Annotated in this window: 103 protein-coding genes and 1 tRNA gene (2 of these 104 cut by a window edge); 17 read left to right on the top strand and 87 right to left on the bottom strand. The window is 63.2% G+C overall.

Translation table 11 applies throughout. The features are described 5' to 3' along the window. Nucleotides 1-284: the end of a hypothetical protein gene (locus GJ700_RS21235; protein ID WP_154377600.1), read on the top strand. It extends 457 nt beyond the left edge of the window; the window shows 284 of its 741 coding nt (coding positions 458-741); its start codon lies off the left edge, out of view; its stop codon occupies nt 282-284. Nucleotides 285-318: 34 nt separating this feature from the next. Here GJ700_RS21235 and GJ700_RS21230 read toward each other — a convergent pair whose 3' ends face one another. From GJ700_RS21230 to lptF, 3 genes are read right to left on the bottom strand one after another with little or no spacing between them, the layout of a single operon-like run. Next, complete coding sequence (locus tag GJ700_RS21230; RefSeq protein ID WP_154377652.1) at nt 319-699, bottom strand: sirohydrochlorin chelatase; 381 nt, start codon at nt 697-699, stop codon at nt 319-321. 14 nt (nt 700-713) lie between these two features. Beyond that, nucleotides 714-1,883: an LPS export ABC transporter permease LptG gene (gene lptG / locus GJ700_RS21225; protein WP_154377599.1), complete on the bottom strand. Its 1,170-nt coding sequence runs from the start codon at nt 1,881-1,883 to the stop codon at nt 714-716. Continuing rightward, nucleotides 1,880-3,019: an LPS export ABC transporter permease LptF gene (gene lptF / locus GJ700_RS21220; RefSeq protein ID WP_154377597.1), complete on the bottom strand. Its 1,140-nt coding sequence runs from the start codon at nt 3,017-3,019 to the stop codon at nt 1,880-1,882. Before lptF ends, lptG begins: the two co-directional genes overlap by 4 nt. 129 nt (nt 3,020-3,148) lie before the next feature. Here lptF and GJ700_RS21215 point away from each other — a divergent pair, with 129 nt between their 5' ends. Further along, nucleotides 3,149-4,639 carry a leucyl aminopeptidase gene (locus tag GJ700_RS21215; RefSeq protein WP_154377595.1) on the top strand — a complete coding sequence of 497 codons (1,491 nt, stop codon included), beginning with the start codon at nt 3,149-3,151 and terminating at the stop codon, nt 4,637-4,639. Nucleotides 4,640-4,689: 50 nt separating this feature from the next. Here the strand turns inward: GJ700_RS21215 and GJ700_RS21210 are convergent, their stop codons facing one another. From GJ700_RS21210 to GJ700_RS21200, 3 genes are read right to left on the bottom strand one after another with little or no spacing between them, the layout of a single operon-like run. Continuing rightward, a complete protein-coding gene (locus tag GJ700_RS21210) occupies nt 4,690-5,136 on the bottom strand; it encodes a hypothetical protein (protein ID WP_154377593.1) in 447 nt (148 codons plus the stop codon). Between the two features lie 7 nt (nt 5,137-5,143). Beyond that, the gene (locus tag GJ700_RS21205) at nt 5,144-5,620 is read right to left on the bottom strand and encodes a CreA family protein (protein ID WP_229507147.1); all 477 of its coding nucleotides are present in this window, start codon (nt 5,618-5,620) and stop codon (nt 5,144-5,146) included. A gap of 11 nt (nt 5,621-5,631) precedes the next feature. Beyond that, complete coding sequence (locus GJ700_RS21200; RefSeq protein ID WP_229507146.1) at nt 5,632-6,045, bottom strand: phiTE_015 family protein; 414 nt, start codon at nt 6,043-6,045, stop codon at nt 5,632-5,634. 339 nt (nt 6,046-6,384) lie between these two features. On the opposite strand from GJ700_RS21200, the gene xth reads away from it, so the two are divergent. Then, the gene (xth, locus tag GJ700_RS21195) at nt 6,385-7,152 is read left to right on the top strand and encodes an exodeoxyribonuclease III (RefSeq protein WP_154377590.1); all 768 of its coding nucleotides are present in this window, start codon (nt 6,385-6,387) and stop codon (nt 7,150-7,152) included. Here xth and GJ700_RS21190 read toward each other — a convergent pair. The 5 genes from GJ700_RS21190 to prpB all read right to left on the bottom strand — a co-directional run bounded on the left by GJ700_RS21190 (nt 7,149) and on the right by prpB (nt 16,570). After that, nucleotides 7,149-10,421, bottom strand: coding sequence for a bifunctional diguanylate cyclase/phosphodiesterase (locus GJ700_RS21190; RefSeq protein ID WP_154377588.1), 3,273 nt, complete (start codon nt 10,419-10,421; stop codon nt 7,149-7,151). The two genes, xth and GJ700_RS21190, sit on opposite strands and share 4 nt — an antisense overlap. A gap of 207 nt (nt 10,422-10,628) precedes the next feature. Then, on the bottom strand, nt 10,629-11,816 hold the full coding sequence (gene prpF, locus GJ700_RS21185) for a 2-methylaconitate cis-trans isomerase PrpF (RefSeq protein WP_154377586.1): 1,188 nt from the start codon (nt 11,814-11,816) through the stop codon (nt 10,629-10,631). A 75-nt stretch (nt 11,817-11,891) separates the two neighbouring features. Then, nucleotides 11,892-14,489 carry a Fe/S-dependent 2-methylisocitrate dehydratase AcnD gene (acnD, locus tag GJ700_RS21180; RefSeq protein ID WP_154377651.1) on the bottom strand — a complete coding sequence of 866 codons (2,598 nt, stop codon included), beginning with the start codon at nt 14,487-14,489 and terminating at the stop codon, nt 11,892-11,894. Nucleotides 14,490-14,497: 8 nt separating this feature from the next. Continuing rightward, nucleotides 14,498-15,649, bottom strand: coding sequence for a bifunctional 2-methylcitrate synthase/citrate synthase (gene prpC, locus GJ700_RS21175; RefSeq protein WP_154377584.1), 1,152 nt, complete (start codon nt 15,647-15,649; stop codon nt 14,498-14,500). Nucleotides 15,650-15,682: 33 nt separating this feature from the next. Then, nucleotides 15,683-16,570, bottom strand: a complete 888-nt coding sequence (gene prpB, locus GJ700_RS21170; protein ID WP_154377582.1) for a methylisocitrate lyase — start codon at nt 16,568-16,570, stop codon at nt 15,683-15,685. A 189-nt stretch (nt 16,571-16,759) separates the two neighbouring features. Here prpB and prpR point away from each other — a divergent pair, with 189 nt between their 5' ends. The 3 genes from prpR to GJ700_RS21155 all read left to right on the top strand — a co-directional run bounded on the left by prpR (nt 16,760) and on the right by GJ700_RS21155 (nt 20,258). Further along, nucleotides 16,760-18,442, top strand: a complete 1,683-nt coding sequence (prpR, locus tag GJ700_RS21165) for a propionate catabolism operon regulatory protein PrpR (RefSeq protein WP_154377580.1) — start codon at nt 16,760-16,762, stop codon at nt 18,440-18,442. 83 nt (nt 18,443-18,525) lie between these two features. Beyond that, nucleotides 18,526-19,560: a sensor histidine kinase gene (locus GJ700_RS21160; RefSeq protein ID WP_154377578.1), complete on the top strand. Its 1,035-nt coding sequence runs from the start codon at nt 18,526-18,528 to the stop codon at nt 19,558-19,560. After that, on the top strand, nt 19,560-20,258 hold the full coding sequence (locus GJ700_RS21155; protein WP_154377576.1) for a LytR/AlgR family response regulator transcription factor: 699 nt from the start codon (nt 19,560-19,562) through the stop codon (nt 20,256-20,258). Before GJ700_RS21160 ends, GJ700_RS21155 begins: the two co-directional genes overlap by 1 nt. A 56-nt stretch (nt 20,259-20,314) precedes the next feature. On the opposite strand, the gene clpA is transcribed toward GJ700_RS21155, so the two are convergent. After that, nucleotides 20,315-22,615: an ATP-dependent Clp protease ATP-binding subunit ClpA gene (clpA, locus tag GJ700_RS21150; protein WP_154377574.1), complete on the bottom strand. Its 2,301-nt coding sequence runs from the start codon at nt 22,613-22,615 to the stop codon at nt 20,315-20,317. Beyond that, nucleotides 22,612-22,914: an ATP-dependent Clp protease adapter ClpS gene (gene clpS / locus GJ700_RS21145; RefSeq protein WP_154377572.1), complete on the bottom strand. Its 303-nt coding sequence runs from the start codon at nt 22,912-22,914 to the stop codon at nt 22,612-22,614. The genes clpA and clpS overlap by 4 nt, the downstream gene beginning before the upstream one ends. A 335-nt stretch (nt 22,915-23,249) precedes the next feature. Here clpS and cspE point away from each other — a divergent pair, with 335 nt between their 5' ends. Then, complete coding sequence (gene cspE, locus GJ700_RS21140) at nt 23,250-23,453, top strand: transcription antiterminator/RNA stability regulator CspE (RefSeq protein ID WP_056403455.1); 204 nt, start codon at nt 23,250-23,252, stop codon at nt 23,451-23,453. Between the two features lie 122 nt (nt 23,454-23,575). Here the strand turns inward: cspE and GJ700_RS21135 are convergent, their stop codons facing one another. Both GJ700_RS21135 and icd read right to left on the bottom strand, forming a co-directional pair. After that, nucleotides 23,576-23,785, bottom strand: coding sequence for a type II toxin-antitoxin system MqsA family antitoxin (locus GJ700_RS21135; RefSeq protein WP_154377570.1), 210 nt, complete (start codon nt 23,783-23,785; stop codon nt 23,576-23,578). Between the two features lie 144 nt (nt 23,786-23,929). Then, a complete protein-coding gene (gene icd / locus GJ700_RS21130; protein WP_154377568.1) occupies nt 23,930-25,183 on the bottom strand; it encodes an NADP-dependent isocitrate dehydrogenase in 1,254 nt (417 codons plus the stop codon). A gap of 159 nt (nt 25,184-25,342) precedes the next feature. Between icd and GJ700_RS21125 the strand changes: the two genes are divergently transcribed. Further along, nucleotides 25,343-25,909 carry a pseudouridine synthase gene (locus GJ700_RS21125; RefSeq protein ID WP_154377566.1) on the top strand — a complete coding sequence of 189 codons (567 nt, stop codon included), beginning with the start codon at nt 25,343-25,345 and terminating at the stop codon, nt 25,907-25,909. Between the two features lie 85 nt (nt 25,910-25,994). Then, on the top strand, nt 25,995-27,314 hold the full coding sequence (locus GJ700_RS21120) for an HD-GYP domain-containing protein (protein ID WP_154377564.1): 1,320 nt from the start codon (nt 25,995-25,997) through the stop codon (nt 27,312-27,314). On the opposite strand, the gene GJ700_RS35040 is transcribed toward GJ700_RS21120, so the two are convergent. Continuing rightward, nucleotides 27,219-27,740: a hypothetical protein gene (locus tag GJ700_RS35040; RefSeq protein WP_195763970.1), complete on the bottom strand. Its 522-nt coding sequence runs from the start codon at nt 27,738-27,740 to the stop codon at nt 27,219-27,221. The genes GJ700_RS21120 and GJ700_RS35040 overlap by 96 nt on opposite strands. Nucleotides 27,741-27,781: 41 nt before the next feature. Then, nucleotides 27,782-28,051 (bottom strand): 30S ribosomal protein S20, encoded by a 270-nt coding sequence (gene rpsT, locus GJ700_RS21110; RefSeq protein WP_154377562.1) that lies wholly within the window; start codon nt 28,049-28,051, stop codon nt 27,782-27,784. Nucleotides 28,052-28,304: 253 nt separating this feature from the next. Between rpsT and murJ the strand changes: the two genes are divergently transcribed. Next, entirely contained in the window at nt 28,305-29,861 is a 1,557-nt protein-coding gene (gene murJ, locus GJ700_RS21105) for a murein biosynthesis integral membrane protein MurJ (protein ID WP_154377559.1), read from the top strand. A gap of 73 nt (nt 29,862-29,934) precedes the next feature. On the opposite strand, the gene GJ700_RS21100 is transcribed toward murJ, so the two are convergent. The 12 genes from GJ700_RS21100 to gspG all read right to left on the bottom strand — a co-directional run bounded on the left by GJ700_RS21100 (nt 29,935) and on the right by gspG (nt 40,256). Further along, complete coding sequence (locus GJ700_RS21100; RefSeq protein WP_154377557.1) at nt 29,935-30,423, bottom strand: FxDxF family PEP-CTERM protein; 489 nt, start codon at nt 30,421-30,423, stop codon at nt 29,935-29,937. A 259-nt stretch (nt 30,424-30,682) separates the two neighbouring features. Beyond that, nucleotides 30,683-31,564 (bottom strand): type II secretion system protein, encoded by an 882-nt coding sequence (locus GJ700_RS35590; RefSeq protein WP_229507145.1) that lies wholly within the window; start codon nt 31,562-31,564, stop codon nt 30,683-30,685. Further along, nucleotides 31,551-31,931 (bottom strand): type II secretion system protein, encoded by a 381-nt coding sequence (locus GJ700_RS21090; RefSeq protein ID WP_195763969.1) that lies wholly within the window; start codon nt 31,929-31,931, stop codon nt 31,551-31,553. Before GJ700_RS21090 ends, GJ700_RS35590 begins: the two co-directional genes overlap by 14 nt. Continuing rightward, a complete protein-coding gene (locus GJ700_RS21085) occupies nt 31,925-32,407 on the bottom strand; it encodes a type II secretion system protein (protein ID WP_154377553.1) in 483 nt (160 codons plus the stop codon). The genes GJ700_RS21090 and GJ700_RS21085 overlap by 7 nt, the downstream gene beginning before the upstream one ends. Beyond that, complete coding sequence (locus GJ700_RS21080; RefSeq protein WP_154377551.1) at nt 32,404-34,413, bottom strand: secretin GspD/PilQ domain-containing protein; 2,010 nt, start codon at nt 34,411-34,413, stop codon at nt 32,404-32,406. The genes GJ700_RS21085 and GJ700_RS21080 overlap by 4 nt, the downstream gene beginning before the upstream one ends. Then, complete coding sequence (locus GJ700_RS21075) at nt 34,413-34,997, bottom strand: hypothetical protein (protein ID WP_154377549.1); 585 nt, start codon at nt 34,995-34,997, stop codon at nt 34,413-34,415. Before GJ700_RS21075 ends, GJ700_RS21080 begins: the two co-directional genes overlap by 1 nt. Then, a complete protein-coding gene (locus GJ700_RS21070; RefSeq protein ID WP_154377547.1) occupies nt 34,994-35,563 on the bottom strand; it encodes a hypothetical protein in 570 nt (189 codons plus the stop codon). Before GJ700_RS21070 ends, GJ700_RS21075 begins: the two co-directional genes overlap by 4 nt. Beyond that, complete coding sequence (locus GJ700_RS21065; RefSeq protein ID WP_229507144.1) at nt 35,560-36,096, bottom strand: hypothetical protein; 537 nt, start codon at nt 36,094-36,096, stop codon at nt 35,560-35,562. Before GJ700_RS21065 ends, GJ700_RS21070 begins: the two co-directional genes overlap by 4 nt. 5 nt (nt 36,097-36,101) lie before the next feature. Further along, nucleotides 36,102-36,917, bottom strand: coding sequence for a hypothetical protein (locus GJ700_RS21060; RefSeq protein WP_154377544.1), 816 nt, complete (start codon nt 36,915-36,917; stop codon nt 36,102-36,104). Continuing rightward, nucleotides 36,910-38,586, bottom strand: coding sequence for a GspE/PulE family protein (locus GJ700_RS21055; protein WP_154377542.1), 1,677 nt, complete (start codon nt 38,584-38,586; stop codon nt 36,910-36,912). Before GJ700_RS21055 ends, GJ700_RS21060 begins: the two co-directional genes overlap by 8 nt. Beyond that, nucleotides 38,583-39,764: a type II secretion system F family protein gene (locus tag GJ700_RS21050; protein WP_154377540.1), complete on the bottom strand. Its 1,182-nt coding sequence runs from the start codon at nt 39,762-39,764 to the stop codon at nt 38,583-38,585. Before GJ700_RS21050 ends, GJ700_RS21055 begins: the two co-directional genes overlap by 4 nt. A gap of 48 nt (nt 39,765-39,812) precedes the next feature. Further along, nucleotides 39,813-40,256 carry a type II secretion system major pseudopilin GspG gene (gene gspG / locus GJ700_RS21045; protein ID WP_154377538.1) on the bottom strand — a complete coding sequence of 148 codons (444 nt, stop codon included), beginning with the start codon at nt 40,254-40,256 and terminating at the stop codon, nt 39,813-39,815. A gap of 375 nt (nt 40,257-40,631) precedes the next feature. On the opposite strand from gspG, the gene GJ700_RS21040 reads away from it, so the two are divergent. Together GJ700_RS21040 and GJ700_RS21035 are read left to right on the top strand one after the other, a co-directional pair. Beyond that, nucleotides 40,632-41,384: an NF038120 family PEP-CTERM protein gene (locus GJ700_RS21040; protein WP_154377536.1), complete on the top strand. Its 753-nt coding sequence runs from the start codon at nt 40,632-40,634 to the stop codon at nt 41,382-41,384. Nucleotides 41,385-41,420: 36 nt separating this feature from the next. Then, nucleotides 41,421-44,624 carry a S8 family serine peptidase gene (locus GJ700_RS21035; RefSeq protein WP_154377534.1) on the top strand — a complete coding sequence of 1,068 codons (3,204 nt, stop codon included), beginning with the start codon at nt 41,421-41,423 and terminating at the stop codon, nt 44,622-44,624. 93 nt (nt 44,625-44,717) lie between these two features. On the opposite strand, the gene GJ700_RS21030 is transcribed toward GJ700_RS21035, so the two are convergent. From GJ700_RS21030 to GJ700_RS20890, 29 genes are all read right to left on the bottom strand, one after another. Further along, nucleotides 44,718-45,080, bottom strand: a complete 363-nt coding sequence (locus GJ700_RS21030; RefSeq protein WP_154377532.1) for a hypothetical protein — start codon at nt 45,078-45,080, stop codon at nt 44,718-44,720. Between the two features lie 43 nt (nt 45,081-45,123). Beyond that, on the bottom strand, nt 45,124-45,972 hold the full coding sequence (locus tag GJ700_RS21025) for a LuxR C-terminal-related transcriptional regulator (protein ID WP_154377530.1): 849 nt from the start codon (nt 45,970-45,972) through the stop codon (nt 45,124-45,126). After that, the gene (locus GJ700_RS21020; RefSeq protein ID WP_154377528.1) at nt 45,972-46,676 is read right to left on the bottom strand and encodes a winged helix-turn-helix domain-containing protein; all 705 of its coding nucleotides are present in this window, start codon (nt 46,674-46,676) and stop codon (nt 45,972-45,974) included. The genes GJ700_RS21025 and GJ700_RS21020 overlap by 1 nt, the downstream gene beginning before the upstream one ends. A gap of 207 nt (nt 46,677-46,883) precedes the next feature. After that, the gene (locus GJ700_RS21015; protein WP_154377526.1) at nt 46,884-47,486 is read right to left on the bottom strand and encodes an NF038129 family PEP-CTERM protein; all 603 of its coding nucleotides are present in this window, start codon (nt 47,484-47,486) and stop codon (nt 46,884-46,886) included. 22 nt (nt 47,487-47,508) lie between these two features. Continuing rightward, nucleotides 47,509-50,508: an ExeM/NucH family extracellular endonuclease gene (locus GJ700_RS21010; protein ID WP_154377524.1), complete on the bottom strand. Its 3,000-nt coding sequence runs from the start codon at nt 50,506-50,508 to the stop codon at nt 47,509-47,511. Between the two features lie 237 nt (nt 50,509-50,745). Then, the gene (locus GJ700_RS21005) at nt 50,746-51,762 is read right to left on the bottom strand and encodes a TIGR03790 family protein (protein ID WP_154377522.1); all 1,017 of its coding nucleotides are present in this window, start codon (nt 51,760-51,762) and stop codon (nt 50,746-50,748) included. A gap of 37 nt (nt 51,763-51,799) precedes the next feature. Then, nucleotides 51,800-53,221, bottom strand: a complete 1,422-nt coding sequence (locus tag GJ700_RS21000; protein WP_154377520.1) for a mannose-1-phosphate guanylyltransferase/mannose-6-phosphate isomerase — start codon at nt 53,219-53,221, stop codon at nt 51,800-51,802. A 2-nt stretch (nt 53,222-53,223) separates the two neighbouring features. Then, nucleotides 53,224-54,381: a nucleotidyltransferase family protein gene (locus GJ700_RS20995; protein ID WP_154377518.1), complete on the bottom strand. Its 1,158-nt coding sequence runs from the start codon at nt 54,379-54,381 to the stop codon at nt 53,224-53,226. Between the two features lie 78 nt (nt 54,382-54,459). Next, nucleotides 54,460-55,458: a UDP-glucose 4-epimerase GalE gene (galE, locus tag GJ700_RS20990; protein ID WP_154377516.1), complete on the bottom strand. Its 999-nt coding sequence runs from the start codon at nt 55,456-55,458 to the stop codon at nt 54,460-54,462. 9 nt (nt 55,459-55,467) lie between these two features. Beyond that, nucleotides 55,468-56,748: a nucleotide sugar dehydrogenase gene (locus GJ700_RS20985; RefSeq protein WP_154377514.1), complete on the bottom strand. Its 1,281-nt coding sequence runs from the start codon at nt 56,746-56,748 to the stop codon at nt 55,468-55,470. A gap of 134 nt (nt 56,749-56,882) precedes the next feature. Beyond that, the gene (locus tag GJ700_RS20980) at nt 56,883-57,377 is read right to left on the bottom strand and encodes a glycosyltransferase (RefSeq protein ID WP_195763968.1); all 495 of its coding nucleotides are present in this window, start codon (nt 57,375-57,377) and stop codon (nt 56,883-56,885) included. After that, on the bottom strand, nt 57,374-57,823 hold the full coding sequence (locus GJ700_RS20975; RefSeq protein WP_154377510.1) for a UDP-N-acetylglucosamine--LPS N-acetylglucosamine transferase: 450 nt from the start codon (nt 57,821-57,823) through the stop codon (nt 57,374-57,376). The genes GJ700_RS20980 and GJ700_RS20975 overlap by 4 nt, the downstream gene beginning before the upstream one ends. Before the next feature lie 60 nt (nt 57,824-57,883). After that, the gene (locus GJ700_RS20970; RefSeq protein ID WP_229507143.1) at nt 57,884-58,984 is read right to left on the bottom strand and encodes a glycosyltransferase family 4 protein; all 1,101 of its coding nucleotides are present in this window, start codon (nt 58,982-58,984) and stop codon (nt 57,884-57,886) included. After that, complete coding sequence (locus GJ700_RS20965) at nt 58,984-59,445, bottom strand: serine O-acetyltransferase (protein WP_229507142.1); 462 nt, start codon at nt 59,443-59,445, stop codon at nt 58,984-58,986. Before GJ700_RS20965 ends, GJ700_RS20970 begins: the two co-directional genes overlap by 1 nt. Next, a complete protein-coding gene (locus GJ700_RS20960) occupies nt 59,442-60,992 on the bottom strand; it encodes an oligosaccharide flippase family protein (RefSeq protein WP_154377508.1) in 1,551 nt (516 codons plus the stop codon). Before GJ700_RS20960 ends, GJ700_RS20965 begins: the two co-directional genes overlap by 4 nt. Beyond that, on the bottom strand, nt 60,989-62,230 hold the full coding sequence (locus GJ700_RS20955) for a glycosyltransferase (RefSeq protein ID WP_154377506.1): 1,242 nt from the start codon (nt 62,228-62,230) through the stop codon (nt 60,989-60,991). Before GJ700_RS20955 ends, GJ700_RS20960 begins: the two co-directional genes overlap by 4 nt. A gap of 17 nt (nt 62,231-62,247) precedes the next feature. Further along, nucleotides 62,248-62,946, bottom strand: coding sequence for an exosortase-associated protein EpsI, B-type (gene epsI, locus GJ700_RS20950; protein ID WP_154377504.1), 699 nt, complete (start codon nt 62,944-62,946; stop codon nt 62,248-62,250). Next, nucleotides 62,943-63,830: an exosortase B gene (gene xrtB, locus GJ700_RS20945; protein ID WP_154377645.1), complete on the bottom strand. Its 888-nt coding sequence runs from the start codon at nt 63,828-63,830 to the stop codon at nt 62,943-62,945. The genes epsI and xrtB overlap by 4 nt, the downstream gene beginning before the upstream one ends. 5 nt (nt 63,831-63,835) lie before the next feature. Then, the gene (locus GJ700_RS20940) at nt 63,836-65,410 is read right to left on the bottom strand and encodes an O-antigen ligase family protein (protein ID WP_154377502.1); all 1,575 of its coding nucleotides are present in this window, start codon (nt 65,408-65,410) and stop codon (nt 63,836-63,838) included. A 150-nt stretch (nt 65,411-65,560) separates the two neighbouring features. Then, nucleotides 65,561-66,466, bottom strand: coding sequence for a polysaccharide lyase family 20 protein (locus GJ700_RS20935; RefSeq protein ID WP_154377501.1), 906 nt, complete (start codon nt 66,464-66,466; stop codon nt 65,561-65,563). Between the two features lie 14 nt (nt 66,467-66,480). Next, a complete protein-coding gene (locus GJ700_RS20930; RefSeq protein ID WP_195763967.1) occupies nt 66,481-67,293 on the bottom strand; it encodes a polysaccharide lyase family 20 protein in 813 nt (270 codons plus the stop codon). A 251-nt stretch (nt 67,294-67,544) separates the two neighbouring features. Then, entirely contained in the window at nt 67,545-68,411 is an 867-nt protein-coding gene (gene epsG / locus GJ700_RS20925) for a chain length determinant protein tyrosine kinase EpsG (protein ID WP_154377497.1), read from the bottom strand. Between the two features lie 15 nt (nt 68,412-68,426). Next, a complete protein-coding gene (gene epsF / locus GJ700_RS20920; RefSeq protein WP_154377495.1) occupies nt 68,427-69,830 on the bottom strand; it encodes a chain length determinant protein EpsF in 1,404 nt (467 codons plus the stop codon). Nucleotides 69,831-69,839: 9 nt separating this feature from the next. Further along, a complete protein-coding gene (gene epsE / locus GJ700_RS20915) occupies nt 69,840-70,628 on the bottom strand; it encodes a polysaccharide export protein EpsE (RefSeq protein ID WP_154377493.1) in 789 nt (262 codons plus the stop codon). 12 nt (nt 70,629-70,640) lie between these two features. Then, on the bottom strand, nt 70,641-71,555 hold the full coding sequence (locus GJ700_RS20910; protein WP_154377491.1) for an EpsD family peptidyl-prolyl cis-trans isomerase: 915 nt from the start codon (nt 71,553-71,555) through the stop codon (nt 70,641-70,643). A 150-nt stretch (nt 71,556-71,705) separates the two neighbouring features. Then, nucleotides 71,706-73,088, bottom strand: a complete 1,383-nt coding sequence (locus GJ700_RS20905; protein ID WP_154377489.1) for an undecaprenyl-phosphate glucose phosphotransferase — start codon at nt 73,086-73,088, stop codon at nt 71,706-71,708. A 16-nt stretch (nt 73,089-73,104) separates the two neighbouring features. Further along, nucleotides 73,105-74,289 (bottom strand): XrtB/PEP-CTERM-associated polysaccharide biosynthesis outer membrane protein EpsL, encoded by a 1,185-nt coding sequence (gene epsL / locus GJ700_RS20900; RefSeq protein WP_229507141.1) that lies wholly within the window; start codon nt 74,287-74,289, stop codon nt 73,105-73,107. Nucleotides 74,290-74,298: 9 nt separating this feature from the next. Beyond that, nucleotides 74,299-74,997, bottom strand: coding sequence for a CAAX prenyl protease-related protein (locus tag GJ700_RS20895; RefSeq protein ID WP_154377487.1), 699 nt, complete (start codon nt 74,995-74,997; stop codon nt 74,299-74,301). 136 nt (nt 74,998-75,133) lie between these two features. Next, nucleotides 75,134-77,047 (bottom strand): ATP-binding cassette domain-containing protein, encoded by a 1,914-nt coding sequence (locus GJ700_RS20890; protein WP_154377485.1) that lies wholly within the window; start codon nt 77,045-77,047, stop codon nt 75,134-75,136. 120 nt (nt 77,048-77,167) lie between these two features. Here GJ700_RS20890 and GJ700_RS20885 point away from each other — a divergent pair, with 120 nt between their 5' ends. Then, a complete protein-coding gene (locus GJ700_RS20885) occupies nt 77,168-78,199 on the top strand; it encodes a transporter (protein ID WP_154377483.1) in 1,032 nt (343 codons plus the stop codon). A gap of 1 nt (nt 78,200) precedes the next feature. Here GJ700_RS20885 and GJ700_RS20880 read toward each other — a convergent pair. Then, a tRNA-Arg gene (locus GJ700_RS20880) sits at nt 78,201-78,275 on the bottom strand. A gap of 117 nt (nt 78,276-78,392) precedes the next feature. Here GJ700_RS20880 and GJ700_RS20875 point away from each other — a divergent pair. Then, nucleotides 78,393-78,824 carry a hypothetical protein gene (locus GJ700_RS20875; protein ID WP_154377480.1) on the top strand — a complete coding sequence of 144 codons (432 nt, stop codon included), beginning with the start codon at nt 78,393-78,395 and terminating at the stop codon, nt 78,822-78,824. Between the two features lie 100 nt (nt 78,825-78,924). Next, nucleotides 78,925-80,394: an aldehyde dehydrogenase family protein gene (locus GJ700_RS20870; RefSeq protein WP_154377478.1), complete on the top strand. Its 1,470-nt coding sequence runs from the start codon at nt 78,925-78,927 to the stop codon at nt 80,392-80,394. Here GJ700_RS20870 and GJ700_RS20865 read toward each other — a convergent pair. From GJ700_RS20865 to GJ700_RS20755, 23 genes are all read right to left on the bottom strand, one after another. Then, on the bottom strand, nt 80,391-81,077 hold the full coding sequence (locus GJ700_RS20865; RefSeq protein WP_154377476.1) for a PEP_CTERM-anchored TLD domain-containing protein: 687 nt from the start codon (nt 81,075-81,077) through the stop codon (nt 80,391-80,393). The genes GJ700_RS20870 and GJ700_RS20865 overlap by 4 nt on opposite strands. A gap of 2 nt (nt 81,078-81,079) precedes the next feature. Beyond that, nucleotides 81,080-81,712, bottom strand: coding sequence for a serine acetyltransferase (locus tag GJ700_RS20860; RefSeq protein ID WP_154377475.1), 633 nt, complete (start codon nt 81,710-81,712; stop codon nt 81,080-81,082). Nucleotides 81,713-81,762: 50 nt separating this feature from the next. Further along, nucleotides 81,763-82,152, bottom strand: coding sequence for a RidA family protein (locus GJ700_RS20855; RefSeq protein WP_154377473.1), 390 nt, complete (start codon nt 82,150-82,152; stop codon nt 81,763-81,765). A gap of 97 nt (nt 82,153-82,249) precedes the next feature. Further along, nucleotides 82,250-83,410, bottom strand: a complete 1,161-nt coding sequence (locus tag GJ700_RS20850; RefSeq protein ID WP_154377471.1) for an acyl-CoA dehydrogenase family protein — start codon at nt 83,408-83,410, stop codon at nt 82,250-82,252. A gap of 9 nt (nt 83,411-83,419) precedes the next feature. Continuing rightward, on the bottom strand, nt 83,420-84,274 hold the full coding sequence (locus GJ700_RS20845; protein WP_154377469.1) for an enoyl-CoA hydratase family protein: 855 nt from the start codon (nt 84,272-84,274) through the stop codon (nt 83,420-83,422). After that, on the bottom strand, nt 84,271-84,777 hold the full coding sequence (locus tag GJ700_RS20840) for a MarR family winged helix-turn-helix transcriptional regulator (protein WP_154377467.1): 507 nt from the start codon (nt 84,775-84,777) through the stop codon (nt 84,271-84,273). The genes GJ700_RS20845 and GJ700_RS20840 overlap by 4 nt, the downstream gene beginning before the upstream one ends. Nucleotides 84,778-84,785: 8 nt before the next feature. Next, nucleotides 84,786-85,571, bottom strand: a complete 786-nt coding sequence (locus GJ700_RS20835) for an SDR family NAD(P)-dependent oxidoreductase (RefSeq protein ID WP_154377465.1) — start codon at nt 85,569-85,571, stop codon at nt 84,786-84,788. 1 nt (nt 85,572) lies between these two features. Next, complete coding sequence (locus GJ700_RS20830) at nt 85,573-87,969, bottom strand: bifunctional salicylyl-CoA 5-hydroxylase/oxidoreductase (protein WP_154377463.1); 2,397 nt, start codon at nt 87,967-87,969, stop codon at nt 85,573-85,575. Continuing rightward, on the bottom strand, nt 87,966-89,591 hold the full coding sequence (locus GJ700_RS20825; protein ID WP_154377461.1) for an AMP-binding protein: 1,626 nt from the start codon (nt 89,589-89,591) through the stop codon (nt 87,966-87,968). The genes GJ700_RS20830 and GJ700_RS20825 overlap by 4 nt, the downstream gene beginning before the upstream one ends. A gap of 112 nt (nt 89,592-89,703) precedes the next feature. Further along, entirely contained in the window at nt 89,704-90,423 is a 720-nt protein-coding gene (locus GJ700_RS20820; protein ID WP_154377459.1) for a response regulator, read from the bottom strand. A gap of 120 nt (nt 90,424-90,543) precedes the next feature. Next, nucleotides 90,544-95,496, bottom strand: coding sequence for a two-component regulator propeller domain-containing protein (locus GJ700_RS20815; protein ID WP_154377457.1), 4,953 nt, complete (start codon nt 95,494-95,496; stop codon nt 90,544-90,546). Between the two features lie 32 nt (nt 95,497-95,528). Beyond that, nucleotides 95,529-96,698, bottom strand: a complete 1,170-nt coding sequence (locus tag GJ700_RS20810; RefSeq protein ID WP_154377455.1) for a patatin-like phospholipase family protein — start codon at nt 96,696-96,698, stop codon at nt 95,529-95,531. A 92-nt stretch (nt 96,699-96,790) separates the two neighbouring features. Then, nucleotides 96,791-98,584, bottom strand: coding sequence for a gamma-glutamyltransferase (ggt, locus tag GJ700_RS20805; protein ID WP_154377453.1), 1,794 nt, complete (start codon nt 98,582-98,584; stop codon nt 96,791-96,793). Nucleotides 98,585-98,654: 70 nt separating this feature from the next. Then, entirely contained in the window at nt 98,655-99,413 is a 759-nt protein-coding gene (locus GJ700_RS20800; protein ID WP_154377451.1) for a 3-hydroxyacyl-CoA dehydrogenase, read from the bottom strand. Between the two features lie 149 nt (nt 99,414-99,562). Continuing rightward, entirely contained in the window at nt 99,563-100,075 is a 513-nt protein-coding gene (locus tag GJ700_RS20795) for a hypothetical protein (RefSeq protein WP_154377449.1), read from the bottom strand. A gap of 70 nt (nt 100,076-100,145) precedes the next feature. After that, the gene (locus GJ700_RS20790) at nt 100,146-102,362 is read right to left on the bottom strand and encodes a sodium-translocating pyrophosphatase (protein ID WP_154377447.1); all 2,217 of its coding nucleotides are present in this window, start codon (nt 102,360-102,362) and stop codon (nt 100,146-100,148) included. A 247-nt stretch (nt 102,363-102,609) separates the two neighbouring features. Beyond that, on the bottom strand, nt 102,610-103,266 hold the full coding sequence (gene adk, locus GJ700_RS20785; protein ID WP_154377445.1) for an adenylate kinase: 657 nt from the start codon (nt 103,264-103,266) through the stop codon (nt 102,610-102,612). Nucleotides 103,267-103,517: 251 nt separating this feature from the next. Beyond that, nucleotides 103,518-104,270: a 3-deoxy-manno-octulosonate cytidylyltransferase gene (gene kdsB, locus GJ700_RS20780; protein WP_154377443.1), complete on the bottom strand. Its 753-nt coding sequence runs from the start codon at nt 104,268-104,270 to the stop codon at nt 103,518-103,520. After that, nucleotides 104,271-104,447 (bottom strand): Trm112 family protein, encoded by a 177-nt coding sequence (locus GJ700_RS20775; RefSeq protein WP_371868055.1) that lies wholly within the window; start codon nt 104,445-104,447, stop codon nt 104,271-104,273. Continuing rightward, complete coding sequence (lpxK, locus tag GJ700_RS20770) at nt 104,428-105,504, bottom strand: tetraacyldisaccharide 4'-kinase (RefSeq protein WP_154377441.1); 1,077 nt, start codon at nt 105,502-105,504, stop codon at nt 104,428-104,430. The genes GJ700_RS20775 and lpxK overlap by 20 nt, the downstream gene beginning before the upstream one ends. Before the next feature lie 96 nt (nt 105,505-105,600). After that, nucleotides 105,601-106,026 carry an ExbD/TolR family protein gene (locus GJ700_RS20765; protein ID WP_154377439.1) on the bottom strand — a complete coding sequence of 142 codons (426 nt, stop codon included), beginning with the start codon at nt 106,024-106,026 and terminating at the stop codon, nt 105,601-105,603. Between the two features lie 9 nt (nt 106,027-106,035). Then, nucleotides 106,036-106,644: a MotA/TolQ/ExbB proton channel family protein gene (locus GJ700_RS20760; protein WP_154377437.1), complete on the bottom strand. Its 609-nt coding sequence runs from the start codon at nt 106,642-106,644 to the stop codon at nt 106,036-106,038. Between the two features lie 217 nt (nt 106,645-106,861). Then, the gene (locus GJ700_RS20755; RefSeq protein WP_154377435.1) at nt 106,862-107,161 is read right to left on the bottom strand and encodes a hypothetical protein; all 300 of its coding nucleotides are present in this window, start codon (nt 107,159-107,161) and stop codon (nt 106,862-106,864) included. Nucleotides 107,162-107,853: 692 nt separating this feature from the next. Between GJ700_RS20755 and xseA the strand changes: the two genes are divergently transcribed. Together xseA and sodB are read left to right on the top strand one after the other, a co-directional pair. Next, nucleotides 107,854-109,206 (top strand): exodeoxyribonuclease VII large subunit, encoded by a 1,353-nt coding sequence (xseA, locus tag GJ700_RS20750; RefSeq protein WP_154377433.1) that lies wholly within the window; start codon nt 107,854-107,856, stop codon nt 109,204-109,206. A 175-nt stretch (nt 109,207-109,381) separates the two neighbouring features. Further along, the gene (sodB, locus tag GJ700_RS20745; protein WP_154377431.1) at nt 109,382-109,960 is read left to right on the top strand and encodes a superoxide dismutase [Fe]; all 579 of its coding nucleotides are present in this window, start codon (nt 109,382-109,384) and stop codon (nt 109,958-109,960) included. A gap of 63 nt (nt 109,961-110,023) precedes the next feature. Here the strand turns inward: sodB and GJ700_RS20740 are convergent, their stop codons facing one another. The 5 genes from GJ700_RS20740 to GJ700_RS20720 all read right to left on the bottom strand — a co-directional run. After that, the gene (locus GJ700_RS20740; RefSeq protein ID WP_154377429.1) at nt 110,024-110,776 is read right to left on the bottom strand and encodes a hypothetical protein; all 753 of its coding nucleotides are present in this window, start codon (nt 110,774-110,776) and stop codon (nt 110,024-110,026) included. Further along, nucleotides 110,767-111,468 (bottom strand): ABC transporter ATP-binding protein, encoded by a 702-nt coding sequence (locus tag GJ700_RS20735; protein ID WP_154377427.1) that lies wholly within the window; start codon nt 111,466-111,468, stop codon nt 110,767-110,769. Before GJ700_RS20735 ends, GJ700_RS20740 begins: the two co-directional genes overlap by 10 nt. 9 nt (nt 111,469-111,477) lie before the next feature. Beyond that, nucleotides 111,478-113,925, bottom strand: a complete 2,448-nt coding sequence (locus GJ700_RS20730; RefSeq protein ID WP_154377425.1) for an ABC transporter permease — start codon at nt 113,923-113,925, stop codon at nt 111,478-111,480. Between the two features lie 115 nt (nt 113,926-114,040). Continuing rightward, entirely contained in the window at nt 114,041-114,787 is a 747-nt protein-coding gene (locus GJ700_RS20725) for a LytR/AlgR family response regulator transcription factor (RefSeq protein WP_154377423.1), read from the bottom strand. Beyond that, a protein-coding gene (locus GJ700_RS20720) for a sensor histidine kinase (RefSeq protein ID WP_154377421.1) crosses the window boundary here: on the bottom strand, nt 114,787-115,343 show its end. It continues 592 nt past the right edge of the window; 557 of the gene's 1,149 nt are visible here — the last part of the coding sequence; its start codon lies off the right edge, out of view — the gene reads right to left on this strand; it ends in the stop codon at nt 114,787-114,789. The genes GJ700_RS20725 and GJ700_RS20720 overlap by 1 nt, the downstream gene beginning before the upstream one ends.

Here is a 115,343-nt window from a genome sequence, read left to right as displayed (position 1 = left end):
TGGCGGAACGCCTGAACGGCGCGGCCGAAGCCTTGGCCAGCCAGCCGGCGTCGGCGGCGCCGACCTTGCTGGCGTTTGTGCTGAACTATGCGAAGGAAGTACGGCTGGTGCTGGCCGTGCTGCGCGGCATGGACGAGAATGACGAAGCGGACAACATGAAGAAAGCCGCGCTGGAACAGATCCGTTCCGACGGCTTGCGCGCCATTATGCAGCGCGAGCTGGATAACCCGGGATCGACGCTGGCGGCCATGGCCAAACAGCAGGAGCAGGACGGCGACGCATGAACGGCATGGCGGCTTTGCCTTCGGCAAAACCGCCCTACGGGTTTGAGGGCATCGCTCCGACGCAGTAGTCGGCCATCGCATTGAGGACATCGGGCGCCTCGCCTACCGCCGTCGCGACTGTAAACGCTATCTGCGGGTACTTCGCTTTCAACTCATCCACCATCACCGGCAAATCGCGCAACACGTGCCCGCCCTGCCCCAGGAACACGGGCACCAGCGCGACTTCCACCACGCCCTCTGCCGCCAGCTGATCGACCCGCTCCGGCAGGCGCGGCGACATCAATTCAAGGAACGCCAGCGACACGTCGACGTCCGGCAGGCGCGCCTGCGTCAGGGTACGCAAGCGCTCGAACGGCGCGGCCCAGCCCGGGGCGCGGGCGCCGTGGGCAAACAAAATCATTGCACGCGCAATCATCATGCACTCTCCATTTAATGCCGTTCCATCCAATACAGGGCCCCGATCGCCAGCATCAGGTACACGATCGACGGCGCCGCCGCCGTCATGATCGGCGGCCACGTCGACAACAGGCCGATGTGGGAGAACAGCGTGTTGACCAGCATGAAGCTCACGCCAATCATGACGCCGATGAAGATCTTCAGGCTGACGCCGCCGCTGCGTGTATGCAGGTAAGCGAACGGCAGCGCCAGCGCCATCAGCACGAAGATCGCCAGCGGGTCGATCATTTTTTTCCAGAACGCGATCTTGAAGCGGTCGGTTTCCTGCTTGTTTTCCGCCAGGTGGCGCGTGTAGACCGCCAGTTCATTGGCCGACATGCGTTCCGGATCGCGGCGCGACACTTGCAGGATTTTCGGCGTGATCTCGGAAACAAAGTCGCGCGTTTCCACTTTCACGGTTTCAATCATGCTGGTTTCCTGGCCAAAGTGATTGGCCGCCGTCGCCACGCCGCCCGATGCCGCCAGACCCGGGTTGCTGAAACGGGTTTCCGTCACGTCATACAGCCGCCACACGCTGTTGCCCTGGAACGTGGCGGTCTTTGCCTGGATCAGCAAGCGCATGCGGAAGCTGTTGTCGAACTCGTACAGTGTGACGCCCGACAGATTGCCGTCCGGCCGCGCTTCGCGCACATTGAAGAAACGCGAGCCCTGGACGTCACCCGACAAGCCATTGCTCTTGATGATGTCCTTGGTCCACAGGCCGGAGCGGAACTCCGCCGCCACTGCGGCGCCCTTGACCGACATCTTGACCTTTTCCGCCACCGGCGCCGTGCGCGGCACGACCAGTTCACCGAGGATGTAGGCCACCGCCACGATCACCACACCGACGCGGAACAGCATGCCCGCGGCGCGGCGCGTCGACATGCCGGCCGCGCGCATGATGGTGAATTCCGACGACGACGCGAATTGCGCCATCGTATAAATCGTGCCGATCAGCGCGGCCACCGGCAGTACGCGGTAGATCCGCTCCGGCAGCAACAGCGCCACGTACAGGAAGGCGTGCTGGATACCGTAACCGCCCTTGCCGACGTCCGGCAACTCGCCGGTCAGATCGAAGAATGCCGCCAGCCCCAGCAAGGCCAGCAGGCAGAACGCCACCGCCTGCGCGATCGACGACGCGAAATACCGTTGCAGCACCGTCATTGCGCACCGCCTTTCGTGCGGGCCTGGGCGCCGCTGTGCTTGAAGCGGGCCCACATGGCGCGCGGGTGGTAGCGGTGATTGACATTGGCGCGCCACGCGAACAGGCCCAGCACCACCAGCAGGATCAGCACGTGCAGTGGCCACCACGCCATGCCGAATACATATTTACCCTGCTTGACGCTGGCTTCGAAGACCTTGACCAGGTTCTGGTAGCCGAAGAACACCAGCAGCGCGACGATCAGGTTGGCCGAACTGCCCGCGCGGGGATTGACGAAGCCCAGTGGAATGGCCAGCAACAGCAGCAGCGCGCACATGATGGGAATCGACAGGCGCCACAGGATTTCAGCCTGCGCAAACGGTCCCGGCGTACGCAGCAATTCGCTGCTCGGCATGGCTTCGACCTTTTGCTCGGTCGCGTTGACCGCTTCCTGGCTGGCCACGCGCATGCTGTACTTTTCAAATTCCATGGTCTGGAATTCCGGGCTGCCCGGTATGCCCTGGTAGCGGCGGCCGTTCTTCAATTCCAGGAAGCGCGTGCCGTCCGGCGCCGTCGTGATCGAACCTTCCTTGGCCACCACGATGGCGGTGCCCTTTTCATCGACCGTGTTGACGAACACGTTGTGCACCACGGCCGTCTGGCCGGACACGCCTTCGACAAAGAAGATGCGGTTGCTCGAGGCGGATTCGCGGAACTGGCCCGGCGACACTTGCTGCAAGTCTTCGCGCTTCTGGAAACGGTCCGTGTATTCAATGCTCTTTTGCTTGGCCCATGGCGTCGCATAAAACGCCAGCAGCGCCGTCAGCAGCACGATCGGCATGCCGAATGTCAGCACCGGGCGGATCCAGCGCGTCAGGCTCAGGCCGGACGCAAACCACACCACCATTTCGGACTCGCGGTAACTGCGCGTGACGACCATCAGTACAGAAATAAAGCTGGTGAGGATCAGTACTGTTGGCAGATAATTCAGGGCTGCGAACGCAAGCAGCGCGATGACGTCTTCGGACGCCACTTTACCGCCGGCGGCTTTGCCGAGGATGGTGATCAGGGTCCAGGTGACGCTGATGGAGAACAGTACCGTGAAGGTGGCCCCGGCCGCACTCGCCAGCTCGCGTTGAAGGGCACGATGAAAAATCATTCGAAAGTTATAATTCGGTCGGTAAAAATTAGTCGCAGGCAAAAGCCACAAGCCGATGCGCGCGTCTCAAGCCGTCATTAACCAATACAGGCCGGACAGTAAAACACCGCAACATCACGGAGAAATCTAATGGACTTTAGCATAAAAGCATTCGACGCCAAAAACACCATCACGTCCGCCAAGACCGGCTGCGTGGCTGTCGGCGTCTATGAAAACAAGAAGCTGACCGCCGAGGCAAAAGCCCTGGATGGCAAAGGCGAAATCACCGCCGCGCTGAAGTCCGGTGACATCACCGGCAAGGCCGGCACCACCCTGCTGCTGCGCGGCGTACAAGGCGCACAAGCCGAACGCGTACTGCTGGTGGGCCTGGGCTCCGATGAATCCGTCAGCGAAAAAAGCTTCGCCTCCGGCGTGCAAGCCGCGATCAAGGTATTCTCCACCCTGGGCGCAGCGGACGCCATTATCGCATTACCACTGACCGAAGTGAAAGACCGCGATACCGCGTGGGCCATCCGCGCCGTGGTACAGGCAGGCCGCGAAGCCATTTACCGCACCGATACGCAAAAGAGCAAGAAAGACCCGGCTTATGCGGGCGTGAAGAAACTGGCGCTGGCCGTACCGAACAATGCCGCCACCAAGACCGCGCTGGCGCAAGCCATCGCGATTGCCAACGGCATGGAACTGACCAAGGACCTGGGCAACCTGTCGGCTAACGTCTGCACCCCGACTTACCTGGCCAACACCGCCAAGAAGCTGGCCAAGGACTACAAGTTTGAAGTGGAAATCCTGGACCGCAAACAACTGGAAGCACTGAAGATGGGCAGCTTCCTGTCCGTCACGGCAGGTTCCGAGCAGCCGCCGAAGTTCATCGTGCTCAAGCACAAAGGCGGCAAGGCCAAGGATGCGCCGGTGGTCCTGGTCGGCAAAGGCATCACGTTTGACACGGGCGGCATTTCCATCAAGCCCGGCGCTGGCATGGATGAGATGAAATACGACATGTGCGGCGCCGCATCCGTGCTGGGCACCTTCCGCGCCATCGGCGAGATGGGCCTGGAACAAAACGTCATCGGCATCGTGGCGGCCTGCGAAAACATGCCGTCCGGCCGCGCCACCAAGCCGGGCGACATCGTCACGTCGATGAACGGCCTGACCATTGAAATCCTGAACACGGACGCCGAAGGCCGCCTGATCCTGTGCGACGCGCTGACCTACGCCGAGCGCTTCAACCCGGCCGCCGTGATCGATATCGCGACCTTGACGGGCGCCTGCATCGTGGCGCTGGGCCACCACCACAGCGGCGTGTTCGCGCGCGACGACGACGCCGGCAACAAGCTGGCCGACGCCCTGCAAGCGGCCGGCAAGGCCACCGGCGACACCGCATGGCGCCTGCCGATCGGCGAACAGTACAACGAACAACTGAAGTCGAACTTCGCCGACCTGGCCAATATCGGTTCGCCGGGCGGCGCATCGTGCACGGCGGCGGCGTTCCTGGAAAACTTCACCCGCAAGTACGCATGGGCGCACGTGGACATCGCCGGCACCGCATGGAAGTCGGGCGCAGCAAAAGGCGCCACAGGCCGTCCGGTACCATTGCTGGCTACGTACCTGCTGAATCGCTGAAAAGAGGCTCCAGGACGTTAAAAAAGGCGCTGCGGCGCCTTTTTTTATCGTCAGTACACTACGCGCCCTTCGGGCGGCGCATAACGGGGATCCGGCGCATCCTGCCGCAGCACCACGGTCAGGGTCGCGGGATAATCAAAGCCCCGCCCCGTTTCACGGTCCAGCTTGTTCCCCAGCCCTGCCGTGAACACGTAATTGCCCCACAGCGTGCGGTCCTGACGCGCACCGACCAGTTCATCCGATGCGGCGCCATCCTTGCGGCAATCGACGCGCAGCGGCCCCGCCGCCTTCTTCACGGTGACTTTGGCCGGCGTCATGACAAACCAGCGCCCGGCCGCATTCGACAGCACGCAGCCGACGCCATCGACCGGCTTGTAGTCGAGCACCGCCTGTACCAGCAGGGTTTGGTTGGAAGACTGGGTCAGGGTGCCGCACCCGGCAAGCAAAGCCGATGCGGCCAATGGGCCCCAGACGGCCCACGATAACAAGCGTGACATGATGGCCTCAGCGGCGGACGGGCACCGGCAGGCTGGCCGGCACAGGCACGGCGGTCACGCTGTTTTTCGGGCTGCCATCGACCAGGCGGTCCGAATACACGAGGTAGACCAGCGCGTTGCGCTTCACATCCACCATGCGCACCACCCGTACATGCTTGAAAAAGACGGACGCGCGCTCGGTGAATACTTCCTCCTGCAACGGCAGCGGCGCGCTGAACTTGAGTTCGCCCACCTGGCGGCACGCGACGGAAGCATCGGCCTTGTCCTCGGCCAGCCCGATGGCGCCTTTGATGCCACCGGTTTTCGCACGGGAGAGATAGCAGCTGACGCCCGCGACGCGCGGGTCGTCAAAGACGTCGACCACGATCTTGTGATCGGGGCCGATCAATTTGAAAGCCGTATCCACCGAACCAATGGTTTCGGCCGGAACGGCGGCGGCAAGCCCCCACAGCAGCGCCGCGGCGGCTGGTTGCCAAAGGCGCATACGCGAGCGCATCAGCGCTCGGCCGCCTTGCTGTCGGTTTTACGCATGGAGGCGCTAGCTGCCGGCTGCGGCTCGGAACCCGACCGCAGGTTTTGAATCACCTTGCGGATGTCTTCCATGCCGGACTCCCCGTCCAGGCTCATAAACGCGGCCAGGACTTCATTGAGTACCTGGTTACGCACGGCAGCCTGGTCCTGTTCAATCACAGGAGGACGCTGTCCGCCGGCGCGTGCCACTGCGGGCTTTTCAGCTACATCTTTCGCAGCTGTCTTGCGTCCCGCAGGCGCCTTGCCATGCTCCAGCGCCGCTTGCCAGATTACCCAGCGGCGTTGCGTTTCAAAGACCAGATATTCTTCCGGTTTGTCTTCGCGGCGGCGGACGATGTGTCCGTCACGCTGCGCCCATGCTTCGAATGCAGATCGCATTTTAGTCCTTTACCAATGCTTCACGCATGAATTCACTGTTTAACAACTATTTCCCAATAGTACCATTTCTTGACGCACCACAACACAAATGTCTCAAAAATGTTACTCAAGGAAAAATCGAGTTCCTACCCAGACAACTATCAGTATATTTCCCTTTTCGGCATCCGTTTATGGAATCTTAGTACCAATTTGATAACTATGAAGCATTAACGGCAATTTTTTTTATTCTTGTTACATTTTGCAACACGTTTCGTCGCTTGAGACGCACAGACGGGCTGTTTGTCCAGCACGTATAATGCCGTCCCAGAGAAAAACTTGCCAACACGATAGGATTCCCCGATGAAATTAGCCACCTGGAATGTGAATTCCCTTAACGTTCGCCTGCCCCATGTCCTGAAATGGCTGCAAGAAAACCCGGTCGACGTTCTGTGCATCCAGGAAACCAAGCTAACCGATGACAAGTTTCCCCTGGCCGCGATCCAGGAAGCCGGCTACCACGTCGTGTTTTCCGGCCAGAAAACCTATAACGGCGTCGCCATCCTGTCGAAACACGCGATCGAAGACGTGGTGGTCAACAATCCCCATTACGAAGACGTGCAACAGCGCATCCTGGCCGCCACCATTGCCGGCATGCGCATCGTATGCGCCTACGTGCCGAATGGCCAGGCGGTCGGCACCGATAAGTATGAATACAAGCTGGGCTGGCTGAAATCGTTCCGCGACTGGCTGGAAGCGGAAGCGGCGATCCATCCGAACCTGGCAGTGCTGGGCGACTACAACATCGCGCCGGACGACCGCGACGTGCACGACCCGGCCGCCTGGGCCGACCAGGTGCTGTGCTCGGTACCGGAGCGCACCGCGCTGCAAGCGCTGTTCAGCCTGGGCCTGTGCGATTCGTTCCGCCTGTTCGAGCAGGCCGACAAGACGTTCAGCTGGTGGGATTACCGCATGCTGGGCTTCCAGAAGAACAAGGGCTTGCGCATCGACCATATCCTGCTGTCGGCGCCACTGGCCAAGCGCTGCGTGTCGTGCGTGGTGGACCGGGCGCCGCGCAAGTGGGAACAGCCGTCCGACCACGCGCCGGTGGTGGCCACCCTGGGCGATTAAGCGGCGGCCCGCCGTTCCAGCAGGTGTACCGCGTTCTGGCGCGGTACGGGCTGCGAAAACAGGTAGCCCTGCGCATACTGGCACCCCTGCCCCTGCAACAGCGCAAACTGCCCTTCCGTTTCCACCCCTTCGGCCACCACGGATAATTGCAGGCTGTCCGACAGTGCAATGATGGCGGCCACGATGGCGCGGTCTTCCGCGCTCTCTTCCAGGTCCTTGATGAAGGCCCGGTCGATCTTGATTTTCTTGACGGGGAACCGCTTCAGGTAAGCCAGGCTGGAATAGCCGGTGCCGAAATCGTCGATCGACAGCCGGATCCCCATCGCGTTGATCTGCCCCAGGATTTCCATCGTGTGCTCGCCGTGCTGCATCAGCGCGGTTTCCGTGATTTCGAATTCGATCATCGACGGATCGATGCCCGTTTCATCGAGGATGCGGCGGATCGAATCCACCAGCCCGCGGTGCATGAACTGGCGCGGCGACAGGTTCACCGCCAGCGGCACCGGCTCCAGCCCCATGCGCTGCCATTCCATGCTTTGTTCGCACGCGCGCCGCATCACCCATTCGCCGATCGGCACAATCAAGCCGTTTTCCTCGATGAGGGGAATGAAGCTGTCCGGCATCACCAGGCCCTGGGCCGGGCGCCGCCAGCGCAGCAGCACCTCCATCGTGTGCACGCGGCGCGTGGCGATATCGATAATCGGCTGGAAATGCAGTTCGAACTGGCCCAGCGCCAGCGCGCTGCGCAAACTGCTCTCCAGTTCGAAATGCTGGGCCGCCGCCAGGTTCATCTTTTGCGTGAAGAACTGGTAGTTGTTGCGCCCTGACGCTTTCGCGTGGTACATGGCGCCATCCGCGTGGCGCATCAGGGTTTCCACGTCCGTGCCATCGTCCGGATAAATGCAGATGCCGATCGATGGCGTAATGTGGAGCAGGCGCCCTTCCAGCGGGAAGGGCGCGGCCAGCGATTCAATGATTTTTTCGGCCACCCGCGCCGCTTCATCGGTGGAGCGGATGCCCGGCACCAGCACGACGAATTCATCGCCCCCCAGGCGCGCCACGGTGTCGCTGGCGCGCACCGCGCGGCACAGGCGGCTCGCCACTTCCTTCAGCAACTGGTCGCCCGTCAAATGGCCCAGCGAATCGTTGATGGTTTTAAAGCGGTCCAGGTCCAGGAACATGACGGCCAGGCGGCGGTCCGAGCGCTGGGCGGCCAGCATGGCGCGGTCCAGGCGGTCGGCCAGCAGCGCGCGGTTCGGCAAGCCCGTCAGGCTGTCGTGGTACGCCATGTGGTGCACGCGCGCCTCGGCCTGGCGCCGCTCCACGATTTCCCCCTGCAGCAGCGCGTTGGCGCCCGCCAGTTCCGCCGTGCGTTCCAGCACCCGCACTTCCAGTTCGTCGCGCGCCCGGATCAAAGCTTCGTCGGCCTCGCGCCGTTCCGTGATGTCATCGACCAGCCAGACCGAGCGCCCTTTCGGCTGCGACAAATCAAACGGGCGGCCCGACAGGCGCGCCCAGAAGCGGCTGCCATCCTTGCGCACCAGCAGGTGCTCGGACTTGTTGACGCGGCCCGCCTCGAAGTCGCGCGCGGTTTCCTGGCGCGCCGCATCCCACGACGACAGGTCGGCATAGAAAGCCTGCACGCTGAGGTTGGCCATGTCGCCCGGCCCATAGCCGAACAGCTCTTCCATCTTGCGGTTGCAGCGCAGGTTGTAGCCGTTTTCGCAGACGGAAATCCCCAGCACGGCGGAATCGAGAATGGCTTCGTTTTCCAGCAGCGCATTGCGCAGCGATTCTTCCGCCAGCTTGTGTTCCGTGCGGTCTTCCACGATCCAGATCGTGCCCTGGCTGGGGTCGTCCGGATTGACCACATAAGCGATCAGCTGGGCCCAGAACGTGGTGTCGTCCTTGCGCCGCATTTCCACTTCGGTCTGGAACGGTTTGCCGTGCGCCAGCAGTGGCCCGGCGGCGGCGCCCAGCTCTTCATACGCTTCCATCGACGGGTACAACGAATGTCCCGGCATGCCCAGGCCCTCGTCGCCGTCGTAGCGGAACATGTCGGCAAAGCCCCGGTTGTAGCGGGTGATGATGCGGTTCTTGGTAAACAGGATGGAAATCGACGCATTGGTCATGATGGCTTCGACTTCCATCTGCGTCTGGCGCGACTTCGTGATGTCTTCCATGATCCAGATGGTGCCGCCATCCTTCACCTGGCTGACGGCCTGCGCCCGCACGCGGCACCAGATCAGCGAGCCGTCCTTGTGCCGGAATTGCATTTCCTTCTTCTCGAACGGCAAACCTGCCCCAAGCACCGGCCCCGCTTCCGCGCCGAACTTGACATACACCTCCGGCGACACGAACAGTTCCACCGCCGGGCGTCCGTACATCTCTTCACGGGTATAGCCGAACATGTCGGCAAAACGCGGATTGCAGGTCAGCATGCAGCGCTGCTTGGTGAACAGGATGCCGACCGATGCATTGTCGAGGATGGCGCGCTGTTCCAGCACCAGTTGCTGCATCGATTCTTCCGCTTCCTTCTGCTCGGTGATGTCTTCAATGATCCACACCGTCCCTTCCGTCATGTCGGACGGGTCGAGTGCGCGGCCGTAGACGCGGGCCCAGAACAATTCACCGCCGTTGCGGCGCAACTGGGTCTCCGTGCGGAAGGAAACGCCCTGCTCCATCAGCGGGCGCGATGCCTCGATCAGCTCGATGCGCGCTTCTTCGCTGGGGTACAGGATATTGCCGTTCTCCCCTTCCAGCTCATGGCGCGCATAGCCGAACATTTCCGCCGCGCGGATATTGCACTCGAGGATAGCGCCGGCCTTGCCAAAAATAATGCCGACCGCCGCGTTTTCCAGGATCGCCTGCTGTTCCAGCAATGCCTTGCGCAGCGCGCGCTGGTCGCGCTGGAATACGCCGATATCGTGGAACACCAGCATCGCGCCGCCAGGCAGTACGCCCGCCGGCAGCGGCTTCAGGCGGGCTTGCACCGCCACATACTGGCCGTCGCTACGGGCGAGGCAGCTTTCCCACTGGCGCGGCGCTCCCAGCGCCAGCGCCTGCGTCAATTGGGCCTGGCTATCGGCCTGCACGTGGCGCGCCCACAAGTCCGCCAGCATGCGGCCGGCCTGCGGTTGCGCCAGCAGCGCATCCAGTTCTTCGCTGGCCGCCACGATCCTGCCTTCCGCATCGCACGCACAGGCGGGCAACCCCGCCAGTTGCAGGGCGAAGGCCACGGATTCAGGATGGGGGGGAACAGCGTTCATTAACACCTGGGCGCCTTGTAAAAAACGCCACCCATCAGGATCAGGCAGCGTCGTTGCCAGATCATAACCACAAACCCGGGCTTATGCCACCGCAGGGTTCCGACTGCCCCCTCTAAACGGCAGAAAGCCCGGTTCCGCAAGGGCCGGACCGGGCTTTCTTACAACACGTGTGAGAATGTCACGCTACGTCGCCACCACGTTTGTGGTTTAAATGACATCACCCGGAACACGCACCCAGCCTTCCATCAGCACCCGCGCGCTGCGGCTCATGATGGCCTTTTTCACCGTCCACTCGCCACCTTCCTGCTGCGCCTGCGCACCAACCCGCAACGTGCCCGATGGATGGCCGAAACGCACGGCTTCGCGCTGGCCGCCGCCGGCGGCCAGGTTCACCAGGGTGCCGGGAATCGCCGCCGCCGTGCCGATCGCCACGGCGGCCGTGCCCATCATCGCGTGGTGCAGCTTGCCCATCGACAGTGCGCGCACCAGCAAATCCACGTCGCCCGTGCCGACCTGCTTGTCGCTGGACGACGCGTACGCTTGCGGCGGTGCGACAAACGCGACTTTCGGCGTGTGCTGGCGTTGGGCCGCTTCGTCCACGTTCGAAATCAGGCCCATGCGCACGGCGCCATGCGCGCGGATGGTTTCAAACATGGCCAGCGCTTTCGCGTCGCCATTGATGGCCTCCTGCAATTCCGTGCCCGTGTAGCCGATGGCGTCCGCGTTGACGAAAATCGTGGGAATACCGGCATTGATCATCGTGGCTTTCAGCGTGCCGACGCCAGGCACTTCCAGGTCGTCGACCAGGTTCCCGGTCGGGAACATGGAACCACCGCCGCCCTCTTCTTCCGCCGCAGGATCCATGAATTCCAATTGCACTTCGGCTGCAGGGAACGTCACGCCATCGAGCTCAAAACCACCCGTTTCCTGCACGGCGCCATCGGTCATCGGCACGTGCGCAATGATGGTCTTGCCGATATTGGCTTGCCAGATGCGCACCACGGCCACGCCGTTGGCCGGCACGCGCGCCGCATCGACCAGGCCGCCGCTGATGGCAAACGCGCCCACTGCAGCCGACAGGTTGCCGCAATTGCCGCTCCAGTCCACGAACGGCTTGTCGATCGACACCTGGCCGAACAGGTAATCGACGTCATGTCCGTCACGCGTGCTTTTCGACAGGATCACGGCCTTGCTGGTCGACGACGTGGCGCCGCCCATGCCGTCGATCTGCTTGCCGTACGGGTCCGGGCTGCCGATCACGCGCAGCAGCAAGGCGTCGCGCGCCGCGCCCGGCACTTGCGCGGCTGGCGGCAAGTCTTGCAGGCGGAAGAACACACCCTTGCTGGTGCCGCCACGCATGTAGGTGGCGGGGATTTTGATTTGTGGTTGAGCCATTATTCATCCGTTCAATTAAATCCGTAGGGCGGTTTGGCGCCAGCCAAGCCGCCCTACGTGAGCGTACGCTGTCGGTCAGGCAGCTTTAGCGTTGGCCAGGAAGTCCTGTGCAAAGCGCTGCAACACACCGCCCGCCTCATAAATCGACACGTCTTCCGACGAATCCAGGCGGCACGTCACCGGCACTTCCACCCGCTCGCCATTCCTGCGGTTGATCACCAGCGTCAAGGTGGCGCGCGGTGCGCGATCACCGATGACGTCGAACGTTTCCGTGCCATCAATGCCCAGGGTCAACCGGTTGACACCCGGCTTGAATTCCAGCGGCAGCACGCCCATGCCCACCAGGTTGGTGCGGTGGATGCGTTCGAAGCCTTCGGCCACGATCACTTCCACGCCCGCCAGGCGTACGCCCTTGGCAGCCCAGTCGCGCGACGAACCCTGGCCATAATCCGCGCCGGCAATCACGATCAGCGGCTGCTTGCGGTCCATGTAGGTTTCGATGGCTTCCCACATGCGGGTGACTTTGCCTTCCGGTTCAACGCGGGCCAGCGAGCCGGCCTTCACTTTGCCATCCGCATCGCGCACCATCTCGTTTTTCAAGGTCGGGTTGGCGAACGTCGCGCGCTGCGCCGTCAAGTGGTCGCCGCGGTGCGTGGCGTACGAGTTGAAGTCTTCTTCCGGCAAGCCCATCTTGTGCAGGTATTCGCCTGCCGCCGAATCCATCATGATCGCGTTCGACGGCGACAGGTGGTCGGTCGTGATGTTATCGCCCAGTACGGCCAGCGGACGCATGCCTTTCAACGCACGCTCGCCAGCCAGCGCACCTTCCCAATACGGCGGACGGCGGATATAGGTCGATTGCGGGCGCCAGTCATACAGCGGCTCCGCCTGTTCCTGCGCCTGGCCGCTGCGGTCGAACATCGGGATATACACCTTGCGGAAGTGGTCCGGCTTCACGGACGAGGCGACGATCGCATCGATTTCCGCGTCGCTCGGCCACAGGTCTTTCAGCGTAATGGCCTTGCCATCGGCATCCGTCCCCAGCACGTCCTTCTCGATGTCGAAACGGATCGTGCCGGCAATCGCGTACGCCACCACCAGCGGCGGCGAAGCCAGGAAAGCCTGCTTCGCGTACGGATGGATACGGCCGTCGAAATTGCGGTTACCGGACAGCACGGCAGTCGCGTACAGGTCGCGCTCCACCACTTCCTTCTGGATCACCGGGTCCAGCGCGCCGGACATGCCATTGCACGACGTGCACGCATACGCGACCACGCCAAAGCCCAGCTTTTCCAGCTCAGGCATCAAGCCCGCTTCCTCCAGGTACAGCGTGACTGCCTTGGAGCCTGGGGCCAGCGACGACTTCACCCACGGCTTGCGCAGCAAGCCCGCCTTGTTGGCATTGCGCGCCAGCAGGCCGGCGGCAATCATGTTGCGCGGGTTATTCGTGTTGGTGCAGCTGGTAATCGCGGCGATGATGACAGCGCCATCCGGCATCAGGCCCGGCTCGTTTTCCACCTTGCCGGAAATGCCGGCTTTCGCCAGGTCGCTGGTCGCCACGCGCTTGTGCGGGTTCGACGGGCCGGCGATGTTGCGCACCACGGTCGACAGGTCGAACGTCAATACGCGCTCGTATTCGGCGCCGGCCAGCGCATCGGCCCACAGGCCGGTTTCCCTGGCGTAGGTTTCCACCAGCGCCACGGTGGCGTCTTCGCGGCCCGTCAGCTTCAGGTACTTGATGGTCTGCTCGTCGATGTAGAACATCGCGGCGGTGGCGCCGAATTCCGGCGCCATGTTGGAAATCGTCGCGCGGTCGCCCAGGGTCAGGCTGGCGGCGCCTGCGCCGTAGAATTCCAGGTAAGCCGATACCACTTTTTCCTTACGCAAAAATTCCGTCAGCGCCAGCACGATGTCGGTGGCGGTGATGCCTTCCTGCGCCTTGCCCGTCAGTTCGACACCGACGATGTCCGGCAGCCGCATCCACGATGCGCGGCCCAGCATCACGGTTTCCGCCTCCAGGCCACCGACGCCGATGGCGATCACGCCCAGCGCATCGACCATCGGCGTGTGCGAATCCGTGCCCACCAGCGTGTCCGGATACGCGACACCGTCGCTCACCTGGATCACCGGCGACATGCGTTCCAGGTTGATCTGGTGCAGGATGCCATTGCCCGGCGGGATCACGTCGACGTTGCGGAACGCCTTTTTGGTCCAGTTGATGAAGTCGAAGCGGTCTTCGTTACGGCGGTCCTCGATGGCGCGATTCTTGTTGAACGCGTCCGGATCGAAACCGCCGCACTCCACGGCCAGCGAGTGGTCGACCACCAGCTGGGTCGGCACCACGGGGTTGACCTTGGCGGGGTCGCCGCCCTGCTCCGCGATGGCGTCGCGCAAACCGGCCAGGTCGACCAGCGCGGTCTGGCCCAGGATGTCGTGGCACACCACGCGTGCGGGGAACCACGGGAAGTCCAGGTCGCGCTTGCGCTCGATCAGCTGCGACAGCGAAGCATTCAAGGTCGCGGGATCGCAGCGGCGCACCAGGTTTTCAGCCAGCACGCGCGACGTGTAAGGCAGGCCGTCCCAGGCGCCCGGCTTGATCGCATCGACCGCGGCGCGCGCATCGAAGAAATCGAGCTTCGTGCCCGGCAGCGCCTTACGGAACGCAGTATTCATGGTGCTCATTATTTACGGTCCTTCAGTGGCACGAATTGCAGGTCGTCCGGGCCCACGTAGTTGGCGCTTGGGCGGATGATCTTGTTGTCGATGCGCTGCTCGATGATGTGCGCGGCCCAGCCGGACGTGCGCGAGATGACGAACAGCGGCGTGAACATGGCGGTCGGCACGCCCATCATGTGGTACGACACGGCGGAGAACCAGTCCAGGTTCGGGAACATCTTCTTGATTTCCCACATTACCGATTCCAGGCGTTCGGCGATATCGAACATCTTGGTGGAGCCGGCTTCCTCGGACAGGTTGCGCGCCACTTCCTTGATCACCACGTTGCGCGGGTCGGAAATGGTGTACACCGGGTGGCCGAAGCCGATCACGACTTCCTTGTTTTCCACGCGGCGGCGGATGTCCGCTTCCGCTTCGTCCGGATTTTCATAGCGCTTCTGGATCTCGAATGCGAATTCGTTGGCGCCGCCGTGTTTCGGGCCGCGCAGCGCGCCGATCGCGCCCGTCACTGCCGAGTAGATATCGGAACCGGTGCCGGCGATGACGCGGCTGGTGAAGGTCGACGCATTGAATTCATGTTCCGCGTACAGGATCAGCGACACGTGCATGGCCTTGACCCAGCTGTCAGACGGCTTTTCGCCGTGCAGCAGGTGCAGGAAGTGGCCGCCGATCGAATCGTCGTCGGTTTCCACGTCAATGCGCTTGCCATTGTGACTGAAGTGGTACCAGTACAGCAGCATCGAGCCGAACGAGGCCATCAGGCGGTCGGCGATGTCGCGCGCGCCCGGCACGTTGTGGTCGTCCTTTTCCGGCAGGGTGCAGCCCAGCACGGAGCAGCCGGTACGCATCACGTCCATCGGGTGGGCCGACGCCGGCAGGGCTTCAAGCGCGGCCTTCACCGATTGCGGCAAGCCGCGCAGCGACTTCAGTTTGCCCTTGTAGCCTTTCAGTTCCGCCGCGGTCGGCAGTTTGCCGTGCACCAGCAAGTAAGCGATTTCTTCGAATTCGCAGACGTTGGCGACATCGAGGATGTCGTAGCCGCGGTAGTGCAAGTCGTTGCCGGTCTTGCCGACGGAGCACAGCGCGGTATTACCGGCGGTCACGCCCGACAGGGCAACGGATTTTTTTGGCTTGAAGGTTGGGGCTTGTTCGGTCATGGTGGGCTCCTCTGTGTTTTACGTTTATTAGAATCAGGCTTTTTTGGCGGCAAACAGCGCGTCGAGCTTTTGCTCGAAGCTGTGGTAATTGATGCGCTCATACAGTTCGGCGCGGGTCTGCATGGTGTCGACCACGTTTTTCTGCGTGCCGTCGCGGCGCACCGCGTTGTAGACGTTTTCCGCCGCCTTGTTCATCGCGCGGAAGGCCGACAGCGGGTACAGCACGATGCCGACATCGGCGGTTTTCAGTTCGTCGACGGTAAACAGCGGGGTCGCGCCGAATTCCGTGATGTTGGCCAGGATCGGCACTTTCACGGCCTTGGCGAACTCCTTGTACATTTCCAGGCTGGTGATGGCTTCCGGGAAGATCATGTCGGCGCCCGCTTCCACGCACGCCACCGCGCGCTCGATGGCCGCTTCCAGGCCTTCCACTGCCAGCGCATCGGTGCGCGCCATGATGACGAAGTCGGAATCGGTCTTGGCGTCGACGGCGGCTTTCACGCGGTCGATCATTTCACCCTTCGACACGATTTCCTTGCCCGGACGGTGGCCGCAGCGCTTGGCGCCGACCTGGTCTTCAATGTGCACGGCGGCGGCGCCGGCCTTGATCATGGATTTCACGGTGCGCGCCACGTTGAAGGCGGACGAACCGAAACCGGTGTCGATGTCGACCAGCAGCGGCAAGTCGCAGACGTCGGTGATGCGGCGCACGTCGGTCAGCACGTCATCCAGGTTGGAAATGCCGAGGTCCGGCAGACCCAGCGAACCGGCCGCCACGCCGCCGCCCGACAGGTAAATCGCGCGGAAACCTGCGCGCTTGGCCAGCAGCGCATGGTTGGCGTTGATCGCGCCGATCACTTGCAGCGGCGATTCTTCTTCGACGGCTTTGCGGAACGCGGCGCCAGCGGAGTATTGGGTCATAGCTTACCTTTCAGGTGAAGTTGCATTGCCGTTCCTTACAGCAAACCCCGTGCCAGCGTTTTCGTAACCCCGTGAAACACCGCGAAATCAGACACTTATCGTGCCTCCCCGCTATGGCAAGGCCACGATAGCGCTCACTGAAACGTTTCAACTTGAAACACTGAAACGCGATTGAACTATAATTGAAACATGCGCCATTCCACCCCGCTCCCCATCGACAGCAACGACAAGCCGGTCATCTGGACCGTGTCCGTGTCGCGCCTGGCCGAATTGTTCCGCGACATCACGCTGGAATACGACAATTTCGCCACCATCGAGCCGATCAACCTGGGTTTTGATGAAGCGGCGCGCCATATCCGCGAACGGCTGGCCACGGAGCGCTGCGACGCCGTGATTTCCGCCGGCTCGAATGCCGCCTATCTGAAAGGCCGCCTGTCCGTGCCGGTGGTGATCGCCAAGGCCAGCGGCTTCGATGTCATGCAGGCGCTGGCCCGGGCGCGGCGCGTGTCGGACCGCATCGCCGTCGTCAGCTACCAGGCGCCGATGGCGGAACTGGCGGAGTTCTCCGCCACCTTCGGCCACGACATCCTGCAGCGCACCTACGTGACGGAAGAAGATGCGCGCGCCCAGATCAATGAATTGAAGGCGGCCGGCGTGAAAGCCATTGTCGGGGCCGGCCTGATCACGGACCTGGCGGAAGAAGCGGGTTTGACGGGCGTGTTCGTGTATTCCGCCGCATCGATCCGCCAGGCGTTCGACGATGCGCTGGAAATCGCCCGCCTGTCGTCATGGGAAACCAGCCGCGCCCGCGCACGGGGCGGCAGCTCCGGCGACACGCTGCGCGCCAAGCATGGCTTGAACGACTTGAAAGGCGAATCGCAGGCGATGGAAAAGCTGCGCCAGGCGGTCGTGCTGTATGCGAAATCGCCCGCCACGGTGCTGATCCAGGCCGAGACGGGCTGCGGCAAGGAACTGGTGGCGCAGGCCATCCACCGCGAAAGCCCCCGCACGCTGGGCGCCAACCGGCCGTTCGTGGCCGTCAATTGCGGCGCCATCGCGGAATCACTGCTGGAATCGGAATTGTTCGGCCACGAGGAAGGCGCCTTCACGGGCGCGCGGCGCGGCGGCCATGCCGGCCTGTTCGAAGCGGCCAACCGCGGCACCCTGTTCCTCGATGAAATCGGCGAAATGCCGCTGACCCTGCAAACGCGCTTGTTGCGCGTGCTGGAAGAGCGTGAAGTGGTGCGGGTGGGCGGCACCCGTCCCATCCCCGTCAACGTGCGCATCATCAGCGCCACCCACTGCGACCTCGAACAGCGGGTGCGCGAAGGCCGCTTCCGCGCCGACCTGTTTTACCGGCTGGCCGTCTTGCGCCTGTCATTGCCGCCGCTGCGCCAGCGGACGGACGACATCGCACTGCTGGCCGAATGGTCGCTGAAAAACGCGCTGGCGGCGCTGGGCGCCCGCCCGCATCCGAACCTGCACGCGGAAATCCAGACATGCGCCCCGCTGCTGCTGCGCTACGGCTGGCCGGGCAATGTGCGGGAATTGCGCAACCTGTGCGAGCGGCTGGCGCTGTTTTTGGCGGCGGAACCGCTGCAGGCGCTGACGCCGGCGTTCGTGCTGGGGGTGGCGCCGGAGCTGGGGATGGCGGCGGCAGGCCTGCCCGCGCCGGATGCGGCCATGGCCGGTTGGAACAACCCGCAGGGCGCCTCAGGTACGGCGCCGTCCACCAATGCAGCGCCCCCGGCGCGCGAGACCGCCGCCGACGTGCTGGCCCGTTTCGGCGGCAGGCGCGACGCGGCAGCCGACTACCTCGGCATCAGCCGCACCACGCTGTGGCGGCGTTTGCGCGAAGAAGCATCTCGCTGAGGCATACCGCCACTCATCACGGGATTCAACCATTCGCCATGCGGCCTTAGCGGCAAAGCAACGAGTGCGCTATCCTTACTTGCATGAAAAACATCACCACCATCCGGCTGACGCGCACCCATTGGTACTGGCTGTTTCAACTGCTGGGCTGGTCGGCCATCGCGCTGTTCGTCATGTTTGCCAATGGCAGGCATGTCAGGGAACCGGGCTTCCTGACCAGCATCCTGCTGACCATTGCCAGCGGCATCGTGCTGTCGGACCTGGGGCACCGCCTGTTCAACGCCTGGCACTGGTCGCGCCGCCCCGCCACGTGGCGCATGCTGGCCTTTGCCGCGCTGGTACTGGGGCCATTGCAAACGGCCGGCTCGATCGGCATCAATTACCTGGCCATCGGCAGAAACGGCGACCTGGCCTGGCTGCATATGCTGGTCACCTTCTGGTCCGGCGTCATGCTGGCGTGGACCGTGTGCTACCTGGCCGCGCTGGCAATCCGCCGCGCCAACCGCTTCGAAGCGGAAGCCCTGCGGCTGGAAGTCCTGGCCAAAGATGCCGAGCTGCGTGCACTGCAAGCGCAAGTCAACCCGCATTTTTTCTTCAACAGTTTGAACAGCGTGCGGGCATTGATCTATGAAAACCCGGATTCGGCCGCGCAAATGATCGACCAGTTGGCGACCTTGATGCGCTATACCTTGCAATCGAGCTATGCGGACACGGTACCGCTGCGCGAAGAACTGGAAGCTGTCCAGTCGTACCTGGCCATTGAAAAGATCCGTTTTGAAGAACGGCTGCGCGTCGACGTCACCATTGCGGGCGGCATGGAAGCGGTGCGCATTCCACCGATGGCGCTGCAAACACTGGTGGAAAATGCCGTCAAATACGGCGTCGAGCAAAGTGCGACCGGCACGGAAATCCGCATCAGCGCCAGCCATGCCCAGGGCAAGGCCACCATCGAAGTCGCCAACCAGGGCGCACTGCGCACGTTCAGCAATTCCACCAGCGTCGGTTTAAGCAATGCGCGCAAGCGGCTGGTGCTGTCCAAGGGCGATGACGCCAGCCTGGACTTGCTGGAGCGCGATGGCTGGGTGTGCGCCACCTTGCGCTTTCCGCTGGCGGCGTGATGAAGGTACTGATTGTTGACGATGAGCGGCTGGCGCGGGCGGAACTGCGCCGCCTGTTGGCCGCGCACCCGCACGTGCTGATCGCCGGAGAAGCCTCCAGCGCGGCGGAAGCGGCTGTGCAACTGGCTGCCTTGCAGCCGGACTTGCTGCTGCTCGATGTGCAAATGCCTGGCGGCAGCGGCTTTGATTTGCTGGCTGCGCTGGACGATGCGCCTGAAGTGATTTTCACGACGGCATACGACCAGTATGCACTGCAGGCGTTCGATGCCAATGCGCTGGACTACCTGCTGAAACCCATCCAGCCGCAACGGCTGGCCTCGGCGCTGGAGCGCGCCGCCGCACGCCTGGGCGCGGCCGTCCCGCCTGCGGCACTGCCCCGCAAGTTGTTCATCCGCGACAGTGAACGGTGCTGGTTCGTGCGACTGGATGACATAGCCTGGTTTGAATCCGAAGGCAATTACTCGCGCGTGCATTTCCATGGCGGACAACCGCTGCTGGCCCGCTCGTTGCTGCAACTGGAACAGCGGCTCGACCCGCAGCAATTCTTCCGCGCCAGCCGCCGCCACATCGTCAACCTGGCGCACGTGCGCCGCGTCAGCCATGGCGAAGATGGCGCGGTGGTGCTGCACCTCGATGGCGCGGCCATCGAGGTGTCGCGCCGGCGTGCAGCGACATTGAAAAATATCGGCGCAATATAGTTCCGGGCAAGGACAAAAAAAAACCCGCCGAAGCGGGTTTCCTGACATCGGGACGATCAGTCCACTTCCACCGTTTCCGCCGGCGGTTGCGGCGCGGCGTCCGATTCCGGGAACTCCAGGTACACCTGGTCCTTGTCGTCCAGGTCCACCGTGACTTTGCCCCCGGACACCAGGCGGCCGAACAGCAGTTCGTCGGCCAGCGCCTTGCGGATCATGTCCTGGATCAGGCGCGACATCGGACGCGCGCCCATCAGCGGATCGAAGCCCTTCTTCGCCAGGAACTTGCGCAGTTTTTCGCTGAACACCGCTTCGACTTTCTTCTCGTGCAACTGTTCTTCCAGCTGCATCAGGAACTTGTCGACCACGCGCAGGATGATTTCCTCGTCCAGCGCACGGAAGCTGATGATCGAATCCAGGCGGTTGCGGAACTCCGGCGTGAACATGCGCTTGATGTCGGCCATCTCGTCGCCCGTCTCGCGCGTTTCCGTGAAGCCGATGGTGCGCTTCTGCAAGCTTTCCGCGCCCGCGTTGGTGGTCATGATGATGATCACGTTGCGGAAGTCCGCCTTGCGGCCGTTGTTGTCCGTCAGCGTGCCATGGTCCATCACCTGCAGCAGGATATTGAAGATATCCGGATGCGCTTTTTCGATCTCGTCCAGCAGCAGCACGGCGTGCGGCTTCTTGGTGATGGCTTCGGTCAGCAAGCCACCCTGGTCGAAGCCCACGTAACCCGGCGGCGCGCCGATCAGGCGGCTCACGGCGTGGCGCTCCATGTACTCGGACATGTCGAACCGGATCAGTTCGATGCCGAGGATGAAGGCCAGCTGTTTCGCCACTTCGGTCTTGCCGACGCCGGTAGGACCGGAGAACAGGAACGAACCGATCGGCTTGTCCTGTTTGCCCAGGCCCGCGCGCGACATCTTGATGGCCGATGCCAGCGCTTCGATTGCGGGATCCTGGCCGAACACCACGTTGCGCAAATCGCGGTCGATGGTTTGCAGCTTGCTGCGGTCGTCCTGGTTGACGGTTTGCGGCGGGATGCGCGCGATCTTCGAGATGATTTCCTCGATTTCCGTCTTGCCGATGGTCTTCTTCTGCTTCGACTTCGGCAAGATGCGCTGCGCGGCGCCCGCCTCGTCGATCACGTCGATGGCCTTGTCCGGCAAGTGGCGGTCGTTGATGAAGCGGGCCGCCAGTTCGGCTGCCGTCGACAGCGCCGACTGCGAATACTTGACGCCATGGTGTTCCTCGAATCGCGACTTCAGGCCGCGCAGGATTTGCACCGTCTGTTCCACGGTCGGTTCATTGACGTCGACCTTCTGGAAGCGGCGGGACAGCGCATGGTCTTTCTCGAACACGCCGCGGAATTCCGTGTACGTGGTCGCGCCGATGCACTTCAGCTGGCCATTGGCCAATGCCGGTTTCAGCAGGTTCGATGCATCCAGCGTGCCGCCCGAGGCGGAGCCGGCGCCGATGATGGTGTGGATTTCGTCGATGAACAGGATACCGTTCGGGTTGTCCTTCAATTGTTTCAGCACGGCCTTCAGGCGCTGCTCGAAATCGCCGCGGTACTTGGTGCCGGCCAGCAGCGCGCCCATGTCCAGCGAATAGACCACTGCGTTTTGCAGGATTTCCGGCACGTCGTTCTGCGTGATGCGATACGCCAGGCCTTCCGCGATGGCGGTCTTGCCGACACCGGCTTCACCCACCAGCAGCGGGTTGTTCTTGCGGCGGCGGCACAGCACCTGGATCACGCGGTCGACTTCCTCTTCGCGGCCGATCAGCGGATCGATCTTGCCTTCGGAAGCGGACTTGTTGAGGTTTTGCGTGAACTGGTCCAGCGGGCTTTCCTTTTGCTGGCCATCGGCCGGCGCGCCTTCTTCCACACCTTCGGAAGCCTTGGTGGAATCGACTTGCTGGTCCTTGCGTACGCCGTGCGAAATGAAATTCACGACATCCAGGCGGGTCACGCCCTGCTGGTGCAGGTAGTAGACCGCATGGGAATCTTTCTCACCGAAGATGGCGACCAGCACGTTCGCGCCCGTGACTTCCTTCTTGCCGTTGGAAGCGGACTGCACGTGCATGATGGCGCGCTGGATCACGCGCTGGAAGCCCAGCGTCGGCTGGGTATCCACTTCGCCCGTGCCCGGCACGGTTGGCGTGTTATCGCCAATAAAATTGGTGAGGGTCTTGCGCAGGTCCTCGATATTGACGGCACATGCGCGCAGCACTTCCGCTGCGGATGGATTATCCAGCAGCGCGAGCAACAGGTGCTCGACCGTGATGAATTCATGCCGTGCCTGCCGCGCTTCGACAAACGCCATATGCAAACTTACTTCCAATTCCTGCGCGATCATACTTCCTCCATCACACATTGCAGGGGGTGGCCTGCCTTGCGTGCATGCGTTAATACAAACTCCACCTTGGTACTCGCGATATCTTTCGAGAAGACGCCGCACACGCCTTTGCCATGACGGTGCACACTGAGCATGATTTGCGTGGCGGTTTCGCGGTCCTTGTTGAAGTATTCCTGAATGATGGCCACCACGAATTCCATCGGGGTATAGTCGTCATTCAGCAACGCCACCTGATAAAGAGGCGGCGGCTTCAGTATCTGCCGTTCCAGCAGTTGTTCGGTATCTTGCTTGGTTGCCATACGCTTATATTCTAATGCTTTCGGGGTTACTGCAACGTCCATTTATGACGGTAAACCCAATGTTCCTCATCTTACGCGTTTTCTCGTCTTGCCGCAGATGGCGACCCGGACCTGAAAATCAAGAGTTGCTTTTTGGTTGCGCGCATACACTGTTGCAAGAAAAATACTAATAGCCGGATGAAAGCGCTTGACATTAAAAATTGTTCCGCCAACAATGCGATATCGACTCGTGCAGCAATGTACATGTTGATAAGAAGTGAGACGTCGAGGAGGGGGCAGGAAGCTTCTTGCTTTTATGGCTCGTGTGATATTCGTTTTTATTGAAAGTTCTTTTTATGGCAACTGGTACTGTTAAGTGGTTCAATGACTCCAAAGGCTTTGGCTTCATCACCCCTGACGATGGCGGCGAAGATCTGTTCGCTCACTTCTCCGCAATCAACATGAACGGCTTCAAGACCCTGAAAGAAGGTCAAAAGGTACAGTTCGAAGTTACCCAAGGCCCTAAAGGCAAGCAAGCTTCCAACATCCAGTCGATGTAATTCGCAATAGATACTCGGAAGTGAAAACCCCGCAATTAACGGGGTTTTTTTTCGCCTGGAAATCTGTAAATCTGTAAATCTGTATTAATCAATAAGATCGTTAAATAACTGCATCAATCACTTCAACTGCGCGCCGCCGTGATGCTCCGGTTAAATGCCAGCATGGCCGCCGCAATGCGGTCCGACTCCTTGTCGCTGAACAGCCATTCCCCACACGCCGTGCAATGATCACCTGTCACCTGGGGAATCACCGTCTCGTGCCCGTCATACTCATATGGCATGTCCCTGGTTTCCCGCACCATGGGCCCGTCGCCGCAAAATGGACACTGCATGGTCCGCTCCTCTGTAAGTGTTGCTCTTAGTAAGCATACACTGATTGCGCGCACACTGCAGAGAATAATTTCCCCATAGAAACTTTTATAAAAAAAGCCCCGCACCTGTCACGGTTGCGGGGCTGCTGCCAATGGATGGCAATGTTACATATTGTCGATCATCGTATCGCCGAAACCGGAGCACGACACTTGTGTCGCACCTTCCATCAGGCGGGCGAAGTCATAGGTGACGCGCTTGGACGTGATGGCTTTTTCCATCGACGAAATAATCAGGTCGGCCGCTTCAGTCCAGCCCATGTGGCGCAGCATCATTTCCGCGGACAGGATCAGCGAACCCGGATTCACGTAATCCTTGCCGGCGTACTTCGGCGCGGTGCCGTGCGTGGCTTCGAACATCGCCACGGAATCGGACAGGTTGGCGCCCGGCGCGATGCCGATGCCGCCGACTTGCGCCGCCAACGCGTCGGAGATGTAATCGCCGTTCAGGTTCAAGGTCGCGATCACACTGTATTCCGCCGGGCGCAGCAGGATTTGTTGCAGGAATGCATCAGCGATCGAATCCTTGATGGTGATTTCGCGGCCGGTTTTCGGGTTCTTGAATTTGCACCATGGGCCACCATCGATCAGCTCGGCGCCGAACTCTTTTTGCGCCAGCGCATAACCCCAGTCGCGGAAGCCGCCTTCCGTGTACTTCATGATGTTGCCCTTGTGGACAATGGTCACGGATGGCTTGTCATTGTCGATCGCGTACTGGATCGCCTTGCGCACCAGGCGCTCGGTGCCTTCGCGCGAGACCGGCTTGATGCCGATGCCGGACGTTTCCGGGAAGCGGATTTTCTTGACGCCCATTTCCTTGGTCAGGAATTCAATCAGCTTCTTCGCGCCTTCGGAACCTTCCTGGTATTCGATACCGGCGTAAATGTCTTCCGAGTTTTCACGGAAGATCACCATGTCGGTCTTTTCCGGCTCTTTCACCGGCGATGGCACGCCGGCAAAGTAGCGCACGGGACGCAGGCACACGTACAAGTCCAGTTCCTGGCGCAGCGCCACGTTCAGTGAGCGGATGCCGCCGCCCACCGGCGTGGTCAGCGGGCCCTTGATCGACACCACGTAGTCCTTCAGGACTTTCAGCGTTTCTTCCGGCAGCCACACATCGGGACCATACACGGTGGTCGACTTTTCGCCCGCATAGATTTCCATCCAGCTGATCTTGCGCTGGCCGCCATAGGCCTTGGCGACAGCGGCATCGACCACCTTGATCATCACCGGGGAGATGTCCACGCCGGTGCCGTCACCCTCGATGTACGGAATGATGGGCTGGTCTGGCACATTGAGGGAAAAGTCTGCGTTGACGGTGATCTTCTGGCCGTCGGCTGGTACTTTGATGTGTTGGTACATGGGGAATCTCCAAAGGTGGACAAGGGTATCGCCAAGGTAATGCTACTGGCTCAAGTCTTCTATAAGACATAAGACATCGTTATGCATTATGCCCCACTATTGTAGTAGGCGCCACGGTTTTACAACACCGGCTGTTACAATCAGGATTTTGTTGGCGCCATGCTGATCTTACTCAATAAACCGTTTCAGGTTCTGTGCCAGTTTTCCCCTCAGGCTGGCCGCGAAACCCTGGCCGATTACGTGCGCGTACCGAATGTCTACCCGGCCGGCCGCCTGGACGCCGACAGCGAAGGCTTGCTGCTGCTGACGGACGACGGCAAGCTGCAGCATGACATTGCCCACCCCGACCGCAAGGAAGCCAAAACCTACCTGGTGCAGGTGGAAGGCATCCCCGATGCCGATGCGCTGGCGCGTTTGCAGGCGCCGCTGAACCTGGGCGACTTTATCACCAAGCCGTGCCGCGCCGCGCGCATTGCCGACCCGGAATGGATCTGGCCGCGCAACCCGCCCATCCGCGAACGCGCGGACGCGCCCACGTGCTGGCTGGCCATCACGCTCCAGGAAGGCAAGAACCGGCAGGTGCGCCGCATGACGGCCGCCGTGGGCCATCCGACGCTGCGCCTGGTGCGCAGCGCGATCGGCGCCATTTCACTGGCCAGCCATCCATTGATGCCGGGCGAATGGATGGAAGTGTCGCCGGACGATTTGCGCGCACAGAGTAGCTGAATAACAACTTCCTTGATGCATCTCAGTACGCTTTACCGTATATTGATAGGACGCAAAAACCAGCCTGTCCAGGAAGGTTTGTCCCATGCATGCCGACGATGTTTACCGCAACGAGCACGCCCCGGCCGGTGAGAGCCCGCACTATATCCAGGCCGTGGCGGAGATGGGTACCGAGCGCGACGTCATTGCCCATCAGGATATTTACTCTTCCACCGGCATCAAGCTGGTCGCCAAGGGTTCACGCCTCACGCCAGCGCAATTCGAGCGCCTGACCCAGCACAAGCTGACAGCGCCGCTCGATCACATGATCGAAAGCGAAGATCCTGTCGACGCGGAATTCCTGGCCACGACCGCGGCCCGCATCCTCGACCATGAACCCGTCTATGCGCGCATGGCGGCCCACACGGGCGACCCGCTCGCCGTCAAGCACGGCCTGGCCGGACTGAAACTGCCCCGCCCCGCCCTGATGCGGCTGACCGTGATGCGGGAAAAGCGCGTCGACACCTTTGAACATTCGATCCGCGCCGCGATCATCGCGCACGCGCTGGCGCAACGGCTGGCGCTGTCCGAAGCGGACCGCTACCACCTGCTGATGGCGGCGATTTGCCACGACTTTGGCGAAATGCACACCGATCCCGCCATCCTGGCCGTGGGCCACGATATCGCGCCGGCCGAACGCAGCTTCGTGCACGTCCACCCCGTCACCGGCTACGTGCTGTTGCACGATATGCCCGGCTTTCCGTTACCGGCGGCACAAGCCGTGCTGCACCACCACGAACGGCAGGATGGCAGCGGCTATCCGCACGGCATGCGCGCGCAGCGCATCCCTTTGCTGTCGCGCCTGCTGGCGGTGGCCGATGTGGCGGAAACCGTGATCCGCCGTTATGACTTGCCCCGCCTCGACGTGCTGGTACGGTTGAACCAGGCGCGCTTCGATACCCGCACGGTGGGTGCGCTGCGCGACCTGATCCACGCCACGCCCGGCGATGCGGCGGCCCGCCCCAGCGAACATGGTGCGATGACGCAATTGCTGCATATCGCGGAATTGCTGCAAGCGTGGGGCGTATTGCGCAGCAGCTTTGAAGCTGCGGTGGCGCCGCGCGATACGTCCGACTCCCCGCTGGCCTTCCTGTTCGAACGCATGGCGTCGATCCGCGGCGTGGTCTTGCAGGCGGGCCTCGACCCGGACCACGTCGACAGCATGCTCGACATCGCCCGAGACGATCCCGGTTTGCTGCTGGAATTGCGGGCCTTGCTGGATGAACTGGACTGGCTGACGCTGGACCTGGCCCATGAAATCGACCGCCGCTCACCGCAAATGGCGGGTTTGCCGCATATGCCCATCGAAGGCTTGATCCTGCATTTGCAGCCGATGCGGCACAGCAGCCAAGGCAGCCATGCATAGCGAAAGGCCGGGGTTTTGATGCGTCGCAGCAAAAATAGTTGCAGATTTTGCGCTTCCGCATGTCAACTCAGCTTTTTCCGGCCGCGTTAATGAAACAGATTCACCCGAATCATCAACCGTTTCATTCCCGCTAAAGGAGACCGCCATGTTCAAGCTCATCGCCGCTTTGACCGCTTCCCTGTTTGCCGCTTCCGCGTTTGCCGCCGCCCCGGCAGCGTCGGCATCCGCTTCCGCTTCGATGGCAGCATCGGCGCCAGCCTCGGCGTCCGCCTCCGCTTCGATGGCAGCCTCCGCGCCGAAGAAACACAAAAAAGGTTCCGCCTCGGCTTCGGCTGCCGCCTCGGCTGCATCGGCCGCATCGAAATAAGAGCAGTAGCAGCAATGCAAAAACCCGCCCCGGCTTGCGCCTGGCGGGTTTTTTTTCATCCTATACAGAATGCGGCGCGAGAAGCGCCGCGAAGCTGTATTTAGGCGGCTGCCATTGCTTTCAGGGCAGCGGCCAGACGGCTCTTGTGGCGAGCTGCCTTGTTTTTGTGGATGATTTTCTTGTCGGCGATGCTGTCGATGGTCGACATGGAAGCCTGGAAGATTGCGGTTGCAGCGGCTTTGTCGCCACCCTGGATCGCCTTGCGGGCTGCTTTGATAGCGGTGCGCAGGGTCGAACGCTGTGCGGAGTTGTGAGCGTTTTGCTTAACTGCTTGACGAGCACGTTTGCGCGCTTGTGCGGTATTTGCCATGGAATGGTCCTAAATGGTTGTCAAAGTTAAAGGCAAACTGGCGTTTGCCGTTTCAGTCTCTTTGCCTGACCTATGTAAGCCAAGGGACGCTGGCGAAACACGTGTCTGCGTTACTGAATTCTGTACAGCCTTAAATTATAGCGGGCTTTTCAGGCCAGATCAATTCCCCTGCTGCCCTGACTAATAGGAAATTGGCATTTTTTGCACCAGAACCACAAGGTTTGACCAGTGGCAGCCGCTATAATCGCCGCCCATGAACCTGCTCAAAACCCTCGCATCCATTTCCAGCATGACCCTGCTGTCGCGCATCACCGGCCTGTTGCGCGAATCCCTGTTTGCCCGCGCCTTTGGCGCCGGCGCCTATACCGACGCGTTCATCGTCGCCTTCCGCCTGCCCAATTTGCTGCGGCGCCTGTTCGCGGAAGGCGCGTTTTCCCAGGCATTTGTACCGATCCTGGCGGAATTCAAAAACAATAAAGGGCCCGACGCCACCAAACACCTGGCCGACCATGTGGGCACGGTACTGGTGTGGTCCACCGTGCTGGTCAGCGCCATCGGCATCGTCGGCGCGCCGGCGCTGATCTATATGATTGCGTCCGGCCTGCGCACCACCCCGGCCGCACAGCAGGCGGCCATCTGGATGACGCAGCTGATGTTCCCGTATATCGCATTCATGTCGTTTGTCGCGCTGGCCGGCGGCATCCTGAACACGTGGCGCGAATTCAAGATTCCCGCGTTCACACCGGTACTGCTGAACCTGTGCCTGATTGCCGCCACGCTGTTCCTCGCCCCTTACCTGGAACAGCCGATTTATGCGCAAGCCATCGGCGTGTTTGTCGGCGGCATCTTGCAGATGGCGCTGCAAGTGCCGCCGCTGGTGCGCATCGGCATGCTGCCCCATTTGCGGCTGAATCCCGCCATCAGCTGGCGCGACGAAGGGGTGCGCCGCATCCTGAAAAAAATGGGCCCGGCCGTGTTTGCCGTATCGGCCGCACAAATCAGCCTGCTGATCAATACCAGTATCGCGTCCAGCCTGCGCGAAGGCAGTGTCTCGTGGCTGACTTATGCGGACCGCCTGATGGAATTCCCTACCGCCATGCTGGGCGTGGCGCTGGGCACGATCTTGCTGCCCAGCCTGGCCAAAGCCAACACCGATGCCGACCATGACGAATATTCGTCGCTGCTGGACTGGGGCTTGCGCCTGACGTTCCTGTTGGCGGTCCCGGCCGCGGTCGGACTGGCGGCGCTGGCGGAACCGCTGATTTCCGTGCTGTTCCACTACGGTAAATTCGATGACACGGCGGCCGTGGAATCAGCCAAGCCGCTGATCGCGTACAGCGCCGGCCTGCTCGGCATCATCCTCGTGAAAACCCTGGCGCCGGCGTTCTATGCCAAGCAGGATATCCGCACGCCCGTGAAAATCGCGGTCGGCGTACTGGCGGCGACGCAGGTCATGAATGTGATTTTCGTCTATGGCGTGGGGCTGGAAGTGTCCGGCCTGGCGCTGTCGATCGGCCTGGGCGCCTGTATCAATGCCGGCTTCCTGTACAGCGGCCTGCGCCGGCGCGGCATTTATGCCCCCCTGCCGGGATGGTGGCTGTTCTACGCGAAGCTGGCGGTGGCGGCCGGCATCATGGGCGCCGCCGCATGGTATGGCGCACAACAGGTGCCGTGGCTGGCCATGCGCAGTCACATGGTGATGCGCCTGGGCGCCCTGCTGGGCCTGGTCGGCGGCTGTGCCGCGCTGTATTTTGCCGTGCTGTTCGCGCTGGGCTTCCGCCTGCGGGATTTCAAGCGGCGCGCCAAATAAACCGGCTCAGCAATTTCCCGCAATGCAACAAAAAGGCCCGCCGAAGCGGGCCTTTTCCTTTCAGCCGATGCGATTAAGCGCCGGTATCTTTGCGGCGACGGGCCAGGAAGGCCAGTACACCCATGCCACCCAGCAGCATGCCATAAGTTGCGGGTTCCGGCACAGCCGTCACCGTCACTTCGCCACTGTACTTTGCGCCGGTCAGCGCGGTACCGAACAGGTTCAGCACGAACGGTGCCGAACCAGTGTGCTCCACACCGAAGAAGCGGAATTTGCCGGCGCCATAGGCGGTACCGGACGTGCCGTTCAGGGTGGTGGTTGCAGCATCAAAGGTCAGGTTCTGGCCGCTGATGGTGACAACGATCTCATACAGACCTGGCGCCAGGCCGCCAAAGGTGATGACGTCCGAACCGCCGGACAGTACGCCGTCCGATGGGGATTGGTTGGACACGAAGAAGTTATTTGCCAGCGGATTGTCGTCCAGAATCACCAGTTGATCTGCCGCCGATGCGCCGAAGGATGCCGCAGCCAGCAAGCTGGCGGCGAAGAGTTTCAATTTCATGAGGTTATCCTTAATTAAGTGAATTACGGGTTGATGGGCTAAGCAAACTATGATGGGGACTGCGAAAATCAGCATAGCATAAATGCCGAGATTCCGTTGTCTTTTTGGACAGATTTAGTTTCTTGCAATAAAGCTTTAATTGCAACAATGTTTCTCATTTTGCATAGCAATATTTCACTTAGGAATGACGACGCAGCCGCCAGGTGTGGGACCGGGCGGCGGCGTGTGCGAAGGGAAGGAAAATGGGAGGAAACCTGGCTCAGTCGGTCTTGTTTTTATCCGGCTGTGTTTCCTGTGGCGGCTCTTCCGGCGGCGGTTCCTCGCCGTGCCGTTGCGGCTGCGCGTCGGCAGGCGGCGCTTCCGGTGGCTCCGGCGCTTCCGGCTGCGGAGGCGGCGGTGTCGCCGTGGCAGGTTCCATCGGCGGTTCCGACGGCGCCGTGAAGGATGGCTGGCCCGGCTGTGGCGGCTGGCCGACAGGTTGCGGCTGGCCGGCCTGCCCTTCGGCGCGGGCAAACTTCCAGTCCGAAATCTTGCTGCGGTTTTCAAAGCCCTGGAACCGCGCGGGGAAATTGCCGACTTTGACCGGCCGCGCTGTCGACAAACTATAAATGGCAATGATGCCTGCCGTGCCGCCTTGCTGGGGTTGCATGGCTGACTGGGCCGGCGGCGCGGCGCCGGGACCGGCCCCGGTCCCGCGCGTCATCCCGGCGGACAGCGCCGACGTCGGGGCGCCCGGCGTGCCAGCGGGAGCGCCGGGCGCGGCGCCCGGCATGACGCCGGCGCCAGGCGGCATCTGCGGATTGCCCTGCGCATTGTTGGCATACACGATGCCCCACTCCGCCTTGCCCGTCAGCGGATCCACATACACGCGGCGCAAATGCCGCCGCACATTGGGAAAACGGCTGTCGCGCAGCAATTCCTTGAACGATGGCGGCAGTGGCGACTGCCCCGGCGGCGTGGCTTTCGCATAGCTTTCCAGCGCATCCGCGTATTCGGCGCCGATCGCCAGCAATTCCCGCTCGGCGGCGCTGCGCTGCAGGACCGTGCCCAGCTTGATGGCGGAAGCGCTGATCAGGCCGATAATGGCGACCAGGATAACCAGGCTCAGGTATGTGAACCCGCGCTGCTTACCATTCCGCATACGGTTTGCCATGGCGGTCGTTCCCCGGCGCGCCGCTCCTGATGTCGGCCACGCCCCCCTGGATCCCCTCTTCCGGCGGCACCAGCAGCCAACTGGAGGTGCTTTCCGTGATCGGGTCCACTGGCAAGGCGCGCAGGTATTTTTTTTCCACCAGCTGTTCCAGCGAATCGGGATAGCGGCCCGTGTCGCCGTAATACTGGTCGAGAACGGCACGGGTCTGGCGCAGGTTATCGGACAGGATGGTTTCCCTGGCGCTGTCGACGCTGGGGAAATAGCGCGGCACGGCCAGGGTCAGCAGCAAGGCGATGATGCCCAGCACCACCAGCAATTCAATCAGCGTAAAGCCCTTGTTTTTCATCTTTACCATTTTCGGTACGGTACGCCATTCAGGCCGGTGCGCTCGGACTGTGAAAACACATCATAGACATCTTCCCCTTCGCGCGGTTCGTCCGCATCGCTGGCATAGCTGCGTTTGCCCCACGATTGCGCGGGCGTTGCCGTCGTATCCGGGTTGAACGGATCGCGGGGAATCCGGCGCAGGAAAAACATTTTCGCGCGCTTGGGGCTGCGCTGGTCGGCCACGCCCTCCACCAGCGCTTCCAGGTTTTTCGGATAGCCGGTGCCGCCCAGCGCCCCTTTGGGAATGCGGCCTTCGTCATAGGCCTGTTTATAGGCATCGATGGCGTGGCGGATCTCCCGCAGCGCCACGCGCAATTCCTGTTCATCGCGGCGCTGTATCGTCACCTGCGCGACGGGAATCACGAGTGTGCTGAGCAGGCCGAGGATGGCCAGCGTGACCAGCAACTCGATCAGCGTGAATCCGCGCGCCGGCCGACGTTTCATTGCTGCTGGGGGGGCTGCTGAGGTTGCGGTTGCGGCTGTGGCTGAGGCGGCGCATCCTGCGGCTGCGGCGCGGCCGACGATGCCGGGCCCGGCTGCATGGTCGACAGCGGCACGCCGGCCGGCGGCGTTGGCACGGCGGGCGCGGGCAATGCCGGTGCGCCAGGCGCAGGAGCAGCCGGCGCGCCCGGCTGAACAGGGGCCGCCGATGCGGGCGCGGCGCCGGGCAGTTGCACCGGCTGGCGCACGGCCGGATCCGGACGGCGACGGAAGTTGCCTTCCGTACCCGCCGAGAACTCGGCCGCCGTGGCGTCGGGACGCTGCACATTGCGCACCAGGTGCGGCGTAATCGACAGCACGATTTCCGTCTTTTGCTTGTCGTCCAGCTGACTGCCGAACAGGCGGCCCAGCAGCGGCAAGTCGCCCACCAGCGGCACCTTGGAGCCGGAACTGCGGTCTTCGTTATTGATCAGGCCCGCCAGCACCTGGTTTTCGCCATCCTTCAATTGCAGCATGGTCGATGCCTGGCGCGTACCGATCTGGTACGCCTTGGTGCCGGACTTGGTTTCGATCTGGCTGACCAGGTTCGACACTTCCAGCGCAATGCGGATGCCCACTTCATTGTTCAGGTAAATCACCGGTTCCGCGTTCAACGTCAGGCCCACGTCGACATAGCTGACCGATTCGCTGGCAAAGCCGCCCGTGCCCGGCGAAATCGTGGTGGTAATCACCGGCACTTTTTCACCGATCAGCACCTTGGCTTTTTCCTTGTTGCGCACGCGGATGCGGGGATTGGCCAGCAAGTTGGTGTCGCCATCGGTCTTGTTGGCATTGATGGTGGCCGTGATGCCGGACAGGCCGATGGTGCGCTGGTTCAGGTGGTTCAAGTCGTTGACGGTGAGCTGCGTACCCCCGGACGTGATCAAGGGCGAGAACGAGACTTTCGACGGCCACGCCACGCCCAGTTCCATCAGGCGCGTGCGTTTGACTTCGAGGATTTCCACGTCCAGCATGACTTCCGGCTCCGCCACGTCCTGCAGCGCCACCAGCCTGTCCGCCAGGCGGATCGCTTCCGCATTGTCGCGCACGATCAGCAAATTCAGCTTTTCATCGACCACCACATCGCGCGACTTCAGGATCGTTTTCAGCGTGTTGGCCACCGACTTCGCTTCCGCATTGGAAAGGAAGTAGGTTTTCACCACCATTTCCTGGTATTCCTTCAGCTTGGCCGCCACGTTCGGATAAATCAGGATGGTGTTGCCGTCGAGGACTTGCTGCTCCAGCTGGTTCGTCATCAGCAGGTAATACACGGCCGCTTCGACGGTGGAATTCTTCAGGAAGATCGATGCTTTCTGGTCCGTCTTCACATCCTTGTCGAACACGAAGTTCAGGCCGGAACGGCGCGCAATCACTTCGAACACCTGCTTCAGCGGCGCATCGCGGAACTCCACCGTGATCGGTTGCTTGAAGGCTTTCGACAGCCCCGCATCGATGGTGGGTTGGGCGCTTTTCTCCATCACTTCGCGCAGCAACTGGCGCGCCGCTTCGTGGTTCGGGCGCTCCGACAGCACGGCGTTCAGCTTTTGCTTGGCGCCGTCATATTCTTTCTTGTCCGCCTGCTCGCGCGCCGCCGCCACCATCTTGTCCTGGCGCTCCGCCGTTTCCACGCTGCGCAAACCCGCGCGGCCCCGCTCATTCAGCGGGTTCAATGCCAGCACGCGCTGGTAGCCCTGCAACGCCAGGTCGCGCCGCCCTTCCGCCAGGTCGCGCTCGGCCTGGTCCAGCAGGCGCACCGTGGTGCGGTCGCGCGCCTGCAGGAACGCCGTGCGGTATTGCGCGTTGGCCGGGTCCTTCGCGATGGCTTCCTGGAATTTCAGCAGGCCCGCTTCCACCTGGTCCTGTTCGACCAGCGCATTGCCCTCGCGGTACGCCATCTGGGCGGCGCAGCCACCCAGCGTCAATGCCACCAGCGCCGTCAGCGTGGATTTGTAGATCAGTGTGCGGGACATCAGTCGGCTACTCCAATATTAAGCTGCTGGACCTGGTTCAGCGGCAGGTAAGTCAGTTTCATCACAGGCGGCGCGATCGCGTCGACGCGGTATGCGCCATCGAGCACCATCTGCGTGCGCACAAGCAGCGTGCGGTCCGGGCCGCGCGCGAGGAATACTTCCCACACCCCGTCCGACACCGCCTTGCCGATAAACGTATAAGGCAGCGGCGGCGCCACCGGTGGTGGTGGCGGAGGTGGCGGGGGTGGCGGCGGCGGGGGCGGCGTAAAACTTTGCGTGCCGAACATGCCTTCGGCGCCGGCAATCACGGCATCGCCGGGCTCGCCCACCAGTTGCGCGCGGGGCAGCAGGCGCAGGATCGCCACGTCGGCCGGCGGCGCGCCCTTGCCGGCGCGTGCCGGAAGGGCGGCCGCCGTTTCGGCCTGCACTGGCGGAGCGGTGGATGGCGCGGCCGACGGCCCGCCTTTGGGCGCATGCCGTTCCGCCGGTTCCGCCACGCCGCTGTCCGGCGCATTATCGCCAAACAGCACCAGCGCAGCGGCGCCCACCAGGGCCGCGCCCATCAGCAAATGGCGCGGCGTCATGGCGCATCCTTCAAATAAAACGTCAGCCGCACCCGGGCTTCCACCTGGGTGTCGGCAATGGTGTCGCGGCGGAAGCCGACATCGTCCAGCGCCGCGAACGGCAGCGCGCGCAAGGCTTCCAGCGCAAATTGCCAGATCGCCTGGTAACCGCCTTTGACGGGCAGGATCACTTGGTACGCCGTCACGCGGCTGGCCTTGTCGTAGCTGAACTTGTATTCACCCTGCGACAGCGTCAATCCCGCCTTGCCGGCCAAGCCGAACAGCACTTTGACGTATTGTTCGGCATGGCGCTTTTCACCCAGCGCCTGGTAAAACGCCGTCAGGTTTTCATCCGCCGATGGCGGCGGCGCCGCCACCGCCAGCGTTGCCGGCGCCGCCGATGCCGGATGCGCGCGCTCGTACGCCAGCTTTTGCTGCAAGGCGGAGCGCTGCGGCATCACCCACGCCCATGCGGCGATCGCGGCCACACCCAGTACCGCGGCCGCGCAGGCCACCGGACCGGCGCGCAGCGCGGCCACGCGCGCGCGCAGCAGCAATGGCGCCAGTTCCATTGCCGGCCGCGTCATGGCGCCACCCACTGCACTTCCACCTGGAACCGCAGCGGGCGGTTCGGGGCCGATTCCATCACTTCGTGGCGCGCCAGCACGGCGGCGGCAAAGAATTCCTGCTCTTTCAACTGTTCGATATACGCAATCATGTCATCCGCAGTCTTTGCTTCGGCCGTGATTTTCAGCACCTGCTTGCGCGGGTCCGGCTCCAGCGCTAGCAAGCCGATACTCTTCGGCGTGGATTCCGCCACCGATTGCTGCAATGCGCGCCACGGCAAATTCAATTGCATGACAGCGCCGTTGACAGCCTTGGCCTGCGCTTCGGGAATCGCCGCCTTCGCCACGTCCGTGCGCACCCTGGCCGCAGGCAGCAGCGCCCGCTGCGCGCGTGCGATGCGGGCATCGGCCGCGCGCATTTGCGCCAGCGTGTGATAACCCATATACACGGCGCCGGCGCACAGCAGACTGCCCGCCAGCAGCGCGGCCCAGGCCAGCGGCGGGGTGCGGTACAGCGTGCGGCGCAGTGAAGGCGCAGCGAAATCAATCAGCATTTTCCTCATGCGGCCACCTCGCCCGGCAGCGCGGCGCCCAGCATGGCGACCGGGGTACAGCCCTGTGCAGCGGGCTTGGCCAGCAGCGGCGGCACGGCGCCGCACAGGTGCAGCAATTCCGGCCCCTCCACGGCGGCCAGCAGTGCTTCCCGCTGCACGGTTTGCGTCAGCCATTCGTGGCCGGCGCCGGCCGGCAGCGGTACGATCCGCACGGCACGCAAGCGGCCGCCGTCGGCAATGCCCAGCGCCAGCAAGCCGTCGTGCACCTGCCCGAACCACGCCCCCTGCCGGATGGCGCGGCGCCAGTGGTTCCAGGCCGCCACCACTTGCGGCTGCACCGCCACGATGGCCATGCCCAGTTCCTGCGCCACCTGTTCCAGCATCGCCAGCAAAGGACGGGGCATCGCCGCGGCAAAAAACGGTGCGCGTGTATCCCAGTCGCCGGCGATATGCCAGTTGGCCGGGGCTTCGCCATACAGCGCAAAGAAGCGCAGCGCGGCGGCCGCCTCCACGTCGGCCAGGCGCGATGATTGCGCCGGCGGTGTCACTTGCCACATGCGCACCAGTTCATCGGCCAGCACGAAATGCACGGGCCAGCCGGCGGGATTCAGGCCGGCCAGCACGTCGCGCAACGCGATGCCCAGGGCTTGCTGGTCGTGGTGGGCGCCGGCGTCTTCCGGTGAAAACGCCTGCCGTACCAGCGGCTGCGCCGCCTTGCTCCAGCGGCTGGTGCGCACCACGCTGATGGCATGGCGCGACACGGAAATACGCAGCGCCTGCCCGGGCAAACGCCGTTTCATCTGGTTGCTTACGTCAGGCATGCAATGTCACCCGTTTAATTTCCGCCAGCGTGGTGCCGCCGCGCTTCACCACTTCCAGCGCGGCCGCGCGCAGCGAACGGGTACCGTTGGCGTAGGCGGCCTGCTTGATTTGCCGGATCGGACGCTTGTCGACGATCAGTTCGCGGATTTCATCGTTCAATGTGAGGATTTCCGCAATCGAACGGCGTCCCTTGTAGCCGGTGCCACGGCAATCGCCGCAACCTTTGCCTTCCATGAAACGGTAGTCGTGCACGTCGGCGCGCGTCAGGCTGACGCTGGCCAGCTCCTGGTCTGATGGAGTGTATTGCGCCGCGCAATGGGGGCAATTGATACGCACCAGGCGCTGAGCCCAGATGCCGTTCAGCGCCGACACGAACGCATACGGATCGATGCCCATGTGCGTGAAGCGGCCGAACACGTCGAACACGTTATTGGCGTGCACGGTGGTCAATACCAGGTGGCCCGTCAGCGCCGACTGCACGGCGATTTCCGCGGTTTCGCGATCGCGGATTTCCCCCACCATGATCTTGTCCGGGTCGTGGCGCAGGATCGAGCGCAAGCCCTTGGCGAAGCTCAGGCCCTTCTTTTCATTGACGGGAATTTGCAGGATGCCGGGCAACTGGTATTCGACCGGGTCTTCGATCGTGATGATTTTTTCGCGGCCATTGTGGATTTCCGTCAGCGCCGCGTACAGCGTGGTGGTCTTGCCGGAACCGGTCGGTCCCGTCACCAGCAGCATGCCGTACGCTTCCTGCGCCAGCGTGCGCAAGGAGGCCAGCGATGGCGCGTCGAAACCCAGCGCTTCCAGGGTCAGCGAACCATACGATTCGATCATGGCGCGCTTGTCCAGCACGCGGATCACGGCGTCTTCGCCGTGGATGGACGGCATGATCGAGACGCGCAAGTCGATTTCGCGGCCGCCCGATTCGACGCGGAAGCTGCCATCCTGCGGCACGCGGCGCTCCGCGATATCCAGTTCCGCCAGCACTTTTAAACGCGAAATGATTTGTTCCGCCACTTCGATGCCATTGACGGAAGTGGCATGATCGAGCACGCCGTCGACCCGGTACTTGACGGCCAGGCCGCCGGCCGTGCTTTCCAGGTGGATGTCCGATGCACCCGCTTTCAATGCGTCATACAGCGTGGAATTGACCAGCCGCACGGCGGGACTGGCCGCTTCCGACGCGGAAGCGAAGGACAGGATGGCGGCAGTCTTGCCGTCGCGCCGCCCGTCCGCGGCGCCGGGCAGTAAGGTGTCCACGGCGCGCGCGGATTCTTCCTGCTTCGACAGGTATGCCTGGATATCGGACTGCAGCGCCAGCACCAGCCGGAGCGGCGCATGCGGCGTGGCGCGCGCGTGGGTCGACAGCCAGGTTTGCAAATCGAGGTCGAACGGGTCGGCAATCACGCCCACCGGCGCCTGGTCGGCGCCGCGCAGCAGCACGCAATGGCGCGCCATCGCCTGCGACAGCGGCAGCAGATCGAACGCGGTCGACCATGCCAGCATGTCCGCCGTTTCCACCACTTGCAGGCCGAACGGTTTGGCCAGTTCCTGCACCGCCACGCGCGGCTCGATGCCCGTCAGCGCTTCCAGTTCATCCACCAGCGTGCGCTTGGTCTGTTCGCGGCGCGCGCGGGCGCGCACCAGCATCGCGGAATCGATCGTCATGACATGTCTCCCGCCAGGTCAAAAATAGGCATATACAGCAGCACCACGATGGCGCCGACCACCAGGCCGATGGCGGCCATCAGCAGGGGTTCGAAGGTGCGGGTAAAGCGGTCGATCCAGCGCGAAATTTCGCCGTCATAGAACGCGGCCGATTGCGTCAGCATCGGCCCCATGTCGCCCGTGCGCTCGCCCACACGCAGCATGCGCAGCGAAATCGGCGTGGTCAGCCCGTTGCTTTCAAACGCGGTCGACAGTGGCAAGCCCGCTTCGATTTCCAGCCGCGCCGCATGCAGGTTGTCGCGCACCGAGGCCGACACCATGCCCTGCACGGTTTCAATCGCGTGGATGATGGTGATGCCCCCTTCGCTCAGCATGCCCAGCGTCAGGTAAAGCCGCGACAATTCGTAAATGCGGATCCGCTCGCCGATCCCCGGCATGGCCGACAGCAGCCGGGCCAGCCCGCCATTGGACAGCAAGCGCCGGATGCCCAGCACCAGCGCCGCCAAGCCCAGCGCCACGCCACCCAGCAAGCCGGCCGTATGCTCGGCCGCAAACTGCCCCCAACTCAGCATCACTTGCGACATCCATGGCAAATTGCGGCCCGCGCCCTGGTACACCTCGGCAAAACGCGGCACCACGTACGCGATCAGGAACAAACTGACGCCGCCGCCCACCAGCAGCAGGATGCACGGGTAAATCGCGGCGCTGACGATCTTGCCGCGCACCAGGTCGATGCGCTGCTGGTATTCGATGTAGCGCGCCAGCGCGCGCGGCAAATCGCTGGTGCCTTCGGCGGCGCGCACGATACCGATGTACAGCGGCGGGAACAGGTCCGGCTGGTCGGCCAGCACGGCGGAAAAACGCTGGCCTTCGCGCAGGCCGCCCAGCAGGCGTTCCAGCACGGTGCGCGTGGCCGGCGCGGCTTCCTTTTCCAGCAGCGCTTCCAGCGCTTCCACCACGCCCAGGCCCGCGTTCAGCAGCGCCAGCAACTCCTGGCTGAACAGCAAAATCGACAGCGACTTGCCGCGGCCGCGCCGGGCGCCGCTGACGGGCGAAATCGATGACACAAACAGACCGCGCGCCTCCACTTGGCGGCGCGCATCGGTTTCGTCGCGGCCATCCACTACCAGGTGGCCGATCACCATTTCCGGCGACAGGGTGCGGACATCGAACTGCATGATATCGATAACTATACAGGCAATGCGCGGGAAATGCCCAAAAAAATGTTATTGCGAAGAGATGTCGGCGTTTTCGCCTTCGCCACCGGGCTGGCCATCCTTGCCGAGCGAGACGATTTCATACTCGGCCTTGGTGCCGGGTGCGCGGTACAGGTAGGCGCGGCCCCATGGATCCGGCGGGATGCCTTTTTTCAGGTAAGGCCCATTCCACTTGGCGCCGGCCGATGCAGGCGCCGTCAACAGGGCATTCAAGCCTTCCTCGGCGGTCGGATAACGGCCGACATCGAGACGGTAGGTGTCCAGCGATTTTTCAAACGCTTCGATCTGGGCTTTGGCTACGGTGACTTCGGATTTGCCCAGCTGGGAGAAATATTTGGGACCGACATATGCCGCCAGCAAGCCAATGATCACGATCACCACCAGCAATTCCAGCAGCGTAAAACCTTGAGCGCGGCGTACTCCGATGTTGCTTTGAATCTTTGCTGCTTGCATCAAAAAACTCCTCAAGTACTACCTGGAACGAAGGGACCTGAGAGCCTACCACGGGCTTTGATGATCCGACAATGTTTCGATTGATGTGTGTCAACAATCGTCTAGTCATGTGAAATTTCGCAACACGTTTCCAGTTAATTTCAACAAGTTTTATTGTAACTATTAGTCACACATCGCAATAGTGCAAAGAAAACAAAATTTGTTAAAACTTTGTAACTTGTGAATTATCAACGTTGAAAATTTTCTCACGTTCATTGTCTCAATTGCTATATTGCGAAATCCCGGAGGAGAGCCGGGGACACACTTGGCTGTACCCCAGCCAAGCCAAAATAGATCAGCAGGACCACCTGCAACTACAAACTCAAGGGAAGATACATGATACGCACCCGCTCCATTCTGAAGTCCGCCATGGCAACGGCCGTGTTCGGCGCCACGCTCTGGGCGCCTGCAGCACAAGCCTCGATTACTTCCGTCGTGGATTTCAACACCATCACTCCGATCGCCCTCAACGGCAATGAATCGGTACAGATGGGCGACTACATGCTGACCGCCAAGGCCAGCCCCATCGCACAACTCTTCGGCATGGATGCGGAAGCCGGCTCCGGCATGACCATCAAGGCCGGCGATGCCGCCTGCACCATCCTGGCGTGCCCGGACAGCGCATCGCAGTACTACGCCGGCACCAATGACGGTTCCGTCAACTTCGGCAGCGCCTTCAACGATTTCCAGATCAGCGCCCTGAACTTCGCCTTCGTCGGCCCGCTCGCCGGCCTGCCTGACGCCAGCTACGGCCAGCTGATCCTGACCGGCATGAAAGTCGGCGGCGGCATCATCACGGCAAGCCGCAACTTCGCCGGCCAGAACGCCAACGGCGATTTCATGTTCGACCACTGGGACTTGGGCACCGACTGGGCGCAAACGCACCTGGAAAGCCTGTCGATCAGCTCGTGCATCTTCACCGACACCAGCTGCATCAATTCCGTCGACGAGCCGGCCGGCAACATGGCGCAATTCGCCATCGACGACCTGCAACTGACGACTGTTCCAGAGCCGGGCTCGATCGCCCTGCTGATGCTGGGCGCCGCAGGCATGGGCATGGCTTCGCGCCGCCGCCGCGCCGCCAAGTAAACACGTCTTCAGACTCCGACAATTTAGGAACCGAACATGAAACTCCGTCCAGTATCGCTGGGCGTGCTGGTGCTCGTCGCCAGCATCGCCACCACCATCAACGCACAGGAAGTGCGCCGTTCTTACATCGTGCAACTGGCAGACAAGCCGGTCGCCTCGTACACCGGTGAAGTCGCCGGCCTGCCAGCCACCAAGCCCGCCACCGGCAAGCTCGATGTCTCGGCCGCCGACGTGCAAGCCTACATGGCTTACCTGGACCAGAAACAGGCCAGCGTGCAAGCCACCGTGGCCAACGCCACCATCCTGCACCAGTACAACACCGTCTTCAACGGCTTCGCCGCCCTGCTGACCGACGACGAAGTACGCGCCCTGAAGAAAAACAGCGCCGTCGCCGCCATCACCGTGGACGAACCACGCAAGCTGGAAACCACCTACACGCCGGCCTTCCTGGGCCTGGACAAGCCGGGCAGCGGCCTGTGGGACAAGCTGGGCGGCAAAGCTTCCGCCGGTGAAAACGTCATCATCGGTATCGTCGACAGCGGCGTGTGGCCGGAAAACCCAGGCTACGCCGACCGCGTGGACGCCAATGGCCGTCCAACCATCGACCCATCGGGCACCCAGGTCTATGGCGCGCCGCCTGCCGACTGGAAAGGCACCTGCGAAACCGGTCCGGGCTTCACCACCGCGCATTGCAACAACAAGCTGATCGGCGCCCGCTTCTTCGACACCAGCTTCAAGGCACAGAAGAAGACCCCGCACATCAGCGACTTCGCGTCGCCGCGCGACGCCTTCCGTGGCGGCTCTGATGCCGGCAACAAAGGCGGCCACGGCGTGCACACGTCCACCACGGCAGGCGGTAATTCGATGGTGGCCGCCAAGATGGGCGGCATCGCTGTCGGCGACGTTTCCGGCGTGGCGCCTCGCGCCCGCCTGGCCGCCTACAAGGTGTGCTGGTCGTACCTGGATGCGGCAGCCGAAGACGGCAGCGGCGTATCGAACAGCTGCTTCACGTCCGACTCCGTGAAGGCGATTGAAACCGCGGTCAAGGATGGCGTGGACGTCATCAACTTCTCGATCTCCGGTTCGCAAACCAACGTGATGGATTCCGTCGAAGTGGCGTTCTTCAACGCCGCCAACGCGGGCGTGTTCGTGGCCGCTTCGGCCGGCAACTCCGGTCCGGGCAATGCCGTGGCCCACATCAGCCCATGGCTGACCACGGTCGCCGCATCGACCCACAACCGCTTCATGGGCGCCAGCGTCACCGTACCGGGCGCGGGCACCTACAGCGGCGCATCGTACAACCAGACCGAACTGGCCAATGTGCCAACCATCCTGGCGCGTAACGCGGCCGTGACGCCATACGCCAGCATGTCCGCTTCCGACAAAGCCGGTGTGGGCCTGTGCTACACCGACAAGGACCGCGCTGACGCGACGCTGAACCCGGGCTTCAAGATCACCGCAGCCGTCAAGCTGGACCCGGCCAAAGTGGCCGGCAAGGTGGTCGTCTGCGACCGTGGCACCACTGCCCGCGTCGACAAGGGCGCGGCCGTGCTGGCTGCCGGCGGCGCCGGCATGATCCTGGCCGACAACGGCGCCGGCCTGGTGGCCGACCTGCACGTGCTGCCGGCGATCCACGTCTCCGCAGCCGATGGCGCCGCCATCAAGACCTGGGTCAATGCGCATCCGGATGCGACGTCGTCGCTGACCAAGGCGGTTGCCTCGGTGGGCGCAACCCTGGCGCCGAAAATGGCCGGCTTCTCGTCCCGTGGCCCGAACAAGGGCGACCTGAACACGCTGAAACCTGACCTGACCGCGCCTGGCGTGGACATCATTGCCGCTGTTTCCGCACCGGGCAACCCTGAGCTGCACGCCGCCATCATCGACGGCACCGTGGTGCCGGACGCCGCCTGGGCATCGCTGCAAGGCACGTCGATGTCGAGCCCCCACGTGGCCGGCCTGGGCGCCCTGCTGCGCAACCTGCACCCGACCTGGTCGCCTGCGGCCATCAAGTCGGCGCTGATGACCACCGCCTACGGCACCTACAATGACGGCGTGGCCGGCATGTCGAACGGCCAGCTGCCATGGTCGCAAGGCGCGGGCCACGTGCAGCCGAACCTGGCTGCCGACCCTGGCCTGGTGTACGACGCCAACGCCGTGGACTGGATCCGCTACCTGTGCGGCCTGGGCAAGCTGGCTGCCAACAGCGCCAACTGCACCACCCTCGGTTCGATCCAGCCATACAACCTGAACCTGCCGTCGATCACCATTGCGGAAGTGCTGGGCAAGGCATCGATCACCCGTACCGTGACCAACGTGGGCGACAGCGAAGCGACGTACACCGCGTCCGCTACCCTGCCAGGCTACACCGTGACGGTTTCGCCATCGACGCTGACCCTGGCGCCAGGCGCGAAAGCCACCTTCACCGTCAACCTGACCAACAACAGCGCCGCGCAAGGCGTCTGGAGTTACGGTTCGCTGACCTGGAGCGACGGCACCCACACGGTACGCAGCCCGCTGACGGCAAAAGCCGCCATGATCGCAGCCCGTGCTGAAATCTCCAGCGAAGCCACCAGCGGCACCCAGGCGCTGACCATCGGCACCGGCTACACCGGCCCGATGACGGTGAAGAAAGCCGGCCTGAAACAGGCAACCCGCACCTCCGGCGCCGTGGGCGTCGACAAGACGGCTGACGGCGGCGTGGCAGCCTGCATGGCGGGCGGCGGTTCCGGCGTGACGTCGACCCTGGTGACGATTCCTGCCGGCGCACTGGCGGCACGCTTCTCGCTGAAAGATGAAGACACCAGCGGCTACCAGGCCGGCGGCACCGACGACCTGGACCTGTTCGTGCTGAACAGCGCAGGCGCCATCGTCGGCAGCAGCGGCACCGCAACGTCGAACGAGCTGATCACGATGACGGCGCCGGCTGCCGGCACCTACCGTGTCTGCGTGCTGGGCTACGCTCCACTGAACGGCAACGCTACCTACACGATGAGCTCGTGGGTCCTGACCACCGCCGACACCGGCGGCAACTTCAAGGCCACCGCGCCGGCCATCGTCTACACCGGCGGCACCGGTACCGTGGCAACCAGCTGGTCCGGCCTGACCGCAGGCAAGGAGTACCTGGGTGCGGTGCAACTGGTTGGCTCGGGCGGCACCACCAGCACCACGCTGGTATCGGTGGATGCAACCGATCCGCTGCCGGCAGCGGCCACCGCGAAGAGCACGACCGCAGCGAATTAAGTAAGTGCGCCCTTGAGGCAGCGCCGGCGCAAGCCGGCGCATTTTGAACGCCGTACTTCTCACGAAGTGCGGCGTTTTTTTTGGGGTGCGGCGTTATTCGCTTGGCAGCGCGGTGTTGCCTGCGACGCAGCGCCCCGCCACGCACTGCGCACCGGGATCGCGGATCATTTCACACGTCGACGGCGGCTCCGGCGTGCGGGCCATTTCTTCGCGGCGCTGCGCGGCGTGGCGCCGCGCCAACTCCAGCGCGGCCGCTTCATCGGCCGTTGCCACGGCGAGATAGGAAGCCGGTCCGCCACAGGCGCGCACACCGACCGGCACCGTGCGGCAATCGGTTGCCTGGCGGCATTGCGATGCGGCGCCCAACGCGCGCAGGCGGGCCAGCGCATCGCCATCCGGACCGGCGCACGCGCTATTGAATACCAGGGAACAGATCAGGATCGGCAACTTGCGCACGGCAACTCCCCGGAAGTGGGACAGACAGCGCCACTATATACCTTCAGTGCGGCAGCCGGCTGCCGGCAGGCGCCAGCAACCGCAATGCGATGCCCCGCGCCACCGCCTGCGCGCGGTTGTTGACGCCCATGGTCTTATAGATGCGCTGCAAATGGTTTTTCACGGTCCAGCCGCTGATGCCGAGGATGCGGCCGATTTCTTCATTGTTTTTGCCTTCACGCACCCATTGCAGGATTTCCACTTCACGCGGGCTGACCGGCCTGCCCGCTTCCTGGGCAGGCAGCGCCACCGCATCCGGCACGGCGCCGCTGGCGACAATACGCAGCAACGCCATGTGCAAGTGCGGCATCAGCAGTTCCAGGAAATATGCGTGGCGCGGACCGGGGCGGAATGGCATGCCGAACAGCGCAAAAAAAGTCCCGCCACCGGGCAATGCGCCGCTGCCATGCACCAGCGCATTGGCAAACAGGTTGCCATCCTGCGTGTGCCGGTGCGCGGCCAGCAGCGCGGACCGCAACGGCGCCAGCCGCTGTTGCCCCGGGGCGTCCGGCATGGGGTCGATTTCCAGGATGGCGGGCCGGACCGGTCCGGTGCGCCATTGCTGCGCCAGTTGCGCGGCCAGGCCGCCATCCGCGCCACACAGCCGCTCCAGCGCACCACGCTCCAGCACGGCGCCATACAGGCACTGGACGTCGCGCACCTGCCCATCGCCATCGAGCCGCAGGCAGACCAGCGCCTGGTGCGGCAACAGCGCCTGCAACTGGCCCTGTGCCCACAGGAACAGGCGGCGCGGGTGGTCGATCGGCAACGCCGCTTCGATGGCGCCCAGCAGGTATTCCTGCTCCAGTTTGCTGAGAATGACGGGCAAATCCACTGCGACACGATCCCGCATCAGGCAGCGCAGGAAGCATCCCACGCAACGAAGCGGTAGCCGCTGCCGCGCACGGTTTCGATATGGTCGTGATGCCCGGACGGTTGCAGCGCGCTGCGCAGGCGGCCCACGTGGGCGTCAACGGTACGTTCGTCGAGGTAGACGTGGCGGCCCCACACCTGGTCCAGCAAGTGGGCGCGGCTGTGCACGCGCTCCGGGTGCTGCATCAGGAAGTTGAGCAGGCGAAATTCCACGCGGCCCAGCGGCACTTGCCGTTCTCCCGCCATCACGCGCAAGGTGCCGGGATCGAGCCGCAAGCCTGCCATTTGCACGGCCCCGGGCGATGCATGCGGCTGGCGGCGGCGCAGCACCGCATGCATGCGCGCCAGCATTTCGCGGGGGCTGAAGGGCTTGGTCATGACATCGTCGGCGCCGCATTCGAGCGCCATGATGCGGTCCGCCTCGGCTGCGCGGGCCGTCACCATGATGATGGGCAAATCGCGCGTGCGCGGCAGTGCGCGCAGACGGCGGGTCAGCGACAGGCCGGACTGGCCGGGCAATTCCCATTCCACCAGCAACAGGTCAGGCAGGAAATCTTCAAATTGTAGTAATGCGCTTTCAGCATCCGCGAGGCAAGCCGGCTCGTGGCCGGCCTGGCGCAGGTTCAGCGACATCAGATCTTGGACTGCAGGGTCGCTGTCTAATACAAGTATCCGGGCAGGCATGATGCACCAGTGATGAAAAAAGGCAGAATTTAACTATGCATTACCCCTGCTTGTCAGCACTAATACAATTTAAATAGAAGTTTGATTCAAATTTCGTCTAAATCTGCGCGCCCTCAGCAACAGAAAGAAAAACGCACTGCCCTATGAAAAGCAGTGCGTTTTTTGACGGTGTCAGCGCGCACGCGATGGTGCGCTTTTACAACAAGCTCAGGCTGCTTGCTTGCCGGTACGGCGGCGGCGCGCCAGCGCCATGCCGATGGCGCCCGTGCCCATCAGCAGCCAGATGCCGGGTTCCGGCACGGTGCCGACGCTGCCTTGGCCGCCTTCGGTTTGCGACGGGGTCCACGTCAAGTCCAGCAATGCATTGGTGCGCGGATCGAACTGGCCCAGTGGCAGGAAGTCGCTGTCGAATGCCGAGATGAACAGGTGCGAGACATACGAGATGTCCTTGTCGAAATCGCCGGCAAACGTCACGTCGAACGCCAGTTCGCCGCCGAAGCTGACCGCATGCAACAGGTCGTTCAGCGTATCGTTGCGCAGCACATAGCCATCGGCGGTTTCAGTGAAACCAAAGCTCCAGAAGTCATCGCGGCTCGACTTGTCGAAACCGGTGAGGTTGGAAATCGTCGCGGTGGCCAGCGGCACGCCGGTGGTGGCGGACATGTACATATCCAGGTAACCGGTATCGGTATCGAATGCGCTGCTGTCGATGGACACATGGATGGTGCCGGCGACGGCCAGGCTGCTGGTGGCGGCCAGCGCCACGGCCAGCGCCGCGCGGCGCACGAAATGCATGAAGGTATTGATCATTTTCTTTTCCTAGCGATTAAATTCAGAACGAGCCGCGATAGAACTTCGGCGTGTACGTCACCATCAGGCGTGCCGGGCCCGAGAACGTCAGCGGCACATTGATGACGGCGCCTGGCGCCAGCGTCGTGTTCACCGTGACGTAAGGCGCGCCCTCGTACATGCCGTTGGCATTGTCCAGCGTGAGGCCGGCGGTCAGGCCATTGAGCTTCAGCTGGAACGGACCGGTCAGCGGTGCATTGCTGGTGTTGGTGATGGTCACCGCCGCAACATATTTCAGCGTCACGCGGTTATACGCGGCGCCCTGCTGCGTCAGGCGCACACTGCCCGTCACATCGACGAACTTCGGCTGCAGATTCAGGCTGACGACGACCGGATCGTGGTCCGACGCGCGGTATGGCAGCGCCGTGTACAAGTCTTGCGGCTTTGATTCCAGGTTGTAGTCGATCACGGTCGGTTCGTCCGCATTGACGTGCCACTCGGCGGCGCCCGCCACTTGCGGGCTCAGCGCCGCACTGGCCAGCGCGTGGTCCAGGTAACCGCTGTTGCTGCCGAAGACGTACGAATACGGCGTGCCGTTCGGGCGGATGAAGCGTTCCAGCTGGTTGACGAAGCCCGCGCCGGTCATGGTGGCGATCGGGTCTTCCATGCCGTACGAGTTCATGTCGCCGATCAGCAGCACGTCCGGATCACCGGCCGCTGCCACCACTTGCGGCACGAAGGTGTTGACCAGGCGCTGTGCCTGCAGGATGCGGTTGGCGTTCCAGCAGCCCTGGCTGTCACCCTGGTCGGCATCCGCGCCGGAATTCGGGCAGCTGCCTTTGGATTTCAGGTGGTTGACGATCAGCGAGAATTTTTCGCCGTTGGCGGCCGTGAAGGTTTGCGCCATCGGTGCGCGGTTGTTGATGGCGTCGCCATCGGACAGCGCGCCGCCCACCAGGGTCAGTTTGGATGGCTTGTAAATCATGGCCACGCGGATCGCATCGGTGCCCGATGCGGCCGGCGCCGGCACCACCGCATACACTGGCGCGCCGATGGCGGCGTTCAGCGCATTGGTCAGGTACGTCACCGCATATTCGCCATTGTTCTGGATTTCCATCAGGCCGACCACGTCCGCGTCGATGGCCTTCAGCTTGGCCACGATCTTGTCGCGCTGGCGGATGAATTCCGTCAGGTTGTTGGCGCCGCGGCAATTGCCGGCCGACGTGGTATTGCCGATCTTGCAGCCCTGGCCCGTGCGGCCTTCGACGTCGGTGCCGTTGGCAAACGTGGTGAAGAAGTTCAGCACGTTGGCGCTGGCCACCTTGACGTTGCCAAGCGGCAGGGCTGGCGCATCTTCGCGCGGATTGGTGCGCGAGAATTGCGGTGCGGCCACCGGCTGCAGCTTGAAGGCCGCGCCGCCGCCGCCGATGGCGCCGAAGTCGATCACGCCGGTCAGGCTGGTGACGGTGTCGCCCACGCGCAGCGTGTTGTCCTGGCCGATGTACGGAATCGTGGTTGGCGTGGTGAAGATGCCGTCATCCAGCACGATCATGCCGGCCGCGTTCGATGCGGCCAGCGCGTACGCTTCCGCAGTGCGGGCCGGATAGCGGTTGGTCGGCACTTCCAGGCGGCCATTGGCCAGCGTGACTTCGCCACGGTCGCCCAGGAACTCCACCTGGTTGACGGTCAGCGGCTGCGTGAAGTTGACCAGCATGCCTTCCACTTTGGCCAGGTTATCGCCCAGCACCACGTTGGTTGACGTAATGGTGTAGCCGGTCGCCATGACGACGGCCGCCGTCACATCCTTGATTTCCGTGTACGAACGGGAGGCGCCGGTCGGCGTGTATTCCGTCACCGTGCCCGTCACGCGCACCTTGTCACCCGCCTGCACGTTGGCCGGGCTGTTGGCCGTGTAAATGAAGATGCCGTCCGACGTGTCCGGATTGCCGTCGCCGTTCATATCCTGCAGGAAGAAGCCGGTGCCCACTTTCAGGGTCACGATACCTTCCGTGGTTTGCGCGGTATTGTTGTACGGGCTGGTGGCGCCGGAACCCTGGATTTCAGGGATGGTTTTCGTCACGGCAGCCAGGCCGGAAATTTTCACCGTCAGCGGGCAGGAACCGGTCTGGCCCTGGTTGTTGGTGAACTGCACCGTCACCGGGTAATTTCCAACCGCGAGGCTGTCGGCCGCCGTCAGGCTGACGGTGGCGGTGCCGCCCTCTTCCGACGCCGCCGTGAAGCCGGTCAGCGACAGGCCGGTCATTGCGCCCGACGAAATCGTGGCGCCATTGACGATACCGTCCAGGTCGGTGGCGGACAGCGCCGCGCTGCCGGCATAGCCTTGCGCCAGCGCCAGCGCCGACGGACAGGTGGCCACGATCGGTTTTTGCGGCGTCACGGAGCACAGGCGTTTTTCCGTCACCGTGTTGCGCGGCGCCGGTACTGCCGTCGCGAAGTCAGTGTTGTTGTTGTCGGTTTCCACGCAACCGTCGTTGCCGCGATAGGCGGACAGCAGGTTGCCCAGCGTGGCCGTCGGGCCCGCGCCTTCAAACGCGTTGGCGCCGCCGTAGCCGACGAAGTCGACCACCGTGCCGCCCGTTGGGTTGCCGCCCGTCAGCGCCGTCGTGCTGGACACCAGCGCCACCTTGCCCGAGGCCGCCGCCATCGCAATGGTGCCCACTTTGTCCGCCACCACGGTGCTGGCCGTGCCGCCCGCGCCGGCCGCTTCCTGCACCAGGTAATACTGGCCCGGTTCCAGCGTCACGTTGGTCAGCGGCGTCACTTGCCACGACGTGCCGGTGGACGACGCATATTGCACGCTCCAGCCATTGAGCGATACCGCCGTGGAACCACGGTTGAACAGCTCGATGTAATCATGCTTGAGGACCGCGCCGGTGGCGCCGGTGCCATTGCCGCCCGCGCCATAGACCTGGCTGATGACAATGTTTTCAGAAGCGGCAAATGCCGGGGCGGACAAGCCTGCCAGCAAGGCTGCCAGAACGGTCATGCGTCCCGGCATGGCGTGCAAGGTGTGTTGTTTCATTTGGAATTCCTGTGGTGAGGGGCGGCTGCTGGCGGCGCCAACATTAACAAAATGTACTTATTGTTATGTTTTGCATATTAATAGAAGCACATGACGCGTTAATGACACGACATTGATCCGAACGGACTAATGCACACAGGAAACCACACAGCAATGCGGGTTTCACGGGGCTTGCAATGTGAAATTAGAGGCTGCACTCCATGCGTTATGAGCATGGATACAACAGTGGCCGGCGTGTCAGTTGTGATACGGCGCGGCCAGCGGCTCGCCGATGAACACGCCCTGCGCGGGCCAGGCCACGCTTTTCCAATACGCTTCGATTGCACTGTCGCCGCGCACATAGCGCGATAGCAGCACGGCGGGATGGGGAAACTTTTGCCAGTAATTACATGGCTCGCTGACGGCGCCATAGCTGGCCGTGGCGCCCGCCTCCAGCCAGCGCAGGCTGCTCATTTGCGTCGAGCCCAGCAAATCGCCGCCCAGCGACGTCAGGTGGTCGGCCAGCGCGCCGGGCACGAAATGCACGGTATCGAGTTTGCCGACGGTGGCCGCGCCGATCTGATACACCAGGACGTCGTCCGCATTTTCCAGCGCCGCGCCCTGGATCACGCGCATTTCCACGTCTTTCCCTTTCAGCATGCCGGGACGTGGAAAGAACGGTGCGCGGCTGTTGCGCGCCTTGTCCGGCGTCAGCACGTAATAGGCACCCGCACGGGGCGGCTTGGCCTGCGCGGTGGCGGCGATGCCGCGCGCGATCAGCGCGGTGGCCAGTTCCCGTTCCGAGGCGGGCAGCAGCATGGAAATGCGCATGCCGAAATCCGTGTACGGCTGGCGCGATGGCGTATTGAAATACGGGCTGGGCTTGCCGGGTCCGCAAGGCTTGCTGCACAGCGCGGGGTCGAAGCCCAGCGTATAAGCGGCGGTAATGCCCTGGCATTCGACCGCATATGGCGCGGTCCATGCCATCAGCACAGCCTGGATGCGGGAAGTCAGGCGGCTGTCGATTTCCTGCTTCAGCCGGGCAAATTGCGCGGCGTCCATCTTGCGCGGTTTGCCGGGAATCCGCACATGGACGATGTTCTCTTCGGGGATGGCGCGCCTGGCGCGGTACTGTTCGGCGATGGCGACGCTGTCCGGATCGTCGTCATTGACGATCACGGCCAGCTGCGGCGGCTGCAATGCCGTGGGCAGGCGGGGCGATTGCGCCCGCGCCGGGTGGGCCGCCGGGAGAAATGCCAGGGCCACGGCCAGCATCGCGCCCCGCCTTATCCCGGCCGCAGCGTTGCGGAGATCAGGTGCGCTGATAGACATCCTCGAAACGCACGATATCGTCTTCGCCCAGGTAGCTGCCGGACTGCACTTCGATCAAGTGCAGCGGCACCTTGCCCGGATTCTCCAGGCGGTGGTTCATGCCGATCGGGATATACGTGGATTCGTTTTCCGTCAACAGCTTGACTTCGTCGCCGCACGTGACGCGCGCCGTGCCGGACACCACCACCCAGTGTTCCGCGCGGTGATGGTGCATTTGCAGCGACAATTTGCCGCCCGGGTTGACGATGATGCGCTTGACCTGGAAGCGGTCGCCCACGTCGATGCCTTCGTAGCTGCCCCACGGACGGAACACTTTACGGTGCATCAGGTGTTCCGTGCGGTCCTGCGATTTCAAGTGGTCGACGATCTGCTTGACGCGCTGCACCTGGTCCTTGTGGGCCACCAGCACGGCGTCATTGGTTTCCACCACGACCACGTCCTTGACGCCCACCACGGCCACGATGCGCGATTCGGCGCGCACCAGCGAACCGGACACGCCGTCGAGGTACACATCGCCGCGCGTGACGTTGCCGTTGCTGTCCTTCTGCTGCACCTCATGCAGCGCCGACCACGAACCGACGTCGCTCCAACCGATATCGGCCGGCACCACGACCGCGTGCTTGGTCTTTTCCATCACCGCGTAATCGATCGAATCGGACGGGCTGGCCGTGAACGCCGCTTCATCGAGGCGGCAGAAATCCAGGTCGCTGTAATCGTTTTGCACGGCAGCCGCGGCTGCTTTCGCCATCTCCGGCGCATATTGCTCCAGCTCGCGCAGATACGCATCGGCGCGGAACAGGAACATGCCGCTGTTCCAGAAATACGTGCCGGCCTTGACGAACGTTTCCGCCGTGGCGCGGTCCGGCTTTTCCACGAAACGTTCGACCTGATAGCCGTCGCCTGCCGCGCCTTTGACCAGGGCGCCACTCTTGATGTAGCCATAACCCGTTTCCGGCGCCGTCGGCACGATGCCGAACGTGGCCAGCGCGCCTTCGTGCGCCAGCGCGGCGGCACGGCCGACAGCGGCGTGGAACGCCGCGACGTCATTGATCACGTGGTCCGCCGGCAGCACCAGCATCATTGCATCCGCATCGATTGCCTTCACATAGTTGGCGGCCGCCGCCACTGCCGGCGCCGTGTTGCGGCCGACCGGCTCCAGCAGGATGGCCAGCGGCTTGATGTGCGCTTCACGCATTTGCTCGGCCACCAGGAAGCGGTGGTCGTTGCCGCAGACGATCAGCGGCGCTTGCATTTCAGCAACACCGGAAACACGCAGCGCGGTTTCCTGCAACATGGTTTTTTCAGTAACGAGCGGCAGCAACTGCTTCGGCAACACTGCCCGCGACAACGGCCACAAACGTGTGCCAGCGCCGCCGGACAGGATGATCGGATAAATTTTCATTATTAAGCGTGTTCCAATTTAAGAGACATTTCTTCTTCCTGCCGGCGGCGGCTGCGGCGGTCGCGGGCATTGGCCCACTCGCCCTGCTCATACTGCGAAATATGTTTCATTTCGCCGGCGCGGTCGACACTATAGTCTTTGAAGACAATTAATTCTTCCAGCGTAACGTCCGGTAACACACGAGTATATTCGAACAACACACTCTTCACCACTTCCGCGCCGGAGCAGATGTGGCTGCCGTGGCCGATCCAGCTCGGGCCGATGATGCAGGCGCCGGCATCGACCTTGACGCCGGATCCCAGGTAGACCGGCCCTTCGATGCGGGTGCCGTTGCTCCAGTCGATGCTGGTATTGAGGCCCACCCACAGGCCGTCGTCGACCTGGATGCCAGGCACTTTCATGTTGGCCACTTCGCCCAGCAGCACGCTTTGCAGCACTTCCCAGTAATCCTTGACGCTGCCGATATCGATCCAGTCGAACTTGCGCGCCTGCGCGTAGAACGGCATGCCTTTTTCCACCAGCAGCGGGAACAGTTCGGAACCGATGTCGAACGGACGGTCGTTGGGGATCAGTTCCAGCACCTGCGGCTCGAAGATGTAGATGCCGGTCGACGCCAGGTTCGACAGCGCCGTTTCCCGCGATGGCTTTTCCTGGAACGCCTTGATGCGGCCATCGTCTTCCGTCACCACCACGCCATACGACGAGACCTTGTCCCACGGCACTTCACGCGTGATGACGGTGGCCAGCGCACCTTTGCGGCGGTGTTCGAACAGGGCGGATTTGATGTCGAGGTCGATGATGGCGTCGCCGCACAGCACGATCGTGGTTTCATCAAAAAAACGGCCGAAATCCTGGATCTTGCGCATGCCGCCTGCGGAACCCAGCGGTTCCGGCACCACTTCGCCATCGTTGTTGGTATAGCCTTCGAAGGAATAACCGATCTGGACGCCGAACTGGTGGCCTTCGCCGAAATACTCTTCGATCTTTTCGTGAAGGTAACTGACGTTGACCATGATTTCCGTGATGCCGAAGCGGGCCAGGTGCTCGACCAGGTAAGCCATGACAGGCTTGCCCAGGATCGGAATCATTGGTTTCGGTAAATCGTAAGTCAGGGGACGGACGCGCGTACCCTTACCTGCGGCCAGAATCATCGCTTTCATAGTTGCTCCTTGAGGTGAATTCAATCAGACCGGGCGGACTCCCTATCCCGCCGGTCTGCCTGACTCAGGGAGACCTTTCTAGCGGGAGGAGCTTTGCCAGCGCCAGGCATCGGCGCACATTTGCGCGATGCCGCGTTCGGCCTTCCAGTTCAGCTCGCGCTCGGCATAGCTGGTGTCGGCATAACAGGCGGCGATGTCGCCATCGCGGCGCGGTGCAATACGGTACGGAACGGTGCGGCCACTGGCTTGTTCAAAAGCGCGCACCATTTCCAGTACGCTGTTGCCGCGCCCGGTCCCCAAATTGTATGCATGCACGCCATTTACTGTCGCCAGCTTGGATAACGCGCGCAAGTGACCGATCGCAAGATCGACCACGTGGATGTAATCGCGCACGCCGGTACCATCCGGCGTCGCATAATCGTCGCCGAAGACATTGAGGAATTCGCGCTGGCCAAACGCCACCTGCGAGACATACGGCATCAGGTTATTGGGAATACCGCTCGGCGCTTCGCCGATCAGGCCGCTTTCGTGCGCGCCCACCGGATTGAAGTAGCGCAGCAGCGCCACCTTCCACGACGGATCGGCGCGGCCCAGGTCGCGCAGGATCTCTTCGATCATCAGCTTGCTGCGGCCATACGGATTGGTGGCCGACAGCGGGAAATCCTCGCGGATCGGCACCGACGCGGGATCGCCGTACACGGTCGCCGATGAGCTGAAGACCAGCGACTTGCAGCCCGCTTCCGCCATGGTTTCAAACAGCACCAGGCTGCCCACCACGTTGTTGTCGTAGTACTCGAGCGGTTTTTGCACGGATTCGCCGACCGCTTTCAGGCCGGCGAAATGCACCACCGCATCGATCGCGTAGTCGCGGAACACGGACCGCAACGCTTCCCGGTCACGCAAGTCGGCTTGCACGAATGCATAGGACCGGCCGGCGATGCGCTGCACGCGCTCGTAGACGGAAATATCGGCATTCGACAGGTTGTCGAGCACGACCACGTCGTGCCCCTCGGCCAGCAATTCCACGCAGGTATGCGAACCGATAAACCCCATGCCGCCAGTGACCAGGATCTTCATGCGGTCACCTTACATGCGCCAGACGCACAGGCCGGCAGCGCGCAGCGCCTGCTCGTCGTGCACCGACTTGATGTCGATGAAGCAGCCGCCCTTGACCAGCTTGCGCGCATAATCGTCGGCCGACAGCGCCAGCAGCGATTTGTGCGGCACGGCCGCCACCACCGCGTCGGCGCGCGGCAAGTCGTCGAACTTGGTCAGTTCCACGCCATATTCATGCTTGGCTTCTTCCGGATCGGCATACGGGTCGTGCACGAACACGTCCACGCCATACGCTTTCAGTTCGTTGATGACGTCGGCAACCTTGGAGTTGCGCAGGTCGGCACAGTTTTCCTTGAAGGTCAGGCCCAGCACGTTGACTTTCGCGCCCTTGATGTAGCTGCCGGCCGCGATCATTTGCTTGATGGTCTGTTCCGCCACGTATTTCGCCATGCCGTCGTTGATGCGGCGGCCCGCCAGGATCACTTGCGGGTTGTAGCCCAGCTGTTCAGCCTTGTGGGTCAGGTAGTACGGGTCCACGCCGATGCAGTGGCCGCCGACCAGGCCCGGCGAGAACTTCAGGAAGTTCCACTTGGTGCCAGCGGCTTTCAGCACTTCGGCGGTATCGATGCCGATCTTGCCGAACAGGATGGCCAGTTCGTTCATCAGCGCGATGTTCAGGTCGCGCTGCGTGTTTTCAATGACTTTGCACGCTTCCGCCGCCTTGATCGACGACGTGCGGTGCACGCCAGGCTTGACGATCAGCTCGTACATTTTCGCGACTTTTTCCAGCGTTTCCGGCGTATCGCCCGACACCACTTTCAAGATCGTCGTCAGCGTGTGTTCCTTGTCGCCCGGGTTGATGCGCTCCGGCGAGTAACCGACGAAGAAGCCTTCCTTCCATTTCATGCCCGACTCTTTTTCCAGCACAGGGATGCACACTTCTTCGGTGGCGCCCGGGTACACGGTCGATTCATAAACGACGGTGGCGCCTTTTTTCATGTGCTTGCCGACGCTGCGGCTGGCGCCGATCAGCGGCGTGAAATCCGGGTTGTGGGCATTGTCGACCGGGGTCGGCACCGCCACGATAATCATGTCCGCTTCGCCCAGCTTGGCCGGGTCGGAAGTGTACTCAGCCAGTTTGGCGGCTTGCACTTCTTCGTCGGTCAACTCGCGCGATGGGTCCGTGCCGCGCTGGCATGCATCGACCTTGGACTGGGCAATGTCGAAACCGATCGTGCGCGTGTGCTTGCCGAACTCAATCACCAGAGGCAAACCAACGTAGCCGAGGCCGATGACCGCAATAGTAGACATAGATGACATCCTGTAAATTAGTATTGAAGTTTGAATAATATCATTGCACGGCGCAATTCAGTGTATGCCAACCATATGTAGGCCACATGACATACCAATAATTCGCCGGTATTTTTGCCGCGTTGCAGTATTTTCTAGCGCACATGCACAATAAACTGCCTGACTGCGGCGAGCAAGTCCGGCGACGCATAGGGCGAGATCGCGGCGCTGCCTTTCGACGCCGCCATGGCGGCGGCCAGCGCGTCCGGTAAATCGGCGTCCCGCTCGGCCACGAAAATGCCGGGCCGCTGCGCCAGCCAGTGCGCCGTGGCGATCTGGTGGTCGTTGCGGGTTTCCTGCAAATCGCCGCGGCGCGGCATCAGCACCAGCGGTTTGCCCAGCTCCATGCCGGTCAGCACGGAACCCATGCCGGCATGGGCCACGATCACGTCCGCCTGCGCCACCGTGTGCGCGAATTCCGCCGGGGTCAGCGATTGGGTATAGCGCATGGCGCGGGGACGGTACTGGCTGTCGCCGATTTGCGCAAAGATGTCGGCATCCGGCCTGACATGCTCGGCCCACAGGTCGACGGCCGACACCAGCCGGTCGAACGGCATTTGCGAGCCGACCGTCACAAAAATCGTCGTCACAATACACTCCCGTGGCAAGCCGGACCATCCTTGCCCGCCAGGTGCGGCCATTGCGTCAGCCACAGGTCGGTAAAACTTTTGACTTTTTCACCCGACATGGAAATGTGTTCGACATTGGCAATACTGTCGAGCCAAACGGTTTTCGCCCCCAGGAACTTACCCATGCGCAAAGCCACGACACCGGGCGCCGCGCCGGTGGTGATGACCACGTCCGGCCGCTCGCGCAGCACGATCCAGCTGACCTGGCAAATCATTTTCACCAGGTCCCAGCGGCTCCAGCGGGTCGCATCCGTCACCGCATAAAAGCGGCTGCCGGGCACCTGGCTGGCATAGCTGGGCTGTACCGTGACATAGGCGACGTCCTGCCCTTCAAATGCCGGACGCAGCCGCAGCAACTGCACCCAGTGGCCGCCGCCGGAAGCAACTGCCAATACCTTCTTTACCATTGCATACCTCTTTAACTCAACAAGAGCAATTTATCATTATTGATAAAAATTAAATGTTCGCTAGCGCACAGTGCGCGCTTCACCCTTGGCCTTCTCCTGCGACAAGGCTTCGCCATACAGCGCATCGACCGCGCCCCGCACCGCAGGCGCCGAATACGCATGCTGTGCGCGGGCAAACGCGGCTTCGCGCAGCGCATGGCGGCGCGCCGGGTCGTCCAGCAACGCCAGTACCGCCTGGGCCAGCGCTTCCACGTCGCCAGGCGCGTGCAGCAAGCCGCAGCGGCCATGGTCCAACGCTTCCGGGATGCCGCCCACGGTGGTGGCGACCACGGGGATGCCGTCCGCCATCGCTTCCAGCACGCAAACGGGCAAGCCTTCGAAATACGATGGCAGCAGCAGCATGGTGGCCTGCGCCACCAGCGCATCCTTGGCCTCGCCATCGACCCAGCCCGGCAAGCGCAGCGCCCTTTCCACGTTCAGTTCGCGCGCCAGCCGCGCCGCCCCCTCCAGGTCGCCGTCCCCGGCCAGTGTGAACACGGCATCCGGATAGCGCGCCAGCACGGCGGGCATGGCGCGCACGATGTCGTACACGCCCTTCTTGTCGCGCAAGCGGCCCAGGAACAGCAAGTGCGGCGGCGTGGCGCCGTGCGCCGCCGGCAACGCGGACGGTACGCGCACCGGGTTGCCCAGCACCGTGATGGCGGCGCCGGGCGCAATGCGCCGCAGCGCCGTCTGCCACTGGCCGGTCAGCGCCACGAGCGCCTGCGCGCCTTCCAGCGTGCGGCGCACCCAGCGCTGTGCGCGGGGGCTGCATTCCTTGTCGTAAAACACGGGGAATTCGCCGCTGTGCAAATGAAACACGTAAGGCACGCCAAACAGCCGCGCCAGCGCGCAAAACACAGACTTGCGCCAGAAACTGCCGCGCGACGCCGAGTGCACGTGCAGCAAGCCGACCTTGCCGCGCACCAGCAGCCACACGAATGCCGCCAGCGCGCCCGCCATCACGCGCAATTGCGTGAACTTGCCGGGCTTTTCATACGAGGCGATATAGCGCACGTTCCACGCGTCGAACAAACCCATGTCGCGGTACATGCGCACCACGGAAGTCATGCCGCCCGGGGCATCGAGCGACGTACCGATCATCACGACACGCGTTTCCATCACGGCTCCTGGAACGAGCGGTAATTCGGCATGTCGGACGGCTGGTTGATGCGCACCACGCGGGCGGGAATGCCGACGGCCACGCCGTAATCGGGCACATCTTCCATCACCACCGCGTTGGCGCCGATCGACGCATAGTCGCCGATACGGATATCGCCGATCACCTTGGCGCCGCCGCCGATGAACGCGCCTTTGCCGATGCGGGGCACGCCCGTGCTGCCGGAACGTCCGCCGATGGTGACACCGGCGCCGATCACGGCATCGTCGCCGATCACGGCGCGCTTGTGGATGATGGTGCCCAGCCCTTCATAGCTGAACAGCACGTTGCGTCCCACGATGGCCGACGGCGGCAACACGACGGCAAACAGAATGCGGTTCACACTTTTCAGCAGGAATGGCAGCAGCGGCACGCGGCGGCGGTGCAGCCAGTGGGCGATGCGATAAATGCGAACCACCATCATGCCGCCACCCTCCTGCTGCCCACCAGCCGCGCCAGGCGGCCATTCCAGCCGGCGATCAGCCTGCCCTCGTCCGCGCTGAGCGGCACGGCCGCGCGCAGCGCGCCGGCCGAGACCAGCGCCACCGCCACGATCGCCATCGGCGCCGTGAATTCCACCGCGCGTTGCGCTGCCAGCAACAGCGCCGATGCGGCGCCCCACGCCAGCAGCAGCCGCACGCCGCCCTGTACATCCCAATGTCCCATATAACCCCGTTGTTTCAAACCCTGAATCACGCGCCAGCAAAAGATGCATTCGGCGGCAACGGCCAGCGCCACGGCGGGCAGCAAGCGCTCCGTCGCATACAGCACCAGCGCGATCAGCGGCGGCGTGGCCAGCAGCGCCACCGTGGCGCGCACACAAATATCGGACTGCAACACCGTGTTGCAGCCCAGTTCCAGCACCCGGCGGCACGCCATGGTGGCGGCGCCGCACAGCAGCAACACCACCACGGGCCAGGCTTGCGCATAGCGCGCGCCGCCGATCACTGCCATGCCCTGTTCGCCGAACGCGGTGAACAGCACCAGCAACGGGAACAGCGCCATCAGTGAACTTTTCAGCCACAGGCCCAGCCGCACGCTGAGTTCACTGAAGCTCCTGCCGCTGGCGTAATACGCGATCAGCGCGGGCCGCACCACGCTTTGCAGCAAGTCGGTGGGCAGGTAACGCCGCACCTGGTCGGCAAAGGCGCGGGCAAAGCCATATACGGCCACCGCTTCCGCTCCCAATACCCGGGCCACCAGCATGGTGATGATTTGCGGGCCGTACAGCAGCGACAGCAGGTAGTTGGCGAAGTTGTGCCAGGCCAGGCGCGCCAGCACGCGGCGTGGCGGCGGTTGCCAGCCAGGCTGCACCGCCGGCACCGGCCGCAGGCGCCACAGGCACAGCGCCAGCAATGCCGTCCCCACCATCAGCGCGCAAATCCCGGCGGTAATTTCCAGCCACAGCATGGCGTTCGCGTCCATCGCAGTGCCGCTGCCCGGCGACAGCCACAGCTGCAGCACCAGCGTGCCGGCGCGCACCACCTGGGCGATCTGGCCAAAGCGCTGTTCCATCAGCAAGCCCAGCATCTGGTCGCGCGACAGGCGTCCGATGCCTTCCACCGCCACCAGCACGCCGGCCAGCATGAAGGCGTGACGCGCTTCCGGCATGCCCAGCAGGGACGCCAGCAACGGCGCGGCCAGCGACACGACGGTCGCGGTCGCCAGCACCAGCGCCCCCTGCAGGCCGGCAATTTGCAGCAACAGGCGCACCGTGGCGCGCCCGCCCGCCTGCATGCGCGCCTCCGGCAGCACGCGCGCGGAAACCCACTCCAGGCCGCCGGACGACAACGCCAGCGCCAGTTCCATCAACGCCAGCGCCGCCGCGTAGTGGCCATATTCAGCCAGCGGCAACAGGCGGGCAGCCAGCGCAAACGCGGTAAACGTCAACAGCGCGGACGCGCCCCGCCCGGCCAGGAATGCCGCCATGCCGGACTTGAGGGCCTTGCCGCCGTACGGACTGCCGCTCATGGCGCCGCGCTTTCCGCGGTACCGCGCGCCGTGCTGCCACGGGTCTGCGCGCCATCGGCGCCGCGCCCCAGCAGGCGCCGGTATTGCGCCGCCAATTGTTCCGCCAGCACGTCATAGCTGCGCAAGCGCCCGATACGGTCACGCCCCTGTTGCGCCATCGCCTGCGCGCGCTGCGGATCGGCCAGCAACGCGCATACGCCCTGGGCAAAGCCTTGCGCCGTCAGCGGCACGCACAGTCCGCCGCCGGTCTGTTCCAGCAACGCCGCCTGGTCCGGCTGGTCGTTCGCCACCACCGGCACGCCATACGCCAGGTATTCGCACACCTTGGTGGGCGACGCCACTTCCAGCGTGCGGCTGCGGGGAAACGGCGACAGGCCGATGGTGGCGGCGCGCAAGTAGCGCCACGCCTGCTGCGGCGCCATCCAGCCCGTGATCAGCGCGTGTTCGCGCACACCGAGGCGGTCGATCTCGCTTTCCAGCCAGGCCCGCTCGCCGGGATTTTGCGAATCGCCGACCAGCACCAGCAGCGCATCGGGATGCGCGCGCTTGATGTCCACCATGGCTTCGATCATGACTTCCGGATGGCGCATGCGTTCCAGCGCGCCCAGGTACACCAGCACCTTGCGCCCTTGCAGGCGGGGATCGTCCGATGGCGCGATGTCGTTCAGCGCCTCCGGCAGCGCGACGCCCATCGGCACCGGCGTCATATTTTCTGCCGGTAAGCCTTTACCGGCCAGCAAGGTCCGCATGGCGGCGCTTTGCACGAAGATATGGTCGGCGCGGGGCAGTACGATGCGGTACAGGATGAAGGCGGCCAGGTTGCCGCGCCATTGCCAGCGCAAGCGGCCCAGCCGCGATGCGCTGTTCGCTTCCGTGCCGCGCCCCAGGTCTTGCCACGCATCGGGAAATGGCAGCGACATCCAGTAAAAAAATGGCAGTCCCGCGCGGCGCGCGGCCAGCAGGCCGATCAGCGCACCGCCGATGCGGTCGCGCACCTGCACGGCGTCATAGCCGGGCTGGCGCGCCAGCCGGAACAGGTCGAACGCCACGCGCCAGCGCGCCAGCAACCGCCCCGCCCTGCCCTGCCCGCGCCGCACCAGCGCCTTGCCGGCCGGCCACGGCGCTTCCGCGCCTTCGTGCAATGCCACCATGTCGCTGGCCACGCCGTGCTGCGGCAGGCAGCGGCCAAACAAGGTCGCGATATCGGGACGGAAACTCGGATGCGGTTCCCTGCTCAAATACAAAATTCGCACAATTACCCCTGGGTAGGCTGCACCGGCACGCCGACCAGGCGCACCCGGTCTTTGCCGTGCAACGCTTGCAGCATGTCGTTAATAAACTGGTCCTGCACTTCATAGGCCGCATTCAGGTCGCCGCCGATGGTCGACACGCGCACCAGCATGCCGTCCGGCACCGTGCCGCTCAAGCCGTAGCGCAATTGCTGCAGCTTTTGCTGCATGCCGGGACGGGTGGCGCGGTCGCCGACCGTGATCCAGTACGTGATCGGTTCCTGGCGCATGCCGCTGACGGCATACAGGCGCTTGACGGGCAGCGACCCATATTGCGTCGCCATGTCGTCGTCGCGCTGGCGGCTCACTTCAAAGCCTTGCGCCGTGTAGCACACTTCCGGCTTGTGCACGGCCATGGTATCGCTCTGGTCGCCGCCATAGGCCAGCGACAGCATGACGCGCTGGCCATGGCTGTCGATGTACGTGCGCGACAGCGTCTGGTTGTAAATCTTGTCCAGCTTGGCCTGCGTGGCCGGGTCGACTTGCAGCGGCGCCACACTGTTGTCGATGGCCCAGTCGCCGAAGCGCTGGGGAATGATGTCGGCCAGCGCAAAGCGCGCGCCATGGTCGGCCAATTTCGACGTTGGCGTCAGGTGGTGCGACAGCGCACCGGCCGACACCATCAATGCGCACAGCACGCCGCTGACGATAATCCTTGCGTTCATGCCGAAGCCTCCTTGCGCTTGCGCACGATCCACTGCAGCAGGGTATCCGTTCCCAGGATCAGCAGCAGCGCGGTAATGAACAGCACCATGCCGGCAAAGCCGTGCAGGAAGCCCTGTCCCGCCGCATCACCCAGGTAATAGGTGACGAGCGTCAGCGTGATCACGCGGATCACGTTCGAACTGAATGAAATGGGAATGATCAGCAGCGCCAGCCACACGTTGCGGAAGGCCGACGTATGGCGCACCACGTTCAGGTAAAACAGGCCCAGCGCTTCCAGGGTCAGCAAGGTTTGCAATCCCGCGCACGCATCGGCCACCAGCAGCTGGTATTGGCCGATCTGCAGGATCACGCCGTTGCGGCTGATGGGGAAGCCCGCCAGGAACAGCAATTGTTCCGTCACATACGACACCGCCATTTTCATCGGCATCGTCAGCGCGCTGACTACGGAACCGGGCAGCGGCACCATGAACAGCATGAAGAAGAACGGGAACCACAGGATGGCCAGCGCCCGCGCGCCCCGCTTGATCAGCAGCAGCGCCGCATTCACCGCAATGAACGAACCCAGTTCGAACGCGAGGATTTGCTGCGAGCGGCCCAGCACGTACATGGCCAGCGCCAGCAACAGCAACAGCCAGCCTGCCACCGGGGAAGCACGCAGGTCGCTGGTGGCGTCCAGCATGGGGCGCCACTGGCGCCAGATCAGCCATAACGACAACGCCAGGATGATGGGACCGTGCGCCTGTTCTTCCGTGGCCCAGGCGCCATGCAGCAAGTCGTAAAAGGTCGGCACGTACATCGCCAGCATGCCAAGCAGGATAGGCAGCCATTCGGGCAAGCTGGCCTTCAGGCGGAGCGGGTCCGCTGCAGTCGGCCGGTAAGGCATAGCAGTCATTGCGTTCTCAAAGTAATCGGGGCGGATGGACGGTGGGGGCGGAATGTATAGCTGAGGTCCGCCGGGGCATTATGCCGGTTCGGGTCCGCCGATGTAGCACGGTTGGCAACTGCCGTGACCGGCGCCGCGACGCGCGCCGCCACCGAAGCACGCCATGCGCAGCCGGCCAGCAGCCAGAACACGAACACGCCGCGCGGATCGCTGATGACGGCCGACGTGGGCGAATTGGCCAGCGCCAGGGTCAGCGCCGCCAGCGCCACCAGCAGGATCGCTTGCGTTTCTCCCTGTGCCCGGACGGCGCGCCGGTACACCACCAGCCACATCACGGCAAACATCACCAGCAGCAGCGCGCACGCGATATAACCGCCTTCCGCCGCAATGCTGGGCCAATATGTGTCCACGATAAACATGCCCTGACGGAACCACCAGTAGCGGTTGAAGCCCAGGTCCACCATCAGGCTCAGGTCGAATTTCTGCGCGCCGGCGCTGCCGTAGGTGCCCAGACCCGCGCCCAGCGGGAAATACTTGTCGGCCACCGCCAGGCCTTGCTGTGTCAGCACACCCCGCTCGGACAACTGGCTGTTGCGCCCGCCGCCCCATTGCAGCAGGATTTCCTGGAATGGATTGTGTTCGAGGTACAGCGACGCCACCGCCAGCACCGCGGCCCCGATCACGGCGCCAAACAGCAGCCAGCTCATATGGCGGCGCGCGCCGATGGTAAAGAACAGCACATACACCAGCAGCAGCGAAGCGAGTTCCTGGCGCTGCCCCGTGGAGACCACCATCAGCGTGTACAGCGCGGCCAGCGCCAGCCAGCGCCGCCCATGCCCGCCCATCCACTGCACGGCGGCCGTGGCGCCCAGCAAGCCGCACATCAGCGCCATGTAGCCGGAGTGCGAGAACGGCCCACGCAGGCGCCCGCCCATGCCCAGCACCGGGTTGACGTGCACATCGGATGTGTAGCCCATCAGCTTGATGAACAAACCTGGCGCGGCCATTTCCAGCGCAAGGAAGGGCACGAAGAACAGCCATGACCAGGCGACGATCGTGCGCAAGGTGGCGGTGGCCCGTTCACCGTGCACGATCAGCATGCCCAGCGTGAACATCAGCGGCAGCTTCAGCGTATATTGCAATTGCCATGCCGCGGCGCGGGGCCGGGAACGGCCCAGCAAGGAACTGATCACCAGCAGCGCGAGGTAGCCGGCAAACAGCAGGATCATCCAGCGCAGCGCGGCATCGTCTTTCGCCACGCGCAGCAACTGGCGCAGCGAGGACAGGATGAACACGAACACGACGAATTCCATCGCATAGCCGATCGGCACACCCTTGCTCTGCAACATCTGCGCGATATACATCAGGCAGAAGCCGGACGCGAGCAGCCAGCCGCTGTGGTCCTGGAAGCCATACAGCGCCAGGTACATCATCGGCAAGGCCAGCAGCGCCATCAGGAACAGCGCCACCAGGATGTGCATTTCCGCACCCAGCAGCAAGCCAAAGAACGACGCGGTGGCAAGGATTAATACAAACAGCAGGACGCCGGCCCAGGGCCCGCTGCGTTGGGAGGTCAGCATGTCGGAACTCAATGTCGCAAGAGCAACAATGTCAGAAAAATAATTCCGATCATACCAATTCAAAGTCATCCGTGACGCGCGATAGGAATCGGCCGGGCGGACGTGAAAAAGGCCGCACGGGGCGGCCTTTGAAGGAAGGAACGGCTGAGCTTATTTGATCACGGCCGGCGTGGCGGACACGGTGGTGCCGCACGGCGTCGCCGCCGCCATTTGCTCATAGGTGCTGGATGCGCCGCCCACGTAGATGAAGTCCGTGTACAGCGTCCGCGTCGCCACCTGCATCACGCCAGGCAAGTACAGGCCGACTTTCGGGTAGTTGCCCAGCCACGTTTCATACGCGTTGTATGCATTCTTCGATTCATACGCCACGTTGCCGTTCATCCAGATCTTGGTGGAACCAATCCCGGGCTTGTACGACCAGTCGGCGCGCACCACGAAGCAATACCATTTATTGGTCTGGATTTTTGCCGCCCGCACCAGTTGTTCACCCGTGTTGGCGCGGGTGGCCGGATCGGTGCCCGCACCGCTCATGTTGCGGTAGTTGTAATGCAATTCGATATTCAAATCGTTGCCATTGGCCACCACCGAAATCGGGGGCGGCACGGCCAGGGTTTTCTGGCTCGTGTGCAATTGCGCCACCACACTGGGACTGTTATGGAATTGCCAGTCGGATGGGAACAGCACGGCAAACGAATACCAGCGCAACCCTTCGATGACATATTCGTATTTCAGCGATATTTCCGTGCGTGAACCGCCGGTGACCAGCGGATCCGTCTTGTTCAGCGTGTAGCGCAGCACCTTGCGCCCGCTGCCCAGCGGGTCGGCCACCAGCGACAGCCGCGTCGGACTGGCGGAACTGAGCACATACAGGTCGTCAAAATATCGGTAGGTGGCGGTGGAATTGCGCGCCAGGTTCTGGCTCACATAGGTGAGCGGCTTTGGATTCGCGTCCAGCGTATCGATCTTGCCGGACCGGGCCAGGTCGATTTGCGCCCACGCCGGCGACGCGGCAACAGCACCCAGCAACGCCAGGGTGATCGGCTTCAATGCATGCATGATTCTCTCCCGCCTTACCACTGGATGTTGGAACCGGTAACAAAGGTTGAACACGGGCTGATCTGGTACATTTGCAGCGCCGTGGTGGTCGCGCCGCCCAGGCGGATAAAGTCCGTGTACAGGGTGCGATCCGTGACGCCCATCAGGCCGGGGAACATCAGGCCCGTGCGGGGCGTGTGGGCCGCGCCAAAGTACGAATTGTTGGAATTGACGGCGTTATAGACTTTCTCGCCATTCATCCACATCGTGATGGCGCCCGCGCCCAGCGTCGGCTGCCAGTCGGAACGCACCACCAGGCAATACCAGCGGTTCGTCACCAGCGGCCCCAGCTTGATCACTTCGCTGGCCGAATTGGTGGCGGTGGCGGACGTCGTTGCCAGGTAGTTGGAATTCAAATTCAGTTCCAGCGTATTGCCCCGCACCAGCAGCGACAGCGGTGCGGCCAGGTTGGTGGCCGTGGTGCCGGTATCGATTTGCGCAATCACGGTCGGATACGGATGCACGGCCCACGTGGATGGCATATAGACGCTGATGCCGTACCAGCGTATGCCCGTGGTGCGGGATTCGCCCAGCGGATAAAAATCCGTGCGCTTGATGGCGCCCACGTTGGCGTCCGTGCTTCTCACTCTCGTCATCAGCACGGTGCGTCCGCTGCCGGCCGGGTCGCTGACAAAGCTCAGGTTGGCCGTGCTGGCGCTGGACAGGCCATAACGGGTGGAAAACTTGCTGGCGTCGACCGTACCGCCGATCAGCGTGTCGATTTGCGCGTGCGCGGCGGCGGCAACCAGCAAGCCGGAGGCCAGGCACAGGTGCCTCGTGAAATTCATTTCGATCTCCCAAAACATTACAGTCACATGAGCGGGAAGATAGCATGCAGCTAGCTGTTTTCCGTTGCCAATGGCCAACAATTCCGCATTTTATTTCACTCGATATCAATATCACCACACAAGATTAGGTCAATACTGATTTCTACCGAGATAATATTCTTTCCCAAAAGATTACCTTCCAGGACAAGACTGCTGCATTTCCGTCATCGTGTAACGTTTTGTGGTCAAGGCTTTTCGCTCAACAATCGCGCTTAGAATTCCACCATCACAGCCCCCACGACTTCAGCGCCCGTATGGCGTACTTGCGTCACGAGCGCTTGCACGTCTTCGAGCGGCGTATGGTTTTTTCGGGCCACCAACAGTACTCCGCCGGCCCGCGCGGCCAATGCCAGCGCATCGGAACCCCGTTCGAATGCCGGCACGTCGTACAGCACCGCGTCATAGCGGGCCGACAGTTGCGCATTCAACGCGGCAAAGCCGGAACGGCTCAGCAATTCCTGCGGATTTGGCGGCAAGGTGCCCGCGCACAGCACGGACAAGTCAATGAAATCGTCGATGCGCGCCACCGTCGACAATTCCGCCCGGCCCGCCAGGATGTCGGACAAACCCTGGCGCCGCTTGACGCCAAAGAGGTCGTGCTGGCGCGGCGCGCGCAAATTCGCATCGACCAGCAGGGTCTGCTCTCCCAGCTGGGAAAACACGATCGCCAGGTTGGCGGTAAACACGCTGGCGCCGTCACCGGACGCCACGCCGGCCACCACCAGCGCCTTGTGTCCCTGCGAAAACCAGCGCAGCATCAACTGGTTGCGCACGGCGCGCAAGACTTCCACTTGCGGGCTGAAGGGCTGGAATGCCGCGGCCAGCAACGGCGAATAATCGCCATCGCCCTGCTGCAGGTACGGATAGTCGAACTGGCGCGCCAGCACTTGCTGGATATCCGTTTCGCTGACCAGTCCCAGCCGCTGGGCCGCTTCGCCATAGCGGATGTTCAACTCCTTTTGCATGCGCAGCACACGTTCGGAATTGTCCGGGCTGATCTTGCCAGCCGCGACCAGCATGGTGCCAATACTGGTATCCGGAGAGGGTTTCATATGGGCGGAAGAAAGAGTAGCAGTCATCGTCGGTCCTATCGTTTACGTGAGGCGCAGGCGACGCGGCGCCAGCAGGGTTGCCAGGCGCGAACGGGGTTTCGGCGGCGTCCACGAAATATTGCCCAGCACGGGGATATCGGCCACATTGGCCAGGTCCCCGGTCGAGCGTACACGGCGGTCCAGCAATTCCACCACCAGGCCGAACGCCATACCCAGGATGCTGCCCAGCATGATGGACAGCACGGTATTCAACAGCATGCGCGGCGCGGAAGGATCGATTGGCGCCACGGCGGGATTCAGGATCGCCACTTCCGATTGCTCGGCCTGCCCTTCCATGCGCGTTTGCGACAGGCGCTGCGTGGTGGCGTCAAAGGCGCGCTGCGCGCTTTCCACGTCTTTTTGCAGCACATTCAATTCATCGCGGGTGCGGTTCAATTGCAGTACACGGGTCTTTTGTTCCGCCAGCGCGGCGCGCAGCGCGCTCTCACGCTGCCCCAGGATTTGCGCATTGTTGCCCACGCTGTTGGCGGTCGACTGGATTTGCGCATTCAGGCTGGCGCGCAATTGCGCCGCTTCCGCGCGTGCGGCCTGGTATTGCGGATGGTTATGGCCCAGGCGCTGGCCGATTTCCGCCAGCTTGCTTTCCGCCGCGCTGACGCTGGCGCGCATGTTCTGGATCAACGGGCTGTTGGCCACATCAGGCGCATCGCCGGCCTTGCCGGACGCCATGCGCTGGCGCGAAGCCGCTTCCATTTCCTGCGCTTGCGCCGCCACCAATTGCGCGGACAAATCGTTGAGGCGGTTGCTTTCCACGTCGAGGCGGCCATCGAGGCTGACGATGCCGTTTTCCTGCTGGTACTTCGACAGCCGGCTTTGCGCCGCTTCCAGCGCATCACGCATTTGCTTGGTCTGGTCGATGAAGTAGTTGGCGGCTTTCTTCATCGGATCCACTTTCAATTGCACCGTCAGCTTTTGATACTCATCGGAAAATGCGTTGGCGACGGCCGCCACGAATTGCGGATCGGCGCCCTTGAAACTGATTTCCACCACGCTGCTTTCACGCGATGGCACGGCGTCCAGTTTTTTCAGCAACAATTCCGCCAGCCAGTCGCGCACCGTGCCCCGGCCACCTGTGTCCTGGCGGAATTGCGCGATAACGTCCGGGTTTTGCGCCAGCTTCAACTGGTCAACCACGCGCAGCGCCACGTTCTTGCTGGTAATGATGTCGATTTGCGTCGCGACATAGCCGGGCATCAGCTGGCCGGGAGCGGCCATGCCGGTGACCGGGTCCACGCCCTTGGAGTTGAGCAGCACGGTGGACGTGGCTTTGTACGTCTTGGGCAGCAAGGCGCTGACCACGACCGTGACAGTCACTGTGGCGAGCAACGTCAGCAGCACGATATTGCGGCGTGCGCGCAGTATCAGCAAAAACTGGGAGAAATTCATGACACTTCCTTAAAACAGACTTTCTTTGACGTAAACGACGTCGTCGACCTGCAGCAAATCTTCCTGCTTGACGCTGATGATTTGCAGCTGGCCACTGGCGTCGCGGCGCTTGATGCGCATGCCGCGCTCCGTGCCGCGCGGCGTCAGACCGCCGCCGGCAGCGAGCGCCTGCACCACGGTCATGCCGCGCTCGAGGCGGGCCGGGCCCGGACGCTGTACTTCCCCGTAGATATAGAAACGGGGTGCGCGTTCGACATACACGACGTCGTTCGGCGCCAGCGGGTAATCATGGGCAAAGTCGCCCGACTGCACCATCTTGATGATGTCGATGCTTTCACTGGTGGTCTTGCCGTCGCGGGTGCGGATCAAGGTCACCGTATCGCCGCCTTCCGGCCCGATGCCGCCAGCCTGCGCCAGCGCTTCCATCAGGCTGCGCTTGCCATCCATCGGATAGCGGCCGGGACGGTTCACCTGGCCCAGCACGGACACTTGCGCGCTCTGGATCGTGGTGACAAGAATGTTGACCTGGGCCTTCTTCACATAGCCGCCACTGTCGAGCAGGCCGGCGATTTTCTTTTCCGCCGCCGGCACGGAAAGGCCCGCCACCGGGACCTGGCCAACCAGGGGCACGGTCACGGTGCCACTGTCCGCGACGCGCGCTTCCGTCGCCAGGTCGGGACTGCCATACACGGTAATGCGCAGCACGTCGCCGGAACCGAGGACGATATCGGCCGCTCCGGCCACGCGCATTGTCAGTGCCGTCATCAGCATGGCCAGGCACAGGATGATTTTCTTCATGGCGCTTTCTCCTTATTTCAGGCCTGCGACGCCGCGCGCATCCGCTGCCGCCTGTTGCGGCAACGGCTGGGCGCCCGCCATCGTGTCAGCCTTGTTGAAGTAGTCGATCTTCGCGTCCGCGCGCAAGCGTTTCAGCTCCGCTTCGGCCGCTTCCTTGTTTTTCTTGTTGACCAGGAATTGCTCGATTTGCGCAACGGAGTTGTCCAGCGTGGCCGGGCTTTCCTTGATGTCGGCAATCTGCATCAGCAGGCTGCGCTCGCCTTCGCGAATGATGAACAGCTGGCCTTTCGGCATCGTCAACAGCTTGCTGCTCAGCTCGGGCGGCATGTCGGCGCTGGTGCGCGACACTTGCGTGCGGCCATACTTGATCTTGTTGCTGTCCAGCCAGGCTGCCACGTCATCCAGCGACCGGGTGGTATCCATCAGCGACTTCAGCGGGTCCGTCACATCCTTGCTGGCCACCACCAGTTCGCGCATGTCGAATTGCTTGCGGCTGGTAAAGAATTCCGGATGCTGGTTGAAATATTCTTCTATTTCCGCACGCGTCGGCTTGGCCTGGTTGCCGATGCGCTTTTGCAGGTAAGCCTGGGCAATGATCATGGCTTTGGCCCGTTCGATGGCTTGCATGACTTTCGGATCGCGATCCAGCTTGTCCTTGGCCGCTTCGTTTTGCAGCAACTGGCGGTCGATCAGCGATTCCAGCAATTGCTTGCGCACGGTTTCCGGCTGCCCGGTGGCGCCGGAGCGCTGCAATTCCTCGTTCAGTTGCAACACCGTGATTTCCGAACCATTGACACTGGCCAGCGCCTGCCCGGCCTTCGGTTCCTTGTTGCCGCAGGCCGCCAGCGACAGCGCCGCGGCCAGGATCAGGATAGTGGCGGCGCGGGGGCGATGGACCGCGCGGCCAAGGTGAGCGGTAGTGTCCAAGATATTTCCTTTGTGTAAATATTTATTTGCAACATTATTAATGTGGAAAGATTTTAGCTCAGCGCGGATTTTCGACGCGCACGAATGGCTCAGTCACTTTCAGCGTTGAATTCAGAACCGAGGGGCGCCCGGTGCGCTCTCGGCGTGCACTCAGTGTGCGTTCTCGTGGCCCGCCACGACTTTCATGGTGCGCAGCACAATCCACAGGTCCAGCCACAGCGACCACTTGCGCAGGTAATCGAGGTCGTAGCGGATGCGGGCTTCCATCTTGTCCAGGGTTTCCGTTTCACCCCGCAGCCCGTTGACTTGCGCCCAGCCCGTGATGCCCGGTTTGACTTTGTGGCGCAACATGTAGCCCTTGATGAGCTTGCGATATTGCTCGTTGTGCGCCACCGCATGGGGGCGCGGTCCCACGATGCTCATGCGACCTTGCAGCACATTGATGAATTGTGGAATTTCATCGAGCGACGTCTTGCGCAGGAAAGCGCCGACCTTGGTCACGCGCTGGTCATTCTTCTTCGCCTGCGTGACCTTGGCGCCGTCTTCCGCCACCGACATCGAACGGAATTTATAGACGATGATTTCTTCGCCATACAGGCCATAGCGGCGCTGCTTGAAGATGGCCGGACCCGGCGAATCGAGTTTCACGGCCAGCGCCACGATGGCCATCACCGGCAGCAGCATCAGCGTGATCAGGCCGCCCAGCACGATGTCCGACGTACGCTTGATCAGGCTGTTGAACCCCGTGAACGGGCTTTCGCAAATCGCGATGACCGGCATGCCGCCCACGTTGTCGAAGCGGGCCTGCATCAGGTCGAACACGTAAATATCGGGCAGGAAGTACACGGACGCCGTGGTGTCCTGCAATTCATCGAGCAGGCGGCGGATGCGCGGCTGCGCGGAAATCGGCTGGCTGATGAAAATCATCTTGATATGGTTTTCCCGCACGAAGGCGGCAATGTTTTCCATGCTGCCCAGCACCGGATGGCTCATGTTGCCCGGCATGCGTTCGCGTGCGCGGTCATCGAAGAAGCCCCGCACGGTCATGAACAAATTCGGCAGGCGGTCGATGGTGTTGGCAAAGCGCACGCCGACATCGTTGGCGCCGATGATCAGCGCCGAGCGTTCCTGCGTATCGCGTTCCGGATCGGAGCCCAGCTTGCGCGCCGCCGTATGGCTGGCCAGCAACGCGAACGGCGTGGCGGCAAACCATACCAGCACCACGTGTTCGTCATAGTGGTACGACAGGCCGCTGACGGAACCGAGGAACACGAGAATGACGGCCGTGACGATCCAGCCGATGAAAATGTCGCGCGCATAGGCCAGCATGCGGCCGCTGCGCCATGTCTGGTAAGGATCGACGTACTGATAGACCGACGTGGAAATAAAGAATGCGAGGATCATCAGCACCAGGGAATACCCGGTAAAGGGTTCGGCGAACATCAGTGAAAACAGGTACAGCGTACCCATGATGATGAGGGGATCCAGTACACGCTGGAAGAAAGAGATAAGAGGAATGTCGTTGACCGTCATGGTATTTCTCGGATGCTTAGAACTGTATGCTGGCGCTGACTGCTGCGCCGTTGGCACGGTAATTGGTGGAAGCATTGCCGCTTCGCACCTCATGGAAAGCATTGACTGACAACTGCGAGGTTAGCGTTGGCGCCCACGTCAGTCCCAGCGATGCAATGCGGGTTTTGTCAGACAGGTTGGGCGCCGCAAGTCGTCCCTCCAGCGTACTGAAATCGCGTTTTTCGCGACGCACCATTGCGGTCGCGGCCACTTTGCTGGTCACGTCCCAGGTGGTATTGAAGCTGGCCCCCTTGTTCACACTGTTATTGATGAGGTTGCTTTCCACCGCGGCAAATTCGCGCCATGCGGAAGCGGACATCTTCAGCTTGCGCAACATCGACCAGTTCATCGTCGCACGTCCGTTCAAGCCGCTGGTATCGCGCTCAGCAAACACCGGGTGCTTGCGCTCGGCCCAGCCGGCCAGCATCTGGAATTGCGACGTGGCGGAAAACAGCCAGTACACGTTGGCCTTCAATTCATGCTGCGTGTAACTGTCGTCGACCAGCATGCCACCCAGCGCGCGGTGGTTCGGATACTTGCCTTCGATGCGCGAAGCCTGCAGGCCGAAACGGCTGCCGCTGGGCGGCAAATAATCGAAGCCGACGTCGACCTGGTCTTCGGTGCGGTTGTTGTACTGCTGGACCGGCAAATCGTAGGTCGACTTGTTGCGGCTGGCGGCCGCCCGCACGCGGTAGCTGGGGTGGAAGCGCCATGCGCCATCGACATATTCGCGGCGCTGTACCCGCAGGTTGCGCTCAGCCGAATGGAAATCGTTGAACGACGTCAGCGTTTGCGCATAGGTGCCGCCCACGTGCCCTTCCACGTGATTGCCGACGTGCCACTCGAGGTCGGCAGCGTAATCCTTGCCGTCATAGTCGAGCTGCTTGTAATGGCTGAACTTGACTTTCGACCGCTTGATTTGCGCGGTCAGGCGCTGCCGGCTGATCGGCATGTCGACCAGTATGCCGAATTGCGTGCGGGTCAGGTCGTCGCCCCGTTGCCCGATCACGGCGCCGTCATCGAGGCGGAACAAATTGCTGTCATGGCTGCGCGCCACCGCCAGGTAGGGGTGGATCGTGTCGCTCAGCATGGCGTGCGCCGGCACCATGGGCACAACAGCCCATGCGCCCAGCACCAGCAGCAAAGATTTATTGAAAGGCATGGCTACTCCTTACCAGTAATGCCAGTTGCCGGTCGCCAGCACCCAGATGCCGAGCGCGCCATTGGTGACGCCGTGCGCCATGACCGCGGCCCACAAGCTGCCGCTGCGCATGTACAGCCAGCTGTACGCCAGGCCAGCGACAATGCCGGCAAACCATAATTGATGTTCAATCCCAAACAGCAGCGCGGTGATGGCCAGTGCCCGCAAGCCGACCCGCGCCGGCGCCACGTTGAGAAAGTCCGCAGATTCCAGCCAGCGCAACAGAAACGAGCGCCAGAATAATTCTTCCATGATGGGCACAACCAGCGCCGCGCCCGCGATCCGGATCAAAGCCAGGCGCCAGTCGATGGCGCCACCGCCGTCGCGGGGATCAAAACCGGCCGACACACCGAATTGCATCCAGCCGGCGTCCAGGTTGATCCACAGGACAAACACCAGCAACCCGACAGCGATGGCGGCCGCCGCGCCGCGCGCCCGGACGTCAAACCGCGCCAGTTCCACGTACTGGCGCCGGTATGCCCACAGCAGCGCCACGACAACGGCGACCTTGGCAGCATACAGCCAGCGCAAATCCGCTGCGGAAATGTCCGCCATCGGCAGCACATCGGCAATGGCGATGAACGCCATGTACGCGGCAAACGGCACGATGCGCGCAGGCGCATGGCCGGGTACGGCAGCGGCAGGAGAAGGATAGGGTTTCACGTTCATGCATCAGAGCAATCTTGTCAAGTTTGCAGATAATATAACTTTCAACTCAACAGCAGCGCACGGATGGGAATTCCCAAAAGAAAACGGCCCGCCTGGGTGCCAGGCGGGCCGTCTGAATTACTACGAGAAAGAAGTATTACGAGCGGGACTCGATCGTTTCCCAACGCTCCAGCGCTTCCATCAACTCCAGCTCAATTTGCTCGATGCGTTCCTGGACGCGGCGCGCTTCCGCCGCATTTTTCTTGTAGAAATCCGGATCGGACAATTGCAGGTTCAGCGCGGTCTGCTCATCTTCCAGCGCGGCGATCTGCTTCGGCAATTCTTCCAGTTCACGCTGTTCCTTGTAGCTGAGCTTGCGCTGCTTGACGGCAGGCGCCGCCGTGGCCGCCGGCGCGGGCGCCGCTTCGGCCTTGGCTGCGGGCCTGGCTGCCGCTTTGGCCGGCGTTGGCGTCACGGTGTCGCGCACGCGCTCCCAGTCGGTATAGCCGCCGACGAATTCACGCCACCGGCCCTGCCCTTCGGCCACGATCACTTGCGTCACCACGTTGTCCAGGAACATGCGGTCGTGGCTGACCAGGAAGACGGTACCCTCGTAATCCTCCAGCAATTCCTCCAGTAATTCCAAGGTGTCGATGTCGAGGTCATTGGTGGGTTCGTCCAGCACCAGCACGTTGGCCGGTTTGGCAAACAGGCGCGCCAGCAGCAGGCGGTTGCGTTCACCGCCGGACAGCGATTTCACGGGTGAACGGGCGCGTTCCGGCGCAAACAGGAAATCGCTCAGGTAACTCATCGCGTGCTTGCGCTGGCCGTTGACTTCGACCCAGTCGCTGCCGGGCGCAATCGTGTCCAGCAAGCTCGCTTCCTCGTTCAGCTGGGCGCGCATCTGGTCGAAATACGCAACCTGCAGCTTGGTGCCCTGCTTCACGGTGCCGCTGTCAGGCTTCTCTTCGCCCAGGATCATTTTCAGCAGCGTGGTCTTGCCGGCGCCATTGGCGCCGATCAGGCCAACCTTGTCGCCACGCAGGATGGTGGCGCTGAAATCGTTGACGATGACCTTGTCGCCATAGGCCTTGCGGATGTTTTCCAGTTCCGCCACGATCTTGCCGGAGCGTTCGCCGGACGTCACCTGCAGCGTCACCTGGCCCTGCTGTTCGCGGCGCACGGCGCGCTGTTCGCGCAAGCGTTCCAGGCGCCGCACGCGGCCTTCGTCGCGGGTACGGCGCGCCTTGACGCCCTTGCGGATCCACACTTCTTCCTGCGCCAGGAATTTGTCGAACTTGGCGTTCTCGATTTCCTCGATTTCCAGCTGTTCCGCCTTGCGGACCTGGTAAGCGCTGAAATTGCCCGGATAAGTCAGCAGGCGGCCACGGTCCAGTTCGATAATGCGGGTGGCGACATTGTCCAGGAACGAGCGGTCGTGGGTAATGAACAGCACGCTGCCCTTGAAGTCGCGCAGCAAGCCTTCCAGCCACTGGATCGACGTGAAGTCCAGGTGGTTGGTCGGTTCGTCGAGCAGCAGCACGTCGGGCGCCGACACCAGTGCGCGGGCCAGCGCCACGCGCTTTTTCATCCCGCCCGACAGCGTCTTCATTTGCGCGTCCGGCCCCAGGTTCAGGCGGTCCAGCGTCTGTTCCACCTTGTTCTTCAGGTTCCACGCGTCGGCCGCATCCAGTTTGACCTGGATGTCATGCATGCGCTCCATCAGCGCATCGTCGTCTCCCTGGCCGAACTGGCCCGTCAGCGCATCGTATTCCTTCAGCAAGTCCTGCAAGTCCCCCATGCCGGACGCCACGGCTTCATAGACGGACATTTCCGGATCAAATTCCGGTTCCTGCTCGACATAGGCGATTTTCAAGCCTTGCTGCATCACGAGCAAGCCATCGTCCAGCTTGAAGCGGCCGGAAATAATTTTCAACAGGGACGATTTGCCCGTGCCGTTACGGCCGATCAGGCCGACCCGTTCGCCGGTTTCCAGCGAAAACTCAGCATGGTCGAGCAACGCAAAGTGGCCGAACGCCAGTTGCGCATTGGAGAGAGAGATAACTGCCATAGTAGTGTGCGACTGCAAAACCCAAGGAAAACAGCATTGTACGGTAGTTCACGGGTAGTGCCTGTTGCCGGGAGTGAACCTTTGCTATCCTTGCGGCTTCCCACCTCCCGGAGACCACACATGGCGACACTGCCACCCGCCTACGGATCGGACCAAACCGGCCTCGTCTGTGGCTACCTGTTCCTGCCCGGCCAGGCGCCGCGGACGGTGACGGCGGCGCAGGCCGCCGAATGGGTGCGGCGGCAACCGGGGGATGCGCAAGCCGATGGCGCCTTTGTCTGGCTGCACTTCAACCTGGCCAATACCGCCAGTGAAAAATGGCTGCACGAACACACGGCGCTGGCCGAGGAATTTTATGAAAGCCTGCACGAAGGCCAGCGCTCGACCCGCATCGAAGTGGCCGACAATGCGCTGATCGCCGTCATCAACGACGTCGTCCACGACTTTTCCTTCGATCCGTCCGATATCGCCACCCTGTGGCTCAGCGTCGACCAGCACACCGTCATCAGCGCGCGCCGCCAGCAACTGAAGGCCGTCGACAGCCTGCGGCTGGCCGTGCAGGCCGGCGAAGCGCTGCGCTCGCCCGTGGAATTGCTGGCGCACCTGCTGCGCGACCAGGCCGACGCGCTGGTGAAAATCGTGCGTGACGCCACCGGCAAAGTCGACAACATCGAAGACCACCTGCTGGCCGGCAAACTGAAATACAAGCGCGCCAACCTCGGCAGCCTGCGGCGCGTGCTGGTGCGCCTGCGCCGCCTGCTGGCGCCGGAACCGGCCGCCCTGTTCCGCCTGCTGCAAAAGCCGCCGGCCTGGATTGCCGACGTCGACACGGAAGAATTGCGCCAGGCCAGCGAAGAATTCGCCGTGGTGCTGAACGACATGTCGGCGCTGCAGGAGCGCATCAAATTGCTGCAGGAAGAATTGGCCGCGCTGGTCAACGAAAGCAACAACCAGAGCCTGTACGTGCTGACCATCGTCACCGTGCTGGCGCTGCCGATCAACATCATCGCCGGCCTGCTGGGCATGAACGTGGGCGGCATTCCGCTGGCGGACGCGGCGCATGGATTCTGGGTGGTGGTGGGGATTGTGGCGGCGTTTACCGCGATTGCGGGGTGGTGGGCGTTTCGCGGGAAAGCCGACGACGGGCAGTAAATGGTATCGCCAACAGGAATCGAACCTGTATCTAAGTCTTAGGAGGACCTTGTACTATCCATTGTACTATGGCGACACACAGGCCCGGATTATAGCGGGAGAGCCAGGATAACGGTAGAGGAGATAACCATAGGTATAGACAGGCATGTTGCTGTCGCTTACCATGGTTGCAATCTTAATAACCAAAACCTGTATGTTCGCCAAATTCCTCAGCATCTTCACCCTCGCCATGATCGAACTGTGGGCCGCCGTCCCACTCGGGATCAAGCTGGACGTGGACCCCGTCGCGGTCGGCGCGCTCACCATCGCCGGCGCCATTGCCGGCACCCTGGTCGCCGCGTTTGCCGGCGGACTGGTCAACAAGCTGCTGCGGTTGCGCACCAAGGATCCGACCAAAGGCACGGCCGGTTGGCTGGTGCAAAAGGGGCCGTGGGCGATTGGCCTGCTGGGCCCGCTGTTGCTGGGCGCGACGATTTCCGCTGCGCTGGCGTCGAGCCTGGGATTGTCGCGCCGTGTGTGGATGCCGCTGCTGGTGGCGGGGATTTGCGTGTGGACCGTCGCGGTGACGGTACTGACGGTGCACGGATTCGACCTGATCGCAGGCCAGTCCGCCGCTTCGTTTTAAACGGCCGAAAAACCACATTAGAGTAAGCCCACCAAACGTGGCTCGACGCGCATGCTAGTGTGATTGTTTGCCCAACAATCACACTCTCAGACGCCGCGCGATGAACGACGCCCCTCCTTCCCAAGCACTGCACGCCGCCGCCGGCGAAGCCGATCCGCACCGCATGCGTGCGGTTTTCGATGTCCAGCAAGCCACGGCCCTGCGCTGGCGCGACTCCACCGCCGCCGAACGCATCGCCCGCATCGTCAAATTGCGCGACGCCATGCTGGCGCACCGCACCGCCTTCCACACGGCGTTCGCGCAGGATTACCGCAAACCGGAAGCGGAAGTCGAAGTGTCCGAATTCCTGCCCGTGATGGACGAGATCCACCAGGCCATCGGCAGCCTGCGCCGCTGGATGAAACCGAAACGCGTGTGGCCGACCAAGACCATGCTGGGCACCCGCGCGCACGTGCAATACCAGCCACGGGGCCGCGTGCTGGTCATCGCGCCGTGGAATTACCCGCTGAGCCTGTGCTTCGGCCCGCTGGTGTCCGCGCTGGCGGCCGGCAATACCGTCATCATCAAGCCGTCCGAAATGACGCCTGCCGTCTCCGCGCTGATGGGCCGCATCATTGCCGACATATTTCCCGCCCATGAAGTGGCGCTGTTCGAAGGCAGCCTGCCCACGTCGCAGGCGCTGCTGGACCTGCCGTTCGACCACATCTTCTTCACGGGTTCGCCCGCGGTCGGCAAGGTCGTCATGGCGGCCGCCGCCAGACACCTGGCCAGCGTGACCCTGGAGCTGGGCGGCAAGTCGCCCGTGATCGTCGACGCCAGCGCCAACGTGCAAATGGCGGCGGAAACCCTGATGTGGGGCAAGTTCCTCAACAATGGCCAGACCTGTGTGGCGCCCGATACCGCGTACGTGCACGCCTCGGTCAAGCAAGCGTTCGTCGACGCCTGCCGCTCCGTGCTGCAGCAGCGCTATGGCGCGGGCGCCGCCGCGCAGAAAGCCTGCGGCGACCTGACCCGCGTCGTGAACCGCCGCCACACACAGCGCGTCGCGCACTTGCTGAACGATGCGGTGGAACGGGGCGCCAAAGTGCTGGCCGGCGGCGACATCGATGAAGCGCAGTGCTATATCGCGCCAACGTTACTGGAACGGGTGCCAGCCGGCGCCGCCATCCTGTCCGAAGAAATCTTCGGTCCCGTGCTGCCCATCGTCGAATACACGGACCTGGACCAGGTCATCCACGACATCAACAGCCAGCCGAAACCGCTGGCGCTGTACCTGTGGAGCACGGACCGGCGCGCGATCCGCCGCGTGCTGTCGCACACCAGTTCAGGCGGCGCCTGCGTCAACCATTGCGTCGCGCATTTCGCGCACGGCAATCTGCCGTTCGGCGGGGTCAACAATTCCGGCATCGGCAATGCGCACGGCGAATACGGCTTCAAGGCGTTTTCCCACGAACGGGCCGTGCTGCGGGGTTCGTGGCTGCACCTGGTGAAGCTGTTCTTCCCGCCATACACGCCAACCCGCAACAAGCTGATCCGTATGACGGTGGACTTGCTGCGCCTGCCGTTTTAACGGGAACCCGAACGCTTGCGCATCAAGGCCAGCAAGGCCAGGCCGGCGCCGAACAGCCAGATCGCGCCCGGTTCCGGCACCAGGTTCACCGTGTAGACTTCCATCGCGCCAAAACGCACGTTGGGCACGTTGGCGTAAGGCGTATTGTCCAGCAGGCTGGTGAACGGGTTTTGATGGTGGATGCCATCGTTATAGCTGAGCAGCGCGGACACGCCGCCATTGGTCAAATCAAACGGCATCGACAAATCCAGCCCCGCGCCGAACGTGGGACCCAGCGTTGCATCATTGACGGTCTGCATGGCGCCATAATCGTCCCCTGCCAGGACCGGCAATTGCTGGAACACCACGCCCGTACTGAGGTTGAACAGGAAGGCCGTACGGTCCTTCGCGTCAGGGGTCAGGTTGAAGCCGCCCTTGGATGACCAGCTTTGCGGATTGTAGCCGCCGACCAGCCACTGGCGGCCATCTACGCCATACGCCTGCATGACGGTAAAGGTGCGGCCACGGCCGTCGGCCGCCGCGTGGAAGTCCGCCGCCGTCTTGCCGGGCGTTTTTTCAAACAGCAGGTTCAGCGCCAACGGCCCCTCCCCCAGCCACGACGATAATTGCGCCTGGTCCGTTACGGACAACAATGACGCCTGTGCCGGCGCCGTCATGGCCAATCCGGCCAGTGCGGCCAGCATGCTTAAGGTGATTCTGGAATGGAAATGCATGGCTGCTTCCCTGAAGATGCGAGTTCAGCCGGTGCAGGATTCATCACATCCGGCACGCAGTTGCTCTTGACGATAGAAGATGGATTGCCGGCCACCACCGAGTAGGGCGGCACGTCGGATGTGACGAACGCGCCGGCGCCGATCCGGCTGCCCCGGCCTATGGTGACCCCGCCGACGATCACCGCGTGCGGGCCGACCCAGACTTCGTCTTCCAGCACGGGATAGCCGATGTCGCGCGCGCCATCGGCGCCAACGCGGTCGCGCCGGCCCAGCGTGGCGCCGTGGAACAGCGTCACGTTACGGCCGATCCGTACGCCGGGGCTGACCACCAGCCCCCAGGCATGGGTCAGCGCCAGACCGGGACCGATCCGGGCACCCCATGGAAAGTCGATGGCGGCGCCGTGCGTCGCCATCCGGTGCAGGAGTTTCAGCAATGGCAGCACCAGCCGCCCTGCCGTCCCCGCGTCGCGTGCGGCTTGGCACAGCCGCATCGTCACCACCGGACGGAAGGTCCGCCGCGTGACAAATCCCTGTAAAACCAATGCCGCACGATAGCGGCCGTACTGGCGGTAGGTATCCGCCTTCAGTGCATCCCAGGTACCCATGATTCCCCTGCATACGTTGACTTCACGGCGGCAGGGGAATGGCAGAGGGTTCAAGGAATGACGGCTGTCACCTCGATTTCCACCTTTGCCGCATCTTCCACCAATGCCACCACCTGCACCGCCGTCATGGCCGGGTAATGCGCACCGATGATTTCCCGGTAAGCGCGCCCGATCTCCTTGTAGGCGGCGATGTATTCATGTTTATCCACCACGTACCACGTCATGCGCACGATGTGTTCAGGCTTCGCGCCGGCTTCCGCCAGCACCGCCACCACGTTTTCCAGCGCTTGCCGCACTTGCCCGGCAAAGTCGCTGGTATGGAACACACCCTGGGCATCCCAGCCAATCATGCCGCTCACACAGACGAGCTTGCCGGACGCCGCGATGCCGTTCGAGTAGCCGCGGGGCCTGACCCAGCCTGGTGGTTGTAAGATTTCCATAAAGACTATCCTGTCACATTGTTAACGAATTACGCGGGACGTGGCGCGCAGTTGCGCAGCATTTCGCGCGCAATAATGTCCCTGGTGAAGTACCTGGTCAGCGCGCACGCAAGAGTTCGCGCGCGATGATCAATTGCTGCACTTCCGTGGCGCCTTCATAAATGCGCAGCGCGCGGATTTCACGATACAAGCGTTCGACCGGCACATCGCTGACCACGCCGAGGCCGCCAAACATTTGCACGGCGGCGTCAATGACTTGCTGCGCCGTTTCCGTGGCCGTCATTTTCGCCATGGCTGCTTCCTTCGTGACGTTCTGCCCCTGGTCGCGCTGCCACGCGGCGCGGTAAGTCAGCAGTGCGCTGCTGTCGATGCCGGTCGCCATCTGTGCCAGTTTGGCCTGCGTCAGCTGGAAGTCCGCCAAGGTCTGGCCAAACATCTTGCGCGTGGTGGCGCGCTCCAGCGCTTCATCCAGCGCGCGGCGGGCAAAGCCCAGCGCCGCGGCGGCCACGGACGTGCGGAACACGTCCAGCGTCGCCATCGCCACCTTGAAACCCTGGCCGCCGTCGCCGATCCGCTGCGATGCGGGAATCCGGCAACCGTTGAAAGCCAGCCGCGCCAGCGGGTGCGGCGCGATCACGTCGATGCGCTCGGCAATCGTGAAGCCCGGCGTGTCCGCATCGACGATGAAGGCGCTGATGCCGCGCGCGCCCGGCTGTTCGCCCGTACGGGCAAACACCACGTAAAAGTCCGCGATGCCGCCGTTCGAGATCCACGTCTTTTCACCGTCCAGCACATAGCTGTCGCCGTCGCGCACGGCGGCGCACGCCATCGCCGCCACGTCGGAGCCGGCTTGCGGTTCCGACAGCGCAAACGCGGCAATCGCTTCGCCCCGCGCGACCTTCGGCAAATACGCCTGCTTTTGCGCGTCCGTGCCAAACAGGCTGATGGCGCCGGACCCCAGTCCCTGCATGGCGAACGCGAAGTCCGCCAACCCTTCGTGGCGCGCCAGGGTTTCACGCAGGAGGCAGATGGCGCGCGTGTCGATGGTGTCGCCGGCGCCGCCATGGGCCGTGCCGCCCACGGCATGGCGCAGCCAGCCGCCATCGCCCAGCAGTTTCACCAGCTTGCGGCAACTGTCGTCCACGTCGGCGCCATGCGCATCCTGCAAGTGCTGCGCCGCCCACGTATCGAGCCGCTGTTCCAATTCCGCGTGGCGCGCATCGAAAAACGGCCAGGCCAGGTAGCTTTTGTCACTCATGTATTTTCCTCAATCGCCTTCGAATTCCGGCTTCTGTTTGGCCACGAAGGCGTGGTAGGCGCGGTGGAAATCGTTGGTGGCCATGCAGATCGCCTGGGCCTGCGCTTCCGCTTCGATGGCTTCGTCGACGCCCATGTTCCATTCCTGCTGCAGCATTTTCTTGGTCATGCCGTGCGCGAACGTGGGGCCATCGGCCAGCCCGCGGGCAAAGGCCTGGGCGGCTGCCAGCAAGTCTTCCGGCGCGTGCAGGCTGTTGAACCAGCCCCACCGCTCGCCTTCGGCGCCACCGAGCGAGCGGCCCGTGTACAGCAATTCCGACGCCCTGCCCTGGCCGATCACGCGCGGCAGCAAGGCGCAGGCGCCCATGTCGCAGCCGGCCAGGCCGACACGGGTGAACAGGAACGCGGTCTTGCTGCGTTCCGTCCCGAGGCGGATGTCCGACGCCAGTGCCATCATGGCGCCCGCACCGGCGCAAATGCCGTCGATGGCGGCAATCACCGGTTGCGGACAGGCGCGCATGGCTTTCACCAGGTCGCCCGTCATGCGGGTAAACGACAGCAGGCCGGGCATATCGAGTTTGGTCAGCGGGCCGATGATGTCGTGCACGTCGCCGCCCGAACAGAAATTGCCCCCTTCGCCCTGTACCACGATGGCGTGGATATCGTCCGCATACGCCAGCGCGCGGAACAGGTCGCGCAATTCCGCATACGATTCAAACGTCAGCGGGTTCTTGCGCTCGGGCCGGTTCAGCGCCACCGTGGCCACGCCGTTGTCGGCCGTGAACAGGAAATGGCGCGCCTGGTAACCGGCCAATTGGCTGCGGTTGCCGGGCAAGTGCTGCGGTTCGCCGGGTAAGTATTTCATTGGTTGAATCCTTCATTCAGGTGCCGCTTCATTTGCGACAGCAATGTGATCAGTTGTGCCTTGTCGTCATGCGCCATCGGCGCCAGCAATTCCGCCACCCACGCTTCGTGGGTTTCCGCCATGACGGCAAAGGCCTTGCGCCCTTCCTGCGTCAGCTTGACGCTGTAGGCGCGGCCATCTTTCGGGTCCGGGACGCGCACCACCAGCCGCTCCTGCTCCAGCTGGTCCGTGATGCCCGTGATATTGCCGCCCGTGACCATCATGCGCTTCGACAGTTCGCCCATGCGCAAGCCGTCCGGATAGCGTTCCAGCTGCGCCATCAAGTCGAAGCGGGGCAGCGTGATGCCGAACGTGGCGCGCAGCCGCGAGCGGATTTCATTTTCAATCTTCACCGTGCACGACAGCATGCGCAGCCACAGTTTCAGCGACTGGTGGTGGTCTTGCGTCAGGCGGCTGGCCAGGTCCAGCGCCTGGCCTTGGTCGGGTTCGTGATCCAATGCCATGGGTTCACCTACATGACTTCGCCGCCGGCGACCGCGATCGCCTGGCCGTTCATCGCGGCCGAATCGGGCTGGCACAGCCACGCCACGGCATTGGCGACTTCCTCGGCCTGCACCAGCCGCTTTTGCGGATTGCCGGCCGCCAGTTCGGCGCGGGCTTCCTCTTCCGTGCGGCCCGTCTTGCTGACGATGTTGGCAATCGCATCCTTGACGATATCGGTCTCCGTGTAGCCGGGACAGACGGCATTGACGGTGATGCCCTTGGCCGCCACTTCCAGCGCCAGCGCGCGCGTCAGGCCCACCACGCCATGCTTGGCCGCCACGTAGCCGGCCACGTAACGGTAGCCCGTCAGGCCCGCCGTGGATGCGACATTGACGATGCGTCCCCAGCCCGCGTCCAGCATGGCGGGCAGCGCCGCCTGGCAGCAGTGGAACACGCCGGACAGATTCACGGCCAGCATTTGCTGCCAGTGCGCCGTGTCGGTTTTCAGGAACGGCGCGGGCCGGGCCTGGCCCGCATTGTTGACGAGGATATCGATGCGGCCGAAGCGCTGCGCAGCCGCCGCAAAGCCTTCATTGACGGACGTTTCATCGGCCACGTCGACGGTCTGGATCGCCACCTCGCCGAGCGCGCGCAACTCTTGCTGCGCCTGCACCAGCGTCGCGAAATCACGTCCCGCCAAGGTCACCTTGGCGCCCCGCAGCAGCAATGCGCGGGCACAGGCCAGTCCGATGCCACGCCCGCCGCCCGTCACCAGCGCATGCTTGCCTTGTAATGTACCGAGTGCATTGACCATTTCAACCCTCCAGCAGTTTCGCGGCGACTTCCTGCGGGCTCAGGCCCATTGACGCGGCCGCCAGTTGCCGCTCCCGTTCCAGGTTGCGTTCCAGCTGCTGCTTGCCCGCCATGTATTGCTTCGGCCACGTGACCGCCTGGTAGCCCAGCTTCGCCGCTTCGTGCAAGGTCCACGCGGGATCGGCCAGGTGCGGACGGCCCACGGCGCACAGGTCGGCGCGGCCGGCGGCAATGATGCCGTTCGCATGGTCCGCTTCAAAGATCGAGCCCACCGCCATGGCGGCGATGCCCGCCTCGTTGCGCACGCGGTCCGCAAACGGCGCCTGGAACATGCGGCCATAGACCGGTTTTTCCAGCTTGCTGACCTGGCCCGACGAACAATCGATGACGTCGGCGCCCGCTTGCCGGAACAGGCGCGCGATGGCCACCGCGTCGTCCGGCGTGATGCCCCCTTCCACCCAGTCGTGCGCGGAGATGCGCACGCTCATGGGTTTGTGCGCGGGCCACGCGGCGCGCATGGCGGCAAACACGCGCAGCGGGAAGCGGCAGCGGTTTTCCAGGCTGCCGCCATATTCATCGCCCCGCTGGTTGGTTAATGGCGAAATGAACGACGACAGCAGGTAGCCGTGCGCGCAGTGCAATTCCAGCCAGTCGAAACCCGCCTGTTCGGCCGCCAGCGTGGCGCGCACGAAGTCCGCTTCGATGCGGCGCATGTCGTCCACCGTGGCCGTGCGCGCCGTCTGCGACACGCCCGGCAGATACTGCTGGCTGGACGCCGACACCAGCGGCCAGTTGTCGCCCGCTTTCGGCAGCGGCAAATCGATACCGTCCCACATGGCACGGGTGGAGCCCTTGGCGCCAGCGTGGCCCAGCTGCAAGGCAATCTTCGCATCGCTGTGCGCATGCACGTAATCGACGATGCGTTTCCACGCCGCCGTGTGCTCCGGCGCATACATGCCGGGGCACCAGGGCGTGATGCGCGCATCGGCGGACACACACGTCATTTCCGCCATCACCATCGCGGCGCCGCCCATGGCGCGCGCGCCCAGGTGCACCAGGTGGTAATCGCCCACCGTGCCATCGGTGGCGCTGTATTGCGCCATCGGCGAGACGACGATGCGGTTTTTCAGCACCAGGTCGCGCACCTTATAAGGCGTGAACATGGGCGGCACCGGTTTGACGGTGTCCGCCGGCGCAGGCAGGCCACACTGCCTGAAGGCCTCGCCGGCAAGCCACTGTTCATAACCGGCCACGTAGTCCGGATCGCGCAGCCGCAGGTTTTCATGCGACAGCCGCTGGCTGCGCGTCAGCATCGAATAGGCGAATTGCGGGGCTTCCAGCGCCGTGTAGCGCTTGACGTTTTCAAACCATTCCATGGAATTGCGCGCCGCGCTCTGAATCTTCAGCACTTCGATGGCGCGCACCGCTTCATATTGCTCCAGCGTGCCCTCGATATCGCCGCCCTTGCCGAAGCACGACGCCAGTTCGATCGCATCTTCCAGCGCCAGCTTGGTGCCGGAACCGATCGAGTAATGGGCCGAATGCGCCGCGTCGCCCATCAGCACCACCGGCACCCGCTTGCCGCCCGCCTCGTTCCAGTGCACCCAGCGTTCGCAAACCACGCGGGGGAATTTGATCCACACGTTCGAGCCCCGCAAATGCGCGGCATTCGACATCAGCGCGTGGCCATCGAGCTGCTCGGCAAACAGGTTTTCGCAAAACGCCATCGCCTGTTCCTGCGTCATCTCTTCCAGCCCGGCGGCGCGCCACACGGATTCCGGCGTTTCCACGATAAACGTCGACGTCTCGCCGTCGTACTGGTAAATGTGGGCCTGGAACCAGCCATGCCTGGTTTCCTTGAACGCGAACGTGAAGGCGTCGAATTTCTTTTTCGTGCCCAGCCACACGAAGCGGCATTGCCGCGTTTCGATTTGCGGCTGGTACGTGGCGGCGTAACGCGCGCGGATACGGCTGTTCAAGCCGTCCGATGCGATCACGAGGTCCGCGTTGTATTGCGCGGCAAGCTCCTGGTCGTCCGCCACGTCCGTTTCAAACACCAGTTGCACGCCCAGCTGTTCGCAGCGCTGCTGCAAGATATTGAGCAGGCGCTTGCGGCCGATGCCGCAAAAGCCATGGCCGCCGGACGTGACTTTCTGCTCCTTGAAGAAGATGTCGATATCGTCCCAGTGGTTGAATGCCTGCAGGATGGCTTTTGCCGTCGGCTCATCGGCCTGCGCCAGGTTGCCCAGCGTCTGGTCGGAAAACACCACGCCCCAGCCGAACGTGTCATACGGGCGGTTACGCTCGATCACGGTGATGTTGTGCGATGGGTCCTGCTTCTTCATCAGCAGCGCGAAATACAGGCCGGCCGGGCCGCCGCCTATGCATACGATATTCATCCCTGTTCCCTCAGTTTGAAGCGCTGTAATTTGCCCGTTTCCGTGCGCGGCAGCGCCGGCATGAAGCGGATCGCGCGCGGGTATTTGTATGGCGCGATCTGGCCCTTGACGAATTCCTGCAATTCCGCGACCAGCGCATCGCTGCCTTCCACGCCCGCCTTCAGCACCACGTAGGCTTCGACGATCTGGCCCCGCTCGTCGTCCGGTTTGCCCACCACACCGCATTCCGCCACGGCAGGGTGGCGCAGCAGCGCATCTTCCACTTCCGGTCCCGCGATGTTGTAGCCGGCGGAAATGATCATGTCATCGGTGCGGGAGCGGTAAAAGAAATAACCGTCCGCATCCATTTCGTACGCGTCGCCCGTCAGGTTCCAGCCGTTGACGACGTAATCGCGCTGGCGTTCGTCCGCCAGGTAGCGGCAGCCGGTCGGGCCCTTGACGGCCAGGCGGCCGATCACACCAGGGCCCACCGGATTGCCATCGAGGTCCAGCAGGCACGCCTGGTAGCCGGGGATGGGTTTACCCGTGGCGCCGGGGCGGATATCGTCGCCGGCGGCGGAGATGAAGATGTGCAGCATTTCGGTCGCGCCGATGCCGTCGATCATGCGCAAGCCTGTCGCCTGCTGCCACGCTTCGCGCGTGGCCAGCGGCAGCGCTTCACCGGCCGAGACGGATTTGCGCAACGTCGACAGGTCGTATTTCGGCACCAGCGGCGTCATCTGCCGGTAAAACGTGGGGGCGGTAAAGCAGATCGTGGCGCGGTATTGGGCGATCGCCTGCAGCAGCGTTTCCGGCGTCAGCTTTTCCAGCAGCACGGTGGAGGCGCCCACGCGCAGCGGGAACAGCAACAAGCCGCCCAGGCCGAACGTGAAGGCCAGTGGCGGCGTGCCGATAAAGATATCGTCGTGCTGCGACTTCAGCGTGGAACGGGGGAAGCAATCGCAAATGGCCAGCACATCGCGGTGGAAGTGCATGGTCCCTTTCGGCACGCCGGTGGTGCCGGACGTGAAGCTGATCAGGCAGACGTCTTCCGCGCTGGTGTCACAGGCCGCAAAGGCCGTGGCCGGGACATCGCGCATCAGCATTTCCAGCGAACCGGGCCCGCCGTCGCCGTTGAAGTACGCCACCGTGGCCGGCACGTGGTCCGCCGCCTCCAGTTCCGCGCGCAGCGCATCGGCGCACAGCACCGCGTTGACTTCCGCCTTGCCGAGAATGGCGCCCAGTTCGCGGGCCCGCAGCAGCGGCATGGTCGGCACGCCCACCAGTCCCGCTTTCAGCACGGCCAGCACGCAGGCCGCCATCATCGGATGGTTCGCGCCCCGCAGCAGCACGCGGTTGCCGGTTTTCAGTCCCAGCGGCCCGCGCAGCACCTGCGCGATGCGGTCCACTTGCTGCTGCAATTGCGCATAGGTCCAGTCGCCGCCGGCGGAACGGATGGCAATCCGTCCGCCCCAGCCCCGCGCGACCGCGCGGTCGAGCAGTTCGGCCGCGCAATTGAGGCGGTCCGGATAGTGCAGTTCAGGCAGGTCGAAACGCAGTTCAGGCCACAGGCCGCGCGGCGGCAAATGGGTCACGGTGAACGGGTCTTCGTACCCGGATAGGGGTGCGGCAATTGCTGTCATCTTGTTCGCCCTTGGATGTTTGGTCGGTAAAAGTCAGCCTGCAGACTTTTACTTTAAACCTAAAGTATTTTCAAGGCAAGCGGCGGTGCGCATTGCACCGTGCTGCGCGCGGTCAGTTACCGCCGATGGATTTGCGCACCAGTGCGGACTGGTGGATGACCGCGCGGATCACGTCGGCCAGCACGGCCTGCACCGCATCGCTGGACAAAAAGCCCGGTGCGAAGCTTTTCAGCGCGCTGGCGGCGCCCGTCAGGCCAAGCGTCACGCAGCCGGCATGCAGCCGGTCGATGCGGGTTTGCGCTTCCTGCTGTTCGCCGCGGGCAAACAGCGCATCGAGTTCGCCGCTGGCGGCCGTCAACTGATTCTGGAAGCCGGTCAGGTAAACCAGCAGGCGGTCGGCATTGATGCCCAGGCGCAGTTGCGTGGCCGATGGCGTTTCAGCCAGGTGTTCATAGCCGCTGGCCGCCTGGTCGAGGAAAGCAGTCAGGTGCACGCGCACCTGGTCGGCCTGGAAGGGTTTGACGATGTAGCCGGCGGCGCCGGCCTTGGTGGCTTGCTGGACGGTTTCCTTGTCGGTGGCGGACGACACCAGCACGAACGGCAAGGCATTGAGGCTGGCATCGCCTTTGATACGCTGCAGCAGTTCCATGCCGGACAGGCGCGGCATGCGCAAGTCGCAAAAGACGATGGCGGGCCGCAAACCATGTTCCAGTTGCTGCCACGCGTCAGCGCCATCTTCCGCCTCCACGATGTCGAATTTGCCGCAACTGTCGATCAGGTGCATCAGCACCATGCGCGACACCACGTCGTCGTCTACCACCAATACTTTCATTTGTTACTCTCCACGCCGTCCGCATGGCGCCGTGCCGGCGCCACGATCAGTTTAACCGATAACGGATTCATGCGCTTTCAGGATTTCCTGATTACATTCCGCACTGACTGAAACCATCCTTTATTCCGGCTGCACCGTCTGCGCCACATTGGCCAGCAGGATGCGCAGCCCCGGCAACCCCGCCGCGATGGCGGTCCAGTCCGCGCAATCGGCGGATTTTTCCAGTTCGCCGCACAAGGCGCGCAGTTCCGGTTCTTCCAGGTAGGCGGCGCTGCCCTTCATGCCATGGAACAGGCGTCCCGCCGCATCGCTGTCGGCAGCGGCAATGGCTTCATCGAGTTCCGCCAGGCGCGCAGGCAAATCCGCCAGGAAGGCTGCACGCAGGCGGGCTTTCAGCGGATCGTCATACTGGCCCGGCTGCGGCCGGGGCGCCAGCGACGGCGGCGGCACGGTCACCGGCGCCACGCCGAACATGCTGTCCAGTTCTTCCATCGTGGGCCGCGGTTGCTCCCGCGGCGGCATCGGCGGCAGCGCAATGCCCCGTTGCAGCTGGCGCTCGATGGCGCGGCTCAACTGGTAATGCAGCGCCGCCTCGTCGATCGGCTTGGTGAGGAAATCGTCCATGCCCGACGCCAGGTAGCGGCTGCGGTCTTCTTCGCTGGCATTGGCCGTCAGCGCAATGATCATCAATTCCTGGTCGCGCACCGGCGCATCGTCCGGACCGCCGGCGCGGATCAGCTGCGTGGCGCTGGGGCCATCCATTTCCGGCATGCGGCCATCCATCAGGATCAGGTCATAACGGGTGCGCGCGCAAGCCGCCACCGCCAGCAAACCGTTGGCCGCGATGTCGGCCTTGTGCCCCAGGTCTTCCAGCATCATGCGGATGATGATCTGGTTGGTGGGGAAGTCCTCCGCGCACAGCACGCGCAACTGGTGGCTGTGCGGCTCGCGCGGCACGTGCGGCACCACCGGCGGCGCCACGCCTTCCTGCAGCGGGATTTCAAACGTGAACACGCTGCCGATGCCCGGCGTGCTGGCCACGGAAATTTCGCCGCCCATCAATTCCACCAGCTGGCGGCAAATCGCCAGGCCCAGCCCCGTGCCGCCATAGCGGCGCGTGGTGGTGCTGTCGGCCTGTTCGAACTTCTGGAACAGGCGCGGCATGGCTTCCGGCGCGATGCCGATGCCGGTATCCTGCACCGTGAAGCGGATCAAATGGCAATCGGGATCCATGTTGGCGTCGCGCGGCATTTTTTCCACCTTCAGACGCACTTCGCCCCGCTGCGTGAACTTGAAGGCATTGCCCACCAGGTTGACCAGCACCTGGCGCAGACGCGTCGGGTCGCCCACCACGTACGTCGGCAAGCCATCGGAGAAGTCCACCGAGAAGCCGACCGAATAGGCGGCGGCCTGCTCTTCGAACAGGCTGGCCACGTTTTCCACCATGCCGGCCAGCGCGAAGTCGATGTTTTCGATCGTCAGCTTGCCCGCTTCGATCTTGGAAAAGTCCAGCAAGTCGTTGATGATGGCCAGCAGCGCCTGCGCATTGGCCTGGGCCCGCTCGATCTGTTCGCGCGTGACGTCGTGCAGCTTCTGGTCGCGCAGCGCGAATCCCTGCATGCCGATCACGCCGGCCAGCGGCGTGCGCATTTCATGGCTCATGTTGGCCAGGAATTCCGACTTTTGCCGCGTCGCGTCTTCGGCCTTTTGCTTGGCGTAGCGCAGCCGCTCTTCATTGTCCTGCAAGGCGCGGTTCGCCTGCGCCAGTTCGTCCGTGTGCAGGCGCACCTGCGCCTGCTGCTGCATCAGCTGTTCCTGCGTATCGCGCAACTCGCGCAGGGTTTCTTCCAGCCGCTGGTAAGCCATCGCATTGTCCAGCGACACGGCCGCATACGCCGCCAGCGTTTGCAGCATGTCCAGGTGCACCTGGCGGTACGCGTGCTTGTTGCGGCTCTGCACCGACAGCACGCCCACCACGCGGTCATTGACCACCAGCGGCGTGTACAGCATCGATTGCGCATATTCCGGCTCGGAGCCGTCGGCCAGCAGCGCGGGCTTCAGCTTGTCCAGGCCGGCCGGCCCCATGTAGCGGCTGTACTCCACGTAAAAATCGTTGATGAAGATATCGTGGCGGTGGAACAAACACCAGACGGCCAGCTGGTCCGGGTCATCCACGCGGCGGCTGTACGGCAGGCTGCGCACGCCACGCTCCATGGAAAACGGGAAATCGATGGTGCCCGTCTCTTCGCGGTAAAAGCCGACGCCGAACATGTCGGTATCCATCAGGTGGCGCACGTGGCGGTACAGCGTGCGCATGGCCTTTTCGATGTCCAGCGTGGAAGCCATTTCGCGGCCGATCTCCGACAGCACGGAAATGTTGCGGTGCGCCTGCTCCACCGCTTCCTTCTGCGATTCCACTTCCTGCTTCTGGCGCTCCGCGTCCAGGCGGCGCTCTTCCGCTTCCGCGCGCTGCCCTTCCGCTTCCACGCGGCGCCGTTCCAGCTCCGTCTTTTGCTGTTGCAGCAGCGAGTTTTTCAACTCCACTTCGGCCGTGCGGAAATTCACTTCGCGCTCGAGGTTTTCCTTTTGCCACTGCAGCTGCCGCATGCGCACGCGATAGATCATGTAAGCGCTGCCCAGCAGCAGCGCGGCAAAGCCGGCGCGGAACCACCAGGTTTTCCATACCGGCGGCAGGATCGTGATGGCCAGCGTGGCGGCATTGTCGTTCCACACGCCATCCTTGTTGGCAGCCTTTACGCGGAACACGTAATGGCCCGGATCGAGGTTGGTATACGTGGCGAAGCGTTTGCCCGCATCGGTCACCACCCAGTCCTTGTCGAAGCCCTGCAACTGGTAGGCGTAGCGGTTGCGCTGCGGACCGGCAAAATGCAGCGCGGCGAATTCAAGCGAAAACACGGAATCCTGCTCGCGCAGCGTGATGGCTTGCGTATGCTCGATCGCATGCTTGAGGATATTGCCGCCATCCTGCCCGGCGCGGATCGAGCGGTTGAAAATCTGGAAGTCCGTGATCACCACCGCGGGCGCCGCGCTGTTTTCGCGGATGTCGTCCGGCGCAAACGCCGTCACGCCATTGAAACCGCCGAAATACATGGTGCCATCCGCCGTGCGCAGCGCGGAATTGTCGAAATATGCCCCTTCGATGGTGCCGTCCGCGCCGCCGTAATTGCGCAAATGGCCGGAATGCACTTTCAGCCGCGTGATGCCGGCATTGGTACTGATCCACAAGCGGCTGGCGTCGTCCTCGAGGATGGCGGCCACCGCATCGTCGGCCATGCCGTCGCGGCGCAGGTAGCGCTTGAAGCGCGCCGTGCCGTCCGGCAGCCACTCCATGCGGTTCAGGCCCGCCGCCGTGCCGACCCACAGGATGCCGGTCTTGTCTTCGTACAGGTAGTGCACTTCATCGTGCGACAGGCTGTTCGGGTCGCGCGGGTCATGACGGAAGTGTCGGAATTTTCCGGTATCGCGGTCCAGCAATCCCAGGCCGTTGAAGGTGCCGACCCACAAGCGCCCCTTGCTGTCTTCCAGCACGGGACGCACGACATTGTCGGCCAGGCTGGAGGGGTCAAGCGGATCGTGGCGGAACGTGCGGGACGCCCCCGTTCTCGGATCATAGCGGTGCAGGCCGCCGCGCGACGCCACCCACAGCACGCCCTTGCTGTCGCCATAAATGCCGCGCAGGCTGTTGCTGTCGGGGTCGCCCTGCCAGGGCTGGACACGGGTGAATTTTTTCGTGACGGGATCGAAGCGGCGCAAGCCGTTGCGCCCGCCCACCCACAGCGTGTTGGACTTGTCGCGCCACAGCGCCATCACTTGCGGATCGCGCACGTCGAGCGATGCGCCGGTGTCGCGGAACATGGTGCCTTCGCCCGTCTGCGGATCGTACAGGGTGAGGCCATCGTTATTGCCCAGCCACAGCTTGCCGTTGCCCGCGTCGACAATCGCGCGCACCTTGTTGTCGGACAGCGAGTGGCCCCGCTCGGGATCGTGCACCAGCCGCGCAAAGCCGCCGCTGCCCAGGTCCACCCGCGACACGCCGTTATACCAGGTGCCGACCCACAGCGTACCGAAACGGTCGCGGTACAACGACGACACGTAATTGTCGGCCAGGCTATGCGGGTCCGACAACTGGTGGCGGTACTGGACGAAGCGGCGCAGGTCGGGACGCCAGCGGAACAAGCCTTCGGTCTGGCTGCCGGCCCACAAGGTGCCTTCCACGTCCTGGTAAATCACCGTGATGACGCCCGGCTTCAACCCATCGGCCTCGCCCAGGCGGGTGCGCTGCGGGTGGTCGTCGCCCGGCGCCAGCCTCCACTGTTCGATGCCGCCCATGGTGCCGACCCACAGTGTGCGCTGCGGGTCCACGTGCAGCGAGAGCACGGCTTCAAAGCGGGTGTCGGGCGCCGCTTCGACGCGGAAATGGCGGAAGCTTTGCGCGCCCGGTTCCAGCACATCGAGGCCGCTGGCGGTGCCGATCCACAGGCGGCCGTCGGCGTCGCGCGCCAGCGCATTGATCTGGTCATTCCCCAGGCTGCCCGGCAAGCCGCCGTCGTGGTGCCAGAACTGATAGCGCCCCGTCAGCGGATCGAGGTGCTGCAAGCCATCCGACGTGCCGATCCACAGGCCGCCCGCGCCATCGTCGACCACGGCGCGCACGTGGCGGTTGCCGTTGCCGCGCTTGGCCGGCTCCGTGGGCGGATAGTGGATGAAGGTTTGCGACAGCGGATCATAGCGGTCCAGGCCTCCATCGGTGCCGATCCACATGCGTCCTTCGCGGTCAACGTGCAGGATGCGCACCCAGTTGTCGGCCAGGCTGCGCGGGTCGGAAACGATGTTGCGGAACGTGATGATGCGCGAACCGTCATAGCGCGACAGGCCGGCCTGGCTGCCGAACCACATGAAACCCTGGCGGTCCTGCACCACGGCCAGGACGGATTCCTGCGCCAGCCCGTCGTCCACCGCCAGCTGCTCGAAGCGCAAGGTGCGGGGTGGCGGCGCCGCGTACGATGGCGCCGGGAATGCGCTTGCCACCGCCAGCGCAAGCGCGGCGGGCATCAGCAATCGGCGGCAAAGGCGGCGGACAGGAGTCATGAGTTAAAAAAAGCCAGCACGTCTTCCTTGCGCGCGTGGGTGTCGCGCTGGCCGAGCTGGATTAACTCGCAAGTATACGTCGATTCGAACAACAGGTACGACGCCAGCGCCGAGCCGCGGGTTTCCGTCGCACCGATCCCGGACAGCATGGTGCGGATCGGCGCCGGCAGGCTGCCAATATGGCGCGTGGCGATATCGTCGAGACGCTCGGACGGTGCGATCACCAGCAATTCCACGGGACGCAGCGGCGTTTGCGACAAATATTCCGGCGGCAGCAGCGACAGGGTCTTGTTGACGCGCGTGAGGCGCTCGATGTCGACCGCCAGGCTGTCGAGGAAGATCGACGACAGCGCATGGCCCGCGATCTGCGCCAGGCTGGGGTAGCGCGGCGCTTCCGTGCGCTGCATGGCGGGTTCGGTCAGGCGGCCCGCCCCCACCACCAGCACCTTGTCCGCCCCCAGGTGGATCGCGGGCGAAATCGGCGCCAGCTGGCGCATCGATCCATCGCCGCAATATTCGCGCTGGCCGCCCAGGAACAGGGGAATCGACGGAAAGATGAACGGGATGGCGGACGACGCCAGCAAATGTTCGACGCCGATCTGGTCTTGCAGCGCGATGCGCTGCATGCGTATCCACGGCGCGATTTCCGCCGTGGTCTGGTAAAACGTGATGTGCTGGCCCGAGGTGTATGACGACGCCGTGACGGCCAGCGCGTGCAGCAAGCCTTCCTGCATCACGGTGTCCAGCCGGGGCAAATCCAGCATGCGGTGCAGCAGACCGACCAGCGGCGTGTTGTCGAGCAGCGATTGCGGCGGCGCCGCGCGCCATTTGCGCAGCAGCCAGCCAAACGACAGCAGCGACAGCCAACGCGCGCCGGACCGGATCACGCCCAGCGAGTCGGCGCGGTACACTTGCGCCACTTCCATCTCGGTCCACACGTCGAGCAGCTTTTGCACGCCTTCGCCGAAATTGTCGGCGCGGCAGGCCAGGGCCGTGCCGTTGATGGCGCCAGCCGACGTGCCGCAGATGATGCTGAACGGGCAGCGCGACGGCGGCCAACCCTCTTCCCACAGGATTTCCGAAATCGCTTGCAGAACGCCGACCTGATATGCGGCGCGTGCGCCGCCGCCGGTGAGGATCAGGCCAGTTTTCTTTTTCATTCCCATACGGACAGAGTATCAGGGTCGACTTTGTTTGGGCAATGGCGGCGTGGCCACACAGACAACTTTTGTTACCGCCAGTCTCTCTCAAGCCCTCGTCAATCGCCCTTGACGGCGCCCTCGCGGCGGGGATCGGCGCCGCCGAACCACATGTCCTTGCCGTTTTTCCGGATGCGCATGATGCCCTGCAAGCCGGACGTCTGGTCGAACTGGCGCACGTCGTGCCCTTTGGCCTTCAATTCGTCGACCACGGCCGGCGCGAAGCGGCCCGCTTCCAGTTCCGTCGGGCCGTTGCGGCTGCCGAAGTTCGGCAGGCTGATGGCTTGCTGCACGTCGAGCTTCCAGTCCAGCGTACCGACCAGCACCTTGGCCACGTAATTGATGATGGCCGGGCCGCCGGGCGAACCGGTCGACAGCAGCATCCGGCGCGTGCCCTTGTCCAGCACCAAGGTCGGCGACATCGCGCTGCGCGGGCGTTTGCCCGGCTGCACGCGGTTGGCGATGGGGCCGTTTTCATCCTGGGAATCAAACGAGAAATCCGTCAGCTGGTTGTTCAATATGAAGCCGTCGACCATCTGGCGCGAGCCAAAGGCGTCTTCCACGGAGGTGGTCATCGACAGCACGGCGCCGCCGGCGTCGGCCACCGACAAGTGCGACGTGGACGGACGTTCCGGCGCGGTATCCGCGCCCCACGCCACGGCCATGCCCTCCGGCACGCCATATTTCGCGCGGCCCATCGAGCGGCCGGAAATCAGGGTGGCGCGCTGCGCCAGGTAGCGCTTGTCGATCAGCGCCGCCACGCCGTTGCCGGGCAGCGGCACGAAATCCGTGTCGCCCACGTAGCGGTTGCGGTCCGCATAAGCCAGGCGCCCCGCTTCCGTGAACAGGTGCACGGCGTCGGCGCCGACCTTGCCGTCGACCGGCGCATATTTTTCCATGCCCTTGTGCTCCAGCACGCCCAGCATTTGCGCAATGGCGATGCCGCCCGACGACGGCGGCGGCATGCCGCACACCGTGTACACCTTGTAATCGCTGCAAACGGGATCGCGCTCCTTCGGCTGGTACGACGCGATATCCTGCGCCGTCAGCAAGCCGGGGTTGGTGGGATGCGATTGCACCTTGGCCGCGATATCGCGCGCGATGCGGCCGGTATAAAACGCGTCGGCGCCCCCTTCCGCGATCTCTTTCAGCGTGCGGGCCAGTTCCGGGTTTTTCAGCACGTGGCCGACGGGCCACGGTTTTTTATTGCTATCGTAGAAATACGCGGCGGCGACGGGATCCCGCGCCAGATATTTGTCGTATGACAGCAGCGCATGCAGGCGGGGACTGACGGCAAAGCCGCCGGACGCCAGCCGGATCGCCGGTTCGAACAGCTTGGCCCAGGGCAGCTTGCCATGTTCCTTATGCGCCATTTCCAGCATGCGCAGCACGCCGGGCGCGCCCGTGGAACGGCCGCCGACAATGCCGGCTTCACGCGAGACGGCCTTGCCGTCCGCACCCTGGAACAGTTTTTCCGTCGCGGCCATCGGCGCGGTTTCGCGGCCATCGTACGCCCGCACCTTCTTGCCGTCGAAGTACATGAGGAACGCGCCGCCACCGATACCGGACGATTGCGGTTCCACCAGCGTCAACACCAGTTGCGTGGCGATCGCGGCATCGATGGCCGAGCCGCCCGCTTTCAGCATCTGGTACCCAGCATCCGTCGCATGGGGATTGGCGGCGGCCACCATGTATTTTTCAGCGGTAAAACCTTGCTTGTCCGCGTAGCCGGTGGCGATTTCCGGCGCCCGCTCCAGGCCACGGGCGGCATCCTGTGCATACGCAACGGAGAACGGGGTGAAGAGTGCGGCGGCGAATACGGCGGACTGCGCCAGCGGATGCAACTTGAACATGCGGGCTCCAAAATAAAACAGGCGCGCGGCCAGGACCGCGCGCCCGAGAACTCAGGCATCCTACCCCAATTTACTTGGGTTGCATACGGATCGCACCGTCCAGGCGGATGGTTTCGCCGTTCATCATGACGTTTTCAATGATGGACTTGGCCAGCATCGCGTATTCGACCGGCTTGCCCAGGCGTGGCGGGAACGGCACCATCTTGCCCAGCGCATCCTGCACTTCGGCAGGCATGCCCAGCAGCATCGGGGTTTCGAAAATACCCGGGGCGATCGTCATCACGCGGATGCCGTTGCGCGACAGGTCGCGCGCCATCGGCAAGGTCATGCCCGCCACGGCGGCTTTCGACGCGCCGTAAGCTGCCTGGCCGATCTGGCCGTCAAAGGCCGCGACCGATGCGGTATTGATCATGATGCCGCGCTCGCCGTGCTCGGCGCCTTCGGTCTTGCTCATGGCATCGGCGGCCAGGCGGCACATATTGAACGTGCCCACCAGGTTGATGTTGACGGTGCGCTGGAACACATCCAGCGGATGCGGACCATCCTTGCCCACGGTTTTCACGGCCGGCGCCACGCCGGCGCAGTTGACCAGGCCGCGCAACGTGCCCATGGCTGTCGCGGCTTCCACCACGGCTTTGCCATCCGCTTCCGACGTCACGTCGCATTTGACGAACACGCCCCCCAATTCAGCGGCCAGCGCCTGGCCGGCTTCCACCTGCACGTCGGCCAGCACCACTTTGCCGCCCGCTTCCACGATCATGCGCGCCGTCGCGGCGCCCAGGCCCGATGCGCCGCCCGTGACGATAAATACATTGTCCTTGATTTGCATGCGAACTCTCCTCCATTAAAAATTCGGCCAGCCTATTTAACGCAATTAACGTTTACGTAAACGTAATCGCCAATTGTAGCGAACTTCTTGCGATGAATGCAAAAATAAGAACAACCGTTCGCAAAACTCGTGGATGAAATGCCACTGCACTACTGGCAATGAACCCACTGGCCTTGCCGCGTACACATGCGGCCGGACGGGTCCAGCACGATATTGCCGGCGCCCTGCTGGTACAACGTGCCGTTGGCGCCACGACAACCGGCGAGGTCGCATTGGTTCAACGGTTGCACGGCCGGTGGCGGGACGGGCGGCATGACGGCGGCTGGCGGCGTCACGCGGGCAATGGACGGAGGAACGGCAGGAACGGGACGCACCATGTCATCAGGAAGCTGGGGCGCGACGACAGGATCATGGGTTTCCGGCAGGCGCCGTGACGACGCGGCCGCCGGTGCTGGCACGGTCCGCCGCGCCGCAAACCCGCGCGTCGGCGGCCGCCGGCACGGTTCCTCGGCCAGGTGCTTGCCGTCCGGCGCGAGGCGGCAATACGGCAGGCGCCGGTACGCTTCGATGGCGGCGGGGTCGGATGGCGGGACGGGCGCTGCGGCGGCAACGTTGGCAACGGCCACTGCCAGCAGCCATCCGGAAAACAGGCGTTTCAACATGGCAGGCTCCTGCCCGCCATCATACGCCCCGTCCGCCACGCCATGGCGCGCGGACGGGTTCCTCCCCAGCTTACTTGGCCGGCGCCGGCACCGACGCGGACGCCACGGCGGACGGCAGCGCCGGCGCGGATTGCACGGGTTCGGCCGGCGCCAATTGCGCCGGCATTTGCGGCGGCATCGGCACAGGCGCGGGCACATGCGTGCGCACGGCAACCTGCGGCGGCATGGTGACGGACAGCCATCCCACGGCCGGCAACAGTGGCACCAGCAACAGCGCCACGATATTGATGATCTTAATCAGCGGATTGACGGCCGGACCAGCCGTGTCCTTGTACGGGTCGCCCACCGTGTCGCCCGTCACAGCCGCCTTGTGCGCATCGGAACCTTTGCCGCCAAAGTTGCCGTCCTCGATGTATTTTTTCGCGTTATCCCATGCGCCGCCGCCCGTCGTCATGGAAATCGCCACGAACAAGCCCGTGATGATGGTGCCCATCAGCAGACCGCCCAGCGCGGCCGAACCCAGCAGCATGCCCACGAGGATCGGCACCAGCACCGGCAGCAGCGACGGCACGATCATTTCGCGGATGGCCGACGCCGTCAGCATGTCGACCGCCTTGTCATACTGCGGCTTGCCGGTGCCATCCATGATGCCCTTGATGTCGCGGAACTGGCGGCGCACCTCGACCACGACGGCGCCCGCCGCGCGGCCCACCGCTTCCATCGCCATCGCGCCGAACAGGTAGGGAATCAGGCCGCCGATGACGAGGCCGACAATCACCATCGGGTTCGACAAATCAAACGTCACGCTCTTGCCCACCGATTCCAGCGCGTGCGTGTAATCGGCAAACAGCACCAGCGCCGCCAGGCCGGCCGAGCCGATCGCATAACCCTTGGTCACGGCCTTGGTGGTGTTGCCCACCGCATCGAGCGGATCGGTGATGGCGCGCACGGATTCCGGCATGCCGGCCATTTCCGCAATGCCGCCCGCGTTATCGGTGATCGGGCCATAGGCGTCCAGCGCCACCACGATGCCGGCCATCGACAGCATGGCCGTGGCGGCGATCGCGATGCCATACAGCTGGCCCAGCTGGTACGACACGAGGATGGCGGCGCACACCGCCACCACCGGCCACGCGGTGGATTTCATCGACACGCCCAGGCCCGCGATGATGTTGGTGCCATGGCCGGTGGTGGACGCTTCCGCGATGTGGCGCACCGGGTGGAAATCCGTGCCGGTGTAGTACTCGGTGATGTAGACCATCAGGCCCGTCAGCACGATGCCGACCAGCGCGCAGCCCATCATTTTCATGCGCATGGCGTCGTCCGGCCACACTTGCCACGTCACCACGGCAAAGCCGATCAGCGACAGCCCCGCCGCCCACCACAGGCCCGTGTACAGCGCGGACATGATTTTCTTGCCCGGCTTGGCCTTGACCATGCTGCAGCCGACGATGGAAGCCAGGATCGATACGGCGCCCAGCAGCAGCGGATACACCATTGCCTGCACCGGCGCATCGGCAATCATCAGCGCCCCCAGCAGCATGGTGGCGATCAAGGTGACGACATAGGTTTCAAACAGGTCGGCCGCCATGCCGGCGCAATCGCCCACGTTGTCCCCCACGTTATCGGCAATCACGGCGGGATTGCGGGGATCGTCTTCGGGAATGCCGGCTTCGACCTTGCCCACCAGGTCGGCGCCCACGTCCGCGCCCTTGGTGAAAATGCCGCCGCCCAGGCGGGCAAAGATGGAAATCAGCGAGGCGCCGAAGGCCAGGCCGATCAGCGGCTTGATGATGTCATGCGGTGTTTTGGCCGGGTTCACGCCGCCGCTGGCGGACAGCCCCATCAACGCCATGTAGAACAGTACGACGCCCAGCAAGCCCAGCCCCACCACCAGCAAGCCGGTGATGGCGCCGCCCCGGAAGGCCACGTCGAGCGCTTCATTCATGCCTTTGGTTGCGGCTTGCGCGGTGCGCACATTGGCGCGCACCGACACGTTCATGCCGATGAAGCCGCACGCGCCGGACAGCACGGCGCCGATTAGGAAACCCAGCGCGGTCTGCATGTCGAGCAGCACGGCAATGGCGATCAGCAGCACGATGCCGACGATGCCGATGGTTTTGTATTGTCTGGCCAAGTAGGCGGCCGCCCCTTGTTGGATCGCTGCCGCGATTTCCTGCATGCGCGCATTTCCGGCATCCTGGCGCAAAATCCAACTGCGCGCCCATAACCCATACACCACGGCGATCACGCCGCACGCCACTGCGAACCAAAGGCTTGCCGTCATATAGTCCCCTTCGTTTTGTAATCAAGCTCGACCACTACGTCACACGTACGGGCCAGTGCCGACAGCTGCACAGGCCCACCAGGCTGCGTACTGCACATGCTGAAAACCGAAGTTGGATATGAGTCTAACGCAAAGGTGGAAAAATAAGCAATTTGCGTTGCGATTCATTCAAATTGAGACAGTCCCTGCGGTACATCAAAAAAAAAACGGCGCACACAGTGCGCCGTTTTCTGGGAGAGGTCAGCGATCAGCTGGCCAGCGCGGCAAACGCGCGGTCGCGGATTTCTTCGACAGGGCCCAGGCCTTCGATCTTGCGGTACTTCGGAGCGCCCGGCTGGCCGGATTCGGCCCACTTGTTGTAGTAGCCCAGCAGCACTTCGGTCTGGTTGTGGTACACGTCCAGGCGCTTCTTGACGGTTTCTTCCTTGTCGTCGTCGCGCTGCACCAGGTCTTCACCCGTCACGTCATCCTTGCCTTCGACTTTCGGCGGATTGAATTTCACGTGGTACACGCGGCCCGAGGCCGGGTGCGAACGGCGGCCGCTCATGCGCTCGACGATGGCTTCGTCCGGCACGGCGATTTCCAGCACGTAGTCCACTTGTACGCCGGCATCCTTCATGGCGTCCGCTTGCGCGATGGTACGCGGGAAGCCGTCGAACAGGTAACCGTTGGCGCAATCCGCTTCCTTCAGGCGATCCTTGACCAGGCCGATGATGATGTCATCCGACACCAACTGGCCCGCATCCATGACTTTCTTCGCCGCCAGACCCATTTCCGTGCCGGCCTTGATGGCGGCACGCAGCATGTCGCCGGTGGAAATCTGAGGAATGTTGTATTTTTCCTTGATGTAATTAGCTTGGGTGCCCTTGCCGGCGCCGGGTGCTCCTAACAGAATGAGACGCATGAAAAGTCCTGGATTTGTAATGAGAATTCGGGTGGTAAGTGTGCAAATGCTGCAAATGCTGCCGGTCTGTCTACCTTCGTCACGAAACTTACCACAAAAAGCAGCTTCTACGCCAGTTCATGGCCAAATTTGCATGAAGAATGACCAATTGGTGCGACGCGGGATCAGCGGTCCATTCCAAAGATGGGAAAAAGGTGGGCGAAGATGCGTCGTGCACGCATCTTCGTCAAACGGCATCGATCACGCTACGATCAGCGCGCGAAGTGGCGTCGCACGCGCTCCAGGTCTTCCGGCGTATCGACCCCGGCGGCGGGTGCGTCGGCCGTCACGTGGACGGCGATCGGGTAGCCGTGCCACAGCACGCGCAGTTGCTCCAGCGCTTCAATGGTTTCCAGCGGCGACACGTCCAGCTTGGGATACGCCTGGAGGAAGTCGTTGCGGTACGCATACAAGCCAATATGGCGCAACGGCACATAACCGGCCGGCAACGACGATTTATCCACAGCGAATGCATCGCGCGCCCATGGAATCGTGGCGCGCGAGAAGTACAGTGCACGGCCATGTTTGTCCAGCACGACTTTCACCACATTCGGGTTGAAGACGTCGGCCACGTCGTGCAGCGGGTGGGCGCAGGTCGACATCGGCACGTCGGCATTGATGCGGGCGGCCGCGGCGGCCAGCAAGGCCGGTTCGATCAGCGGTTCATCGCCCTGCAGGTTGACCACCACTTCGTCCGGCGCCAGGTCCAGCGCGCGCGCCACTTCGGCAATGCGGTCGGTACCGGACGGATGGTCGCTGCGCGTTATGCACGCCTGCACGCCATGGGCTGCGCAAGCGGTGCGGATATCGTCATGGTCGGTGGCGACGATGATGCGGCTGGCGCCCGACAGCGCGGCGCGCTCGGCCACGCGCACCACCATCGGCTTGCCGCCAAGGTCGGCCAGCGGCTTGTTGGGCAGGCGGGTGGAAGCCAGGCGGGCAGGAATAATGACAGTAAATGCCATTTATTCCGCCGTATCCTGCAAGGTACGGGCTTCATCGGCCCACATGATGGGAATCCCGTCACGGATCGGATAAGCCAGGCGGTCGCCGCGGCAGATCAGTTCCTGGGCTTTTTTATCGTATTCCAAAGGGCCCTTGCAGACAGGGCAGACCAGGATATCAAGCAGTCGAGCATCCACGACATTTCTCCACTAATTGTTTAGCCAGCGCCGCATCGATGCGCGCCGACACGGGCACGACCCACAAACGCGGATCGTCCCTGAATTCTTCGAGTTGGCGACATTTTACTGCATCCTTCTCGGTCATCAAGATGACGTCCGCCGTCACGCCGTCGAACGGACGGTCCAGGAAATCGTGGTGATCGGGCAGCGGAATTTCCACCGGATCGAAGCCAACACCCTTCAACATCGTGAAAAACCGCGCCGGGTTACCGATACCGGCCGCCGCCGCAACAGTCCAGCCGTTGCGCCTGGCCAGCGCCGCCAGTTCCGCCAGCGGCATGGTTTGCGTACCCGCCAAACGCTGGGCGTCATCGGCCAGCAACGTCATCTGCACCGGGACCGTGGCGGCATTGCCATGGCGCCCCCGTCCCCGCACACGGGCGGCCAGTTCCGTTCCCAACTGCGGCGTATTGACCACGGTGACATCGCGCCGGCGCGACGGCTTTTCGCGCAAGGGACCTGCCGGCAGCAGCCAGCCATTGCCCACGCCCCGGCCATCGAACAGGATGATTTCCACATCGCGCTGCATGGCGTAATGCTGCAAGCCGTCATCCGCCACCAGGATATCGACGTCCGGGTGCGCCGCCAGCAGCGCCCTGCCCGCTTCGACTCGCTGCCGGCCCACCATGACGGGACAACCCGCGCGGGCCGCGATCAGCACCGGCTCGTCGCCCACGTCGCGCGGCGCCGACATGGCGGTCACGGGACGGGGACCGGATTCCTTGCTGCCGAATCCCCGCGAAATCACGCCCGGCGTAAATCCCGCGTCGCGCAGCGCCTGCACCAGCCAGATCGTCAGCGGCGTCTTGCCGGTGCCGCCTATATAGATGTTGCCCACCACCACCACGGGTACCGGCAAGCGTTCGGATTTCAGCACGCCGGCGCGGAACAATTGCGCACGCAAGCCGGCAATGCCGCCAAACAGCACGGACACGGGCCACAGCGCACAGGCCAGGGGGCCGCGGCGCAGCCAGTTACGGGTCAGGACGGTTTCCAGTTTCGATGGTTGGGACATAGTGAGGACAGGAGCGCGCCGCCCTGCCCGTTGACAAGGCAGGTACGGCAAGGATCCCGGCTTGCACCGGGATGGCGCGTGGTTATTTCAACGTTGTTATTTCGCCGTACCGGTCTGCGCGGCAAACGTCAGCTTGTCGAAGCCCGCCAGGCGGGCCGCTTCCATGACATTGACCACCATCTGGTGCATGGCGAACTGGTCGGCATTGATGATGACGACCGGCGGTTTGGCGGGATCGTGCGCGGCAGCCTTCAGCGATGCCGCCAGGCCCGCCACGTTCTGGAACGACACGGGAACGTTATTGACCGTGTAATTGCCCTTGGCATCGATGGTGACATTGATTTCATTGGGCCGCTCCGCTGCTTTTTCCGCATCGGCGGTGGGCAGCGTAATGTTCAGTTCCGTGAATTTGCTGTACGTGGTGGTCACCATCAGGAAGATCAGGATCACCAGCAACACGTCGATGAACGGGATCAGGTTGATCTCCGGGTCTTCGCGCAGACGCCCACGGCGGAAGTTCATGGCCATAGGTCAGTTCTTGCGCGAAAAGTGGACCACGTCGACGAATTTCACGGCTTGCTGTTCCATCTCGATGATGAAACTATCGACCAGCGCGCGGAAGTGGCGGTAAAACACCAGGGTCGGCATGGCGATCGCCAGGCCGAAGCCGGTGTTGTACAGCGCCACGGAAATACCGTGCGCCAGTTGCGCGGGATTGGTGCCGGTGGCGTTTTGCGCGCCGAAGATTTCAATCATGCCGACCACGGTGCCGAACAGGCCCATCAGCGGCGCCAGCGAGGCGATCGTGCCCAGCGTGGTCAGGAAACGTTCCAGCGTGTGGGCCACGCCGCTGCCGGATTCCTCGATGGCTTCCTTCATCACGTCGCGCGGCGCATCGACATTGCGCAGCGCGGCCGACAGCACCACGCCCAGTGGCGAACTCTGTTCCAGCTTCTGGATCACATCCGGCGTGATATTGCCGCTGCGGTACACGCCCACCACTTCATCGAACAATTGGCGCGGCAGGATGCGGGCACGGCGCAAATACATGATGCGTTCGATGATCAGGGCGGTGGCGACAATGGAAGCGATCAGCAGCGGCCAGATGGGCCAGCCTGCGGCTTGGATGATGGCGAGCAAATGAAACTCCTGGGTAAGTTGCGGCGGATGGCTGCGGCAGGCGGTTGCCTAAACGCGCAATGTAGCGTGTTGCCGCCCAGTCGGCAAGTGATGCGGGATACTGTCATTCATGCAAGCTGTGCATTCTGCACATTTTCTGTGGACAAAATTGTTGGCAAGCCCCCTATTCATTACCCAAGCCATTGATTACAAACAATTTATTTTCAAAGCACAACTTTTAAGCAGCGTCTTGCAGTGTGGTTCTGCACATCTTCTGTGGAAAAAAATGTGAGCAAGCGCCGGGATTACCGAATAACCCATTGATTTCAAACAGTTTAATTCCAATGCTTAAAAACAAGGCAGAGGCCAACATCGGCCGGCTGTGCAGTTCTCCCCACATTCTGTTGATAAGATTGTGAGCAATAGCCTTGTTGCACAGTAAACCCATTGATTCATAAGCATTTTCTATCCACGCACAAAAATTTTGCACAGGCATGTTTTCCCCACTGATATGCCGGTTATCGGCTGTTTTTGCCATGCGAGCCGTGCCGATCCGGGATAACTGCCGCATTCTTCACAAAAACTGTGGACAATATTGTGAGCAAGGCCACGATTAGTTCTTAACACCATGATTTATAACAAAATTTCCTCAATGCATAAAAAATGTGCAACAAGAAATCATGCCGACTTCCAGTCACCCTTGGGGACTTCTGCACACATTGTGTGGATAAAATTGTTAGCAATGCCCCGGACACTACCCTATGTCATTGATTTGTAATATTTTTGTTTGACTGCACAAATTTTAATCAACACGCTGCGGTGGCATTTCCGGCGGACATGTTCACAGCGGGGTTATTTCGGGCGGCAACTTTTGCACATCTTCTGTGGATAAAATTGTGAGCAAGCGCCACTCTCAACATGCAAGCTATTGATTTTAAACACTTAAATTTCCGTGAGTAAATTTTCAGCACGCCTGTACTTATCCACCCCGCAGTGCAACACAGGCACCGGAAGTTCCACACAATTTATGTGGATAACTTTGTGCGTAACCACCTGACGTTACCGTAAAGTACTTGATCTATAAGGATTTTCCTGAAATGCTCACGAATGAAGCATCGACATTTCACTTTAATAATCAAATAGTTAGAAATAAGACTTGCCAGAGTAAGTCATATATGACATAAGCATGACCCCTGCAAAAATTTGTGGACAGCTAGCCTTCCCCGGACCATGACCTACCCCGATAACCAGGCCGCCGCCGGCGGCGTCATCACGGTTTCCGCCCTCAACCAGGCCGTCGGCCGCATGCTGGAGCGTTCTTTTCCCCTGACGTGGATATCTGGGGAAATCTCGAACTTTACGCGCGCCAGTTCAGGCCACTGGTATTTCACATTGAAGGATGACGGCGCCCAGGTACGCGCCGTCATGTTCCGGGGCCGTGCGCAATATGCGGGCTTCGTCCCCCGCGAAGGCGACAAGGTCGAAGTGCGGGCGCTGGTCACGCTGTATGCGCCCCGGGGCGATTACCAGATCAATGTGGAAGCCATCCGCCGCGCCGGCGTGGGCCAGTTGTTCGAAGCATTCCAGCGCCTGAAGGAAAAGCTGGGCGCGGCCGGCCTGTTCGACCAGGAGCGCAAGCGGGCGCTGCCCATGTTCGCCCGCACCATCGGCATCGTCACCAGCCCGCAGGCGGCCGCCCTGCGCGACGTGCTGACGGCCCTGCAGCGGCGCGCGCCCCATGTCTCCGTGATCCTCTATCCCACGCTGGTGCAGGGCCAGCAGGCGGCCGAACAGATCGCCGCCGCCATCGACACGGCGTCGCGCCGCGCGGAATGCGACTTGCTGATTGTCTGCCGAGGCGGCGGCAGCATCGAGGATTTATGGTGCTTCAATGACGAAACGGTGGCCTACGCGATCGCCAATTGCGCCATGCCCGTGATTTCCGGCGTGGGCCACGAAACGGATTTCACCATTGCCGACTTCGCGGCGGACTTGCGGGCCGCCACGCCGACCGCGGCGGCCGAACTGGCGGCCACGCCCCGCGCCGACTGGCTGGCGTCGCTGCGCGCGGATACCGCGGATTTGCGGCGCGCCATGCAGCGCCAGCTGAACGATGCGCAGCAAACACTGGACAGCCATGCGCGCCGCCTGCTGAGCCCTGCCGCGCAAATCGGCCAGCAGCGCACCCGCCTGCACGCGCACGCGATGGCGCTGACCCATGCGAACCGCGCGCCGGTGCGCCAGGCGCGCGTGGCGTTCGACAAATGGCAGGCCCGCTGGGCCGCCTGCCGCCCCGATCCCGCCATGCTGCGCAGCCAGCTCGACGCACTGGGCCGCCGCGCCGCGCTGGCCAACGCCCGCCAGCGGGAACAGAAACGCGATGCGCTGCAAGCGCTGTCGGCGCAGCTGGAATTGCTCAATCCCCAGCGCACGCTGGAGCGGGGCTATGCCATCGTCACCGATCCAAAGGGGGCGATCGTACGGGCGCCGGGACAACTTCACCCGAACACCACGGTATCCGTGCGGCTGGCCGACGGCAGCGCGGACGTCGGCATCGCTTCCGTGCAGCCGTCTCTCAGCTGACTCATACGGGGGCGCCGATAGCTGCCATCGGCGCCCGCGGATAAAACCGGGCGCCATCCCGCCGCCCTTGTCCACACGGCATTCAAGGGCATCCAAGCGCCCCGCGTCATGAAGGTTTACAATAGTGGACGTTTCAGCAAAAATGCCTTTCTGACTCAACCACAAGGAACCACACATGGAACATACCCTGCCGGCCCTGCCGTATGCAATGGACGCCCTGGCGCCACACATCTCCAAAGAAACGCTGGAATACCACTACGCCAAACACCACCAGGCGTATGTCACCAACCTGAACAACCTGATCAAGGGCACCGAGTTCGAAAACCTGTCCCTGGAAGAAATCGTCAAGAAATCGTCCGGCGGCATCTTCAACAACGCAGCCCAGGTCTGGAACCACACCTTCTACTGGAACGGCCTGAAGCCAAACGGCGGCGGCGCACCAACCGGCGCCCTGGCTGACGCGATCAACGCCAAGTGGGGTTCGTTCGAGAAGTTCAAGGAAGAATTCACCAAGTCGTGCGTCGGCAACTTCGGTTCGTCGTGGACCTGGCTGGTGAAAAAAGCCGACGGCTCGGTTGACATCGTCAACACGTCGAACGCCGCCACCCCGCTGACCACCGATGCCAAAGCGCTGATCACCTGCGACCTGTGGGAACACGCGTACTACATCGACTACCGCAACCTGCGTCCGAAGTACGTTGAAAACTTCTTCGCCCTGGCAAACTGGGACTTCGCAGCGCAGAACTTCGCTTAATTGTTCGCGTTGCCATGAAAAAAGCCGGCGCATGCCGGCTTTTTTTACGCCCGGCGGATCACGTCATCCCGCCTGCAGGGTCTTGACTGTCTTCACTTCGCTTTTCTCCCCCGCCCCGGCATTGCTGAATCGGCTTTCCAGCCGGGTCGTCAGCAAACGGTCGCCCGACAGCGCATAGGTGCTGCGCACTTCCTGCCGGACTTCAAAGCTCACCACGACGTAGGCCCGGCCGGCGCCGCGCCAGTTCAGGTGGCTGGCCAGCGGCGTGCCATCCTGCGCAATCCACACGTCGAACACGCCGTCGAATTCTTTCAGGTATTTGCGTTCACGGTCGCTGAGCACCTTGACCGGCACGGTAAAAGTCAGCTGGCGCGCCGGTTTGCCCTGCCATTCCGCGCTTTTTTCCTCCTTGAACGTGGCGCGTTCGATATGGCGCGCCAGGTTTTCCGCCGCCGACACCATGGGCCGCAAATCGTCCGGCCCCAACTCTTTCAGCGCATACAGGGCCGGGGTCTTGGCATTGGGATTTTTCGCCGCCGCCAGCTGGTCCGCATCCATGCGCGCCAGCAAATCGCGGCCATATTGCAGCCGCAAGCCCTGCGCGCCGTCTTCCACCGTGACCGCCGCGCTGCCCGCATATTCATCCACGTCGCTACCCTCGCCCACCTTGCGCGACGTTTCCGCTTTCAGCACGCCCTTGACCGGCGTGCTGGCATGCAGGCGCTGCAGCGCGCCCTTCAAATCCGCCAGGCCGTCGGCGCGGGCCGCGCCCGCCAGCAGCATGGCGCCCAGTAACGACGCGTGCATCAGGCGCATAACGCTTCCTCCGCCGGGTGCAATTCGCCGGACAGGCGGCCGGCCGCCATCGTCACGATACGGCCGCAACGGGCGGCAATGGCGGGATCGTGCGTGACCAGCACCAGGGTCGAGCCGCGCTCGCGGTTCAGCGCGAACATCAGTTGCATGACCGCTTCGCCGGTAGCCGCATCGAGGCTGCCGGTCGGTTCGTCGGCAAACAGCAGCGGCGGTTCCGCGACGAACGCGCGCGCCAGCGCCACGCGCTGCTGCTCGCCGCCGGACAGGAATTTCGGATAGTGCTTCAACCGGCTGCCCAGCCCGACGCGCTCCAGCATGGCTTCGGCCCTGGGGCGGGCCTCGCTGTCACCCCGCAATTCCAGCGGCAGCATGACGTTTTCCAGCGCCGTCAAATGCGGCAACAGCTGGAACGACTGGAACACGAAGCCCAGGCGCGCCTGGCGGAACTGCGCGCGCCCATCTTCGTCGAGCGCAAAGATATCGGTCTGCGCCAGTTTGACGGTGCCGGACGTGGGCGTGTCGAGGCCGGCGAGGATGCCCAGCAACGTGGATTTACCGGAACCGGACGCCCCCACGATGGCCACGGTTTCACCAGCCGCCACGGAAAAGCCGACGTTATCAAGAATGGTCAGTTCACCCGTGGCATCCGTCACCCGCTTGCCCAGTTCGCGCACTTCTATGATGTTTTGCATAACTTCTCCTTAGCATTGCCGCAGCGACTGCAGCGGCGGTTGATTCAATACGTGGCGCAAACCTGGCCAGCCGCCCGCCAGCGCGCACACCATGCCCGCGGCGATGCCCACCGGCCAGACCATGGGTGGCCAGCCCCATGTGAGGTCGAAAATCCCATGCGCAAGCGCCCAGCCGCCGATACTGGCGCCGGCTGCGGCCAGCAGCCCGGCCAGGGCGCCCGTCAGCGCCAGCTCGATCGCCTGCGCCCGCGACAGCCTGCCGCGCGTGGCGCCCAGCGCCCGCAGCAGCGCCGCCTGTCCGGTGCGCGCATCCTGGCTGCCGGCCAGCGCCGCGTACAGCACCAGCAGCCCCGCGGCCAGCGTGAACACGAACAGGAATTCCACGGCGGACGTGGCCTGTTCCAGCACGCGCTGCATTTGCCGTATGACGTAACCGATGTCGATCACGCTGACGTTCGGATAATCGCGCGCCAGCGCGCCCACCGCGCGGTCGCCGTCCGGCGCATGGAACATGGCGACATAGGTGGCGGGCAAATCTTCGGCGGCTGCGGGGTTGACGAAGAAATCAAAGCTGGGCGTGCGCCGGCGCCAGTCGATCTTGCGGATGCTGGTCACCTTCGCCTGCAGCGGCAGGCCCCCGATATCGAATACCAGCGTATCGCCCAGCTTCAAATTGAAACGCTGCGCCGCCTGTTCGCCGACCGACACTTGCGGTGCGCGGTCGCCCGGGGCAAACCACTGCCCCTGCGCCACCGTGCTGGCTGCCGGCAGCGCTGCGCCGGACGACATCTCCACTTCCGCCACGCCGCGGTCTTCCCCATCGACCGGTTTGCCATTGACTTCCAGCAGCCGGCCACGGATGCTGGGATGCAGCGCCGGCGCGCCGTAAGGGCCCAGGCGCCGCGCCACCGCATCGCGCTGGTCCGGCTGGATATTGAATACCAGCTGGTTGGCGGCGCCCGCCGGCACGGACGCGCGCCACGCTGCCTGCAAATCGCCGCGCACCACCGTCAACAGCAGCAGCGCCATCAGGCCGATGGCCAGCGACACGGCTTGCGCCACCGTCGCACCGGCGTGACGGCGCAGCGACACCGTGGCCAGCCCCCAGGCGGTGGCGGCGGAACCGGGCCGCAAGCGTCCCAGCGCAGCCAGCGCCAGCCACGCGCAGGCGGCAAACACGCCGCCTGCGGCCAGCACGCCCAGCGCAGCCCCCAGGCCCAGCATGGCGTCGCCCGCGGTCCACAGCAGCAGGCCGGCAAAAGTGGCGCCGCCCAGCGCGAACGCCGCCACCGTGGCGCCCCGGGGCGCCACGGTTTCGCGCCGCAACAGCCGCACATGGGGCACGCCTTTCATCTGCAGCAGTGCGGGCAGCGCAAAACCGGCCAGCGCCACCTGCGCGGCAACGAAGCCCTGCACGGCCGGCAGCCAGCCCGGCGCGGGCAACCCGGCCGGCAGCATGCCGCGCAGCCAGTGCAACAGCGCCACATGGCTGGCGTAACCCAGCGCCACGCCCAGCAATCCGCCCGCGATCCCCACCAGCGCGAATTCCACCACGTGCAGCGCCAGCACCTGCCCTTCGCGCAAGCCCAGGCAGCGCAGCATGGCGCACGCATCGAGGTGGCGCAGCAGGTAGCGGCGCGCCGCCATGGCAATGGCGACCGCCGCCAGGATGGCGGCCAGCACGCCGGCCAGCGACATGAAGCTGCGCACCTTGTCGAGGATGTCCGCCAGGTCGCGCCCCGCGTCCTGCGCCGTCTGCACCGTGACGCCAGGATCGTTGGCCGCCTTCACGTGGCGCAGGAACGCCGCCACGGCGTCCGGCGCGCCCGCCGCCAGCAAGGTGTAGCGGGCCCGCACGCCGGGCTGCATGACATCCGTCGCCGGCAAATCCGCCGCGGCGATCATGGCGCGCGGCGCGATCGATACCGGCGACGGCCGCCGGTCCGGCTCCACGGCGATCACGCCGGTCACCGTGAAATCGGCGGCGCCAATGTGCAATTGCCGGCCAATACCCGTGTCAAGCCGTGCCGCCACGGCCGCGTCGATCCACGCTTCGCCGCGCGCAGGTCCCCCTTGCACGGTACGCGTCACGCCATCGGCGCCCTGCAATTGCACGGCGCCGCGCAGCGGATACTCAGGTTCCACGGCTTTCAGCGATACCAGGGTGGCATTGCCGCCGGCCGACGCCATGCCGGCCATGGCGCTGGTGGCGGCGGTGCGCAAGTCAAGGCGGTGCGCTTCGGCGCGCCATGCGGGCGCCAGCGGCAGATCCGACGACACGGTGATGTCTGCCGCCAGCAACTGCGCGCTGTCGCGCAGCATGCCGGCCCGCAACCGGTCCGCAAAGAAACCCACTGCGGAAATCGCCGCCACCGACAGCACCAGCGCCGCCAGCAACAGCCGCAATTCGCCCGCGCGCCAGTCGCGCAGCGCCATGTTAAAGGCCAGCCTGAACATACGATCGGGTCCCCGGTCAAGTGGAAAACGCAAGGTTAGCCACTGCAACGGGCAAATTCACGGTGCTTGCGACGAACGGCAAGCTGGCGCGACGAACTGCAGGAATGCGCCGGAATTACATGGCGCGGAACAGGTGCACGTAGGCGCGGCTGACGGGCAATTCGCTGTCCACGCCGCGCATGCGCACGAACATGCGGCTGTTGTCGTCGCGCCGCACGCCTTCCACGTGGTCCTGGTTGACCAGCGTGGAACGGTGGATCTGCATGAAGCGCTCCGGGTCCAGTTGCGCCGACAATTCCGCGATCGGCGTGCGGATCACGTGTTCGCCGTCGCGCGTGCGCACCACCGTGTATTTTTCATCGGACTGGAAATACAGCACGTCGCCAACGGCAACCTGGCGTGTCATGCTGCCCTGCGAAGCGCGGATATAGTGCAGGCGCGGCGCAGGCTGCGCCTGCAGCAGCTTGCGCATCGCCTGCGCCAGCCGGCCATCGTCATCGGCCGGAGCCAGCGCGGCTTTTACGCGCTCCAGCGCCCGCGCCAGCCGTTCCCGCCGCAACGGTTTCAGCAGGTAATCGATGGCCGCTTCATCAAAGGCTTGCACCGCGTAGTCGTCGTAGGCAGTCACGAACACCACGCGCGTGTCTCCCTCGATGCCCTGCGCCACTTCCAGGCCGTTCAGGCCCGGCATCTGGATATCGAGGAAGGCGATATCGGGATTCAGTTGCGCAATGGCGGCGGCGGCCTCGTCGCCGTTGGCGGCCATGTGCACCACCTGCAATTCCGGCCACAGCGCGTGCAATTGCTCTTTCAGGTGGCTGGCCAGGTGCGGTTCGTCGTCGGCGATCAGGGCGGTGGGCATTATGCGCTTTCCTTCATTGAAACAGCAGGTAATTGCAGGATGGCGCTGGCGCCGTCGGCGCGGATCTCGAGCGCCAGTGCGCCGCGCGCGCCATAGCGGGCTTGCAGGCGGCTACGGATATTGGCCAGCGCCATGCCGGCGCCGCGCCGGCGCGGCCGGTGCGCGGCGGACGCGCCCAGCCCGTCGTCATCGACGCGCAGCACCAGCCTGCCGCCGTCGATCCGGGCCGACACAGTCACCGCGCCTCCCTCCACCTTACCTTCGATACCGTGGTGGATCGCGTTTTCAATCAGCGGCTGCAACAGCAAGGTCGGCATGCGCACGGCGCGCACCGCCGCATCCGCATCGATACGGTACGACAGCCTGCCACCCATGCGGATGCGCATCAGTTCCAGGTAACGCTCCGCCATCTCCAGTTCCGCCGCCAGCCGGCTGTCGCCTTCGCGCATCTGGGTCAGGCCCGCGCGCAGGTAATCCGTGAACGCTTCCAGCATGCGCCGCGCGCCGGGCGGGTCGGCATCCATCAGGCTTTCCACATTGGCCAGCGTATTGAACA

This window comes from Pseudoduganella rivuli, assembly GCF_009674485.1.
Taxonomy (GTDB): domain Bacteria; phylum Pseudomonadota; class Gammaproteobacteria; order Burkholderiales; family Burkholderiaceae_D; genus Rugamonas; species Rugamonas rivuli_B.
The sequence above is the reverse complement of the archived record's forward strand: the minus strand, read 5'-3'. Positions and strand labels throughout refer to the sequence as shown.

Coding starts and splice junctions, on each gene's coding strand:
- GJ700_RS20885 (WP_154377483.1), top strand. CDS start 77,168: ATGGCGACACTGCCACCCGCCTACGGATCGGACCAAACCGGCCTCGTC.
- GJ700_RS20985 (WP_154377514.1), bottom strand. CDS start 56,748: ATGTCTACTATTGCGGTCATCGGCCTCGGCTACGTTGGTTTGCCTCTG.
- GJ700_RS35040 (WP_195763970.1), bottom strand. CDS start 27,740: ATGAAAAAAAACCCGCCAGGCGCAAGCCGGGGCGGGTTTTTGCATTGC.
- GJ700_RS21040 (WP_154377536.1), top strand. CDS start 40,632: ATGATACGCACCCGCTCCATTCTGAAGTCCGCCATGGCAACGGCCGTG.
- GJ700_RS20735 (WP_154377427.1), bottom strand. CDS start 111,468: ATGCAAAACATCATAGAAGTGCGCGAACTGGGCAAGCGGGTGACGGAT.
- prpR (WP_154377580.1), top strand. CDS start 16,760: ATGCGCCATTCCACCCCGCTCCCCATCGACAGCAACGACAAGCCGGTC.
- xrtB (WP_154377645.1), bottom strand. CDS start 63,830: ATGCCTTACCGGCCGACTGCAGCGGACCCGCTCCGCCTGAAGGCCAGC.
- sodB (WP_154377431.1), top strand. CDS start 109,382: ATGGAACATACCCTGCCGGCCCTGCCGTATGCAATGGACGCCCTGGCG.
- GJ700_RS21020 (WP_154377528.1), bottom strand. CDS start 46,676: ATGCCTGCCCGGATACTTGTATTAGACAGCGACCCTGCAGTCCAAGAT.
- GJ700_RS20935 (WP_154377501.1), bottom strand. CDS start 66,466: ATGCATGCATTGAAGCCGATCACCCTGGCGTTGCTGGGTGCTGTTGCC.
- clpS (WP_154377572.1), bottom strand. CDS start 22,914: ATGGCAACCAAGCAAGATACCGAACAACTGCTGGAACGGCAGATACTG.
- GJ700_RS21190 (WP_154377588.1), bottom strand. CDS start 10,421: ATGAACGCTGTTCCCCCCCATCCTGAATCCGTGGCCTTCGCCCTGCAA.
- GJ700_RS21075 (WP_154377549.1), bottom strand. CDS start 34,997: ATGACGCCGCGCCATTTGCTGATGGGCGCGGCCCTGGTGGGCGCCGCT.
- murJ (WP_154377559.1), top strand. CDS start 28,305: ATGAACCTGCTCAAAACCCTCGCATCCATTTCCAGCATGACCCTGCTG.
- clpA (WP_154377574.1), bottom strand. CDS start 22,615: ATGATCGCGCAGGAATTGGAAGTAAGTTTGCATATGGCGTTTGTCGAA.
- GJ700_RS20845 (WP_154377469.1), bottom strand. CDS start 84,274: ATGAAATACTTACCCGGCGAACCGCAGCACTTGCCCGGCAACCGCAGC.
- GJ700_RS20895 (WP_154377487.1), bottom strand. CDS start 74,997: ATGAACGTGAAACCCTATCCTTCTCCTGCCGCTGCCGTACCCGGCCAT.
- GJ700_RS20810 (WP_154377455.1), bottom strand. CDS start 96,698: ATGGGAATGAAAAAGAAAACTGGCCTGATCCTCACCGGCGGCGGCGCA.
- GJ700_RS20795 (WP_154377449.1), bottom strand. CDS start 100,075: ATGTTGAAACGCCTGTTTTCCGGATGGCTGCTGGCAGTGGCCGTTGCC.
- GJ700_RS21090 (WP_195763969.1), bottom strand. CDS start 31,931: ATGGTAAAGATGAAAAACAAGGGCTTTACGCTGATTGAATTGCTGGTG.
- GJ700_RS20860 (WP_154377475.1), bottom strand. CDS start 81,712: ATGGGTACCTGGGATGCACTGAAGGCGGATACCTACCGCCAGTACGGC.
- GJ700_RS21005 (WP_154377522.1), bottom strand. CDS start 51,762: ATGCTGGCCGTGGCCCTGGCATTTCTCCCGGCGGCCCACCCGGCGCGG.
- GJ700_RS21050 (WP_154377540.1), bottom strand. CDS start 39,764: ATGCAGTTCGATGTCCGCACCCTGTCGCCGGAAATGGTGATCGGCCAC.
- prpB (WP_154377582.1), bottom strand. CDS start 16,570: ATGACCCAATACTCCGCTGGCGCCGCGTTCCGCAAAGCCGTCGAAGAA.
- GJ700_RS20830 (WP_154377463.1), bottom strand. CDS start 87,969: ATGAATATCGTATGCATAGGCGGCGGCCCGGCCGGCCTGTATTTCGCG.
- rpsT (WP_154377562.1), bottom strand. CDS start 28,051: ATGGCAAATACCGCACAAGCGCGCAAACGTGCTCGTCAAGCAGTTAAG.
- GJ700_RS20730 (WP_154377425.1), bottom strand. CDS start 113,925: ATGTTCAGGCTGGCCTTTAACATGGCGCTGCGCGACTGGCGCGCGGGC.
- GJ700_RS21080 (WP_154377551.1), bottom strand. CDS start 34,413: ATGTCCCGCACACTGATCTACAAATCCACGCTGACGGCGCTGGTGGCA.
- epsI (WP_154377504.1), bottom strand. CDS start 62,946: ATGAACGCAAGGATTATCGTCAGCGGCGTGCTGTGCGCATTGATGGTG.
- epsG (WP_154377497.1), bottom strand. CDS start 68,411: ATGACTGCTACTCTTTCTTCCGCCCATATGAAACCCTCTCCGGATACC.
- GJ700_RS20890 (WP_154377485.1), bottom strand. CDS start 77,047: ATGGCAGTTATCTCTCTCTCCAATGCGCAACTGGCGTTCGGCCACTTT.
- prpF (WP_154377586.1), bottom strand. CDS start 11,816: ATGGCTCAACCACAAATCAAAATCCCCGCCACCTACATGCGTGGCGGC.
- GJ700_RS20970 (WP_229507143.1), bottom strand. CDS start 58,984: ATGGAAACGCGTGTCGTGATGATCGGTACGTCGCTCGATGCCCCGGGC.
- lpxK (WP_154377441.1), bottom strand. CDS start 105,504: ATGTCCCAACCATCGAAACTGGAAACCGTCCTGACCCGTAACTGGCTG.
- lptF (WP_154377597.1), bottom strand. CDS start 3,019: ATGATTTTTCATCGTGCCCTTCAACGCGAGCTGGCGAGTGCGGCCGGG.
- acnD (WP_154377651.1), bottom strand. CDS start 14,489: ATGAATACTGCGTTCCGTAAGGCGCTGCCGGGCACGAAGCTCGATTTC.
- epsE (WP_154377493.1), bottom strand. CDS start 70,628: ATGAAGAAAATCATCCTGTGCCTGGCCATGCTGATGACGGCACTGACA.
- icd (WP_154377568.1), bottom strand. CDS start 25,183: ATGTACCAACACATCAAAGTACCAGCCGACGGCCAGAAGATCACCGTC.
- GJ700_RS21065 (WP_229507144.1), bottom strand. CDS start 36,096: ATGCTGATTGATTTCGCTGCGCCTTCACTGCGCCGCACGCTGTACCGC.
- GJ700_RS20835 (WP_154377465.1), bottom strand. CDS start 85,571: ATGGTCAATGCACTCGGTACATTACAAGGCAAGCATGCGCTGGTGACG.
- GJ700_RS20855 (WP_154377473.1), bottom strand. CDS start 82,152: ATGGAAATCTTACAACCACCAGGCTGGGTCAGGCCCCGCGGCTACTCG.
- GJ700_RS21155 (WP_154377576.1), top strand. CDS start 19,560: ATGAAGGTACTGATTGTTGACGATGAGCGGCTGGCGCGGGCGGAACTG.
- GJ700_RS21070 (WP_154377547.1), bottom strand. CDS start 35,563: ATGACGCGGCCGGCAATGGAACTGGCGCCATTGCTGCTGCGCGCGCGC.
- adk (WP_154377445.1), bottom strand. CDS start 103,266: ATGCGTCTCATTCTGTTAGGAGCACCCGGCGCCGGCAAGGGCACCCAA.
- GJ700_RS20815 (WP_154377457.1), bottom strand. CDS start 95,496: ATGCCCGCCGCGCTTGCGCTGGCGGTGGCAAGCGCATTCCCGGCGCCA.
- GJ700_RS20995 (WP_154377518.1), bottom strand. CDS start 54,381: ATGAAAGCGATGATTCTGGCCGCAGGTAAGGGTACGCGCGTCCGTCCC.
- epsL (WP_229507141.1), bottom strand. CDS start 74,289: ATGCCTTTCAATAAATCTTTGCTGCTGGTGCTGGGCGCATGGGCTGTT.
- GJ700_RS21025 (WP_154377530.1), bottom strand. CDS start 45,972: ATGCGGGATCGTGTCGCAGTGGATTTGCCCGTCATTCTCAGCAAACTG.
- GJ700_RS21000 (WP_154377520.1), bottom strand. CDS start 53,221: ATGAAAATTTATCCGATCATCCTGTCCGGCGGCGCTGGCACACGTTTG.
- GJ700_RS21230 (WP_154377652.1), bottom strand. CDS start 699: ATGATTGCGCGTGCAATGATTTTGTTTGCCCACGGCGCCCGCGCCCCG.
- GJ700_RS21010 (WP_154377524.1), bottom strand. CDS start 50,508: ATGAAACAACACACCTTGCACGCCATGCCGGGACGCATGACCGTTCTG.
- GJ700_RS21060 (WP_154377544.1), bottom strand. CDS start 36,917: ATGCCTGACGTAAGCAACCAGATGAAACGGCGTTTGCCCGGGCAGGCG.
- GJ700_RS21035 (WP_154377534.1), top strand. CDS start 41,421: ATGAAACTCCGTCCAGTATCGCTGGGCGTGCTGGTGCTCGTCGCCAGC.
- GJ700_RS21120 (WP_154377564.1), top strand. CDS start 25,995: ATGCATGCCGACGATGTTTACCGCAACGAGCACGCCCCGGCCGGTGAG.
- GJ700_RS20755 (WP_154377435.1), bottom strand. CDS start 107,161: ATGGCAAAAACAGCCGATAACCGGCATATCAGTGGGGAAAACATGCCT.
- gspG (WP_154377538.1), bottom strand. CDS start 40,256: ATGCAAGCAGCAAAGATTCAAAGCAACATCGGAGTACGCCGCGCTCAA.
- GJ700_RS21100 (WP_154377557.1), bottom strand. CDS start 30,423: ATGAAATTGAAACTCTTCGCCGCCAGCTTGCTGGCTGCGGCATCCTTC.
- GJ700_RS20800 (WP_154377451.1), bottom strand. CDS start 99,413: ATGCAAATCAAGGACAATGTATTTATCGTCACGGGCGGCGCATCGGGC.
- GJ700_RS20825 (WP_154377461.1), bottom strand. CDS start 89,591: ATGACAGCAATTGCCGCACCCCTATCCGGGTACGAAGACCCGTTCACC.
- GJ700_RS20870 (WP_154377478.1), top strand. CDS start 78,925: ATGAACGACGCCCCTCCTTCCCAAGCACTGCACGCCGCCGCCGGCGAA.
- GJ700_RS21125 (WP_154377566.1), top strand. CDS start 25,343: ATGCTGATCTTACTCAATAAACCGTTTCAGGTTCTGTGCCAGTTTTCC.
- GJ700_RS21085 (WP_154377553.1), bottom strand. CDS start 32,407: ATGAAACGTCGGCCGGCGCGCGGATTCACGCTGATCGAGTTGCTGGTC.
- kdsB (WP_154377443.1), bottom strand. CDS start 104,270: ATGGCATTTACTGTCATTATTCCTGCCCGCCTGGCTTCCACCCGCCTG.
- xseA (WP_154377433.1), top strand. CDS start 107,854: ATGACCTACCCCGATAACCAGGCCGCCGCCGGCGGCGTCATCACGGTT.
- GJ700_RS21200 (WP_229507146.1), bottom strand. CDS start 6,045: ATGCGATCTGCATTCGAAGCATGGGCGCAGCGTGACGGACACATCGTC.
- GJ700_RS20740 (WP_154377429.1), bottom strand. CDS start 110,776: ATGCGCCTGATGCACGCGTCGTTACTGGGCGCCATGCTGCTGGCGGGC.
- GJ700_RS20765 (WP_154377439.1), bottom strand. CDS start 106,026: ATGAACTTCCGCCGTGGGCGTCTGCGCGAAGACCCGGAGATCAACCTG.
- GJ700_RS20875 (WP_154377480.1), top strand. CDS start 78,393: ATGTTCGCCAAATTCCTCAGCATCTTCACCCTCGCCATGATCGAACTG.
- GJ700_RS21210 (WP_154377593.1), bottom strand. CDS start 5,136: ATGTCACGCTTGTTATCGTGGGCCGTCTGGGGCCCATTGGCCGCATCG.
- GJ700_RS20850 (WP_154377471.1), bottom strand. CDS start 83,410: ATGAGTGACAAAAGCTACCTGGCCTGGCCGTTTTTCGATGCGCGCCAC.
- GJ700_RS21055 (WP_154377542.1), bottom strand. CDS start 38,586: ATGACGATCGATTCCGCGATGCTGGTGCGCGCCCGCGCGCGCCGCGAA.
- GJ700_RS21215 (WP_154377595.1), top strand. CDS start 3,149: ATGGACTTTAGCATAAAAGCATTCGACGCCAAAAACACCATCACGTCC.
- GJ700_RS20790 (WP_154377447.1), bottom strand. CDS start 102,362: ATGACGGCAAGCCTTTGGTTCGCAGTGGCGTGCGGCGTGATCGCCGTG.
- prpC (WP_154377584.1), bottom strand. CDS start 15,649: ATGACCGAACAAGCCCCAACCTTCAAGCCAAAAAAATCCGTTGCCCTG.
- GJ700_RS20725 (WP_154377423.1), bottom strand. CDS start 114,787: ATGCCCACCGCCCTGATCGCCGACGACGAACCGCACCTGGCCAGCCAC.
- GJ700_RS20975 (WP_154377510.1), bottom strand. CDS start 57,823: ATGGTAAAGAAGGTATTGGCAGTTGCTTCCGGCGGCGGCCACTGGGTG.
- epsF (WP_154377495.1), bottom strand. CDS start 69,830: ATGAATTTCTCCCAGTTTTTGCTGATACTGCGCGCACGCCGCAATATC.
- GJ700_RS21160 (WP_154377578.1), top strand. CDS start 18,526: ATGAAAAACATCACCACCATCCGGCTGACGCGCACCCATTGGTACTGG.
- GJ700_RS20840 (WP_154377467.1), bottom strand. CDS start 84,777: ATGGCATTGGATCACGAACCCGACCAAGGCCAGGCGCTGGACCTGGCC.
- GJ700_RS20965 (WP_229507142.1), bottom strand. CDS start 59,445: ATGATGGTGGTTCGCATTTATCGCATCGCCCACTGGCTGCACCGCCGC.
- ggt (WP_154377453.1), bottom strand. CDS start 98,584: ATGTTCAAGTTGCATCCGCTGGCGCAGTCCGCCGTATTCGCCGCCGCA.
- GJ700_RS20905 (WP_154377489.1), bottom strand. CDS start 73,088: ATGACGGTCAACGACATTCCTCTTATCTCTTTCTTCCAGCGTGTACTG.
- GJ700_RS20940 (WP_154377502.1), bottom strand. CDS start 65,410: ATGCTGACCTCCCAACGCAGCGGGCCCTGGGCCGGCGTCCTGCTGTTT.
- xth (WP_154377590.1), top strand. CDS start 6,385: ATGAAATTAGCCACCTGGAATGTGAATTCCCTTAACGTTCGCCTGCCC.
- lptG (WP_154377599.1), bottom strand. CDS start 1,883: ATGACGGTGCTGCAACGGTATTTCGCGTCGTCGATCGCGCAGGCGGTG.
- GJ700_RS20960 (WP_154377508.1), bottom strand. CDS start 60,992: ATGAGCGGCAGTCCGTACGGCGGCAAGGCCCTCAAGTCCGGCATGGCG.
- GJ700_RS20865 (WP_154377476.1), bottom strand. CDS start 81,077: ATGCTGGCCGCACTGGCCGGATTGGCCATGACGGCGCCGGCACAGGCG.
- GJ700_RS21135 (WP_154377570.1), bottom strand. CDS start 23,785: ATGCAGTGTCCATTTTGCGGCGACGGGCCCATGGTGCGGGAAACCAGG.
- GJ700_RS35590 (WP_229507145.1), bottom strand. CDS start 31,564: ATGCGGAATGGTAAGCAGCGCGGGTTCACATACCTGAGCCTGGTTATC.
- galE (WP_154377516.1), bottom strand. CDS start 55,458: ATGAAGATCCTGGTCACTGGCGGCATGGGGTTTATCGGTTCGCATACC.
- GJ700_RS20820 (WP_154377459.1), bottom strand. CDS start 90,423: ATGAAAGTATTGGTGGTAGACGACGACGTGGTGTCGCGCATGGTGCTG.
- GJ700_RS20930 (WP_195763967.1), bottom strand. CDS start 67,293: ATGAATTTCACGAGGCACCTGTGCCTGGCCTCCGGCTTGCTGGTTGCC.
- GJ700_RS21015 (WP_154377526.1), bottom strand. CDS start 47,486: ATGATCAATACCTTCATGCATTTCGTGCGCCGCGCGGCGCTGGCCGTG.
- cspE (WP_056403455.1), top strand. CDS start 23,250: ATGGCAACTGGTACTGTTAAGTGGTTCAATGACTCCAAAGGCTTTGGC.
- GJ700_RS21205 (WP_229507147.1), bottom strand. CDS start 5,620: ATGCGCCTTTGGCAACCAGCCGCCGCGGCGCTGCTGTGGGGGCTTGCC.